The sequence below is a fragment of the Evansella vedderi genome, assembly GCF_030813435.1.
Taxonomy (GTDB): Bacteria; Bacillota; Bacilli; order Bacillales; family Salisediminibacteriaceae; genus Evansella; species Evansella vedderi.
Genome location: NZ_JAUSUG010000025.1, coordinates 1 through 82,107 on the forward strand (window position 1 = coordinate 1; position 82,107 = coordinate 82,107).

Annotated in this window: 75 protein-coding genes and 2 riboswitches; of the genes, 51 read left to right on the forward strand and 24 right to left on the reverse strand. The window is 37.8% G+C overall.

Translation table 11 applies throughout. From position 1 onward, the window contains the following. Positions 1-227 precede the first annotated feature (227 nt). From J2S74_RS22955 to eutH, 9 genes are all read left to right on the forward strand, one after another. Positions 228-791, forward strand: a complete 564-nt coding sequence (locus J2S74_RS22955) for a hypothetical protein (RefSeq protein WP_307330679.1) — start codon at positions 228-230, stop codon at positions 789-791. Positions 792-962: 171 nt separating this feature from the next. Next, positions 963-1,691: a DNA/RNA nuclease SfsA gene (sfsA, locus tag J2S74_RS22960; RefSeq protein ID WP_307330682.1), complete on the forward strand. Its 729-nt coding sequence runs from the start codon at positions 963-965 to the stop codon at positions 1,689-1,691. A 284-nt stretch (positions 1,692-1,975) separates the two neighbouring features. Then, a complete protein-coding gene (locus tag J2S74_RS22965; RefSeq protein WP_307330684.1) occupies positions 1,976-3,298 on the forward strand; it encodes a short-chain fatty acid transporter in 1,323 nt (440 codons plus the stop codon). Positions 3,299-3,512: 214 nt separating this feature from the next. Next, positions 3,513-4,361 carry a DMT family transporter gene (locus J2S74_RS22970; RefSeq protein WP_307330687.1) on the forward strand — a complete coding sequence of 283 codons (849 nt, stop codon included), beginning with the start codon at positions 3,513-3,515 and terminating at the stop codon, positions 4,359-4,361. An 18-nt stretch (positions 4,362-4,379) separates the two neighbouring features. Continuing rightward, the gene (locus tag J2S74_RS22975) at positions 4,380-5,192 is read left to right on the forward strand and encodes an AAC(3) family N-acetyltransferase (RefSeq protein ID WP_307330689.1); all 813 of its coding nucleotides are present in this window, start codon (positions 4,380-4,382) and stop codon (positions 5,190-5,192) included. A gap of 152 nt (positions 5,193-5,344) precedes the next feature. After that, entirely contained in the window at positions 5,345-6,241 is an 897-nt protein-coding gene (locus tag J2S74_RS22980; RefSeq protein ID WP_307330691.1) for a manganese catalase family protein, read from the forward strand. Positions 6,242-6,605: 364 nt separating this feature from the next. Continuing rightward, on the forward strand, positions 6,606-8,429 hold the full coding sequence (locus tag J2S74_RS22985) for a PAS domain-containing protein (protein WP_307330693.1): 1,824 nt from the start codon (positions 6,606-6,608) through the stop codon (positions 8,427-8,429). Positions 8,430-8,445: 16 nt separating this feature from the next. Then, positions 8,446-8,889 carry a hypothetical protein gene (locus J2S74_RS22990; RefSeq protein WP_307330696.1) on the forward strand — a complete coding sequence of 148 codons (444 nt, stop codon included), beginning with the start codon at positions 8,446-8,448 and terminating at the stop codon, positions 8,887-8,889. Between the two features lie 287 nt (positions 8,890-9,176). Continuing rightward, the gene (eutH, locus tag J2S74_RS22995; RefSeq protein ID WP_370876055.1) at positions 9,177-10,253 is read left to right on the forward strand and encodes an ethanolamine utilization protein EutH; all 1,077 of its coding nucleotides are present in this window, start codon (positions 9,177-9,179) and stop codon (positions 10,251-10,253) included. Between the two features lie 15 nt (positions 10,254-10,268). On the opposite strand, the gene J2S74_RS23000 is transcribed toward eutH, so the two are convergent. Both J2S74_RS23000 and J2S74_RS23005 read right to left on the reverse strand, forming a co-directional pair. Beyond that, on the reverse strand, positions 10,269-10,511 hold the full coding sequence (locus J2S74_RS23000; RefSeq protein WP_307330701.1) for a hypothetical protein: 243 nt from the start codon (positions 10,509-10,511) through the stop codon (positions 10,269-10,271). 609 nt (positions 10,512-11,120) lie between these two features. After that, positions 11,121-11,513, reverse strand: a complete 393-nt coding sequence (locus tag J2S74_RS23005) for a response regulator (RefSeq protein ID WP_307330703.1) — start codon at positions 11,511-11,513, stop codon at positions 11,121-11,123. 281 nt (positions 11,514-11,794) lie between these two features. On the opposite strand from J2S74_RS23005, the gene J2S74_RS23010 reads away from it, so the two are divergent. The 7 genes from J2S74_RS23010 (at position 11,795) to J2S74_RS23040 (ending at position 20,192) form a co-directional block, all read left to right on the forward strand. Next, the gene (locus tag J2S74_RS23010; protein ID WP_307330704.1) at positions 11,795-13,330 is read left to right on the forward strand and encodes a GNAT family N-acetyltransferase; all 1,536 of its coding nucleotides are present in this window, start codon (positions 11,795-11,797) and stop codon (positions 13,328-13,330) included. Between the two features lie 96 nt (positions 13,331-13,426). After that, complete coding sequence (locus J2S74_RS23015) at positions 13,427-13,864, forward strand: hypothetical protein (RefSeq protein WP_307330707.1); 438 nt, start codon at positions 13,427-13,429, stop codon at positions 13,862-13,864. A 388-nt stretch (positions 13,865-14,252) separates the two neighbouring features. After that, positions 14,253-15,749 (forward strand): glycerol kinase GlpK, encoded by a 1,497-nt coding sequence (gene glpK, locus J2S74_RS23020; RefSeq protein ID WP_307330710.1) that lies wholly within the window; start codon positions 14,253-14,255, stop codon positions 15,747-15,749. Positions 15,750-16,225: 476 nt separating this feature from the next. Further along, positions 16,226-17,929 (forward strand): glycerol-3-phosphate dehydrogenase/oxidase, encoded by a 1,704-nt coding sequence (locus J2S74_RS23025; protein ID WP_307330713.1) that lies wholly within the window; start codon positions 16,226-16,228, stop codon positions 17,927-17,929. Positions 17,930-18,227: 298 nt separating this feature from the next. Further along, positions 18,228-18,395: an aspartyl-phosphate phosphatase Spo0E family protein gene (locus tag J2S74_RS23030; protein WP_307330715.1), complete on the forward strand. Its 168-nt coding sequence runs from the start codon at positions 18,228-18,230 to the stop codon at positions 18,393-18,395. 145 nt (positions 18,396-18,540) lie between these two features. Beyond that, positions 18,541-19,023 carry a cation:proton antiporter regulatory subunit gene (locus J2S74_RS23035; RefSeq protein WP_307330718.1) on the forward strand — a complete coding sequence of 161 codons (483 nt, stop codon included), beginning with the start codon at positions 18,541-18,543 and terminating at the stop codon, positions 19,021-19,023. After that, positions 19,023-20,192: a cation:proton antiporter gene (locus tag J2S74_RS23040; protein WP_307330720.1), complete on the forward strand. Its 1,170-nt coding sequence runs from the start codon at positions 19,023-19,025 to the stop codon at positions 20,190-20,192. Before J2S74_RS23035 ends, J2S74_RS23040 begins: the two co-directional genes overlap by 1 nt. A 624-nt stretch (positions 20,193-20,816) precedes the next feature. Here the strand turns inward: J2S74_RS23040 and J2S74_RS23045 are convergent. Beyond that, the gene (locus J2S74_RS23045; RefSeq protein WP_307330722.1) at positions 20,817-22,361 is read right to left on the reverse strand and encodes a peptide chain release factor 3; all 1,545 of its coding nucleotides are present in this window, start codon (positions 22,359-22,361) and stop codon (positions 20,817-20,819) included. 151 nt (positions 22,362-22,512) lie between these two features. Between J2S74_RS23045 and J2S74_RS23050 the strand changes: the two genes are divergently transcribed. After that, positions 22,513-22,611, forward strand: coding sequence for a YjcZ family sporulation protein (locus J2S74_RS23050; RefSeq protein ID WP_307330725.1), 99 nt, complete (start codon positions 22,513-22,515; stop codon positions 22,609-22,611). Between the two features lie 64 nt (positions 22,612-22,675). Here J2S74_RS23050 and modB read toward each other — a convergent pair whose 3' ends face one another. The 3 genes from modB to J2S74_RS23065 form a co-directional block, all read right to left on the reverse strand. Further along, positions 22,676-23,335 carry a molybdate ABC transporter permease subunit gene (modB, locus tag J2S74_RS23055; protein ID WP_307330728.1) on the reverse strand — a complete coding sequence of 220 codons (660 nt, stop codon included), beginning with the start codon at positions 23,333-23,335 and terminating at the stop codon, positions 22,676-22,678. 14 nt (positions 23,336-23,349) lie between these two features. Next, complete coding sequence (gene modA, locus J2S74_RS23060; RefSeq protein ID WP_307330731.1) at positions 23,350-24,108, reverse strand: molybdate ABC transporter substrate-binding protein; 759 nt, start codon at positions 24,106-24,108, stop codon at positions 23,350-23,352. A gap of 125 nt (positions 24,109-24,233) precedes the next feature. Next, positions 24,234-24,410, reverse strand: coding sequence for a hypothetical protein (locus J2S74_RS23065; RefSeq protein WP_307330734.1), 177 nt, complete (start codon positions 24,408-24,410; stop codon positions 24,234-24,236). Positions 24,411-24,691: 281 nt separating this feature from the next. Here J2S74_RS23065 and J2S74_RS23070 point away from each other — a divergent pair, with 281 nt between their 5' ends. Continuing rightward, positions 24,692-25,273, forward strand: a complete 582-nt coding sequence (locus J2S74_RS23070) for a CBO0543 family protein (protein ID WP_307330737.1) — start codon at positions 24,692-24,694, stop codon at positions 25,271-25,273. A gap of 38 nt (positions 25,274-25,311) precedes the next feature. On the opposite strand, the gene leuD is transcribed toward J2S74_RS23070, so the two are convergent. The 9 genes from leuD to ilvE form a co-directional block, all read right to left on the reverse strand. Further along, positions 25,312-25,893, reverse strand: a complete 582-nt coding sequence (gene leuD, locus J2S74_RS23075; protein WP_307330741.1) for a 3-isopropylmalate dehydratase small subunit — start codon at positions 25,891-25,893, stop codon at positions 25,312-25,314. 17 nt (positions 25,894-25,910) lie between these two features. Beyond that, positions 25,911-27,329 carry a 3-isopropylmalate dehydratase large subunit gene (gene leuC / locus J2S74_RS23080; RefSeq protein WP_307330743.1) on the reverse strand — a complete coding sequence of 473 codons (1,419 nt, stop codon included), beginning with the start codon at positions 27,327-27,329 and terminating at the stop codon, positions 25,911-25,913. A 263-nt stretch (positions 27,330-27,592) separates the two neighbouring features. Beyond that, entirely contained in the window at positions 27,593-28,702 is a 1,110-nt protein-coding gene (gene leuB / locus J2S74_RS23085) for a 3-isopropylmalate dehydrogenase (RefSeq protein WP_307330746.1), read from the reverse strand. Positions 28,703-28,716: 14 nt separating this feature from the next. Then, positions 28,717-30,261, reverse strand: a complete 1,545-nt coding sequence (locus tag J2S74_RS23090) for a 2-isopropylmalate synthase (RefSeq protein ID WP_307330748.1) — start codon at positions 30,259-30,261, stop codon at positions 28,717-28,719. Continuing rightward, entirely contained in the window at positions 30,248-31,279 is a 1,032-nt protein-coding gene (gene ilvC / locus J2S74_RS23095; protein ID WP_307330749.1) for a ketol-acid reductoisomerase, read from the reverse strand. Before ilvC ends, J2S74_RS23090 begins: the two co-directional genes overlap by 14 nt. Before the next feature lie 236 nt (positions 31,280-31,515). Beyond that, positions 31,516-32,037, reverse strand: a complete 522-nt coding sequence (ilvN, locus tag J2S74_RS23100; protein ID WP_307330751.1) for an acetolactate synthase small subunit — start codon at positions 32,035-32,037, stop codon at positions 31,516-31,518. Next, positions 32,034-33,755, reverse strand: a complete 1,722-nt coding sequence (gene ilvB, locus J2S74_RS23105) for an acetolactate synthase large subunit (protein WP_307330754.1) — start codon at positions 33,753-33,755, stop codon at positions 32,034-32,036. Before ilvB ends, ilvN begins: the two co-directional genes overlap by 4 nt. Before the next feature lie 380 nt (positions 33,756-34,135). Further along, positions 34,136-35,803 carry a dihydroxy-acid dehydratase gene (ilvD, locus tag J2S74_RS23110; protein ID WP_307330757.1) on the reverse strand — a complete coding sequence of 556 codons (1,668 nt, stop codon included), beginning with the start codon at positions 35,801-35,803 and terminating at the stop codon, positions 34,136-34,138. A gap of 11 nt (positions 35,804-35,814) precedes the next feature. Continuing rightward, entirely contained in the window at positions 35,815-36,741 is a 927-nt protein-coding gene (ilvE, locus tag J2S74_RS23115; RefSeq protein ID WP_307330759.1) for a branched-chain-amino-acid transaminase, read from the reverse strand. 545 nt (positions 36,742-37,286) lie between these two features. Between ilvE and J2S74_RS23120 the strand changes: the two genes are divergently transcribed. The 7 genes from J2S74_RS23120 (at position 37,287) to J2S74_RS23150 (ending at position 44,271) form a co-directional block, all read left to right on the forward strand. Then, positions 37,287-38,711: a SpoVR family protein gene (locus J2S74_RS23120; RefSeq protein WP_307330761.1), complete on the forward strand. Its 1,425-nt coding sequence runs from the start codon at positions 37,287-37,289 to the stop codon at positions 38,709-38,711. A gap of 192 nt (positions 38,712-38,903) precedes the next feature. After that, positions 38,904-40,271: a magnesium transporter gene (gene mgtE / locus J2S74_RS23125; protein ID WP_307330765.1), complete on the forward strand. Its 1,368-nt coding sequence runs from the start codon at positions 38,904-38,906 to the stop codon at positions 40,269-40,271. Between the two features lie 175 nt (positions 40,272-40,446). Then, positions 40,447-40,752 (forward strand): HMA2 domain-containing protein, encoded by a 306-nt coding sequence (locus tag J2S74_RS23130; RefSeq protein ID WP_307330768.1) that lies wholly within the window; start codon positions 40,447-40,449, stop codon positions 40,750-40,752. 39 nt (positions 40,753-40,791) lie between these two features. Then, positions 40,792-41,337, forward strand: a complete 546-nt coding sequence (locus J2S74_RS23135) for an HMA2 domain-containing protein (RefSeq protein WP_307330770.1) — start codon at positions 40,792-40,794, stop codon at positions 41,335-41,337. Continuing rightward, a complete protein-coding gene (locus J2S74_RS23140; protein WP_307330773.1) occupies positions 41,321-43,414 on the forward strand; it encodes a heavy metal translocating P-type ATPase in 2,094 nt (697 codons plus the stop codon). The genes J2S74_RS23135 and J2S74_RS23140 overlap by 17 nt, the downstream gene beginning before the upstream one ends. Before the next feature lie 8 nt (positions 43,415-43,422). Further along, entirely contained in the window at positions 43,423-44,001 is a 579-nt protein-coding gene (locus tag J2S74_RS23145; RefSeq protein WP_307330776.1) for an HMA2 domain-containing protein, read from the forward strand. Between the two features lie 27 nt (positions 44,002-44,028). After that, positions 44,029-44,271 carry a hypothetical protein gene (locus J2S74_RS23150; RefSeq protein ID WP_307330778.1) on the forward strand — a complete coding sequence of 81 codons (243 nt, stop codon included), beginning with the start codon at positions 44,029-44,031 and terminating at the stop codon, positions 44,269-44,271. A 392-nt stretch (positions 44,272-44,663) separates the two neighbouring features. On the opposite strand, the gene J2S74_RS23155 is transcribed toward J2S74_RS23150, so the two are convergent. After that, the gene (locus J2S74_RS23155; protein ID WP_307330780.1) at positions 44,664-45,014 is read right to left on the reverse strand and encodes a hypothetical protein; all 351 of its coding nucleotides are present in this window, start codon (positions 45,012-45,014) and stop codon (positions 44,664-44,666) included. A gap of 539 nt (positions 45,015-45,553) precedes the next feature. Between J2S74_RS23155 and J2S74_RS23160 the strand changes: the two genes are divergently transcribed. The 12 genes from J2S74_RS23160 to J2S74_RS23215 all read left to right on the forward strand — a co-directional run bounded on the left by J2S74_RS23160 (position 45,554) and on the right by J2S74_RS23215 (position 61,695). Further along, a complete protein-coding gene (locus J2S74_RS23160) occupies positions 45,554-46,651 on the forward strand; it encodes a FecCD family ABC transporter permease (protein WP_307330782.1) in 1,098 nt (365 codons plus the stop codon). Beyond that, the gene (locus J2S74_RS23165) at positions 46,652-47,881 is read left to right on the forward strand and encodes an ABC transporter ATP-binding protein (RefSeq protein WP_307330784.1); all 1,230 of its coding nucleotides are present in this window, start codon (positions 46,652-46,654) and stop codon (positions 47,879-47,881) included. A gap of 44 nt (positions 47,882-47,925) precedes the next feature. Further along, positions 47,926-48,993, forward strand: a complete 1,068-nt coding sequence (locus tag J2S74_RS23170) for an ABC transporter substrate-binding protein (RefSeq protein ID WP_307330787.1) — start codon at positions 47,926-47,928, stop codon at positions 48,991-48,993. Positions 48,994-49,039: 46 nt separating this feature from the next. Next, complete coding sequence (gene hemH / locus J2S74_RS23175) at positions 49,040-50,005, forward strand: ferrochelatase (RefSeq protein ID WP_307330871.1); 966 nt, start codon at positions 49,040-49,042, stop codon at positions 50,003-50,005. A gap of 231 nt (positions 50,006-50,236) precedes the next feature. Beyond that, a complete protein-coding gene (gene mntR, locus J2S74_RS23180) occupies positions 50,237-50,668 on the forward strand; it encodes a transcriptional regulator MntR (protein WP_370876056.1) in 432 nt (143 codons plus the stop codon). Positions 50,669-51,876: 1,208 nt separating this feature from the next. Beyond that, the gene (locus J2S74_RS23185; RefSeq protein ID WP_307330793.1) at positions 51,877-53,625 is read left to right on the forward strand and encodes a metal ABC transporter substrate-binding protein; all 1,749 of its coding nucleotides are present in this window, start codon (positions 51,877-51,879) and stop codon (positions 53,623-53,625) included. Positions 53,626-53,792: 167 nt separating this feature from the next. After that, positions 53,793-54,554 (forward strand): metal ABC transporter ATP-binding protein, encoded by a 762-nt coding sequence (locus tag J2S74_RS23190; RefSeq protein ID WP_307330796.1) that lies wholly within the window; start codon positions 53,793-53,795, stop codon positions 54,552-54,554. Continuing rightward, positions 54,554-55,441: a metal ABC transporter permease gene (locus J2S74_RS23195; protein WP_307330798.1), complete on the forward strand. Its 888-nt coding sequence runs from the start codon at positions 54,554-54,556 to the stop codon at positions 55,439-55,441. Before J2S74_RS23190 ends, J2S74_RS23195 begins: the two co-directional genes overlap by 1 nt. 375 nt (positions 55,442-55,816) lie before the next feature. Next, positions 55,817-56,944 (forward strand): Fe(3+) ABC transporter substrate-binding protein, encoded by a 1,128-nt coding sequence (locus tag J2S74_RS23200; RefSeq protein WP_307330801.1) that lies wholly within the window; start codon positions 55,817-55,819, stop codon positions 56,942-56,944. Positions 56,945-57,124: 180 nt separating this feature from the next. Then, positions 57,125-58,765, forward strand: coding sequence for an ABC transporter permease (locus J2S74_RS23205; RefSeq protein WP_307330802.1), 1,641 nt, complete (start codon positions 57,125-57,127; stop codon positions 58,763-58,765). Positions 58,766-59,308: 543 nt separating this feature from the next. Beyond that, positions 59,309-59,464: riboswitch (cyclic di-AMP (ydaO/yuaA leader) on the forward strand. Positions 59,465-59,619: 155 nt separating this feature from the next. Beyond that, positions 59,620-60,282: a potassium channel family protein gene (locus J2S74_RS23210; RefSeq protein WP_307330805.1), complete on the forward strand. Its 663-nt coding sequence runs from the start codon at positions 59,620-59,622 to the stop codon at positions 60,280-60,282. Between the two features lie 57 nt (positions 60,283-60,339). Further along, on the forward strand, positions 60,340-61,695 hold the full coding sequence (locus J2S74_RS23215) for a TrkH family potassium uptake protein (protein ID WP_307330807.1): 1,356 nt from the start codon (positions 60,340-60,342) through the stop codon (positions 61,693-61,695). Between the two features lie 604 nt (positions 61,696-62,299). On the opposite strand, the gene pgeF is transcribed toward J2S74_RS23215, so the two are convergent. The 4 genes from pgeF to J2S74_RS23235 all read right to left on the reverse strand — a co-directional run bounded on the left by pgeF (position 62,300) and on the right by J2S74_RS23235 (position 65,658). Further along, entirely contained in the window at positions 62,300-63,124 is an 825-nt protein-coding gene (gene pgeF, locus J2S74_RS23220; protein WP_307330809.1) for a peptidoglycan editing factor PgeF, read from the reverse strand. Positions 63,125-63,498: 374 nt separating this feature from the next. Next, positions 63,499-64,227: a P-II family nitrogen regulator gene (locus J2S74_RS23225; RefSeq protein WP_307330811.1), complete on the reverse strand. Its 729-nt coding sequence runs from the start codon at positions 64,225-64,227 to the stop codon at positions 63,499-63,501. Further along, on the reverse strand, positions 64,217-64,969 hold the full coding sequence (locus J2S74_RS23230; protein WP_307330813.1) for a DUF1538 domain-containing protein: 753 nt from the start codon (positions 64,967-64,969) through the stop codon (positions 64,217-64,219). The genes J2S74_RS23225 and J2S74_RS23230 overlap by 11 nt, the downstream gene beginning before the upstream one ends. Further along, on the reverse strand, positions 64,966-65,658 hold the full coding sequence (locus J2S74_RS23235; protein ID WP_307330816.1) for a DUF1538 domain-containing protein: 693 nt from the start codon (positions 65,656-65,658) through the stop codon (positions 64,966-64,968). The genes J2S74_RS23230 and J2S74_RS23235 overlap by 4 nt, the downstream gene beginning before the upstream one ends. A 175-nt stretch (positions 65,659-65,833) precedes the next feature. Here J2S74_RS23235 and J2S74_RS23240 point away from each other — a divergent pair, with 175 nt between their 5' ends. Beyond that, the gene (locus J2S74_RS23240; RefSeq protein ID WP_307330819.1) at positions 65,834-67,009 is read left to right on the forward strand and encodes an FAD-dependent oxidoreductase; all 1,176 of its coding nucleotides are present in this window, start codon (positions 65,834-65,836) and stop codon (positions 67,007-67,009) included. Positions 67,010-67,041: 32 nt separating this feature from the next. Beyond that, positions 67,042-68,229, forward strand: a complete 1,188-nt coding sequence (locus tag J2S74_RS23245; protein ID WP_307330822.1) for a GTP-binding protein — start codon at positions 67,042-67,044, stop codon at positions 68,227-68,229. Between the two features lie 113 nt (positions 68,230-68,342). Here J2S74_RS23245 and J2S74_RS23250 read toward each other — a convergent pair whose 3' ends face one another. Further along, complete coding sequence (locus tag J2S74_RS23250) at positions 68,343-70,178, reverse strand: LTA synthase family protein (RefSeq protein WP_307330826.1); 1,836 nt, start codon at positions 70,176-70,178, stop codon at positions 68,343-68,345. Positions 70,179-70,413: 235 nt separating this feature from the next. Further along, a riboswitch (M-box (ykoK) riboswitch) is annotated at positions 70,414-70,580 on the forward strand. A 242-nt stretch (positions 70,581-70,822) separates the two neighbouring features. Here J2S74_RS23250 and mgtE (J2S74_RS23255) point away from each other — a divergent pair. After that, on the forward strand, positions 70,823-72,190 hold the full coding sequence (mgtE, locus tag J2S74_RS23255; RefSeq protein WP_307330829.1) for a magnesium transporter: 1,368 nt from the start codon (positions 70,823-70,825) through the stop codon (positions 72,188-72,190). A 198-nt stretch (positions 72,191-72,388) separates the two neighbouring features. Here mgtE (J2S74_RS23255) and J2S74_RS23260 read toward each other — a convergent pair whose 3' ends face one another. After that, entirely contained in the window at positions 72,389-73,000 is a 612-nt protein-coding gene (locus J2S74_RS23260) for a phosphatase PAP2 family protein (RefSeq protein WP_307330832.1), read from the reverse strand. Between the two features lie 157 nt (positions 73,001-73,157). After that, entirely contained in the window at positions 73,158-73,613 is a 456-nt protein-coding gene (locus J2S74_RS23265; protein WP_307330835.1) for a hypothetical protein, read from the reverse strand. Between the two features lie 254 nt (positions 73,614-73,867). Here J2S74_RS23265 and J2S74_RS23270 point away from each other — a divergent pair, with 254 nt between their 5' ends. Together J2S74_RS23270 and J2S74_RS23275 are read left to right on the forward strand one after the other, a co-directional pair. Further along, on the forward strand, positions 73,868-74,800 hold the full coding sequence (locus J2S74_RS23270; protein WP_307330838.1) for a manganese-dependent inorganic pyrophosphatase: 933 nt from the start codon (positions 73,868-73,870) through the stop codon (positions 74,798-74,800). 106 nt (positions 74,801-74,906) lie between these two features. Next, on the forward strand, positions 74,907-75,215 hold the full coding sequence (locus J2S74_RS23275; protein WP_307330840.1) for a DUF5634 family protein: 309 nt from the start codon (positions 74,907-74,909) through the stop codon (positions 75,213-75,215). Between the two features lie 145 nt (positions 75,216-75,360). Here the strand turns inward: J2S74_RS23275 and J2S74_RS23280 are convergent, their stop codons facing one another. Then, the gene (locus tag J2S74_RS23280) at positions 75,361-75,564 is read right to left on the reverse strand and encodes a hypothetical protein (protein ID WP_307330842.1); all 204 of its coding nucleotides are present in this window, start codon (positions 75,562-75,564) and stop codon (positions 75,361-75,363) included. Positions 75,565-75,982: 418 nt separating this feature from the next. Between J2S74_RS23280 and pfkA the strand changes: the two genes are divergently transcribed. From pfkA to J2S74_RS23325, 9 genes are all read left to right on the forward strand, one after another. Continuing rightward, positions 75,983-76,945 (forward strand): 6-phosphofructokinase, encoded by a 963-nt coding sequence (pfkA, locus tag J2S74_RS23285; RefSeq protein ID WP_307330845.1) that lies wholly within the window; start codon positions 75,983-75,985, stop codon positions 76,943-76,945. Positions 76,946-77,025: 80 nt separating this feature from the next. Continuing rightward, positions 77,026-77,388 (forward strand): aspartyl protease family protein, encoded by a 363-nt coding sequence (locus tag J2S74_RS23290; protein ID WP_307330847.1) that lies wholly within the window; start codon positions 77,026-77,028, stop codon positions 77,386-77,388. A gap of 160 nt (positions 77,389-77,548) precedes the next feature. Further along, positions 77,549-78,469, forward strand: coding sequence for a ketopantoate reductase family protein (locus J2S74_RS23295; RefSeq protein WP_307330850.1), 921 nt, complete (start codon positions 77,549-77,551; stop codon positions 78,467-78,469). 165 nt (positions 78,470-78,634) lie between these two features. After that, the gene (locus J2S74_RS23300) at positions 78,635-78,817 is read left to right on the forward strand and encodes a hypothetical protein (RefSeq protein ID WP_307330854.1); all 183 of its coding nucleotides are present in this window, start codon (positions 78,635-78,637) and stop codon (positions 78,815-78,817) included. 133 nt (positions 78,818-78,950) lie between these two features. Next, on the forward strand, positions 78,951-79,706 hold the full coding sequence (gene map, locus J2S74_RS23305; RefSeq protein WP_307330857.1) for a type I methionyl aminopeptidase: 756 nt from the start codon (positions 78,951-78,953) through the stop codon (positions 79,704-79,706). 85 nt (positions 79,707-79,791) lie between these two features. After that, complete coding sequence (locus tag J2S74_RS23310) at positions 79,792-80,316, forward strand: hypothetical protein (protein ID WP_307330860.1); 525 nt, start codon at positions 79,792-79,794, stop codon at positions 80,314-80,316. 231 nt (positions 80,317-80,547) lie between these two features. After that, positions 80,548-80,745, forward strand: coding sequence for a hypothetical protein (locus tag J2S74_RS23315; RefSeq protein ID WP_307330863.1), 198 nt, complete (start codon positions 80,548-80,550; stop codon positions 80,743-80,745). Between the two features lie 59 nt (positions 80,746-80,804). Then, positions 80,805-81,662 (forward strand): GNAT family N-acetyltransferase, encoded by an 858-nt coding sequence (locus J2S74_RS23320; protein ID WP_307330866.1) that lies wholly within the window; start codon positions 80,805-80,807, stop codon positions 81,660-81,662. A gap of 79 nt (positions 81,663-81,741) precedes the next feature. Further along, positions 81,742-81,870, forward strand: a complete 129-nt coding sequence (locus tag J2S74_RS23325; protein ID WP_307330868.1) for a hypothetical protein — start codon at positions 81,742-81,744, stop codon at positions 81,868-81,870. Positions 81,871-82,107: the final 237 nt, after the last annotated feature.

The window sequence follows — 82,107 nt, forward strand, 5'->3', positions numbered from 1 at the left end:
ACCCACTCATATCAGGCTTCGAAACATTGCAACGGCTCCGCTCATTGCTTCAAGCCCACTGAAAAAGATAAAAAGCGATCTTTTTCAGTGGGCTCGCGGAAACCCTAATCTTCTTAAGAATAAGTTATTGAATAGTAAACTCAGGACTAAAGGGAAAAGGGGAGGATAATACTACCGTTAATTGGATTTGATTTGTAAATATTACTTTTCTATAGGGGATGAAACCTTTGAGAAAATTATTTATATTGGTTACTCTTATTTCTTTATTCCTATTGTTTGGTTGTGGAACTGGCCAAGAGGTTTTAACAGACGAGAGTGAGGTTGTATTGGAACCTATTGTTTCAGAAACGGAGGCAGGAGATTACGTAATTAGACTTATTTCTGAAAAGAGTGAATATGCTGCAGATGAGCCGGTAAAGATCACTGCTAAATTGAAATATGTAGGGGAAAAGGAAGAGGTTAAGATTTATCACGCATACTCTCCTTTTTGGTTTGATATCCGTGAGACGACTAGAGGCATTGATATTCCTTATGTCATGCCATTACCCCTTTTAGAAACAACGTTAAAGCGGGATGAATGGTTCGTGCAAGAATATACAAAGGTTGGAAGCTATGCTGAAGGAGACGACTCACCAGAAGTAGAATTTATGAAGCGATTTTTAGAGGGGGAGGCCTTTCCTCCGGGAGAATATGAAATAGAGCTTCGCACTGATTTCTACACTGGTTCCATCGATGAGAAGGAAGAAGAACACAATTACACCACAAGCATCTTAATCCAGGTGTTAGACTAAAGATTAATATTACTTAAGGCTTTGTTAAAGGTCATTGTTGATTTTTAAACAGGGTTGATTGTAGCGTGCGTCCTGAAGTCAAAATCAACATCAAAGTTTAACAGAGCCTTACTTAAAATGGAGTACGTTTACTACTCCGTTTTTTAATTAGAAAGGAAAGAGTAGAAAGGAATGAATAAAATGTTTCATCCTTTCCCAAAGGATCTTTTAGAATCTAAATTTATTGAAAGGCCTAATCGCTTTATTATTCGATGTGTCCTAACAGAAACTGGGGAAATAGTGGAAGCACATCTTGCAGACTCTGGAAGATTAAAGGAGTTATTGATACCTGGTAAACAAATACTACTCCACAGAAATAATAATCCGAACCGAAAAACGAAGTACTCTGCTGTTATAGTAGAAAGGGAAGATGGGCTTGGATGGGTATCACTAAATGCACAGCTCCCAAACAAGTTAGCCAAATTCGCTGTAGAAGCCAAGTTATTCAAGGAGCTGCAGAGCTGGGAGTATGTTCGGTCTGAATACAAAAAAGGCCATTCCCGCTGGGATATGCTCCTTCAAAAGTCCGATGATGAGGCCATGCAAATGGTAATAGAGGTAAAGGGGGCTACCTTAGTGGAAAATGGAGTGGGGATGTTCCCAGATGCCGTCACCTCCCGTGGTACAAAGCATGTGAAAGAATTAGGAGAAATTGTAAAGGAATCTGGATGGGAGGCTGCTCTCCTTTTTGTTTCCCAAAGGGAGGATATTCATATGGTAAGACCTGCTTACCATATCGACCCCAAATTTGCAAAGGCAATGACAGAAGCAAAGACAGCCGGAGTTAAACTACTAGGCTGCCGATGTAAAGTGTCCCCAAGTGGAATCGAATTACTAGATGCTATCGATGTGGAAGTGTAATGTCACAATATTGCCATGGACCCGGTCCTTGAACGTTTGTTCAAGGACCGGGTCCTTTTATTTTTTGTAACTGGAATAATAATTAAAAAATCTTCTCATTTTCTAGTTCGAGTCATATATATTTACTACTTCGAATGAAAGACAACCAATTTTAATGGTAGAGGGAAGGGAGGAAAGGTCTGACAAAAGTAAGTAATACTGTTTTCATGTTGGTTTGATAGCATAGTTGCGTACCGATGGTTTTGGGTGTTTTTCCTATTTTTCTTTTTAAAGGAGTGGAAAAAATGAAAGCGTTAACATCCGCGTCAACAAAATTAATGCAACGTTACTTACCTGACCCTTTCTTGTTTGTTATTATTTTAACTTTTGTTGTATTTATCCTAGGTATTATTTTAACACCAAGTAACCCATTGGATATGGTCGTTTATTGGGGAGAAGGTTTTTGGGACCTGTTAGCTTTTGCTATGCAAATGGTGCTTATATTAGTTACTGGTTATGTTCTAGCCAGTAGTCCTCTTTTTAAGCGTCTCCTTCAAGAACTTGCCACTTTCGCTAAAAGTCCAGGGCAGGCAATCGTTATTGTTACTTTAGTAGCTTTAATTGCAAGTTGGATAAACTGGGGTTTTGGACTGGTTATTGGGGCATTATTTGCGAAGGAACTAGCTAAAAAGGTGACAACTGTAGATTATCGCTTGCTTATTGCCAGTGCCTATAGTGGGTTTATTGTATGGCATGCAGGTTTAGCTGGATCTATTCCACTTACAATTGCAACAGATGGACATTTTGCGCAAGATTTAATCGGAATCGTTCCTACAAGTGAAACCATTTTTGCACCATTCAATTTATTTATTGTAGCTGCACTTTTCATTTCCGTACCAATTTTAAATCGATTCATGATGAATCAAAAAGATGCAGTTACGGTAGACCCTAAATTATTAGAGGAGCCTCCAGCCCCTAAAAATGAGATTAACTCTAACAGAGAAAGAACCCCGGCAGTACGCATGGAAAATAGTGTTGTTCTTTCTATGATAACAGGAGGGTTAGGTTTAGCGTTTATTCTTTACTATTTACTGACCAGTGGATTTAATCTCAATCTGAACATCGTTAACTTTATTTTCTTATTTTTAGGTATTTTGTTCCATATGACTCCGAGAAACTTTCTAAATAGTGTTGCCAATGCTGTAAAAAATGCAGGGGGAATTATTGTCCAATTTCCTTTCTATGCAGGAATTATGGGAATGATGGTGGCATCTGGGCTAGCGGTGGAGTTCTCCAATTGGTTTGTAGCAATATCTACGGAATTTACTTTCCCTTTATTTGCATTTATAAGTGCAGGGATTGTTAACTTCTTTGTTCCTTCAGGAGGAGGGCAATGGGCAGTTCAAGCACCAATTATGCTTTCAGCTGGAGCGGAATTAGGAGTGAGCTCAGCGAGGACGGCCATGGCAGTTGCCTGGGGAGATGCATGGACGAACATGATCCAGCCATTCTGGGCATTACCGGCATTGGCTATCGCAGGATTAAATGCACGTGACATAATGGGCTTCTGTATTTGGGTATTATTCCTAAGCGGGGCCATCATTGGAGTAGGATTACTATTCTTCTAATAATTTTGTCAAGGACCGGGTCTGTGACAAAAGTGTGAACGGAGGTTGGTGAAATAGGTGCCACCCTCTGTTTTTTTATGCACTTTTTCATGTAACCTAAAATTTGAAAAGAAACAAAATAGGTAACGGCGAGGTAATAGTATAGTAGAATAAGGGGAAGGAAACTAGTAAACATAACCCATCATAAGAAGTAACCAAAAAAGGTTGGAATACAATGAGAAAAGAATTAATTTATGTACATATGGCCGTTCTTTTATTTGGTTTATCTGGCCTATTTGGAAAATGGCTAGCTTTGCCGGCACACTATATTGTATTAGGACGGGTATTTTTCGGGGCCCTTTTTCTTCTACTAATCCTTCTTATTCTTAAGAAAACCTTAAGGCTTCCACGATTAGTAGATTACCTTCCTTTCATCCTAATTGGTGGTGTTCTTGCCATTCACTGGGGGAGCTTTTTCCATTCCATTCAAATATCTACTGTTGCTATTGGCCTTGTAACATTTGCTACTTTTCCTGTTTTTGCAAGTGTACTCGAACCAATTTTTTTCAAGGAGACATTTCAAAAGAGAAGTTTCGTTCTAGCGATCATAACTTTGTTTGGTGTGGTATTGCTCATTCCAGAATTCGATTTTTCAAATAACTTAACACAAGGAGCAGTATGGGGACTGATTTCGGCAGTAACTTTTGCCGTATTATCCATGTTGAATCGTAAATATGTTCAACATCATTCTAGCTTAAAGATTGGGTTTTATCAGAACGTATTCGCATTTTTCTGGCTCCTTCCTATTGCTTATGCCACACCGAAAATACAATTTACTATGATGGATATATCCCTCTTAGTTTTGCTAGGTGTTGTTTTTACAGGCGGAGCCCATGTCTTTTTTATTCAAGGCTTACGAAAAATGAATGTAAGAACAGCCAGTATCATTGCTTCGTTAGAACCCGTATACGGAATTATTGCTGCAGCATTTTTACTACAAGAAATCCCCCAAATTCGAGAGTGGATAGGGATCGTTATCATTCTATGTGCCGCCATCTACGCTTCCATACCAAAAAAAATATAGAAAGGTGAGGTGTACGTTATGTCAAATGAAGGAAAAACAGTTGAAAAGCTAGCAACACCTAATACAAGAAATACAATAGCAAAACAACTCCGGGAGCTTGGCCTCAAAAAAGGAGACAGTATCATTGTTCATTCTTCCCTTAGTTCACTAGGTTGGGTTAGTGGGGGAGCCGTTGCCGTTATCCAAGGATTAATGGACGTAATTTCAGAAGAAGGTACCATTGTGATGCCAACCCATTCTGGGGACTTATCAGATCCATCTCTATGGGAAGCACCACCAGTGCCTAAGGAGTGGTGGCAAACCATTAGAGACACAATGCCCCCTTTCGATCCAGTTATTACGCCAACGAGGGGGATGGGGAAAATAGTGGAGGTCTTTCGTACATATCCTGCTGTTACCAGAAGTAATCATCCTCAAGTTTCTTTCGCCGCATGGGGGAAAAATGCAGAGAGGTGGATGAAAGAACATTCTTTAAATAACGGGCTCGGGGTAGGGTCTCCTTTACAGCATTTATATGATAACCACGCCCTTGTTTTACTCCTTGGAGTTGGGTTTGACAATAATACATCCTTTCACCTTGCTGAATACTTACTTCCTGAGCCAATAATGGAAACTACCTATGCTCCCGTTATGATAAACGGTGAACGTTCCTGGCATTCTATGGAGGATGTTGTCCATTATGAAGATTGGTTCGAAGAGTTAGGAAGTGATTTCGAAAAGAGTTACACCGTTCAAAGGGGCTCCATTGGTGCAGCAGAGGCAAGACTGTTTTCTGTGAAGGAAGCCGTTGATTATGCAACGGAATGGCTGTCAGAAAAAAAAGATCAATAGCTACTCAACATTAAATGACATAATAAAAAGTATTAAGACAATCTACTTCCCTCATATCAATAATAAGGAGTGCCTTCCCAAGGAAAGTATTACAAAGAACGATAAACTTTCCATCAACAAAAAGGTATTTTCATTGAATGGAGGGAGTTCTTTTGATTACTAGAATAGATAGGTTGCAAATACCTTTACCTAAACCAAAAAGTCCCGATCCCAATGGTGCTGCAGCTGTTCAAGAATTATTAGGTGGGAAATATGGTGAAATGTCCACACTAAATACTTATATGTTCCAATCCTTTAATTTTCGCAATAAAAGAAAATTGAGACCCTTTTATGATTTGCTAGGAAGCATTACAGCGGAGGAATTCGGTCATGTTGAATTAGTGTCTAATACAATTAATTTAATGATTCAAGGCACAACTTTCCCTGGGAATCCAGATACTACACCAATGCAGAATGCGAAGGATAAAAGGAATTCCCACCACTTTATCGCTTCCGCTCAAACAGCGTTACCTACAGATTCTATGGGGATCCCTTGGACTGGAAACAATGTATTTGCGAGTGGTAATCTCGTATTGGATTTATTGCATAATTTCTTCCTGGAATGTGGTGCAAGAACACATAAAATGCGTGTATATGAAATGACAGATAATCCAGTTGCCAGAGAAATGATTGGTTACCTCCTTGTAAGGGGCGGTGTTCATGTGGTTGCCTATGCTAAAGCATTGGAGGTAGCAACAGGTGCAGACGTAACCAAATTAGTGCCCATTCCAAACCTTGATAATAAAAAGTTTGAAACAGCAAGGAAATTCGAAGCGGAAGGGGTACACCGTAAGCTATATACTTTTAGTGCTAGGGATTATCAAGAGGTCACTAAAATATGGAAAGGACAGCATCCTATCGATGGTGGTAAACTAGAAGTGATTCAAGGTACACCACATGGCGGCCCAGTACCAGATTTAGAAGAAATTCCTGAAGAGTTTGCTCCAGGAGTAACCTATGATGACTTTCAAGAGATTGCAAAACGCCTGCAACGGCAAGCTGGACTATAAATCGAAAACAAGTGGGTATCTCAAAAGGTGAAAAACATACCTTTTTGAGGCACCTGCTTACTTCATTTTCTTTTTATAGAAAATATTAACTTTCTTAATGGAAATATAGGATAATTTAACTCACCCATTCTATTATTTGATAAAATAATTGATAGATAATAATTGTAGAGTCTGTTCAAAAAGCTCAAAAACTGACCTTTTTATCCGAAAACTATGTTTTAATACATTCTCATTTTCAAGGGAAGTTGATTGAATTAGCACAGCCAAAATAGTTTTCATTTGGCGTGGTGTCTATAAAGACCTGGGAGTTTTGAACAGACTCTAGTAGGATATTTTTTAGGAATAGTACGGAGATGAGAAGAAGATGGCAAATCAATTAAAAAGGATAGGTAGTAATTTAAAACAAGAGGAAATAAGGGAAATGATGTTTTCTTTAACGGACAAGCTTCATGAGGGAATAGTAATGGTCGACGAAAACTGGGATGTGCTATATGCTAACCCCTCCGCTTATAAACTCCTCTTTTCCACAAAAGGAGATATTCAAGGGCATTCTCTATGGAGTATATTACCTAAATCGTTGCAAACCAATAACGCTGTACATTTACTGCATAAGGCAATGGAAAAGAGTATAGCAACAGACTTTAATGAGTTTTACCAATCTACTAAAGCATGGTTTCATATTCAAGTATTCCCTATGAAATTAGGATTAACTATACACCTACAGGAAACGACGGAACAAAAGGTGGCCATGGAAGTAACGGGGCAGGCCTATCGAACATTATTTAACGAGCATCCTGACGCTGTTTGCTCCATCGACTTGAAGGGACGTTTTCTTTCGATCAACACGGCCTTCAAGGAATTATTCCGTGTTGATGAAAAACTCATGTTAGGTGAACCCTTTTTATTATTTATTCCAGATGATATGCGGGCAGCTGCTCAGGAACTATTTGAGATGGCAAAAAAGGGTGTCCCTATAACAAAAGAGTTTAATTTAACCAAACAGGTGGGTTATCCCTTTTTTATACTTGTTACGGCTATTCCTATATTTGCAAATTCCCAGATAATAGGATCTTATGGAATTATTAAGGATATTACTGAGGATCAAAGAAATATGGAGGAAGTTCAAAGACTTTATCAAATGAATACCCTAATTATGGAATCGGTGGAAGATGGAATATTAGGATTGGATTTACAGTCCAATGTGGTTATGTGGAATGATGCAGCTGAGCGAATTACTGGTTTCCAAAGAGAAGACTTAACGAAAGAAAAATTGAAGGAATTATTGAATAAGCTAGGGACCACTGATCACCCCCTCTTTAAACAAGGGTTTAACAATAAAGGAAACTTGACAAAAGAGACTGTTGTTCAACGGTCGGGGGCAACCTTTTATCGAAAAGATCAAAGTCCGTTTATATGTGAATATACGATTTCCCCGATGATTTCAGGAAGTGAGGTAGTTGGAAGTGTTCTCACTTTTCGAGATATTACAGAAAAAAAGAAATCGGAGGAAATGCTTCGACAATCGGAGAAACTCTCTGAAATGGGCCAATTAGCCGCGGGCATTGCACATGAAATTAGAAATCCTTTAACATCATTAAAGGGATTTTTACAGCTAATTGAAAAAAATGAAGGGGCAAAAGATGAATATTTTGAAATCATGAATTCAGAGTTTTCCCGAATCGAACAAATTCTTAATGAGCTTCTTATATTGTCCAAGCCTGAGAAACAAAAAAAGAAAAAGACATCTTTGAATAAACTATTAAATCATACAATTACCCTTTTAAGTACACAAGCCGTCATAAAGAATATTGAAGTAGTCTCTGAAATATCAAAAACGGATGTGGCTTACATTCTTTCCTTAGAGCATAAAATAAAACAGGTTTTTATCAATTTAATAAAAAATGCCATTGAGGCTATGGATGCTGGCGGAAAAATAATCGTAAGCTTAGAAAAAGTGAATGAAAGTGCAGTTATTAAAATTATAGATGAAGGATGCGGTATTCCTTCTACAATATTAAAACGTATCGGTGATCCTTTTTTTACAACAAAGGAAAAGGGAACGGGTCTTGGGTTAATGGTCACTTACCAGATTATTAAGGACCACGGTGGACAAGTGGAGGTTGAAAGTGTGGAAGGAGCAGGTACAACTTTCACGGTGCAGCTACCGTTATTAGATCCAAGCTGTTAAAGGGAGGAGAAAAGAAGTGAAAAAGTTTCTAGTAACTTTATTAATACTTTTTCTTTTAGGTTATGGGGGCTATCGTTTTTTCATCACCTATGCCACAGATGAAGTGTTTAACCAAGTCTCTAATGAACTTCTTACAGAAGAGGTGGTCTCTGAATTGCTAGCAGATCCAGAAGTGCAGACATTACTGGAGGATTTTCAAAGGGAATCTACTATAAACGATATTGTGACAGAACAAAGGGAGTTGCCGTTCCATACAAAGGAAGAAGCCACGAAAACGATACTAAACAGATTTTCTATCAGTGAAATTACGGATATTACTGCAAAAGCCACTAGAGGGTTAACGCTAGAGGAACAAGCAGAACTAGAAAAGTTAGTGAATGAAAGATTATCAGAAGAGGAACTGGAAGCATTGCTAATCATTGGTTTAGCTGAATTGGTGGAAGATTTGAATTTTGATTAAACGAGGCTGGGAAAAAACTGTTTTTATAATAAGAAATCCGAACGAAATAAAGATTATTGGTGCATATAAAAATCGCTTTGGAAATATACTTCGCTTTCCGCGGGCGGCTGGTGAGCCTCCTCGTGCTTACGCACTGTGGGGTCTCACCTTTGCCTTTGCTCCCGCAGGAGTCTACGTACATTTCCTCCGCTAAGGTAGTACAACGTTCGTATTTCAAGTTAAACACTTTAGTTATGTCCCAGCCACCTTTTTGTAGATAATAAGAAAAGTAGGTGTTCTAGTTGTGGGTGAATGAAGTAGTTATATGGATTTTGGTTATCTTTATGTGTATCGGAGCGATAGATAAAATTTATGGTAATAAATTTGGCTATGGTAGAGCCTTTGAGGAGGGATTTATGGCAATGGGTCCCATAGCTTTAGCGATGATTGGGATCATTTCCATCTCTCCTGTACTTGCGGATTTATTACGGCCAATAGTAACACCATTATTTACTTTCCTTGGAGCGGACCCCGCCATGTTTCCAGGGATTTTGTTGGCTATTGATATGGGAGGGTATTCCTTAGCAACGGAACTTGCTCAATCAGAAATGGCTGGTCAATTTTCCGGGATCATTATTGCAACTTTAATCGGTCCGACTTTTGTTTTTACAGTACCTGTTGCTCTAGGTTTAATTAACAAAGAGGATAAAGCTATTTTTGCAAAAGGAATTCTTATTGGTTTAATACCCATACCAGTTGGGGCGTTTGTTGGCGGTTGGTTTGCTGGATTTCCTGCTGTATTTATACTCCTTCAACTAATCCCCTTAGTACTATTTTCCACCTTTATTATCATTGGACTGATATTTTATACAGACAAGATGATAAAGGGATTTACCATCGTAGGGAAAGGAGTTGTGGCACTAATCACCGTTGGACTTGCCATAAGTATTGTGGAAACACTTACTGGTTTTTCTATCATTAAAGGTTTAACGCCACTTTCAGAAGGGGTTTATATTGTTGGAATAATTGCAATTACCTTGGCAGGTGCCTTTCCACTCGTACACTTTTTAAAGAACGTATTAACAGGAATACTTCCCCCCCTGGCCAAAAAATTCGATACCTCAGAGATGACTTTTATAGGGTTGATTACATCATTAGCCCATAGCATCCCTATGTTTAAACTTTTGCATCAAATGGATGAAAAGGGGAAGTTAATGAATATTGCCTTTGCAGTTAGTGGGGCATTTGTTCTTGGTGGTCATTTAGGGTTTACGGCATCCGTTGAACCTGATTTAATCTTTCCTATGATGCTCGGAAAGTTAGCGGCTGGGGTATTATCTGTTTGGTTAGCGTATACTCTTGGGAAAAAAGTATCAGGTTCATAACATAATGGATGGTTTTTATTCTTCTGCTGGCTTATGTTGGCCAGCTTTCCTTTTTTGTTGGATCCACTCCTTAATAGAAAAGCTTGCTTTATTTTTTTTCTCCTCTCCATCTGTTCCTTGTTGATACTTTAGTAAAGTGCTTTGATGCTTTTTCATTTTCTTCTCGTGTCTTGCGCTTCCATAATAATAGGCTTTGGCACAGTGCCATTTTTCCAGAAATGTGTGCCAAGCTATGAATAACCTCTCCTTTTTACTCAATTGTTATCCCCCCAAAGAGCAGATTAAAGGGTTAAAAATTAACTTTGTAGTTCAATTATTATACCCTTTTACTTAATCTTTGATAAAAAAAATTATTGGCATGACCTAACGTTGTGTTAGTAGAATTATATTTAGATATTATTCGTTTAGAACTTATCATTGATTACTTTGGAAATACTTGAATTTTGCTCATAGTGGAATCAGCCAACTAGGGGAATTATTAGAGAGACCTCCATGCAAGTGAAGTTTAGCCCACTGAAAAAGATAAAAAGCGGAGGCCACTGAAAAAGTCAATTTGAACAGTGGCAATGGCTTCGCTCGTTGCACGCCTTATATGAGAAACCCACTCATATAAGGCTTTGAAAACATTGCAACGGCTCCGCTCATTGCTTCAAGGCCACTGAAAAAGATAAAAAGCGATCTTTTTCAGTGGCCTCAGTGAAGTTTGCACCATGGAGTATGAAAATACAAGTTTTTATTGCAGTTGGTTTGAGCGGAAAGGGAGTGGGCTGCAGCGAATACCAACACAGTATTTGTATTTTCAAGGGAGAACATAAGCAAAAAAGCAGTTTCTTTCATCGAAACTGCCAATGGAAAAAGTTCATAAGCTTATACTTTAAATGGAGAGTTAAACCGTTCCTCAAAATACTTATAGATAATATCTCGAATAGTAATTTCACTTATAGGTTTTTGGATAAAGCTATAGGCTCCTAACAGTTTTGATTTCTTTAAGTGGGCCTGTCCGCTTGTAGACGATGCCATGATCACTTTGATATGAGGATACTGTTGATGTATTTCCTTTAGTGCTGCAATTCCATCTTTGTTAGGCATAATAATATCCATAAATACAAGGTCAGGCTTCTTTTCATGGCAGATGGAAATAGCCTCGTCTCCATCAGAGGCTTCGAATATTGATTTTATACCGATCGTATGTAATGTTTCTATCATTTGCATCCGTGCCGACTTTGAGTCATCACACACAAGAATGGATAGATCATCCACTTGGAACCCCCCTCTAAATAAGACAAAAAACAAAAGAAACTAGTATTCTATTTTATTTTATCATAGAAAAATAATAGAATTTACATGATTGAACAAATTGTTAAATGATTTTAATAAAGTCGAATTGAACGGGTTTGTGTCGAAAAAATGAACTACATAATGTAGATCATTTATAGGTGATAATATTAAGGAAAAAGGTTAAGACTTAATTATTGCATTTATGTATTCATCATATTAGATTAGAAAAAACAGTGTTTATGTTAGATGAAAGGATGAAACAGATGAGTCCCTTAGATATGTCTAAGTTTGAAAAGAAAGTAATCATAAGAAATATTCGTACAGAAGATATAGATAAAATTATTGAGCTCTCTAAGATGTGTTTTCCTAAAATGATCCCTTGGAAAAGGGAGCAACTAGAGAGTCATCTATCTATGTTTCCGGAAGGACAATTTTGTGTGGAGCTAGAAGGAGAAATTATTGGATCATGCTCAAGTTTAGTCATTAACTTTGATGAGTATGATGATCAACATACATGGGATGAAGTTACCGATGAAGGTTTTATAACCAATCATGATCCCGAAGGTTATAATTTATATGGTATTGAAGTGGCGGTACACCCTGAGTTTCGAAGAATGAAAATTGGCCGGAGATTATACGAAGCACGAAAAGATTTAGCACGAAGAATGAATCTAAAAAGCATCATTATCGGAGGGCGTATTCCTAATTATAATAAATACGTAAAAGAAATGACTCCTCGGGAATATGTGGAGGAGGTTATGCATCATAACATATATGACCCAGTTTTAACCTTTCAGGTGATGAATGGATTTACATTGAAAAGGGTAAACAAAGACTATTTAGAAGATGATAAGGCATCCATGAAATACGCAACGTTAATGGAATGGAATAATGTTGATTATCGTCCAACATCTAAGCGGCATTTTAAGACAGCCTTTCCCGTTAGAATTTGTGCCATTCAATATATGATGAAGAAAATCGATTCCTTCGAGGAATTTGCCCAGCAATGTGAATATTATGCGGACGTTGGTGCAAGCTACAACTCTGACTTTGTTGTTTTCCCTGAAATTTTTACGACTCAGCTCCTATCTTTTATTGAAGAAAAAAGTCCAAGCCAGGCAATTAGAAGGTTAACAGAGTATACGGAGGATTACATTAATGTATTTACGGAACTAGCTATAAAATATAATGTAAACATTATTGGTGGTTCTCACTTTGTGGAGGAAGATGGCAAGATATTTAATATTGCTTACCTATTCCGAAGAGACGGAACCATTGAAAAGCAATATAAAATTCATATTACCCCAAATGAACGTAAATTTTGGGGAATTCATGGAGGCGACAAGGTAGAGGTATTTGATACGGATTGTGGTAAAATTGCTATCCAAATTTGTTATGATATTGAATTCCCTGAGCTTGCCCGTATTGCTACAGAAAAAGGTGCTAATATTATTTTCACACCATTCTGTACAGATGAACGTCAAGGTTATCTCCGAGTGAGATATTGTGCCCAAGCGCGAGCGGTAGAAAATCAAATTTACACAATGATTGCAGGAACAGTAGGGAACTTAACCCATGTGGAAAATATGGATATCCAGTACGCTCAATCTGGTATCTTTACTCCTTCTGATTTCCCATTCCCTAGGGATGCTATTGTTGGGGAGTGTAATCCTAACATTGAAACAGTAGTAGTTGGAGATGTGGATTTAGAACTATTGCGACGTCATCGGAAATCGGGAAATGTTACCCAATGGCGGGATCGAAGAAAAGACCTGTACGAAATCAAGTACAACTGCTAAAATGTGCGGGACCCGGTCCCGCACATTTTTGTGAACAAAATAGTTTATTGTTGTGGGGAAATGTCTACCCTTATATACGGAAGGGTGGAATAATGCATGACGGAACAAAGAAAAAGTATAGAGAGGAAACAATTTTTCCCCTCTACAATTGGTATAGTTTCTATATTGTTTATGTTAATCATCATAGGGTATCAACTTATGGAAGACCCGAATCGACCGGAGCCCTCACAAAATAGTTCTTTAGAAGAGTGGCATGTGGAATGGACGGCTAAGGATTTACCAATAGAAGTAGATCTACCTTCTACTCTCCAGATAATAGTAATGGACGAGGCAAATAAGTGGGTGAAGAATGCAAAAGTAAAAACAGTGATTCAGAATAACTCTCAAGTAGAAGAGCTCCAATTTGTACCTGTGGAGGATGGTCTTTATGAGGCCAGGGTGCTTTTCTCCTCACCAGGACTATGGAGAGGAACCTTAACGGTACAGCAAGGAGAAGATACCATAAATCAACCAATCGAAATAACAGTTAAATAATTGTTAAAAGTCTCTCTAAAAGATTGCTGAAAAAATATCGTTTGGCTTGGATCTGCTACAGGCGTAATGTCACCTTCCTGGTTCCGCGGGCAACGCCTCAGCCTCCTCGGGCCATGTTTCTTCCTCTGCACCTGCGATTACTCGTCGCTGGAGTCGCCGCCTTCCGCTTCTCCAAGCTTGTTAAATGTTTACGTAACAGCCATACGAAATAAAAGCTTTGCTGTTAAAAGAATTAGTTAGTAAGGGGTTATTGACAGAAAATTAGAATATTGATTTAATTGTTTATAAGAAAAAGAAAATAATTTCTAAAAGGATAAGGCCGATAAAAATTCGTATCTAATGGTTAGATAGCAATTTTTGTTGGTCTTTTTTATAGGGGGGAATGGATATGGAAAGAAAGTATGTCCTGTCACTCGATCAAGGAACAACAAGCTCAAGGGCAATTTTGTTTAACAAAAAGGGAGAAATAGTGGAAACTGCTCAAAAGGAATTTACCCAATTCTTTCCTAAACCGGGTTGGGTGGAGCACAATGCGAACGAGATTTGGTCTTCCATTTTAGGGGTTATGGCAGAGGTTTTAAATAAAGGGGAGGTGTTCCCAAAGGAAATAGCCTCCATTGGGATCACAAACCAAAGGGAAACAGCAGTTGTCTGGGATAAAAAAACTGGTAATCCTATTTACAATGCTATTGTTTGGCAATCAAGACAAACGGACCCCATTTGTGAAGATCTAAGAAATCGTGGATACAATCAGCTTTTTCGAGATAAAACTGGACTTCTAATTGATGCTTACTTCTCAGGAACGAAAGTAAAGTGGCTCCTTGACCATGTGGAAGGGGCTAGGGAAAGGGCCAAAAAGGGGGAACTCCTTTTCGGAACCATTGATACATGGCTCATTTGGAAGTTGTCTGGTGGTAAGGCCCATGTAACGGATTATTCTAATGCATCCCGGACATTAATGTATAATATCTATGATTTAAAGTGGGATAAGGAATTATTGGAGATTTTAGATATTCCTGAGGTAATGCTTCCAGAGGTACGTCCGTCTTCAGAGGTATATACAAAAACATTGGATTATCATTTTTTTGGTGAAGAGGTGGAGATAGCAGGTGTTGCAGGAGACCAGCAGGCCGCCCTTTTCGGGCAAGCTTGCTACAAAAAAGGGATGGCTAAAAACACTTATGGAACCGGTTGCTTTATGCTGATGAATACAGGGGAAAAGGGAGTAAAATCAAACAATGGTCTCCTAACTACTATTGCTTGGGGTATTGATGGAAAAATACAATATGCCTTAGAAGGAAGTATATTTGTGGCCGGATCTGCTGTTCAATGGTTAAGAGACGGGATGAGAATGCTGAAAAGTGCGAAGGATAGCGAGGCATATGCCACTAAGGTAGCCTCAACCGATGGGGTTTATGTTGTCCCTGCTTTTGTTGGCTTAGGTACCCCATATTGGGATAGTGATGTCCGGGGAGCTGTTTTTGGCTTAACGAGGGGGACAGAAAAGGAGCATTTTGTTCGGGCAACATTAGAATCCCTAGCCTATCAAACAAAAGATGTACTAAAAGCAATGGAAGCAGATGCGGGGATTAACTTAGAAACACTTCGAGTAGACGGAGGGGCAGTTTCCAATAACTTTCTCATGCAATTTCAAAGTGATATATTAGGAACTCCAGTGGACCGCCCTGTCATTCAGGAAACGACCGCATTGGGGGCTGCTTATTTGGCTGGTTTAGCAGTTGGCTTTTGGAAGGACCAAGAAGAAATTGAACAACAATGGAAGGTGGATCGCAGCTTTTATCCGAAGATCAATGAAGAGGACAGAAAGGACCTTTATGATGGCTGGAAGGTCGCTGTGGAAGCGGCAATGAAATTTAAAAGATAATAGTAATCGTGTCAGGATATTTAGAGAGACCGCTACATACTAGTAAAGGAGCAGGAAGGTATTGTCTTCCATTCTAGCTATGTTGTGGTCTCTTTTCATTTCTTTTTTCTCTGCGATTACTCGTCGCAGGAAAGAAATACTCCTACAATTATTTATCGCATAGAAACGATGGTGTTATTGAAGAATATTGATTGTCTTGGATACGCTACAGGCGGACCAATTACACCTAAGGGCAGCCCACGTCCTGTGGGCAACGACGTAATGTCGCCATCCTGGCTCCCGCGGGCAATGCTTCAGCCTCCTCGGGAAAAACTGTGTCTCTTCCTCTACAAGCATAGCTTCGTAGCGCATGCGTCGAGACAACTCGTAGCAAACTCTAGAAGCTATGCTCGTCGCTGGAGTCGACGCCTTCCGCTTCTCCAAGCTAATAAAAAAATAAAATTTATGAAAATAGCCTAGAAAAAAGGGTGAGGATGTTGGAAAAAGCTTTTTCTGGACTCGAAAGAAAGAAATACTTAAAGGAATTGAGTTCAAAGGAATTAGATATCTTGATCATTGGCGGTGGAATTACTGGCGCCGGAATTGCCCTTGATGCCATATCAAGAGGGTATTCTGCTGGTTTAATAGAAATGCAGGATTTTGCTGCAGGAACATCTAGCCGATCAACTAAGCTTGTTCATGGTGGACTTCGGTATTTAAAGCAACTAGAAATAAAGCTAGTATCTGAGGTTGGTAAGGAGCGAGCCATCGTATATGAGAACGCTCCCCATGTTACAACTCCCGAATGGATGCTACTTCCTATTATAAAGGGTGGGACATTTGGTAAATTTACCACTTCATTTGGTTTAAAAATATATGATTATTTAGCGCAAGTAAAAAAGCATGAAAAACGAAGGATGCTTAACAGAGAACAAACCATAGCTAAAGAACCACTGATAAGAAAGGAAGGGTTGAAAGGGAGCGGGCTATATGCAGAATATAGGACGGATGATGCTCGACTAACGATAGAGGTTTTAAAAAAAGCTGTAGCGCTAGGAGCGACTGCAGTTAATTATGCAAAGGTAGAGAAATTTTTGTATGAAAATGGGAAGGTTGTAGGAGTGGTTGCCCAAGATCTATTAACAAAAGAAGAGTACCACATTCGTGCTAGGAAAGTCGTTAATGCAACAGGACCTTGGGTCGATACATTGAGGAAGGAGGATCGTTCGAAAAAAGAGAAATACCTCCATTTAACAAAGGGAACTCATATCGTCATTGACCAATCTAGATTTCCTTTAAAGCAGGCAGTATATTTCGATACGCCAAAGGATGGGAGAATGATCTTTGCTATCCCCCGGCAAGGGAAAACATATATTGGAACAACAGATACGACGTATGTGGGGGATCTTGCCAACCCTCATATGACTGAGGGGGATTTGAATTATATTCTCAACGCCGTAAACTATATGTTCCCAGATGTAAAACTTACAAGGGAGGACGTGGAGTCCAGTTGGGCTGGATTACGTCCATTAATTCATGAAGAAGGAAAAACTGCCTCTGAAATTTCTAGAAAGGATGAAATTTTTATTTCAGAGTCAGGTCTTCTCTCCATTGCAGGGGGAAAATTAACGGGATATCGCAAAATGGCAGAAAAAATTGTTGATCTCATTGAAAAGCAATGGGGCACAGTTACCCCATGTAAGACGGCAAAATTAACTCTTGCCGGCGGGGATGTTGGTGGATCAGAGGACTTCCCCTTATTTGTAAAAAAATATTCGCGGTTAGGTGAAGAGTTAGGTCTAGGGAAAGAAGAGGCCTTGAAGTTAACAAAGCTCTATGGATCCAATGTAAAAAAAGTTTATAAAATAGTGGAAGAAAAAAGGGAGCTTGCCAAAAAATATCGCTTACCTAAAGAAGTGTTTGCTACTCTTTTTTATGGAATAGAGGATGAAATGGTAGTCTCACCAGTTGATTTTTTTAATAGGAGAACAGGGGCTTTACTATTTAATATTCAATGGGTGAAAAAATGGAAAAAAGGAGTGCTTCAATACATGTCAGACTACTTTCAGTGGTCTAATGAGCAAATAGATAGTTATAGGTTAGAGCTAGAAAGGGCGATGGCATTTGCCGAAGAGACAGCTGAAAGGGTGGAATCAAAAGGGAAAAATAGAAACACCATTTCCGTTAACTTTCGACGATAATAAATAAGGTAGTAAATAAGTCGTGAAAGCGGTGTCACATTATACCTAGTAAAAGACAATCGAATATTTAGTTGGTCAGGTAGTAGTATTTAGACAAAACTAGCAAATTACTTGTTAAAAATAGAAAAATATGACTATTTTCTATTGTTTTTTTTACAAAATTACCTATAATAGTATTTATTAAGGTTTTGGTGAGGGATAACACATTCCCTAATAACAAGTACATTTGTCCTATAAATAAGTCTTTTACGAGAAGCGAGTGAGTGACATGGGGATTCATTACCATTTAATAAAGCAAATGGAAGCGAAAAGAAAACAGATGATTCGTTCAGCCAATGTCTATGGTTTCACATCAAAGCAAACAGTTCAATACAGCCAAGAGCTTGACCATTTAATGAATATATATAGAAGGTTGACAGTGGGAACGCCAAATAACAAAACGGAAAGAACAGAAGTTTTCCAATAAAAATATAGTATCATACACCCTCACATGGAAAGAAGGGTGTATTTTCTTTGGAGGATATATATTAACTTTGTACATGCTTGAATTTGATATATACTGTATTTTATAAGCTACTAGGAGAAAGGGCGGAATACATATGCAAGTAAAAATGGCTAACTTACCAGGAATTGGTAAAAAGTTTTCTTTTATTACAGCACAAAACAGCATGATTGTGTTAATTGTTCACCACACTGGAAAAAGGGAATTGTATTTCTTCCATGATCAGGATAATGATGAGGCTGATTTTGCCATCGACCTAACGGCTGATGAAACAAGAGAATTAGGAGCGCATCTCTTAGGGGCTATGTTTCAGCCAGTTGACGTGGACAAAATGAAGCTGTTGAAGAGCCAAATTGTGACAGAGTGGATTAAACTAGATAAACATTCGTCAATAGTTAATAAGACCATTAGTCAATCTGAGGTTCGTAAAAAGACTGGTGTTTCTATTGTTGGTATTTTCAGAGATAACGATGTTATTGCAAGTCCAGGGTTGGATGAAGTGTTATTAGAGGGTGATACGGTTATGGTTATTGGTAAACAGGAGGAAATATCTAAATTTGAAGCTCTATGTGAAGGTAAGGAGATTTCCTAGTGGAAATTTATATTCCAGTAATGCTGAGTGCCGGAATCATCTTCCTCCTGATGTTTATATTCGGACTCATTAGCTTTAAATTTAAAATTCCCGAAGTTATTATCTATATATTATTAGGGGTTGTTTTAGCTTCCTTTCTAGGAGACAATGAATTACTGTTTTTAATAGGTGAAGTGGGAATTGTTTTATTGTTTTTTATGTTAGGTATGGAATTCCCAATAAAACAGTTGTTAAAGGTGGCTAAAAAAGTTACACCAGCAGGTACCTTGGACGTTATACTTAATATTGGTGTAACGATGCTTATCGTTTACCTGTTTGGTTTAGGTCTTCTAGAATCCCTGATTATTGGTGGGGTAGTTTATGCCACGAGTTCATCGATTACAGCAAAGCTATTAGAGACGAATAAGCGGATGGCCAATCCTGAGTCAGAATTTATATTAGGATTATTAATATTTGAGGATTTGGTAGCCCCTGTATTAGTTGCTATTCTTGTAGGTTTAACTGCTGGTGTTGGAATGACTGGCGGCTCCTTTACTATTCTAATCCTGAAGGTAGTAGCCCTTACAGCTGGTGCCATTATTTTAGGACAATTATTATTTACTAGATTGCAGAATTTCTTTGAACGCTATTTAAGCTCCGATATTTTTATCATGTTTGTAATAGGTATTGCGTTAGCATATGGTGGTTTTGCACTATTCCTCGATTTATCAGAGGTTCTCGGTGCATTCCTAGCGGGGATCATGATTGCAGAAGTGAGAAAGACGGAACAGCTAGAGCACTTGATCCTGCCAATTAGAGATTTAACTTTACCGTTATTTTTCCTATGGTTTGGTACTACCATTGAATTTGGAGCAGGCGTTCCGATGATTCCCCTATTGATAACATTGGTTGTATGGGCAATTATTGCAAAAATAATTGTAGGTGTCGTTGGAGGGAGGATGTACGGACTCAGTAAAAAAGTTTCCGTTCGGGCCGGTTTTTCCTTAATTCAGCGGGGGGAATTCTCCATTATTATTGCAGCCCTTGCAACCGCTGAAGTAATGGTATTCAGCAGTATATTTATTTTAGTCATTGCTATGATCGGTATTGTATTCTTCCAATTTGCACCGAAAATTGCGAAGAAGCTCTATCCAGATAAGAAACCTGAAAAAGTAAAGTTGCCAGGGTAAAAATATTTTATAAGGGGTTGTCTCAAAAGGTTAAAAGAATACCATCCGAGGCAACCTCTTTGTAATACCTTTGTAATATTTGTTAACAGAATATTTTTTAAATTGGACGTCTGTGACATGCTATTTTTTCATCATTATGTAGTATAATGAAAAAAAAGGTAAAGAAGGCGGTGGTTTTATACGTGGCTATCTTGTACATTTGTAAAAGATGTAATGGTAATGGTTCCGTTGAAAGGAAGCTCTGGTTTATGAAGAGAAAGGTTTCTTGTCCGTATTGCAAAGGGGCAGGCAAAAGGAAATATAAAAAGGATAAAATAGGCTAATGGGTTTCCTGCATCTTTTATAGTGCAGGTTTTTTTTGTTGTGCTTTTTATTTTCTTCCGAATAGAGGTTGAAAAAGGAATTGTGTATTGATAAAGGGAAAAAAGTTACCGAAAAGGGAAGAGGAGAAGGATTTGGGTAACAATAAAGGGGGAAAAGTTACCGAAATAGAAAGCTACAATCGATTTGGGGAACGAATGCATTCCAACTAAGGACTAAAAGAAGATGCCCACTAAAATAAGCATAGGTAGCAGCTATAAACTATAGTCACTACCTATACTTCGTGAAGTCTTTCTCATTAAACTACTCTAATAACTCCCAACCGGTTGATAGACCTAAATCCGGATACTTATCTTGGAAATAACGAAGAGTAAATTCGTTTTCGAATAAAATGACAGAACGACCTTGCTGATCGTGTACATGCATTTTTCGGCTGTCCAGCATTTTATCTGTCACTTCCCCTTTCGTAACCCAGCGGGCCAGTTCATGGGTTAAGTGGGTAAATTCAATATCTACGTTGTATTCGTTCTTCATCCTATATTCGAATACCTGGAATTGCAGCTCCCCAACGGCACCTATAATGAAGTCTTCAAAATAGGGTGTTTTATAAAGCTGTATAGTTCCCTCTTGAACAAGTTGAGAAAGACCTTTGTGATATTGCTTGTGCTTTAGGGCGTTTTTTGCCATTATTTTTGCAAAGCGTTCTGGGGGAAACTGTGGCATTTCTTCATAAACGATTCGTTCATTTCCACTCACTAGTGTATCCCCAACCTCAAAGTTTCCAGAGTCATATAAACCGATAATATCTCCTGGCATTGCAGTATCCACTGTTTCACGATCCGAAGCAAAAAAGGAGTGGGACTGGCTTAGCTTCATTTTCTTCCCTGTGCGAGAAAGCATCACTTCCATACCCCGTTCAAATTTCCCTGAGCAGACGCGGAAGAAGGCAATTCGGTCACGATGGTTAGGGTTCATATTCGCTTGAATCTTAAAAATGAACCCTGTAAATGTGTCACTATCAGGGTCTACAAGCTCCCCAGACGCTTTACGTGGTTGTGGTTCTGCCGCTAGCTTTACAAAGTTATCCAAGAAGGATTGTACTCCAAAGCTAGATAGTGCACTACCAAAAAACACTGGAGTTAATTGTCCATTTTGAACCTTTTCCATTGTAAATTCATTACCAGCTTCTTCTAAAAGCATAATGTCTTCTTCTAATTTTTCTTTTTCAAAGGATTGAAGGACCTTCTGCTCACTATATGGAACAATCTCCCGTTCGTGGGAGTCATTGTACAGTTCAATTTTCTCATCAGGAATGCTGTAGATCCCGCGTAATGTTTTTCCCATACCAATAGGCCAGTTCATGGGATAGGTTTCCATCTCTAAGACCTCTTCAATCTCTGCTAAAAGATCAAGTGGTTCTTTTCCTTCACGGTCCAATTTATTGATGAAAGTTAAAATAGGGATACCACGCATACGGCAGACCTTAAATAACTTCAAAGTTTGAGCCTCGATACCTTTCACACTATCGATAACCATTACGGCTGTATCTACAGCTGTTAACGTTCGATAGGTATCTTCACTGAAGTCCTCATGCCCAGGTGTATCTAATATATTAATTTGTATATCATTATAAATAAGTTGCATTACACTGGAGGTTACGGAAATTCCCCTTTGTTTTTCAATCTCCATCCAGTCTGATGTAGCAAACTTACCAGATTTTTTTCCTTTAACAGTTCCGGCGCTTCTAATACCTCCACCGAGTAATAACAGTTTTTCTGTTAACGTAGTTTTCCCAGCATCGGGGTGGGAGATAATAGCAAACGTCCTTCTAGGTGTTTCGTTAGTCATATACATAACCCTTTCCAGCTAAGTTGAAATGCTCCAATTTCTCATTATATACAAAAGTGGAGAAAGAATCACTATTTTTTTCCGTTTTGCCCACTCAGAACTAGATATTGTGCATATGTTGTGGATGAAACGATGAAAGGGGGCTGCTAATATGTCTCACACTCCAGCAAGGGGCTATGTAGGGGGCTTTGCCTTCATTTTAGTGTTATTTATCTTGTTAGCTATTATTGGTGCTGCTTATGTGTACTAAATAGCAGAAAGGAGGAACGAAAGGATTTTTCCATACCTTTTGGTTCCTCCTCTTTTCTTTCCACCTATGTTTCTTTCTTCCATTGTACAAAAAATAATAGGAAAAAGGACAATGTGACGATGGATAGTACCCAATATATAGCAAGCTCCGTTCTTCCCGTTTCCACTGCAATATAGATGGCGGTAGGAACTGTTTGTGTTCTTCCAGGAATGTTTCCAGCAAACATAAGGGTTGCACCAAACTCCCCAAGGGCCCTTGCAGCACCAAGGATGAAAGCAACAATCATGACATTTTTAGATAAAGGAATGGTGACGTATCGAAAGATTTGCAGAGAATTTCCACCCAAGACTTGTCCCACATCTTCTAAATCCTTATCCACCTGTTCAAATCCGGCCTTAAGGGTTTGATACATAAGGGGAAAAGCGACGATAGTGGCAGCCATCACTGCAGCGATAAAGGAAAATACAATCGTCTCGCTAAAAATAAATTCGTAGACTCTCCCAATAGTACTGTTTCGGCCAAAAAAGTAGAGTAGGCCAAATCCAATAACCGTTGGCGGCAGTACTAACGGTAGCATTAGTAATGTTTCTAGTAGTTGTTTGCCTTTGAAATTACGCCGTTTCATTAACCCAGCAGCAATTAAGGCGAGGGAAAACCCTAGAATACTTGCTATCACTGTTACTCGTATGGAAATAAATATGGGTGTCCAAAAATCTAAATTCATGAAAAATCACTCTTTTATGGAATAGTTTTAAATCCGTTTCTTTGAAAAATGTGTTGTGCCTCTTCAGCTTGTAGCCAATGGTAGAAATCAGTAATCTCAGGATTAGCGTTCTTCATTATTCCCATTGGGTAATAAATGGGAGAATAGGTGTCAGCGTCTATTATATCAAACACATTAACATTTGACTGAACTGTGTCCGTAACATAGACAATCCCTGCATCCACATTCGCTGTTTCTACGTAAGTTAATGCTTGTCTTGTATCATTTGAAAATATTATTTTATGTTCCATATTAGTCCAAATCTCGGCCGTTTCTAGTGCCTCCTTCGCATAGTGACCTACCGGTACCATCTCAGGTTGTCCAATCGCTATACGGCCAATCTGATCGTTGTTCAATAAATCTTCTATGGAAACGATGGATAAATTACTATCAGCAGGTGTTATAACTACTAACTGGTTTTGTAATAGGTCTGCTCTCATTTCAAGGTCTCCTTGAGACTCTAACAAATCCATATCCCTTGAGGAGGCGGAAATAAATAAGTCTCCTGGTGCTCCCTGAGTAATTTGCTGCCGTAGTCTTCCAGAAGAGCTAAAATTAAATATAAGATTCACATGGGGATTTTGCAGTTCGTATTCACTTTTTAACTCATTCATTACATCGGTTAAACTTGCAGCTGCCATTACGTGAAGTTCCACTGTTTCATTTGTATTAGAGCAAGCAGTATAAGTAAAGAGGGAGAATATAAAAAGAGTGAGCAATACTATTCTTTTCAATGGAATGTACCTCCGATTTTTAATCATTACAAATTCCATTATATTTTATATGGGAACAGTATTCCATGAGAATATAAAAAAAGCCTGCCTAAGGTAGTAGCCAAACCTTAGACAGCCTCTTTTCGTTACGATGGATTTTCTTCAAAAGCTGGTAGGAACTTCGTAAAGTATGCTCCTAACAATGTCAGGATAGTGGCACCAGTCCAAAATACGACGCCGTATAGAGAAAGCCCCATTAGTCCCACTAGGACATAAAATACGGGAATTAGCATAAAGCAGATAGGTGTAAGCCAAGCTTTCAATGTATTTCCCCCTTTCTTACAAAGGTATACTTTAGATTAGTAATGATTATTTTTTCGGAGATTATTCTGTGTTAGTGGATAAATAAATGTAACGGATAAGATTACAATATTAATATGTTGATAATGTTGTTATGATGATTTAAATTCGCCAACACAAATTTAAAACCCTTCAAATATTCGAAATATTTAGTTGACGGCTTTTTTGACTCCTGTTATACCCGGAAAAAATGAGGGACAAACTAATTATATCTGTCTAAAAAATCAAGGAAGAGAGTCAATAGATGAAAAACTATCCCAGCTTTGAGGAAATAAAAGAGGTCCATGCAAAATTATCACAAATGAGACTAGAATATTGGTTGCATCATGATCTATTTTCCATGCAATGGTGGTTGTTAGTAGCGGTCTTAATCATTCCATGGATTATATGGTGGAGGTTTGTTGATAAAAAGAGATTAACTACCATCTTGCTGTTTGGAACGATCCTGATGATCGTAGTTATGATGCTGGATGATATTGGGGTCGAGGCGCAGCTGTGGTCCTATCCTTATCAATTAATAAGTATTCTTCCGAGACTAGTTTCCATTGATCAAGGAATTATTATTATTTTTCATATGGCACTATATCAGCTTTTCCCTAAATGGAAGTCCTTTTTAATTGCGAATACTATAATGGCGACTGCATTTACATTCATATTTGAACCAATTACGGTATGGCTTGGAATATACCAATTAGATAACTGGGAGTATGTGTATTCCTTTCCCATTTATATTGCTAAGGCGTCCTTAGTCAAATATCTAGTAGATGAAGTGATTACAAAAGCAGAGGGAAAAACTCCCATACAGAATAGGATAGAAAAACAGTGAGTAACGAAGAGTTATTCCTTCGTTACTCACTGTTTTCATTATTGTGCTTGTTCGTATTGTGAAATTTTATCTTCATGTGTCAAGGTTACAGCGATTTCGTCCCATCCATTGAGGAGCATTTCCCTGTGGTAGGCTGGAACTTCAAATGTAGCTTCAAACCCTTCACTGTCTTGAATCACTTGTTTTTCTAAATCGACGGTTAATTCATACGTGGAAGTCTCCGCTTTTTCAATTAGCTGTTCTACTCCCTTTTCCGAGAGTTTGATTGCGAGAATTCCGTTCTTTACACAGTTATTATAGAAAATATCAGCATAGCTTGGGGCAATAATAATCTTAAAACCATAATCCTGCAGTGCCCAAGGGGCATGTTCCCGTGATGATCCGCATCCAAAATTTTCCCCTGCAACAAGAATGGAAGCATTGTCATACTTAGGGTCATTCAAAGAGAAGTCTTCTCGGCGAATGCCATCATCATCAAAACGCCAGTTGTAGAATAAGAATTGTCCGAACCCTTGACGTTCGATTCGTTTCAAGAATTGCTTCGGTATTATTTGGTCTGTATCAATATTGGATCTGTTTAATGGATAAACGAGTCCTTTATGTTTTCGAATAGGTTCCATATTGTGATTTTTCCCTCCTATGATGAAAGTGTTGTAGCAAATTTACGAACATCTACGAAACGTCCTTCAATCGCTGCGGCTGCTGCCATCTCTGGACTAACAAGATGTGTACGAGCTCCGTTACCTTGACGCCCCTCAAAATTACGATTGGATGTGGAGGCACAGCGCTCACCATATGGTACGATATCATCATTCATGGCTAGACACATACTGCAGCCAGCTTCTCTCCATTGGAAGCCTGCCTCCTTGAAGATAACGTCCAAGCCTTCTTCTTCGGCAGCAAGCTTTATACTTTGCGATCCAGGAACAACAATGGCCTGTACTGTATCTTTTACCTTTTTTCCTTCAACGATAGAAGCTGCTTTACGTAGATCACTTAAACGGGAATTAGTACAGGATCCTATAAATACATGATCAATTTCTACAGAAGATATAGGTTGGTCTGCTGTGAGGCCCATGTACTCTAACGCTCGGGATATTTCGTCCTTTTCGTTTTTAGTTGATGCTTTATCAGGGTTAGGGACTGTGGCATTAATAGGAATACACATACCTGGATTCGTACCCCAAGTGACTTGTGGTTCCACTTCATTAGCATCTATTTCTACTGTTGTGTCATACTCTGCACCTTCGTCTGTGGCAAGTGCTTGCCACTTTTCAACTGCTTCATCAAAATCTTTTCCTTTTGGTACATGGCGTCTACCCTTTAAATAGTTAAAAGTAGTTTCATCAGGACTGATCAAACCAGCTCTAGCACCAGCTTCAATGGACATATTACAAACGGTCATTCGTTCTTCCATTGATAGGGAGCGGATGGCATCACCTGTATATTCAACCACATAGCCTGTACCAAAGCGTACTCCAAACTTAGCAATAATTGCGAGAATTAAATCCTTTGCAGTTACTCCGGTTCCTAACTGCCCATTCACCTTTACGTTAAGAGTTTTTGGTTTCGTTTGCCAAAGTGTTTGGGTAGCAAGAACATGCTCCACTTCACTCGTCCCAATTCCAAATGCTAAAGCACCAAAAGCCCCATGTGTGGAAGTATGGCTATCTCCACATACAATGGTTTTTCCAGGTTGAGTCAAACCTAGCTCAGGTCCAATAACGTGGACAATACCTTGGTCAGGATGGTCGATATCTGCTAATGGAATCCCGAATTCCTCACAATTTTCTTTTAGTGTTTCCATTTGTTTTTTGGAAACAGGGTCTTTAATAAAATATCTATCTAACGTTGGGACGTTGTGATCCATTGTAGCGAATGTACGGTCAGGACGTCTTACCTTACGACCTTGCATCCTTAATCCCTCGAAAGCTTGTGGGGATGTTACTTCATGGACAAGATGTAAATCGATATAAAGAAGATCTGGCTTATTGGGTTCCACATGAACAACATGTTGTTCCCAAATTTTTTCAATAATTGTTTTTGGTTGCGACATGATATCACTCCTTATATAAAAAGTTGTCAGTATCTTGCGCCACTTTAACTACTTAAATTTTTGGCTATATTAGCTCATTGTTGATTGTAGCGGAAGGCGTGAGACTCCTGCGGGAGAAGCTTGTCAAAGGGAGACCCCACAGGAGCGTCAGCGACGAGGAGGCTTCCTGACCGCCCGCGGAAAGCGAACGCCTGGAGCGGAAATCAACAGACAAGTATAATAGAGCTAAATTAGTTTAAAGGAGGCGCCTTAAGCTTTTCTTATTAGCAATAACAGCTTTGAATACTTTTTGTTGCACTTTCTGCTTTAATAAATTGAACAACAAGCTCTGTCATTTTTTCAGTGCCGACCTTTTGACCATTTCCTAATATGTTTAAATCAGCTGTATGATAGCCTTCGTCAAGAACAGCCTTGACCGCACTTTCCACTAAGTTTGCTTCATTCTCTAAGTGGAAGGAGTGTTTTAGCATTAGTGCTGCGGATAAAATCATTGCTAGAGGATTGGCAATTCCCTGACCAGCAATATCTGGAGCAGATCCGTGAACTGGTTCATACAGCCCGAAGCTATCTTCTCGTAAGCTAGCAGAAGGAAGCATTCCAAGGGAACCCGTTAATACAGAGGCTTCATCGCTTAAAATATCTCCAAACATGTTTTCCGTAACCATTACATCAAATTGAGCAGGGTTAGTGATGAGCTTCATAGCGGCTGCATCCACAAGGACATGTTCAACGGTCACGTCTGGGTATTGTGCTTTTTTCTCTTCTACCACTTCACGCCATAGCTTACTAGATTCAAGTACATTTGCCTTATCTACAGATGTAAGCTTCTTCCTGCGAAGCTGTGCGCATTGGAATCCTTTATCCACAATACGCTCAATTTCTTTACGAGTGTAAGCTAGTGTATCCACCACGGATTGACCATCATTTTGTCTTTCGCTTGGTGTACCAAAATATAGACCTCCAGTGAGCTCTCTAACAATAAGAAGGTCACTTCCATCCACAACATGTTCCTTTAAAGGAGAAGCGTGGAGCAGGGTAGGGAAGCCTTTAATTGGACGTAGGTTTGCGAACAAGCCAAGCTCCTTTCGAATTCCAAGGAGTCCTCGTTCTGGTCTTAAGTGGGAAGGATTGTTATCCCATTTAGGTCCACCAACGGCACCTAACAGTACAGCATCTGCTTCTTTACATGCTGCTGTCGTTTCATCTGGTAGGGGAGTACCATGCTTATCGATGGCAACTCCTCCAATATCATAGGTGGAAAAGGTGAATGTATGATTAAATTCGTCTGCAATGGCGTTTAAAACTTCCTTTGCCGAGTCCATAACTTCGGTACCAATACCATCTCCAGGAAGCAATACTATTTGTTTTTTCATGGATGTATCCTCCTTTAAATTTGAGCTGTTTCTTTTACTACTTTCCTATGGTTGAAAAAGAAACGGTTTACAGCATTTAAAAACGCTTTTGCGGACGCTTCTAATACGTCTTGTGCGGAACCTCTTCCGCTTACCTGTGTTCCGTTAACGGACATTTTAATATGAACTTCAGCTAGGGCATCTCTTCCTTGGCCAACAGAGCTTAAGGAAAAATCAGTTAAATGGATTTTTTCCTCTACTAATGTTTCAAGAGTGTTATATAAAGCTTCCACACTTCCTTGACCTGTACAGGCTGTTTCAACACGGTTTCCAACAGGTGTAGTTAGAGCCACAGTTGCTGTTGGGATATTGGCAGAACCATATTGAACTTGGAAGCTTTCCAGTTCATATTTCTTTACATTAGAAAGGTCCGTCTGAATATCTGTTAATATGGTAAATAAGTCGTCATCCGTAACTTCTTTTTTACGATCCGTTAATTGTTTGAAGGCTTGGAATGCTTCCAATAGCTGTTCATTGGATAAAGTGAAGCCAAGCTGTTCAATTTTATCTTTAAAGGCGTGTCTCCCAGAATGCTTTCCAAGAACTAGATTGTTAGACTGTATTCCTACTAATTCTGGTGTGATAATTTCGTAAGTGGAGGCATTTTTTAAGACACCATCCTGATGAATACCAGATTCATGGGCAAAGGCATTTCGACCAACTACTGCTTTATTGGCTGGTACAGCCATACCTGTTAATCTACTTACAAGGTCACTTGTTCGTTTAATTTCTTTTAATATGAGATTTGTAGTATAAGGGTATTTATCATTGCGAATATTTAATGCTACGGCTATTTCTTCGAGTGCTGCGTTTCCGGCCCGTTCACCAATTCCGTTAATTGTTCCTTCTATTTGGGTTGCCCCATTTTCAATAGCGGCAATTGTGTTAGCCACTGCCATTCCTAGGTCGTCATGACAATGTGCGGACAATGCTACTTTGTCAATATTCCGAACATTTTCCTTAATATATCGGAACAAGATGCCATACTCTTCAGGAGTAGTGTAGCCAACTGTATCAGGAAGATTAATGACAGTTGCTCCTGCATCTATTACTTTTTCAATAACTTTAACTAAGAAGTCCTTGTCAGAACGGGAAGCATCCTCTGCAGACCATTCTACTTGAGGAAATTTTTTTCTTGCATAAGCTACCATGTTGACTGCCGTTTCCATTACTTGTTCTGGAGTTTTCTTTAATTTATAGGTCATGTGAATGGGGGAGGTGGCTAAGAAAATATGCAGCCTAGGCTCTGCAGCATCCTTTAGTGCATCCCAGGCTATATCAATATCTGACTTTGTTGCCCTTGCAAGTCCTGTTACAGAGGAATTTTTAATGGTTCTTGCAATATTTCTAACCCCTTCAAAATCCCCATGGGAGGAAGCTGGAAATCCAGCTTCCATAATATCTACACCAAAACGCTCTAGTTGCTTAGCGATCTCTAATTTCTCTAGTTGATTTAAATTGACACCAGGAGATTGTTCACCATCCCTTAGTGTTGTATCGAAGACTTTAATTAGACGCATTAGCGACCACTTCCTTCTTGGAGTTTTGCTGTTTTTTTACAAATGGCATTAACTCACGAAGCTCACGGCCTACCTTTTCAATTTGATGTGTATTTTCCTTTGCATTGATTGCAGTAAATTGTGGACGGTTTACTTGGTTTTCAAGGATCCAACCTTTTGCAAAGTCGCCAGTTTGAATATCGTGAAGAACTTCCTTCATACGGGCTTTTGTTTCTTCATTGACAACACGCGGTCCAGATACAAAGTCACCCCATTGTGCTGTATCAGAGATGGAGTAGCGCATTCCTTCAAGTCCACCTTCATACATAAGGTCAACAATAAGTTTTAATTCGTGTAAACACTCAAAGTAGGCAACCTCAGGTTGATATCCTGCCTCTGTTAATGTCTCAAATCCAGCTTTTACGAGGCTCGTTAAGCCACCGCAAAGGACTGCCTGTTCTCCGAATAGATCTGTTTCCGTTTCTTCTTGGAAGGATGTTTCTAAAATACCAGCGCGTCCTGCACCGACTCCTTTTGCATAGGCTAAAGCAACGTCTTTCGCTTTACCTGTGGCATCTTGGTAAACGGCATATAGGGCAGGTACCCCAGCACCTTCTTCAAACGTACGGCGAACGAGATGACCAGGACCCTTTGGCGCAACTAGGAATACGTCAACCCCTTCTGGAGGAACAACTTGATTAAAGTGAATGTTAAAACCATGAGCAAAGGCTAAAGCATTTCCTGGTTGAAGATTTGGTTTAATACTTTCCTCATAGATTTTTGGCTGGCTTTCGTCAGGGAGGAGGACCATTACTACGTCCGCTTGTGCGGTAGCCTCTGCTACTGTTTGAACATCCACACCATCTTGAACTGCCTTATCCCAAGACTTTCCTGGTCTTAAACCAACGACAACGTTAAAGCCGCTTTCCTTTAAATTTAAAGCGTGGGCGTGACCTTGGGAGCCGTATCCGATAATAGCAATTTTTTTTGTTTTCAAAACCTCTTCTTGAATATTGTTGTTATAAAGTACTTTTGTCATAATAAACATCCTTTCGTTATTGGAAATATTTTTTTATTTTATATTGAGGCAGGGACAAAAGTATTTTTACTAATAAGAAATCCGAACAAACTAGATGTAGGTGCAATCTACCCGCTTCGTAAATATACTTCGCTAAGGTAGTGCATTGTTCGTATTTCCGATTAAACACTTTAGTTATGTCCCAGCCTCTTTTAAGAAAAGTACCTTCAAAGACCTATCTTTGAAAAAACATTTTCTTATTTTAATAGAGAATAGCTAGTTAACTCTGTTACTTGTGGTTGGTGCCCTCTCAAAAATGCTGTTAAACCAGTGCGGGCAAGTTCTTTAATACCATAAGGTCGAAGAAGTTCAATAAGTGCTTCTACTTTTTCTGGTTTTCCAGTAACTTGGATTGCCAGGCTGTCTTTACTAACATCAATAATAGAAGCTCGGAATGGTTCAATAATGCCTTGAATTTCGCTACGTAGCTGACTAGTGCTAACTACCTTAATAAGAGCTAACTCCCTAGCAACGATTGCTTTATCCGTAATATCAGAAACCTTTAGAACATCGATTTGTTTATTTAGTTGCTTTGTAAGCTGTTCTAACTTTTGGTTGTCTTCCACTTCTACAACTAATGTCATTCTTGAAATGCCTTCTGATTCTGTTCTTCCTACGGAAATACTTTCAATGTTGTATTGGCGCTTTTGTAATAAACCTGTTACTCGATTTAAAACACCGCTCCTATTTTGAACAACTGCTGTAATTATTCGTTTCATGGTTTCACTCCTATCATTTCTTGTATTCCTTTTCCAGGAGCGATCATTGGATACACATTTTCTTGCTGTAACACTCGGCAGTCGAGAAGGACTGGACCGTTGTAGTCAAAGACCTCTGGAAGAACGTTAATTAATTCTTCCTGTGTTTCTACTTTAATACCTCGTATATGATAGCTTTCTGCAAGCTTTACGAAATCTGGCTGTACATGTAATAGGGATTCAGAATAGCGTTTTTCATAAAAGGCTTCCTGCCATTGTCTTACCATTCCAAGAGCACCATTATTAACAATGATAATTTTGATTGGCAGTCCCCGTTCTTGCAGAACAGAAAGCTCCTGTAATGTCATCTGGAAGCCACCATCTCCTAATATGGCAACTACTGTTTCGTTTGGTTTTGCTAATTGAGCACCAATGGCAGCAGGGAATCCGAATCCCATGGTTCCTAATCCACCTGATGTTACCCAGCGGTTAGGTTTATCAAAAGTGTAGTATTGAGCTGCCCACATTTGGTGTTGACCAACATCCGTCGTAATAATGGCATCACCATTCGTTACTTTGTGCAATGCCTTCATGAGCCATTGTGGTACCATTTCCGTTCTCGGATTGTTATACCAAAGTGGATATTCTTCCTTTAGTTTGTTTATATGAGCCATCCATTTCTCATGTTTAGGTGATTCCGTTTTTTGAACTAGAAGCTGAGTCAATGCCTCTTTTGCATCAGCAACAATTGGAATCGTAGTAGATACGTTTTTCCCAATTTCAGCTGGATCAATATCAATGTGAGCGACTGTTGCATTTGGTGCAAAATGTTCTAGGTTTCCAGTTAAACGGTCATCAAATCTTGCTCCGATATTAATGAGTAAATCACAATCGTAAAGTGCCATATTCGCTGTATATGTTCCATGCATCCCTGCCATACCTAAAGCTAACTCGTGATTACCAGGGAAAGCTCCTAGTCCTAGCAATGTGGTGGCAACAGGCAGATCATGCTTTTCAGCAAAGGCAGTTAGTTCATGAGAGGCTTTCCCATGGAGAACACCTGCTCCAGCAAGTATGACTGGCTTTTCTGCTTTTGAAATGGAGTCTGCCAGCTTCTTTATTTGCAAAGGATTTGGTTTTGTTGTTGGCTGGTATCCAGGTAAATAGAAATCAGTATCATAGGAATCCTCACAAGGGTTAGCGGAAATATCCTTTGGGATATCAACCACTACTGGGCCTGGGCGACCAGTGGATGCAATATGAAAGGCTTCCTTTACAATTCTTGGTAAATCATCAATGGACTGAACTTGATAATTTTGTTTTGTAATGGGGGTTGTAATCCCAATTATATCTGCCTCTTGAAAGGCATCTGTTCCAATAACCCCTCTGGCAACTTGGCCGGTAAAGACAACGAGGGGTAAAGAATCCATCATTGCATCTGTAATTCCAGTAATAAGGTTTGTTGCTCCTGGACCACTAGTTGCAAGAACAACCCCAGGTTTTCCTGAAACTCTAGCATATCCTTCCGCCGCATGAATGGAACCTTGTTCGTGTCTTGTAAGAATATGCTGAAACGATCCTTTAGACCTGTATAAGGCGTCATAAATAGGTAATACAGCTCCTCCAGGGTATCCGAATATCATTTCAACTTCCTCTTCAATTAATGCTTCCACAAGAAGATCTGCACCAGTTTTTGGTTTCGTGCCGGGCTCTATTGCCGGCTTTGCTTCTGCCTTCACCTTATAATCCCTCCTAGGTAAAAATGTTTATTTTTGGTATTCATGAATGTTTAAGATTAGAATTTTAAAAATAAAAAGGCCTGATCTTCCCAAATAAACCACATGAGTATGCAGTTTATCGGGGAGAAAAGACCTTTCCTTTTCTCGGTACCACCCGAATTTACAACACTCTTACGAATGCTGCCTCATGAAGCAAACGAAGCTTGCTTCTTTTGATAACAGGTGCTGTATGCACCCGTTTAAGCCTACTTAGTTGAACTGTTCAGCTTAACACTCAGGGATGATGTCAGAGCAAGTTGTATTTCCGGGCTTCCAGCAACCCCGGCTCTCTGTGAATACAAATTCTTGATCCTTTATTCCCGTCATCGATTTTGTCATTATTAAATTTTCATTACTCCACCTGTATTAGCTGAGGTTACAAGCTTAGAGTACCTTGCTAGGTAACCTGTTTTTATTTTTGGTTCTGGTTTCACCCAATGGCTCTTACGTTCTTCTAGCACTTCATCATCCACAAGAAGCTCGATAGAACGAGTTTCTAAGTCGATAAGAATCGGGTCTCCATTTTGAACGAAGGCAATTGGTCCACCTTCTGCTGCTTCAGGAGAGATATGGCCGATGGATATTCCCCTGCTAGCACCGGAGAAGCGTCCATCTGTAATAAGAGCAACTTCCTTATCCAACCCTCTTCCTGCAATGGCAGAGGTGGGTGCAAGCATTTCTGGCATTCCTGGTCCACCTTTAGGTCCTTCATAGCGAATAACGACAACATGACCTGATTGCACTGTTCCATCGTTAATGCCTGCTTGAGCTTCATCTTGAGATTCAAAAACGATTGCTTCTCCTAGAAACTTTTTAATGGAAGGATCCACTGCCCCTACTTTAATTACGCCCCCGTTAGGAGCTAAGTTCCCGTGGAGGATGGAGAGTCCACCAACAGGGCTATAAGGATTATCTTTTGTTCGGATGACTTTCTCCTCTATAATTTTTGCATCTTTCACATTTTCAGAGATTGATTTTCCCGTAACAGTGATTTGATCCTTATGAATTAGTCCGTCGATTTTACATAGTTCATTGATAATGGCACTAACTCCACCTGCTAAATGTACGTCGTGCATGGAAAAGTCGGAAGCGGGACTAATTTTTGAAAGATAGGGAACTTTTTCTGCAATACGATTTATCTCGTGCAGGTCGTATTCAATTCCAGCCTCATGTGCAATAGCTAAAGTATGAAGAACGGTGTTTGTCGAACCGCCCATTGCCATATCAAGGGCAAATGCATTGTCAAAGGTTTCCTTCGTTAAAATATCCCTTGGCTTTACGTCATTTTTAACTAAATCCATCAAGTGAAAGGCTGCTTGTCGGATGAGATTATGTCTCTCATCTGATGTGGCTACTATAGTTCCGTTACCAGGGACTGTTAAGCCGAGCATTTCCATAAGTGAGTTCATGGAGTTTGCTGTAAACATTCCAGAGCAGGATCCACAGGTTGGACATGCGAGAGATTCTAGCTCGATTAATTCTTCCTCTGTCATAGATCCTTGATGATAAGATCCAACTCCTTCAAAAACAGATACAAGGGAGAGAGACTTACCACTTTTAGAGAGTCCTGCTTCCATCGGTCCACCTGATACAAAAACGGAAGGGACGTTTGTTCTTGCTGCAGCCATTAACATTCCTGGTGTAATTTTGTCGCAGTTTGGAATATAAAATACTCCATCGAACCAGTGGGCATTTATTACCGTTTCAGCACTATCTGCAATGATTTCACGGCTTGGGAGGGAATAACGCATCCCAATATGCCCCATGGCGATACCATCATCTACACCTATTGTATTAAATTCGAAGGGAATACCCCCAGCTTCTCGAATAGCTTCTTTCACTACTTCAGCGAAACGATTAAGGTGCATATGTCCTGGGATGATGTCTATATAAGAATTACAAACACCGATAAACGGTTTGTTCAAATCTTCCCCTTTAACTCCTGTTGCATGTAATAGACTTCGGTGTGGTGCACGGTCTATCCCTTTTTTGATCATATCGCTGCGCATGCAATACCCCCTTAACTTACTTCTGCACGTTTTTTAGATGTGGCAGAATCAGCGGATGATGTATAACAATGAACGCCATCTGTTGTAACAATTTTTCTGAATTCGGAAAGGAGGTGATTCGTAATCTCACCTGGCTTACCGTCGCTAATGGTTCGTTTGTCAACTTCAACTACTGCAATAACTTCAGCAGCTGTTCCAGTTAAAAATACTTCATCAGCAACATAAACATCATGACGGGTGAAAGGTGTTTCTCTCATTTCATACCCATTTTTTCTTGCTAAATCTATAATCGCATTTCTTGTAATCCCTTCAAGTGCCCCTAAATATACTGGAGGGGTATAGATCGTACCGTTTTTCACAATAAATATATTGTCTGCGGAGCCTTCCGTAACATAGCCTTGATCATTTAACATTAATGCTTCATGGGCTCCAGCTTGGTTTGCTTCCAATTTTACGAGAATATTATTTAAATAGTTGAGCGATTTTACTTGAGGGCTTAATACATCCGGGCGATTCCTCCTACTAGAAACGGAAGCAACTGTTAACCCTCGTTCATATAATTCCTTTGGAAAGAGGGCGAGTTCTTCTGCGATTACAATAACACGTGGTTGTAAGCAGTTTGTAGGATCCAAACCTAAATTACCAGGTCCACGTGAGACAACGACACGGATGTAAGCACTATCCAGTTGATTTTTCCTTACAGTGTCAATAATAATTTGCTGCATTTCCTCCTTCGTGTATGGAATATTCAACATAATGGATTGTGCTGATTCATATAAACGTCTGAGATGATCATCTAATTTAAAAATATTACCGCTGTAAACTCGAATCCCTTCAAACACCCCGTCTCCATATAAAAAACCATGATCATATACAGAGATGACGGCTTCTTCTTTTTTAACTAATTTGTCTCCCATAAAAATCCATTGACTGCTCATACGTTACCACTCCTTCCTTTAGAATTTGTTCGCTTTAAAGCGAGAAAGTTACCATGTAATAGAATAGCCTAAGGCCATTTTTCTCCAGTCATGAAGTCATGAACATAGGCTTCAATTGCTGTGGAAAATTTTTAAATTTCAAGTTAATTTGAAGGTTTAAAAAATTAGTATTGTGGTCATGATACATCCATTTTAGAAGGAGGTCAACACTATAACGTTAAATTTTCTGACAGTTATGATAATTTCGATTTTTAGAAAGCGTTTACAACCCTATAATGAAAGGGAAATCTATTAAAATGAAATTAAATTGTAAATTTTTTTGAAGCGTTTTCAGTTGCGGTTAAAAATAGAAATTTGACTACTATATAAATAGTAAAACTGTTTATGTTTTCCATATTTAACAACCTATTCATTTATAAGTAACAAAGTTTGCGCAAAAATAGCCAAATTTTAATTTAATTTTTACTTAGGGTGAGAGTTTCCTTCATCATCTCATTCGCTTGTTCATAGAATATGTTAATAATGTAAATGGGAGGTTTTTTGGGATGAATACAGAATCAGATGAGCTTGTGAAAGCCATTGGTGAGATTACGGAAATAGCTGAAGGCTTTGGATTAGATTTTTATCCAATGAGATATGAAATTTGTCCCGCAGATATTATTTACACGTTTGGTGCTTACGGAATGCCAACCCGTTTTTCCCATTGGAGTTTCGGAAAACAATTCCATAAAATGAAGCTTCAATACGACTTAGGTTTAAGTAAAATATACGAGTTAGTTATTAATTCCAATCCATGCTACGCTTTTTTATTAGATACAAACTCCTTGATTCAGAACAAGTTAATCATCGCACACGTACTTGCTCATTGTGACTTCTTCAAAAACAATGTCCGCTTTTCAAATACACGCAGGGATATGGTGGAAAGTATGACGGCAACAGCGGAACGGATAGCTCATTATGAATTAGTTCACGGCAGACAAGAGGTGGAAGAATTTCTTGATGCTGTATTGGCCATTCAAGAACACATTGACCCAAGTTTAGTTCGACCAAAGTTGTCTTGGTCTATAGAGGATATTTGGCAGGAAGAAGAGGAAGAGGAAGATACGAAAGAATCTCCGTATGATGATCTCTGGTCATTAGATGATAGATCCAATGCCAAAAAAACTAGATTTACTAGAAAGAAAAAGAAACTTCCTCCGAGCCCTGAAAAAGATATTTTATTATTTATTGAAGAATATAGTAGAGAGTTGGAAGACTGGCAGCGAGATATCCTTACGATGATGAGAGAAGAAATGCTATATTTTTGGCCGCAGCTAGAAACGAAAATTATGAATGAAGGATGGGCTAGTTATTGGCACCAACGAATTATCCGGGAAATGGACCTGACATCGGATGAAGCTATTGAATTTGCTAAACTAAATGCAGGAGTTGTTCAGCCCTCCAAAACACAAATTAACCCTTACTATTTAGGTTTGAAGATCTTTGAAGATATTGAAGAAAGATATAATAACCCAACAGAGGAGATGAAAGAAAGGCAGGGGATTAAACCAAATAGCGGCCGGGAAAAGATTTTTGAAGTACGTGAAATTGAGTCTGATATATCCTTTATTCGAAACTACTTAACAAAGGATTTAGTTTCACGGGAAGACATGTATTTGTTCCAGAAAAAAGGCCGTGAATATAAAATCGTAGATAAAGAGTGGGAAAAGGTCCGAGATCAGCTCATTAGCAGCAGAGTGAATGGAGGATTCCCTTACATTGTTGTTACAGATGGTGACCATTTAAAAAATGGCGAACTCTATTTAACTCATATGTATGAAGGTATTGAACTAGATACAAAATACCTTGAAAAAACATTACCATACATTTATAAGCTGTGGGGAAGATCGGTACACATGGAAACGGTCCTCGCAGATCGGAAAATGGTATTTACGTACGATGGAAGGAAAATTAATAAAAGGTATGTTTAGGTTGAAGAGGGTGTCTCAAAAGGTATATTTATACCTATCGAGTCACCCTCTTCCAATTTACATAATCAATTTATTTAGAATGTTGGTTTTCATAAACTACCTTTTGGGTAAATACCATAAAAGGGTGTATATTAAGGAGAAAATGATGGAAACTTTTATATAAAGAGCAGAATAGGACTGGAGGTTATGCTGTTGAATAGATTGAATGAAGAAGCCCGGGAAAAGTACTTTGACCAGATATTTCAATCACTTAAAAACAAAGAAAAAGATACGTTTTTGGAGCTTTTTCTAGAATTACATCCTACTGACCAAGTGGAGCTGTTTGAGGCTCTGTATAAGGACAAGCGTCCCATGTTTTATGAATATTTATCTGCTAGTGAATTTGCAGAAATATTCCAAGGCTTAGATGTGGATGAACAAAAGGAAGTAATTTTAGAATTAGATAAAAGCTATGCTGCTGAAATGTTTAACCATATGCAGTCTGATGATATTGCTGATTTCTTAGGGGAAATTAACGAACCACATGCAAAAGACATCTTAAATGCAATGGATAAAGAGGAAGCAGATGAAGTTATTGAGCTTCTATCCTATCCAGAGGAGTCGGCCGGGGCTTTAATGACGAAAGAATTTATTTCCATTAAAGCTACAGATAATGTTTCAAGCGTTATGGAACACTTGAGAAAGGCAGGTCCAGAAGCGGAGACGGTTTATTATCTTTATGTTGTTGATAATAAAGACAAGCTAGTTGGAGTTGTTTCCTTACGTGATATAATTGTTGCTCCGTTAACGGAAACTGTGGAAAATTTAATGAGCACACAAGTAGTATCTGTGGAAGCACATACAGATCAGGAAGAAGTGGCTGAGTTAATCAAAGATTATGATTTATTAGCCGCACCGGTTGTTACAACGACGAATGAGCTCATCGGTATTGTTACTGTTGATGATGTGATGGACGTATTGGAAGAGGAAACAACGGAGGATTTTGATGATTTTACTGCTGCAAAAGGGGCAACAGACGTTAATATTAGTTCCTTCTCCGCAGCTAAAAAACGCTCTCCGTGGATTATTATGCTCATGTTCTTCGGTTTAATTACAGCCGGAGTTATTGGTCAATTTGAAGAAACCTTGGAGGAAATTGTTATACTTGCGGTATTTATCCCACTAATTATGGACTCAGCTGGTAATACTGGTACTCAGTCCTTAGCAGTTATGGTCCGTTCTTTAGCAACAGGCTCTTTTGAAAGAAAAGGGCTCGTTCATACTATAAAAAGGGAATTTGGTACAGGGCTTATGCTCGGGCTAATTTGTGCCATTGTATTAATGATCGTTGTTCCATTCCTTTACCAAAGCTATATGCTAGCGTTTATCGTTGGTATTTCTTTATTCTTGACCCTTAGTATCGCTACGATTATTGGTGCTGTAGTACCAGTTATCATTACTAAATTAAAGCTGGACCCAGCGATAGCATCTGGACCATTTATTACAACCGTTAATGATATCTTAGGTTTGTTAATTTATTTCTCCATCGCTACAGCCTTAATTGATTATTTACCAACTTAAAAAATTTCATAAGCTAAAGGATTCTAGATAGGACAATTTCGTAAGGCACCTTCTGTTGAAGGTGTCTCTTTATTGATATTGTAGGACTGGTGATACATAAACTTGGTTTTTAAGTTAAAATAACTTATGATTTTTTTATAATTGGCAATAAATACTAATTGGAAGGGAGTTTATAATGATTTCAACCATAAAAAAAGTCCTCTATATGAACAAAATAAAAAACTTACTTAAACAGCATCAGATTACTGTCCTTCATTTTATCCCAGGGAGAGTCCGGTTAGCTTCACCTCATTGGAAAGACGAGACGTATATTTTAAGAAGAATTATCGAAGAATTAAGAAGTGAGGAACGGATTTTTTCTGTTGTATATACGAAGGAAACAGGGAGCTTATTGATTACATATAATAAGGATCCTGTACATAATGAGAAACAAATTGAATCGTGGTTTGAGAGATTATCTAATATATTGAGTGGAAATTAGGTCAATAGAAATAAATACAGGATGGAGGGAATCCTCTATATGATTTCATCACTATTTGGTTTAGGAGCATCTATTTTTGGTCCTAAAGTATTCTCGTTTTTTAATGATCAAAATATACACGTTATACATGCTATGCCAGGACGGATACGGTTGCAGTGCGATAGGTGGAAAGATAAAGTGGTTGCTCAAAGCTTAGAAAAAAACTTATCTGATGATGCTTTAGTGAAGCGAGTGAAGGCAACCCCAGTATCTGGAAGTTTACTCTTGGAGTTTAATGTTCCTCATCTTACTCAAGAACAATTTGATAAAGTACTGGTTCAAGCAGTTGAAGCAGCTGTTTCGGCATACCCCCAAATGGAGTCACAAATCATGGATAAAATGAGGAAAACGGTTCAAGTGGTGGATGGACAAATAAAAAAAAGAACCTCAGCGTTAGCTGATTTGGATTCCATCTTAGTTTTGTTAATGCTTGGAAAAGGAATCTCTGGCTTCTCTAAGAATCCATCATTTTCCAGTAGCTTATTATTTTGGGCTTATAACATCATTACGAATCGAAAGGAAATGGATGATGATCGGTATTACTGATATTCTACATAGCTTACCTGGCAGAACGAGAATCAAACTTAATACAGAATTAGCTCCTGCAGTTGTAGAATACACATTCCGTAAACTGCCGTACATTTATTCTGCGAACTATACGGCAGAAACAAATTCCTTGCTTCTTTATCACCCTCCGGCTATTTCTACTTTGAAACTCATAAGGAGTATTAAACAACAATTCCAGTCTAAGGCATTTTTAACTACAAATAAAATTTCACTAGATCCAAATAAATTAAGGATATTGCTCGGAGGGAGCGCCTTTTTATTAGATAATTTATTAAAACAAAATATAGCTGTAGGATACAATAAGTTGTTCAATTTAACCACAATAACAGCAATGACCCTTTCTACGGATATTTTTAAAAGTGGTATAAAGTCTCTTTTCAAGGAAAGACGTGCAAACGGAGACACCTTAACTGCATCAGCTATTATTGCTTCTATATTAAAAGGAAATCCAAAGTCAGCCCTAGTAATTTTGATTATGGGAAGTATTAGTGAATTAATCACAGAGTATACAGCCAATCGTACAAGAAACCATGTCAGTCACATGCTCAGTTTGGACATCCCTTTCTTATGGAAAGTAGATGAAGATGGAATCGAAACGAAAGTTCCAATGGAGGATGTAAAAAAAGGTGACATTATTGCCGTATTTCATGGGGAGAAAATCCCAGTTGATGGGGAAGTCTTGGATGGAAATGGAACTATTGATGAGTCCTCTATAACAGGTGAGTTTCTTCCCAAAGGAACAGAAAAAGGCAGTGAGGTATACGCGGGGAGTATATTGAAGGAAGGACAGTTAAAAATAAGAGTGGAACATGCAGGTGAAGATACAGCTGTTACGAAGATGATTCACCTTATTGAAGAAGCACAAAGTAAACAAGCTCCGATTCAATCTTTGGCCGTAAGAGTTTCTGAACAGCTTGTTCCCATCTCCTTCCTTATGGCTGGATTAGTCTATGCAACAACAAGGAGTTGGGACCGCGTACTAAGTATGTTAACGATTGATTTTGTTTGCGGCCTTAAGCTTTCTACTGCAACAGCCTTTTCAGCTGCAGTAGGAAAAGCAGCTAAAAAAGGTATAATCGTTAAAGGTGGACAATATATTGAAAGGCTTGCACAAATAGACACGCTCATCCTTGATAAAACAGGTACGATTACGGAAGGGAAACCATTTGTTACTAAGGTAAGACCATACAATGGTTTTTCAGAGGAGGATGTCATTTATTACGCCGCTTCAGCTGAAGAACATTCTTCCCATCCAATAGCAGAAGCAATTCTAAAAAGGGCGTATGAACTAGGAGGTAACATTCCTGAGCATGATCATGATAGAATAGAAAATATAGTTGGGCGTGGTGTACAAGCGTTTGTAAATAATAAGCCTGTCTTAGTAGGAAACTTAAAGTTTATGAAGGACTCACACGTTAACTTGTCCAATTTAGAATATAGCCTAGATAGAGTAGATAAAGAAGAGAATGTTATATATGTATCCTATGATCAACTGTTAATTGGGACTATTACCATTGACGATAAGGTAAGGTTAGGAATGGGAGATACCATTCAGTCTTTACGCCAACATGGCATAAATGAAGTTGTGATGCTTACGGGGGATAAGAAGCACACAGCCAGAAGGATCTCAAATCAATTGTCTCTTGATTCTTATCACGCAGAAGCTCTACCAAAAGAGAAAGCTGACTACGTGAAAAGCTATAGACAAAAAAACAACATTGTAATGATGGTAGGGGATGGTATAAATGATGCACCAGCGTTGGCTTATGCAGATGTTGGAGTAACAATGGGGACAAAACGGACAGATATTGCTGTAGAAGCCAGTGATGTAACGATCATGTCAGATGACCCAAAAAATCTTGCCAATGTCGTCTATCTTTCCAAGGAAACCCTTGGAATTATTCAGCAAAATTTTATGATTACAATGTTAGTAAATAGTGCGGCCATACTCCTTGGTGCTGTTGGTGTTATTTCACCAATAACAGGGGCTGGGATACATAATGGCGCTACAATCTTTACAGTCTTTAACAGTGCAAGGATAGTATTAAGGGGGTGATAGTTAATATGAATGGGAATTTTGCTATTATGCATGATATACCTGGACGTCTTCGTATAATAATTCCTCCTTTGGGGGATAACAAGGACTATGAGAAAATGGAAGAAATGTTTGCCTCTTTAAGTGGTGTCAAAAAGGTCCGAATAGAACCGATTATACGTTCTATGTTAATTGAATATGATTTGGAATTAATGGAAAGAAAAGTGCTTCTTGGGTATATCTCTTTATTTTTTGAAAAAACTTGGTGTGATCCTATTGATAATTTAATGGGGAAAGTGACCCCATCTATCCGAAAAGATTTATTTCGGTCTGTTATTTCTGGATTTTTATTACTCCTTGCCTTTACAAGAAAATCGGTAAGACCAAGGCCAGATATTATTGATTATGCTGTTGTCATTTCAACCGGCTACACTGTATTATCTCATGGTAATCAAGGGCAAAATAAATTAGGACACCCGGATATTATTACTGGAATTATAACAATGCTATCTTTAGGGACTCAAAACATTCTTCAAGTTTCTTTCGTTACATGGGCTGTTAACTTGTTTGAAATCTTTTATGATATGTACAGGACGAAAGCTGTTTAATTAAGTAATAAAAGGAGGAAATTAAAAATGGCATTTAATAATGACTTTTTAATGGGGTTTGTATCCGGTGCAGTAGTTGGTGCAGTGGGCTATCGAATTTATGATCAAAATGGAGGTCAACTAAATCGTTTAATTCAGACCCAGCCATTCAATTTAGGAAATCAAGGGAATGGTAATCAAATGAATGGACAATCCCCTACGTTAGAAGAGCTAATTGCCCAAAAGGAAAAATTAGAAGACCTAATCGCTGAAAAAAATCTAGATGTTTAAGTGTATATAAAGCATAACAAATCGAGAAGCACGAATAGCTATTCGTGCTTTTTATAAATGGCTTATGAAATTTAAAATCGGATAAACGGAATTGAAGGCTTTTTATTTCGAGTATCTTTTAACAATAAAATTCTTTACCTTCACAGTGGAGATGACTAATAAAATAATAATAATTACTGCAATAGCTTCACTCATACCTTGCCCCTCCCCAAAATGTTTATATAAAAGAAATAGTTTTGCTCTAACTAAACTTATTTATTTTATTATATACATCTAGTTAGGAGAATGGTACAACTTGAGTGAATAATTTTACTAAAAATGGATACTATGATTGAATCATAAAGGGTGGTATCAAAGGTAAAAACCTTGAAACCACCCTTTTCCAATCCGTGTTAGTGACTTTTAACTAGCTCCACTGGCCCGTGATCATCGCAATGATCTCCGTGAACATGGTGTAAGCGGCCATTTACTAAATAGTCCATATGATCCCCATGTGGTACCAATTCATGCCCACAATCTGCGGAGTGGTCACACCCGCAGCTAATTTCATTACAAGTATCAGGATTTTTTTCGCTTACAGGTATTTTACACTCATCCCAATGTCCATTATGTTCATGATGCAAGTGTCCATTATGGACATAATCAATATGGTCGCCATGACGTATTTTTGTATGACCACAAGCACTGCTGTGCTGGTGAGGATGGTTTTCATGAACGTTGTGTCCTTGTTCTCCATTTGCCATGCTTATCCCCCCTTGTAGTTAAGGGTTCCCTTATTTATTGGAATATAATCAGCAAATTGGAGTAATTCATGTATCCTTTTAGTATAATTATATTGATGAGGGTAACCTGCGAAAAATATATTTAGTATCTCTCGTTGACATACCTTCAAAAGGGTATCTGATTATGAACATCAGGTTTTTAATACAATATTTATTTTTTTAATAGAAAAAATCCCTCAGTTTAACCAAGGACTGAGGGATTTTCTGTGGGGAAAACCTTAATTCAGAGTACAAAAAATTCTCCCCCCTGTAAAAGACTTTTAAAATTTTCTGAAAACCATGTGTGTAAGTAAATTATTGATTAGTTCTATCAATAGTCTATTTATCAGTAAAAGGGGAATTAATTTTCTTGCGCCAACTTGACTAAGGACATTCTACATTTATTATCGTTGACAACAATAAATTCCGTATCTATAATAGAGCTTTTATTTACTTAGGTAAACTTTTTTTATACCGTATAAAAAATATAACTGTAGGAAAAAGAGGTGTAGTAATGAAAAATGATTTCTGATAGAGAAAAGAAAACATCTGTTCAAACTGAGCTGACAGATCCCATCAAACCATATAAAAAAGTTTATTCGAAAATTTTATTCATCCTTGGAATACTAATAATTACATTATTTTGTGTTATGGTTTTGGCTAGTTCCATTGGTCCAGTATCTATTCCGTTTAATCATACAATTGCTATTGCATTGGATTTTTTTAAATTTAATACGGGAGTAGAATATATTCAGCGGGACTACATTGTTATAACAGAAATTAGACTCCCAAGAGTTATTGTAGGGGCTTTGGTTGGCGCAGCACTTGGAATTTCAGGAGCAATTATGCAGGGATTGTTTCGAAATCCCCTTGTTGAGCCAGGATATATTGGTGTTTCCAGTGGTGCTGCAGTTGGTGCGGTCATAGCTCTTTTTTTTGGGTGGACACAAATTAGTAAATGGTTTTTACCTGGTGCTGCTTTTCTTGGTGCATTGCTGTCTATTTTAACGATTCTATTCATTTGGCAATTAAGCAGAAAGTCGTCTGTGTCAACATTATTATTAGTGGGGCTTGGTATTAATCTCTTTCTTTCTGCGATTATTAGTGTTTTTATTGCCAGTGCACCTAGTGAGCAGGAATTGAGAAGTATTGTATTTTGGCTTCAAGGAGGGTTTGAAGCTAGAACTTGGCATCATGTTCAATTAATCAGTCCCTTCATTTTAGGTGCGATCCTTATTGCTGCTTTTTTTGCTAGAGAACTAAACATGATGCTGCTTGGAGATGAGCAAGCGAAAAGCTCAGGTGTAAATGTCCGAAAAACAAGGTACATATTGCTAGGCTTAGCGGCTTTAATGACAGGAATAGGAGTATCTGTTAGTGGAACAATTGGTTTCGTAGGGTTAGTTGTACCGCATGTCATTCGACTGCTCTTTGGACCGGACCACCGTATATTATTGCCGGCCAGTGCCCTTGGAGGAGCTGCCTTTCTAGTATTGGCTGATCTTGTTTCGCGAATGGTACTTCACCCTGTAGTTTTACAGGTAGGTGTCGTCTGTGCGCTTGTGGGTGCTCCTATATTCTTATTCCTTATCCTTAAATCGAGAAGGGGGAGTATCTAAGTGAATCAAATTATTGCGAATAATGTCTCCGTAAGTTTATCCAATCAACAAATTTTAAAAGAAATATCTTTGGAAGCTAAAAGCGGTGAATTTATTGGGCTTATTGGATCAAATGGTTCTGGTAAATCTACCTTGCTTCGTGCCCTTTGCGGATTAATCCCTTTTCAGCATGGGAAAATAAATATTAACGGAAAAGAAATTTCCCATTTCATTCCAAAGGAAATGGCTCGAATTATTGGTTACGTTCCTCAAGATACTTCTCTTGGATTTGATTTTCTTGTTCGAGAAATAGTATTGATGGGAAGGCATGTGCATATTCCAAGGTTTGGTGTGGAGGGGCCAAAGGATTTTGAAACAGCCGAAGCCGCTATGGCCAGAACATCCATTACCCATCTTGCAGACCGTTATGTAACAAGCTTGTCTGGCGGTCAAAGACAAATGGTTTTTATTGCAAAAGCATTGGCCCAAGAACCTGGAATTTTGTTGTTTGACGAACCTATATCCGCACTAGATATCAATAGGCAGCTTCAAGTACTAGAACTCATTCGGACATTATCGTATGAAGGAGTACTGGCTATTGCAGCATTGCACGATCTTAATCTAGCTGCACGGTATTGTGACCGATTAATTTTAATTAAAGAAGGGCAAGTGATTGCATCGGGAAGCCCAGAGGAAGTTCTTACCGTAGATACACTTCAATCGAGCTACGGTGTTCACTCTGTTATACGTGAAGATGTAATCGTTAATGCTAGATCCATAACAGCCATAAGTTATGACTTAGATAAGAAAAAGAGAGAAACATCTCAGCGCTCAAGCATTCATGTCATTGCTGGAGCTGGTAAAGCATCTAAGCTTCTTACTGCCTTATACCGTCATAAATTCCATGTTACGGTTGGTCCTATAGAGGAGCATGATCCAGATGCCCTGCTTGCCAAAGAATTGGGTATGAAAGTAATTGCATACCCATCTTATACACCAATGTCCAATGAAATCGTAGAGCAAAGCCGAAGCGTACAAAATCAAGCGGATTATACAATAGTCGCTCCTGTACCTATTGGCCATGTTAATAGAGGGTTAACGAGATTGCTAGACACACAGAATTTACTTGTTCTAGCTCAAAAGGATTTTCAGGGCCCTGGGCTTACGGATGATCTTGGTCAGAATGGTCTTTCGATTCGCGAAATAGTAGAGAGAGTGACGGAAAAAGGAAAATGGAAAGTTGCTTTATAACAAGCGGATTTTCTGCAAGTACATTAGATAATGGAGGAAAAAACATGAATCAATTAAATACAACTTATATCAAAAAAGGATTTTTAGGATTTTTTAGCATCATTTTAATTCTTAGTTTATTAACAGCATGTGGTTCAAACGAAAGTGCTGCTACAACTGATGAAGAAAATAAAGTGGAAGATGACGCTGATGTAAACGAAACGGATCGTGCAACTGAAGAGGAAGAAGAAGTAGTGGGAGAAGCTCCTTTCCCTCGTACATTGATGTTAGGTGAAGAAGAGATTACAGTTCTTGAAAAGCCAGAAAGTATTACAGCTATCTCGTTAGATACTACGGAGGTTCTTTTGAGTCTAGTAGATCCTGGACAAGTAGCTGCACTTTCACAGAGTATCTCTAATGAATATTTATCTCATTTTAGTCATAAAACAGATGAATTTTCTAGAAAACTAGCAGGTTCAAGCATTGATCCAGAGGAAATTATCTCTTATGATACAGATCTTGTTCTTGTTACATTGACACACGGTGCTGAACAAGATGCGGCCGAGATGCTTCAACATGTTGGTATTCCTTTTGCTGCTTTCAGCCGCTGGCATACAGTGGAACTACTAAAAGAAAATATTTTAACCATTGGTGAATTGGTAGCGGAAGAAGAGAAAGCTCAAGGAATTATAGAAAATATAGAAGAACATGTCAATGTGGTTCAGTCTGCCCTTCAAGATGTAGCGGAGAAGCCTACTGTACTTGTATTATCTCAGGTGGGGTCTACTACCGGTCCATTTGTTCTTGGTCCTACAAGTATTTCCTATGATATTGTAAAATTAGCCGGAGGAACACCAGCTTCTGACTCTATTGGTTTAGAAAACACTGCTCCAGTGTCTATAGAACACATTATTGAAATGGATCCAGACTTTATCATTTTAGTGGAGTGGGGTACTACGAGTGATGAATTTAGTGAGCTTGTCGATTCAGCCGGATTCGAAGCATTAAGAGCAGTGGAAAATGGGAATGTCAAACATATGAAAGCAAGAGATATCATGATTTCTAATCAGCATGCCGTTCTTAATGGCTTAGGAGAAATTGCAGAATGGGTTCATCCGGAGAGATTTAATTAATGAAGGTGGAGTTAGTCCAAGTACATGATGAAAGTGAGTGAAGGTAATGATTGGTGTGATAATTTTTGCCTATGGAGCACCTGGTTCATTGGACAATCTAAAGGAATACTATACACATATACGCCATGGGAATGCACCTAGTGAAGAGGAAATGGCTGCTGTGAAAGAACAATATCGTAATATTGGAACGACAGACCTTCTAGGCTCGATTACAGAGCGACAAGCGGAGGCTTTAACACATTCACTGCAACCCTATTTTGAAGAGGAAGTGAAAGTTTATACCGCTTTTAAACATACTGCACCTTTTGTGGAAGATACGGTTTTACAAATGGTTAATGAAGGCGTTTCTCAGGTCATTACATTTCCTATTAAACCATTGTATTCTAAAACAGGGACAGGTCTGTATCAAATAAAAGTACGTAAAGCTTTGGCAAAGCTGGGATCAACTATCCCTGTATTAGACGTTGATCACTGGCATTTACATGACGAATTCGTTTCAGTAATGGCTAAACGTGTGAAAACGGCGGTAAAGTGGCTGCCAAGCCATATACGTAATGAAACAACTGTTATCTTTACTGCCCATAGTCAACCGGGTAAGCCTGAAACGTATAAGGAATACAGCGAAGAATTTACTGAATTAGGTAAAAGTATTGCCAACCAGCTTCAATTAAAAAATTGGCGAATTGCTTACCGTAGTGCTGGTTCCCATGAAGACCTTTGGTCAGGTCCAGATGTAAAAGATGTGATACAAGAGGAAGGAAAAAAAGGGATAAAAGGCGTTGTAGCTTGTGATCTATTATCCGTTACTTCAAATATAGAAGTTTTATATGACATTGGTTATGATTGCCAGCTATTATGTAAACGGATGGGCATAGAGTTTATACGTACAGAGATCCCTAACGACTCCTATGATTTTATTATGGCATTGACGACTATTGTAAAAGAGAGGGTTATATTAAATAAATTAACAGAGGAATACCAATTCAATAAATTAAAACCGAGTTCTAAGTAAGAAAATCTTTAAACATGAAAAAGACAAAAAAGCCACATATTTACATAGCTTGAATGTGGCTTTTTTGCGCATGATTAAAAGATTTAGCTATATGTACACAAAGACTGCTCTCAACAATTTTTGGTATAATAAAATAAAAATCTGGCCTAAACTTGTATTTAGAGGGAAAAATGTGTATTATTTGGTAAGCATTTAAATAGGAAGGAAGGGGATGTTGTGGCAACTCCTAGTATGGAAGATTATTTAGAACGTATATATGAATTAATTGAAACGAAAGGTTATGCCCGAGTATCGGATATTGCTAATCAGCTAGATGTTCATCCATCATCCGTAACAAAAATGATTCAAAAATTAGACGAGAGCGAATATTTAGTTTATGAAAAATATCGAGGCCTTATTTTAACAGCAAAAGGGAAAAAGATTGGTAAAAAATTAGTGGACCGCCATGCGTTACTGGAAGAATTTCTATCAATAATTGGGGTCAACAAGGATAATATTTATGATGATGTTGAGGGTATTGAGCATCATTTAAGCTGGGAGTCCATTACTTGTATTGAAAATTTGGTTCAATATTTTCAAGAAGATCCTAAACGGTTGGAAGACCTTAACATTTTGAAACAATCAGAAGATCAAAATAAAGAAATAAAAACGCCTAATCGATAAGTGACTATCGGTTAGGTCTTTTTTATTTTCTTTTTTTTAGTTTAATGCAATAATTTTAAAGTGAAAAAAAAAACTTTCGCGTAGTGAATAAAACTGAATAAATGCGAAATATTAAAAATGTAACCTTAATAAAGATAGGTTAGGGGGCCTTCAATGAATGATAAAGATATGAAAGTAGATTACAGTTTATGGGGCAATAAAATAAAGGGGGAGTCAGCTTTATGAAAAACGTTAGCAATTATTCCTCTGCTGTTTGGGTATATATTGTCATTATTATTATCTTAATAAGTGTAACTGGATCTTTAAGATACTTATTTTAATGTTAGATAGTTTTCATCTAAAAATTAAAAGTACAAAATTTAATGGTAAAAAACACTTACACCAAATCGTTTATCGGTTAGGTGATTTTTTTATTTTTTCTTGACAAAAATACAAAATGGTTGTATTTTTGAGTTGAGTAAAATAATTTTACCTAAAGCAACAAAAGTGAGGTAAAGTATTTTATTTGGAAGTGTAAAGCAATATCTCCTTGAATCCCCCGGATGCCAACGGGGGCTTTCTATTTTCTCTCCATATGCCCCAAGTATTAAATTACTGACATCAACTTCTACGATCAACTGGAAAAATTCTCATAATGCAGTTTTCTTGACAAATTTAAATAATGTAATATAAGATTATTTTAAGTTTTACCTAAGGAAACTTTTTTTACCCTTGCCAAATATGTGGTTTGTAATCATAATATTATTATAGAGCGTTGGGAAGGGAGGATAGGGAGGTTGAATAAAATGAAAAAAATTAAAAGATTAAAAACCCAAAAGATCCTGCAACAAATCAACGTAAAGAAGTTGATTGAAGCTAAAAGAAATAAAAAAACATTATGATTAAAAAAAAGTTCTAGACAAATTACTAAAGCATATTTTATAATTGGAATCGAGTTTTTCCTAAGGGAAAAAAATATTATCCCGTCCAAATAAATAGGTTTGGACAAAAGTTTTGAAATTAAGGAAACTGTGATGGCATGATGTAACAAATGTAAAATACCATACATAAAAGGCTTAATGTGCCTAAAAAGTTGGTATTGACCAATGAATTTACTTTTAGACAATTATTTTCAATGAAGTAACTATGGTCTTGCCGCGTTAGTAATTTACGAGTATTGTCCAGCACAGTTTTAAGAATTTTTAATTAAAAGGGGAGAGGGAAGAAGCATGTTTAAAAAGAAATCATTTTGGTTGAACTTAAGCTTTGCGTTAGTACTTAGTTTATTATTAGCCGCCTGTGGCAGTGATGAAACTGCTCAAGAACAGGATGGTGAAGCCGGCGGTGATGGTTTAACAATCACTACAAGCTTTTCTGTATTAGGAGATATTGTTGCTCAAGTTATAGGTGACCGTGGAAGTGTAGAGTACATTGTACCAGTTGGTGAAGAGCCGCACGAATATGAGCCAGTTCCAAGTGACTTTCAAAAGGTTAGCGATGCCGATGTATTTTATGTGAATGGTCTCGATTTGGAAGAATGGTTAGAGAAGATTGTGGAGAATGTTACGGATACAGAAATTATTACTCTTTCCAATGGGGTAACAGCAATTCCATTAGAAGATGATGACGAAGATGATCCACACGCTTGGTTAAGTCCTAAGAATGTAATTATCTATGTTGAAAACCTTCTTGAAGATTTAATTGAAAGAGATCCTGAAGGGGAAGATATTTATACTGCTAATGCAGAAGCGTTTATTTCTGAATTGAATGAACTTGATGCTTGGATTGAAGAGCAAGTACAGCAAATTCCAGAAGAGCATCGTGTCATTGTTGTAAGTGAGAATGCCTTTAAATATTTTGGAGCAGATTACGGCTTTCTTACAGAAGGGATTTGGGAAATCAACTCCCATGAGGAAGGAACACCTCAACAATTTGCCCGCTTAGCGGAACTCGTAAGAGAGCGTAATGTACCAGGACTTTTTGTTGAAACAACAGTGGATAACCGCTACATGGAAACCGTTTCTAATGAATCCGGTGTTCCAATTGTCGGTGAAGTATACACAGATGCCATTGGTGAAGCTGGCAGCGGTGCTGATACGTATATTGGTATGATGAGACATAATGTTCAAGTATTCGTTGACGGATTAAGTGGAAGTGTTGCAACTTCAGGTGAAGGATTAAATATCACAACAAGCTTTTCTGTACTAGGAGATATTATTGCTCAAATTATTGGTGATCGCGGAACGGTAGATTACATTGTACCAGTTGGAGAAGAACCACATGAATATGAGCCGGTTCCAAGTGATTTCCAAAAGGTTAGCGACGCGGATGTCTTTTATGTAAATGGTCTTGATCTAGAAGAGTGGCTAGAAAAGATCGTATCGAATGTAACAGATACGGACATCGTTACTGTTTCCGGTGGTGTAACACCTATTCCTTTAGAAGATGACGATGAAGATGATCCCCATGCTTGGTTAAGTCCAAAAAACGTGATTATCTATGTTGAAAACATTCTTAATGACTTAATTGAAAGAGATCCACAAGGGGAAAGTGTTTATACTGCAAATGCAGAAGCATATATTGCTGAGTTAGAGGAGCTTGATGCTTGGATTCAAGAACAAGTACAACAAATTCCAGAAGAACACCGTGTTATTGTTGTAAGTGAGAATGCCTTTAAATACTTTGGGGCAGATTACGGTTTCCATACAGAAGGAATTTGGGAAATCAATTCTCACGAGGAAGGAACACCTCAACAGTTTGCACGTTTAGCTGAATTAGTCCAAGAGCGAAATGTGCCTGGCTTATTTGTTGAAACAACTGTAGATAACCGTTACATGGAGACAGTGTCTAACGAGTCTGGGGTTCCAATTGTAGGAGAAGTTTATACAGATGCCATTGGTGAAGCTGGAAGTGGAGCCGATACGTATATCGATATGATGAGGCATAATGTTCAAGTATTTGTTGACGGTTTAAGCTAAGAGAATAATAATATAAAGCAAAAGGCACCTATAAAATTGTCCTTATAGTGGTGCCTTTTGCTTATATATTTAATTTTGTTTCATTAGAAAAGTTTAACATTGTCAGTAGGCAGGAGTATAATAAAATATAGGTTATTTTTTTAAGAGTTTACTAGGAGGGTTGTTTTATGGGAAATGGACTCTGTTTAGAGATAAATCAATTATCCGTATCTTATCATGGTGAAAAAGCATTGGAGGATATTTCTCTATCGATTCCAGCGCAGCAATTAGTTGGAATTATCGGACCAAATGGAGCTGGAAAATCTACTTTAATCAAAGCGATTTTAGGACTAATCCCTGGATATAAAGGAAAAATTAAAGTGTTAGGTAAGAATGTAAATGCTATCCGTAAACAGATTGCGTATGTTCCTCAACGAAATGATGTGGATATGGACTTTCCCGTATTAGTGGAGGATGTTGTATTAATGGGACGTTATCCACATTTATCATGGTACGGGCGCCCTAAAAAAGAAGACCGTGAAATAGCGTTGAATAGTTTAAAACAAGTGGGGATGCTTGATTATCATAAAAGGCAAATTGGGGAACTGTCAGGGGGACAGCAGCAGCGGGTGTTTTTAGCTCGAGCATTAGCTCAGGAAGCCAATTTATTTTTTTTGGATGAACCATTCTCAGGTATTGATGTGACTTCGGAAAAAATAATCATTGATATTTTACGAGGATTAAGGGATCAAGGAAAAACTTTATTTGTTGTTCACCACGACTTAAGCAAAGTGGAAAGTTATTTTGACAGCCTTATTTTGCTCAATAAACGCTTAATTTCCTGTGGGAATTCAGAAGAGGTTTTAGGAGTTGACCAAATAGAGCAGGCCTATGAAGGTAGTGCAGTTATTTTATCTGGGGAAAATGGAAAGCTGGTGGTGAGTAGCTAATGGATAATTTGAGTTTTTTCTTCGATGCATTATTTCAATATAAATTTTTACAAAATGCAATGATGGCAGGAGTTCTTGTTGGAATTATATGTGGTGTCGTTGGTTGCTTTATCATTTTGAGGGGGATGGCACTCATGGGGGATGCTATTTCTCATGCAGTTCTTCCTGGCGTTGTTATTGCCTATATGATTGGAGCAAGCTTTTTTATAGGAGCTGTTATAACAGGTGTTTTAACAGCGTTAGCTATTGGCTATGTGTCTCAAAACAGTAAGATTAAACATGACTCTTCCATTGGAATTATGTTTACTGCAGCATTTGCATTAGGTGTTGTATTAATTACCTTGAATAGAGGTACCGGTGTGGATCTTTGGCATATATTATTTGGAAATGTATTAGCAGTGTCTACGACGGATCTTTGGATGACGATTGGAATTGGGATCGTTGTTTTAACATTAATATTTTTATTTTATAAACAATTGGTATTAAGTACGTTCGATCCGATCATGGCACAAGCAATAGGTTTACCTACAAAATTGATCCATTATATTTTAATGTTGGTCCTCTCCTTAGTAACTGTTGCATCATTAAATTCCGTAGGGATTATTTTGGTTGTTGCTATGCTTATTACACCAGGAGCGACTGCCTATTTACTAACGGATCGTTTACCAGTAATGATGGGGCTTTCTGCAGTATTTGGATCCGTTTCAGCAATAATTGGTGTTTACTATTCCTTTATTTATGATGTTGCTACAGGTGCCTCCATTGTTTTAGTGGCTTCTATTTTCTTTATTATTGCTTTTCTACTTTCTCCAAAGCACGGGATTATTGTTCGATGGGGTAGGGCAAAAATGGCAGACAGAAATACAAATGAGAATACATCCATATAAAAAAATTTGAAAACAAAAGGCGACTTCCCCTTACAACTATAGGGAAGTCGCTTTTTTAGGAGATTTTATTATTAGTAATGTTATTAGCACATTGTAAAAGGGATAAGAGACCTTCATGCTCCACATATTACATAGATATAAGTTAAAAATATTAAAGGTAACTGTTTATACTGTATTAAAAATGGTGGGTAGGTTGGAATAAAACTATTTGTGTTCAAACTTTGTTCAAAATTAACTTTTTTTCTAAAAAACTTTTTTAAAGTTCATTGACAATGATTCTCATTCGCACTATACTAAGAATTGTGGATGGGGATGATAATCATTCTCAATAAATACTTACAAATGATAACATATAATGTTTAGGGGGATTACAAAATGAGCAAATCTTTAAAATCAGTTTTATTTTTTGCAGTAATGTCGTTACTACTTTTAGTTGCAGTAGCTTGCGGAAACGGTGATAGTGATGCTGCAGAATCGAATGAACAAGATCAAGAGGATGCACAAGTAGAAGATGATGCTACGGAAGAAGACGAAGCAACAGCTGAAGATGCAGGTGTTGTAAACCTTTATACTAGCCGTCACTATGATACAGATCGTGAGCTTTACGATTTATTTACAGAAGAAACTGGAATCGTAGTTAACGTAATCGAAGGTAGTGGTCCGGAACTAATCGAGCGTATGAACATCGAAGGGGAAGCTACAGAAGCGGACGTATTTATTACAGCTGACGCAGGTAACCTCCATGTTGCGAAAATGGATGACTTATTCCAACCAATCGAAAGTGAAGTTTTATTTAACAACATTCCTGAAAACTTACGTGATGCAGACAATCAATGGTTCGGATTAACACAAAGAGCCCGTGTATTTGTTTACGCAAAAGACCGCGTTGATCCATCTGAACTTTCTACTTACGAAGCAATCACAGGACCTGAATGGGAAGGTAGATTATTAGCACGTACATCTGAGAACATGTACAACATCTCTATTATGGCTTCTTTCATTGAATTGTGGGGTGAAGAGGCTGCAGAAGAGTGGGCTAATGGGTTCGCAAACAATATGGCAAGAGATCCTCAAGGTGGAGACACGGACCAAGCAAGAGCAGTAGTTGCTGGTGAAGGTGACGTAGCACTAATGAACACGTACTACATTGGACGTTTACTAAACTCAGAAGATCCAGGTGATGTAGAAGTTGGAGAAGCAGTAGGAGTATTCTTCCCTAACCAAGAGACAACTGGAACCCATGTAAACATTAGTGGTGCTGGAGTTACAAAGCATTCCAAAAACGTAGAAAATGCGATTAAATTCTTAGAGTTCTTATCTGGTGAACATGCACAACAAGTATTTGCTGAAGGTAACAATGAGTATCCAGCTAATCCAAACGTTCCTTGGTCTGATACAGTTGCTGCTTGGGGAGAGTTTAAAGCACAAGATATTAATTTAACAGTTTTAGGTGAAAATCAACAAGAAGCAATCAGAATCTTTGACCGATCTGGCTGGAGATAATAAGGGTTAATCTTTGTACCGGAATCTTCTATAGTTTCCGGTACGTTGTTTTTTCAAAATATGTCCATTTCTTTTTAAAGTAAATTTCTGTATAATTAAATGGGGATGGAATCTATTTTATTGAAATAGTAATATTATATCTATTTACAAAGTTGGTTAGAAAGTTAGGGTGTGGCAACAATGAGACTTGTACAGAATGCTAAAGAACATCTAAATATTTGGGCACTACTAAGTTTAGCATTTATATTTATTATATTAATTCCTAATCTATTAATAGGGTTTAATCTTTTTACAGAACCAACGGAGAACTGGGCCCATATAAAAGAATATCTGCTAATAGATTATATAAAAAATACAGTAGTTATCATTACCTTTACAGCATTGTTCACAATGATCATTGGGACGAGTTTAGTGTGGATTATAGTAAATTACCAATTCCCGCTCAGAAATTTCTTTAGATGGGCTTTGATTTTACCTTTAGCTATACCTGCATATATTGGTGCCTACACTTATCAGGGAATGTTAAATTATTCAGGGACTATTCAAACTACCCTCCGTAATACCTTTGATATTCATGTTACAAGCCAAAAGTTCTTTAATATAATGAATATTCCTGGCGCGATCTTTATATTTACCATATTTTTATACCCTTATGTTTATGTAATAATGAAAGGTTTTTTAGAAAACCAATCGGCCTCTTTATTTGAAAATGCTAGATTACTAGGTGGAGGACCTTTTAAAATCTTCTTTCGTGCCGGACTCCCCCTTTCAAGAGCAGCAATTACAGGTGGAGTCGTTTTAGTTATTTTAGAGGTTTTAAATGATTATGGAGTTGTAAATTATTTTGGTATTCAAACATTTAGCACCGCTATTTTTAGAACATGGTATGGTTTAAGGGATCTTGATGCAGCTTTAAAGTTAGCAGGGATCCTCATGTTCATTGTTATCATCGTTTTGGTGCTAGAGCGATTGATTAGGGGGAAGAAAAGTTACAGTTACTCTTCAGCAAACTTTCGACCAATTGTGGCTCAACCAATCGAAGGCTATAAAAAGTGGATTGCCTTTTCTTACTGTTTGCTTATTTTCGGAATAGCTTTTATTATTCCGGTTTTGCAACTAATCTATTGGAGCATCATGACCTATGAAAGAATCTGGAGTTCTGAGTTTCTTACATTAGTATATAATTCTGTTTTCGTTGCATCCATCGCTGCATCCATAATCGTAGTCATTGCGCTCATTGTTGGTAACTATACTCGTCTTCATAAAGGATTATTTCCTAAAGTGGCAGCAAGGGTTATTACGCTAGGATACTCCATTCCTGGGGCGGCCATAGCTATCGCTGTCATTACATTATTTGTAGCTATTGATGGATATACGGCGGCGATTGCAGAATTCTTTAATTCCAATTCTGCTATTGTATTAAGAACTACACTTGTTATGCTTACTTCAGCGTATATCATTCGCTTTTTAGCTGTAGGTTATAATGCCATAGAAGCGGGATTTGAGAAAATTGGATATAGCTATACAGAGGCATCACGGGGCCTTGGCTCTTCTACTATAAAAACATTTTTTAGGGTAGATATCCCAATGTTAAAAGGAGCTATATTTGGTGGTTTTATCCTTGTTTTTGTTGATATTTTAAAGGAACTTCCATTAACACTATTTTTACAGCCCTTTAACTTCTCTACTCTTGCAACCCAAGCATATCGGTATGCCCATGATGAGATGGTACAAGAAGCTGCTTTAGCATCTATGTTAATTATTTTGGTAAGTGGGTTATGTATTTTCTATTTCCATAAAGTATTAGATAAAAATAAATAATATAAAAGAGGCTGGGACTTTACTAAAGTGTTTAGATGAAAATACGAACAATGTATTATTTCCGAAGCGATTTATATGTTTCGTTCGTAATTCTCATTGACAAAACGCTTTTGTCCCAGCCTCTTTCTGTGAGTAAGGATTAATTATTTTCTCAGTAGTATATATAATTGTTGTATTCAAGTATTAATATCTCAAAAAAGTTATTGACAAAGTATATTTAGAGGAGTACATTACTTTTATAAATGGCTCTGTTAAACTTTAATGTTGATTTTCGCTTCAGATACTCGCTTTCCGCGGGCAACGCTTCAGCCTCCTCGTCCCTGCGGGGTCTTCAGCCGTTGCAAGTTTTTAAAGCCTGCTATGAGTGGTTTTTCATAGCAGGCGCGCAACGCGCGGAGCGATTGCTATTTTCTCAGCGAAAAATATATGACTTTTTCAGTGGCCTCTTGCTTTTCCCGCAGGAGTCTCGTATCTTACACTTAAATCAACATTGTTAAAAAATCAACACTATCCTTTAACAGAGCTTTATAAATAAATAAAAAACCTTTTTGATCGCTGAATCTTTATTGTAGAGCGGAGGAACCATTTTTTTGATAAATAGGAATATCTGTTTATCTTGGGGTGAATCTTATTGTTAGAGGGGATACTCTTAGGTCCCTAACCCGACAGCTAACTTCGTAAGCGTGCAAGGGAGAAAGGTCTAATTAAAGACCCTTCTTAGAAGTGGTCTTTTTATGTTATGTCAAGCTTTAGCGCCTACTCGCTCGAGTCAAATGTGCCTGCGATTACTCGTCGCACAAAGGAGTGTTGTATGCAAGGCGCTTATGCTTTTCGAAAAAGGAGATGGATTTTATATGCCGGAGAGAAAACAGTTTGTGGTCATTGGGCTTGGCCGTTTTGGAGGAAGTGTTTGTAAAGAACTCGTCAATCAAGGACATGAGGTTCTAGCAATGGACACAGATGAGGAAAAGGTCAATATTTATGCAAATATTGCTACACATGCAGTGGTGGCTAATTCGACGGATGAATCTGCCCTGAAATCATTAGGGATACGGAACTTTGATAATGTGGTAGTTGCTATAGGAGATAATATTCAAGCCAGTATCTTAACTACCTTAGTATTAAAGGAGATGGGGGTTAAGAATGTTCTTGTAAAGGCTAAAAATGATTATCACCACAAGGTATTAGAGAAAATCGGTGCGGACCAAATTGTGCACCCGGAAATGGACATGGGCAGGCGTGTGGCCCAACAAATGTCGGATGAAAAGGTAATTGATTTTATTGAGTTATCTGATGAATACAGCATTGTAGAGTTAATCGCAACAGCCAAAATTGAAGGAAAAACCCTTATTGACCTTGATATACGTGCTAAATATGGTGTTACTATTTTAGCGATTAAAAAAGGAGATGATATTAATATTTCACCTCAACCAGACTATGAAATATGTTTCGGTGATTTATTAATTGTAATCGGCCATAACAAAGATATTAGACGATTTGAAGATATAGCTATGTAGTAAGGTGTAGGATTAGTAATGGAAGAGTTTTATGTCTTGAAATAGAAGGGAAAACGAATGTTAAAATTTGACAAGTTAAACTCTGTAAAGTTAACTTCGGTTCAAATTATTGTCATGTTTTATATTGGTGCTGTCATCTTATCTACTGTACTTTTAAGCTTACCAATAGCCTTGAAGCCCGGAGTAGAGTGGACGTTTATTGATGCCTTATTTACTGCTGTTAGTGCTGTAAGTGTAACAGGGTTGACTGTGGTTTCAACCGCAGATACCTTTAGTGTTCCCGGGGTATTTATACTTGCCTTTATATTGCAATTTGGCGGTATTGGGATTATGACCTTGGGAACATTTATATGGCTCGTTCTAGGTAGAAGAATTGGTTTGAGTGGCCGGCAGCTAATTATGACGGATCAAAATAGACATACCTTTTCTGGTTTAATAGATCTCATGAAACAAATACTGAAGTTGTTTCTAATCATTGAAGCAATCGGTACCGTGATTTTAGGCGTTTATTTTTTGAATTATTTTCCCACATGGCAAGAGGCTTTTTTACAAGGTTTCTTTGCATCCGTTAGTGCGGCAACAAATGCGGGTTTTGATATTACAGGGGATTCATTATCCCCTTTTGCTAATGACTATTTCGTCCAAACGATAAATATATTATTACTTATTTTCGGGGCGATTGGTTTCCCTGTTTTGATAGAATTAAAGGAAATGATCCTCCATAAAAAAGCAGGGGAGAAATTTCACTTTTCCTTATTTACGAAAATTACTACTTTCACTTTTTTTGCATTAGTTATTATCGGTACTTTACTAATTTACTATTTTGATAGAGGAAATTTTTTCGCTGATAAATCATGGCATGAAACTTTTTTCTATGCTCTTTTTCAATCCGTAACTACTAGAAATGGTGGGTTAGCCACAATGGATGTAAGTGAGTTTACAGTACCTACACAGATGGTACAAAGTGTCCTAATGTTTATAGGAGCTTCTCCAAGTAGTGTAGGAGGAGGCATTAGGACGACAACCTTTGCTATTGCCATTCTTGCCATATTTGCCTTTGCAAGGGGAAAGCATTCAGTGAAAGTGTTTAAGAGGGAAATAGATCCAGAAGATATTTTGAAGTCCTTCATTGTTATAGCAGTTGCAGTAATGATATGGGGGTCTGCCATTATAGTGTTAGCAAGCATGGAACCATTTCCATTAATCGCTATCATTTACGAGGTAAGCTCTGCCTTTGGAACTACAGGCCTATCCATGGGCATTACCCCTGAATTAAGTACAGCGGGTAAACAAATCATTATTGCTTTAATGTTTATTGGTCGAATTGGAATTTTCTCTTTCTTATTCATTGTTCGTGGAAAAGTAACAATGGATCCTTACCACTATCCGAAGGAACGAGTAATAATTGGGTAGACCTCCATGCAAGTAAAAATTTGCACTATGGAGAATGAAAATTTTAGTCAGCATTGGAATGAGCGAAGGCCCGTGAGACTCCTGTGGGAGAATGGCCTAGCCGAGACCCCACAGCGACGTAGTCGCGAGGAGGCTTGGCAGGTCACCCACGGAAAGCGAGCGGACCGTAGCGAATGACAACCTGATTTGTATTTTCAGGGTAGACCTCCATGCAATAGTAATTTTGCACCATGGAGTATGAAAATGGGGTTAATATTGCCTCTCGAATCCGTTACAGGCGGACCAATTACGCCTAAAGGCAGCCCACGTCCTGCGTCTGCGATTACTCGACGCAAACTACTCGAGGAAGCGTCTCAGGTCCTGCTTGTGGGCAACGCCGTAATGTCACCGTCCTGGTTCCGCGGGCAATGCCTTAGCCTAACTTCTATGTTTGAGATAGTAATGTCCTCAGGAGCCGTTCTTGAGGACATAATTACCTTAGGGGAAAGATATGTCGTGTATAGGGAGTGGACCGTAGCGAATGACAACCAGATTCGTATATTCACGTTAGCAACCTTGAAATAAATTAGAGCATGTGGAATCTCCCACATGCTCCATTTTTATCCTAATCTTCTTTTCTTCCTATAAAGCTCATCATCCGACCTGTTTTCCCTTTGTCCCGTCGATGGGAAAAAAATAATTCCTTGTCACAGCTAGTGCAATAAGAAGAAACTTGTATGTTAGCAGCAGGGATTCCTGCTTTCATCATTAATAAACGATTTAGTTCCTTTAAGTTAAGGGAGTATTGTCCTTCACTAATTATACTATAGGGTGGTGTATCCTTTTCATTTAATACCTTATTTACGAAGTTAATGACATAATCATCTACTACATAACAGCAATCTCCAATGGAAGGCCCAATGGCAGCATGAATTTCCGCCGGTTCCACACCTTCTTGTTCCTTCCATTTCCTTACCATTTCACCGGCTATATCCTTTACAGTCCCTTTCCAACCAGCATGGGCCATACCAATGAGCTTATATTTAGGTGCGCAGAAATAGAGTGGAACACAGTCTGCATAGCATAATGTTAATAAAATATTAGGCTCTTTTGTATATACACCATCTGTCTTTTTAATGCTAGTTTCATACTCGAAAACACCATTTCCAACATGTTCCTTCGTTACTTTTACAATTTTATTGTCGTGTACTTGATCGGAGCATGCCCAATTTGATGTTGGGAAATCAAGTATTTCCGATAAGATTCGTCGATTACCAACTACGGCGCTATCTTTATCATTTACATGTAATCCGAGATTAAAGGAAGTGAAATCAGATTCACTAACGCCGCCATTTTTAGTAGTAAAACCAGCAACTAATTGTGGAATATGAGACTCCCAATTAAGCATTAACAGTTGTTCCTTTTTACGTTCAAATATTTCTTTTCCCATCTATAACACCCTTTATTATACGTGATCTTTTTTATAGGCTGTTTTCAAAATATTGTTGTTTTTGAAAAAATATCATTTGGCTTGGATACGCTACAGGCGGACGCTTTCCGCGGGCAACGCCTCAGCCTCCTCGGGAAAAACACCCTGCGGTGTCTTCAGCTGTTGCTTTTCCCGCTGGAGTCGCCGCCTTCCGCTTCTCCAAGCTTATTAAAAAGCAACAAAGTTTACGAAAAACGCCTTTATATATCAGTAATAATTTCATAGGCGTTTAAATCGCCAATAACTCTCTCCTTGGTTAACTACAGTCATATTGTACCATTTTGTTTCATGCCGATTCCAACGGAAAAACTTCTTGAATTATAGACTTCGTGACTTTAGGCATTGGAATCATCCTTCTTCTTATTAACTAGATTGTTTAATATATGGTTAATTCCCATCGTTCGTTCCACTTCCAACACAAAGGCAATCCCCTTTCCAGGCTCATTCAACTCTGCATCTTTATGGATTTGTTCTAATACGTCTTCTGTTTTCATTCTATCAATAAGCGTAAGGATTATTTCCTTTTCCGGCTCAATCATAATGTTAAGGAGCTTTGCTTGCTCATGTATTCCTGTTCCTCGTCCACTAAGGATGGTTCCCCCTTCAGCTCCGGCCTTTTTAGAAGCATCCACAACCTTATCTGAATCCCCTTTATTTACGATCGTTACGATAAGGTCATATAGTACTGTCTGGTTTGCCATAATAGCTTGTTCTCCTTCCTCATTTTCTCCATCTTTAACGGGAGGATGCACTCCCATCAAATGAGCAATTCCAGTAATGGCTTTCGTGTTTATAATCATTCCCAATCCTGCTCCTGAACAATTTAATTTTGCCTTTCTATCAATAGATTGGATGACATCTTCTAAAATTTCATTTTTTACAAGGGAGAGGATGATTTCTTTTTCTGGTACGATAGGTATCCCTAAAAAGGATTTATTCTCGTGAACACCAACTCCTCTGCCAAGAAGAACCGTTCCCCCTTCTGCACCGGCATCTTTTGAGGCAGTTACTACTTTTTTTGCATGTCCTTTTTTTACAATAGTAATAATTAACTTATGCTTCATGTTTACTTTGTTTTTTAACACGTTCTCGCTCCTTTCCCTCAAATAATAACCCTAGTGTGAGGACAGAGATAATTGGTGACAGAGCTACTAAAGCAATCATTCCAAATCCATCTAAAAGGGGATCACGACCTTCCACCACAGAGGCCACACCAACAGCAATAGCTAAGATAAATGTAACTGTCATTGGGCCAGTAGCGACTCCCCCTGAGTCAAAGGCAATGGATGTAAATGTTCGCGAGGAGAAAAATACCATTAAGGCAGCTAGAAGATAGCCAGGGATAATAAAGTACCATAATGGAATACCCAATAAGATTCTGATCATGGAAAGGGCAATGGAGATAGCTACCCCAATAGATAAGGTGTAGAGCATTACCTTCTGGGATATATATCCACCGGAGACCTTTTCCACTTCATGATTTAAAATACGTACGGCAGGTTCTGCAAAGGTGACAACAAATCCAAAGATAAATCCAATTGGAATAAGTATCCATCTGTAAGGTAACCCCGCTAATTTTTCACCAATTAATCCCCCTACAGGGAAAAACCCCACCTCAACCCCTTGGAGAAAGAAGGCAAGCCCAAAGAAGGATAATATCATCCCTTTTACAATATTTATAAGCTTTTGCTTTTCTAATTTTAAAAAAAAGAATTGAAAGATAAGGAAAAAAATCATGAGAGGTACTAAAGCAAAGGTAACTTCCATTAAAACGTGATCAAATCCTTTGAAAACGTGAACATTCAACCGTAAATCACCCCCAAGATCAATACGGCAATAATGGGTCCAATGGAGGCAAGAGCTACTAAACCAAAGCTGTCACTAGAGGAGCTTTTTCCCCTTATAACGGAAGCCACACCAACACCAAGAGCTAGTATAAATGGTACCGTCATAGGTCCAGTAGTTACTCCCCCTGCATCAAAGGAAATGGGAATAAAGGAAGGCGGTGTAAAAGAAGCAAGTAAAAATACTACCCCATAACCACCCATTAATAAATAAGTAATGGGGAAATTAAATACAATCCTTAGCATAGCAAGCATAACAAAGATACCAACTCCTAGTGCAACAGAGTATACAAGGATCGTACGGGAGATGATTCCATCAGAGACAAGATCTATTTGTAAAGCAAGTACACGAACATCCGGTTCTGCAATTGTTACAACAAAACCTAATAAAAAACCAAAGAAAAGAATGATCCATAGTTTTCCTGTTTTAGGTAAGCTGGAACCAATCATTTCCCCCACAGGGAGAAGTCCGATATGCACTCCAAGCAGAAATAAAATTAGGCCGACAGTAACGAACACTACACCCACTAAAAATTGAAGAAACATCTCCAAGGGGAGCCAAATGATGGTGAACTGAAGCAGGACAACAACAAGAGTGATGGGCATAACAGCATAGATAACTTCCTTTATCGTGTCTCGGATTTCTTGCATAATTTCCCCCTTTAAGTAACTTTTCTATAATTGATTGATATACGATTATTTGCCTGATATTACTCATTTAAGGATGGAATATTATCCTTACTAAAAATTTATTTATTGCATTTCAATTTATTATCGTATAAAATACAAATCGTAATATTTACGATTTATATTTTGGAAGGAGGACATGGTCTTGTTTGACTGGGTGATAATTGGTGGTGGAGTACACGGTTGTACAGTTGCATCTTATTTAATTAAAAGTGGCAAAACGACAGCAGATAAATTAAGAGTTATTGATCCTCATCACGAACCAATGTTTAGGTGGAAAAGAAACACAAGTTTAATAGGAATGGAATTTCTTCGTTCCCCTTCTGTTCACCATTTAGACATGGATCCATTAAGCTTACATAAATACGCTAAGAAAATGCAGGAAGATAGAGCTTTTTATGGAGAGTATGACCGTCCTTCTTTAGACTTGTTTAATAATCATTGTAATGACTTATTACAACAGTTAAATATCTTTGATTCATGGCACACGGGCAAAGTAACGAAAGTTGAAAAAAACAAAGGCGTATGGAATGTGTATACAGATGCCAGTGAAATAATACTTGGGAAAAATTTGGTGATTACTATTAGTATCAATGATCAATTGAATATCCCAGAATGGGCTGTTGCTGCCAAAGGGCAAACTTCTATTCCTATGTATCACATATTTGAAGAAGGATTACCTAACTTAAAGGAGCTTAAAACACCGGTTATCGTTGTTGGTGGCGGAATTACTGCAGCACATTTAACCATAAATTTGTCCAGTATCTATCCTGGAGATGTAATTTTGTTAAAACGACATCCTTTCCGAGTTTATCCCTTTGATAGTGACCCAGGTTGGCTCGGACCCAAAAACTTATCTTCCTTTCACAAAATTAATGATTATGAAAAACGGCGAAATCTAATTCAACAGGCAAGGCATAAAGGCTCTATTCCAAGGGAATTAAACAATAGTTTAAAGAGATTACAAAGAAGGCAACAAATTCATATTGTTGATGGTGAAGTTGTTTCCGTGGGAGAAGATACGGATACCTTTACTGTACAATTAGAAAATAAGAGTAAACTTAAAGGAGGGGCCCTTTTATTGGCAACAGGATTTAATCCATCACGGCCAGGCAAAGGGTGGCTAAAGGAATTAATTCATAAACATCAATTAAAATGTGCCAAGTGTGGATATCCCATTGTAAATGAATCATTAGAATGGTGTGAGCATTTGTATGTATCTGGGGCATTAGCAGAGTTGGAAATAGGACCAGTTTCACGAAATATTTCTGGAGCAAGAAAAGCTGCAGAAAGAATAATATCAAGCATTGGTTAATTGACAGTAAACAAATAATAGGAGTGAATGTAATGGATAAAAAAGTACCAGTAACGGTGTTAAGTGGGTTTCTAGGATCAGGGAAGACCACATTATTAAATCATATTTTAGCAAACCGTGAGAACAAAAGGATCGCCGTAATTGTAAATGATATGAGTGAGATTAATATTGATGCATCCATGATTAAACAGGGAGGTTTTTCCCGGGCTGAAGAAAAGCTAGTGGAGCTTCAAAATGGTTGTATTTGCTGTACCCTTCGTGAAGACCTTATTATTGAAGTAGAAAAACTAGTGAAATCAGGAAATATTGATTATATAGTAATAGAATCAACAGGTATTTCAGAACCTATTCCAGTAGCCCAATCCTTTACATATGTAGATGAAGCGTTAGGAATCAACTTGCCGGACATATGCCAACTAGACACAATGGTGACAGTTGTGGATGCTAATGGATTTTGGCAGGATTATGCATCAGGAGAGTCATTACTGGATAGGAAACAAGGAAATGATGAGAATGATACTAGGGAAATTGCAGATTTATTAATTGATCAAATAGAGTTTGCTAACGTTATTGTTGTTAACAAAACGGATTTAGTCGAGGAGGAAGATGTTATAGAGCTGAAAGGAATCATTAGAAAATTAAACCCGGAAGCAAAGGTACTAGAAAGCGAGCATTCTAAAGTAGCTCTAGATGCTATACTAGATACAAATCTATTTGATTTTGAAAAATCAAGTCAGGCCGCCGGATGGATAAAGGAATTGAATGAAGAACATGTACCTGAAACGGATGAGTATGGAATTAGCTCCTTCGTATATAGAAGAAAACGCCCTTTTCATCCAGAAAGGTGGATGAATTGGTTGGAAGACTGGCCAATTGACATTGTCCGGGCAAAAGGATTCTTTTGGCTCGCAACAAGAAATGATATAACCGGTTTATTATCACAAGCGGGACATTCCCTCACTATCCAAGGTGCAGGAGAATGGGTTGCAGCCTACTCTGATGAGGAGAGGGAACAGACGTTAAAAGAAGAGCCAGAACTTCTTGAAAAGTGGGATTCGGAATATGGAGATCGTATTTCAGAAATCGTGTTCATCGGTCTTGAAATGAATAGGGAAAAAATCGAAACATCCTTAGACAAATGCTTATTAACAGATGAAGAGATGGAGATGGATTGGAAGACTTTTAACGATCCTCTACCTGCTTATACGGTAGCAGAATAATTGATAAAGTTGACTTGGATACGCTACAGGCGGATCAATTACACCTAAAGCTCTAAAAAAGGAAGCTATGGACGTCCATAGTTTCCCTTTTTCATATATTTGGTTAAAACTATTTATTGCTCATCAAACCTTAGGAGGTCGCCATATATTAACTGATCGGAATAATAAAGCTCTAATAATCCTTTCTCCCGAATATCTTCACAATCATCTAGCGGTCTCTCTTCGCCAGTTTCGTAGTCTAAGCATATTTCATTTGTAAAAATAAGCTCATCTGTAATAACAGTTCCATCGCGTAATACGGCAAAGTTTTCCCGTTCTTTTGTAAATAAATCATTTCCAAACATAATATGTTCCCCTTCAGGGATTCCGAGAAGATTTAATAGTGTAGGCATGACATCCACTTGACCAGAAATTGTATTTAAGATTTTTCCTTCAACTCCTGGAATATGAATAATAAGGGGGACACGTTCTAGCTTTATTTCTTCATGTAAGGTAATTTCCTTCCCCAAGAACTTACTTAATTCCTCGTAATGGCTCTTTGCAATGCCGTAATGGTCTCCATACATGACAAGCATCGTATTTTCATAAAGACCCTCTTCTTTTAAGCGGTCAACCATAATCCTCATAGCCTCGTCTGTATATCTTACAGTGGGGAAATATTGATTTACAATATCACTCTCGGAGTCAAAGGGTTCAATAAAATGATCTTCTTCATCTAACTCGTATGGAAAATGATTGGTTAAAGTGAGCAATGTACTGTAGAAAGGCTCAGGTATTTCTGCCATGTAATCCATCGTCTGTTCCACAAAATCAATATCCTTCATTCCCCATCCCACAGAATTGAGTAAGGAGATATCGTAATCGCCAAAGGAATAAGTGTGATCATAACCTAAATTTGGATACATAATATGACGGTTATAGAAGCTTATGTCATTTGCGTGAAAGTTTGCTGTATAATACCCTCGATTAGCTAAGGTTTGTGGCAGTCCCCTATATTCATTTTCAGCATGTGTTAAAAAAACAGCCCCTCTTCCTAAGGGATATAATGAGGTATTAACAAGAAACTCTGCATCAGAAGTTTTTCCTTGCCCTGTTTGATAATAAAAGTTCTCGAAATAAAAGCTGTCTTCAATAAGCTCATTTAAGAAAGGTGTGATTTCTTCTCCATGTAAGGTTTCTCCTATAACAAAGCTTTCCACCGATTCTAATGAGACAACGATCACATTCATATCTTCAGCTATACCAAATAAATCTTCATTTGGAGCTACACGTTTTTCGTCTAAAAAGTCTAAGATGGAGGTTAAATCCTCTTTTTCAGCAAAAACGGTTTGGGTACTTGTTTGCGTTTGGACGAGGGCATCGTAAATATAGAAGTTATACAAACCTAAAGATTGAATTAATTGTTGTCGATTAAAGGCATGTGCTTTATCCAACGCATTTACCTGTGAAATGATAATGGTAATAACAATAAGAACTGTTGTAATAACAGCTTTTGATTCTTTAAAGGGTACTTTTATTGCTTTTATCCAAACTGGCCTTTTAAAGAAGAAATAAGCAATAACAATAATATCTAAAAAATAGAAAATATCAAACCAGTTTATTAAAGCGACAATGCTAGTGCTTAAATCCCCCATATTGCTGCTCATTAAGAGCATCGGGAGGGTAATAATATCACTGAATTCACGGTAGTATACAACATTGGCATAAAGTACAGAAGTTAATAATAGTGTTATTGTGAAAAAGTATTTAAACTGTAATTTAGGCTTGAAGAATAATCCTAACCCGAAAATGATAGATAAAAAGATTAATGGATTTACTGCAAAAATAATTGCTTCGAAGTATTGATTAATATTTATCGTAAAAGTAATGCTTGAAACAAGAAATGTTTTCAACCAAAGAGAAAGTATGCAAATAAGCATAAAGCTATGGTTGGTAACAAGAACTTTCATAATTGTCGTCCCTTCTCAGTAAAAAATTCCACAAAAATGGAATGATATAATAATTATGTTAATATAACCTAAGATTATAGGCAACGGCTAACGGACCTATTACACATATTTATAATCTTTTTAATAATTTTTTAATAAAGTAGAAGGTTAATTAATACATAAATGGATATAAATTTGTGAGCTTAATTTTTTGTTGACAAATTATTATTCTTACTGTAAATTTATCTGTGGTAATTGAATACCTCGTTAGGTGAGGCTCCTGTGCTGGAGATACGCTGCTGCCCAAAAATGTCCAAAGACGCCAATGGGTCAACAGGAACCATCGACATAAGGTGGTTCTTAATGTAGCTGGAATTTTTCCTATGCCGCACAGTGCTAAAGCTCTACGAATGGAGGAACATAATAAGTCTATTGGGCATATGGTTCAATATGACTGTAATTATTTGTGCTGGTAACGTAAACCACCTTCATTCGAGAAGGTGGTTTTTTCTATATTACAAGCAGGAGGTGTTGTGGAATGGATAGTAGTCCCGAACCAGACTCGACGAAGTTAATCATCAAAACTAAAAAAGCATCTAAGGAATCCATACACAGCCTCAATAAGGAGAAGTCGTTAATGGGATTCCTTTAAAGGAGGAATCATCGTGGTTAAATTAAATGAACATAACCGTGAACAATATGAAAAACATATTTTAGAAGTATTGGAAAAAGGGGAGAGAATCCTTTTTAGGGAATCATTTTTAGAATTGCATCCAACAGATCGTGTGGATATTTTTATGAAGTTAGAAGGTGACATGCGTCAACGTGTCTATGAATATTTGTCACCAGAAGAGTTTGCTGAAATTTTCCAAGGGTTAGAGATTGATGATCAGAAAGAAGTTAATTCGGAAATCAATGAAGTTTATGCTTCAAAAATGTTCAACAGCATGCCTGCAGACGATGTTGCCTACTTTTTAACAGAAGTTGTTGATGCAAAAGCAGAAAATATCCTTACATCGATGGATGAAGAAGAAGCGAAACAAGTAAAGGAATTATTGTCCTACACTCCAGAAACAGCTGGAGCAATCATGACGAAGGAATTCATTAGCATTTCTTCATCACAAAGGGCATCAGAAGTGATTGAGCACCTTCGCAGTGAAGGGCCTGATGCGGAAACAGTGTATTATTTATATGTGGTAGATAGCAAGAATAAGCTTGTTGGAGTTGTTTCTCTCCGGGATCTTATTATCGCTCCACCTAATGAAATTGTGGAGAACATCATGAGCAGCAGGATTGTTTCTGTTACGGTTAATACTGACCAAGAAGAAGTAGCAAAGTTAATTAAGGATTATGACTTCTTAGCAGCACCAGTAGTAACGGATGACGGAGTATTGGTTGGTATCGTAACCGTAGACGATGTAATGGATATTGTGGAAGAAGAAGCAACAGAGGACTTTGGTGAGTTCACCGCTGCCAAAGGAGCTACAGATGTTAATATTAGTTCCTTTACTGCAGCAAAAAGACGTTCCCCGTGGATTATCATGCTCATGTTCTTTGGATTAATAACGGCAGGTGTAATTGGCCAGTTTGAAGAAACGTTAGAGGAAATTGTACTTTTGGCTGTATTTATCCCACTCATTATGGACTCAGCCGGTAATACTGGAACACAATCATTAGCCGTAATGGTTCGTTCATTAGCGACAGGCTCTTTTGAAAAGAAAGGGTTGCTCCATACCATTAAGCGGGAATTTGGAACAGGAATCATGCTTGGTTTAATTTGTGCCGTTGTATTGCTAATTGTTGTACCAATTTTATATCAGAGCTTTGTTTTGGCCTTTATTGTAGGAGTTTCCCTATTTTTAACATTAAGCATCGCGACGGTTATTGGTGCAGTAGTACCGGTAGCAATAAATAAATTAAAGCTAGACCCAGCAATAGCATCAGGTCCGTTTATTACTACTGTTAACGATATTTTAGGTTTATTAATCTACTTCTCCATCGCAACAGCATTATTAGATTTCTTACCAAAATAATATAGAGGCTGAGACATAACTAAAGTGTTTAATCGGAAATACGAACAATGCACTACCTTAGCGGAGGAAATATACGTAGACTACTGCGGGAGCAGAGGCTCACCAGCCGCCCGCGGAAAGCGAAGTATATTTCCGAAGCGATTTATATGCTCCGTTCGGACTTCTCATTGATAAAACGCTTTTGTCCCAGCCTCTATTTTATCGAAAACGATCTGTAAGCCTAAATTTTGTCATCCATTTAGGAAGGTAATAAAGGCTGAAGAAAAACCAGCTGATTGAAACACAAATTGCTGCAATGATATCTGTAGGAAAATGGGCGTCTAGAATCACCCTACTTAGAAACACACCAATGATAAGTAGTAAACAAAAAGTGTAGGACGCTAGTCTTAAAGAAGTATTTTTCAAATAGGTATAACTTAAGTAGATGAAAAAGGAAAATAGAAGAACACTTCTCATTGTATGTCCACTTGGAAAACTATAGGATGCAATTTCCATTGATATACCAAATACCTCGATATAACTCATTTCTCCAGGTCTTTCCCTTTGGAAAAGGATCTTTAAACCGAAATTAAGGACAATTCCCCCAACAGTAAGCCAAAGGATAAAAATACTATTAAACCAGTCCCGTTTAAATATAATCAGTGCGATTATGGTAATTAACATCAATAAAATGATAAACTCACTGGACCCTAAATACGTAATGATGGCCATTCCCTGAAGAAATAAAGGGTGTGACAATGCGTTTGCCCAAGCCAAGATTGTCTCATCTAATGGATTCATCCCTTGAGATACGGAGAGGAGGGAAGTCATAATGAATAGAAAAAGGGAAGCGAAAACAATGATAAAGGTAGTTCTATTATTTAAAATGATTACGTACCCCTTTCTTAAGTGATTTATAAAAATTTAACAAGTATCTATTTTAACATAACTTTTACTTATTATTTTTATAAAACCTAAAAAAACTGGTTCAGAAACCAGCTTTTTTTTGTAGTAACTTTTTTACTACGACTCCTACTATTAATCCTGGAATGACAAATAGGATTGGAAGCCACATTGGACCTAATAAAAAACCAAATATTTCCATCCTATAGGAAAAAATTAATCCTACAGTTACAAAATAAGCGCAAAAGACAAAGGGGACGGAAGCGTACTTATCTTTTCCACCACCTGCATCCTTAAAGGCATCCCACATGGCAAAAAAATAGACACAGGGGTAAAACATAAGCCATTGATAATTGGTGTGTAAAATTGCTTTGTCAATTTCCCCAAGAAAACTAAAGACAATAATTTGGTTAAAATTAGCTTGTACATTAACCACAACTTCTAAGAAAATAAATAAAAAACCTTTCACATACTTTCCATTTAAAATTTGCCCAAATCCAGGTAGGGCAATACTCCATAACAATGCTTCTTTTGGGTTCACATACCTTACCTTCTCTTTATAAAATTTCTTTGTACCTTCCTCTTTGTTTCCTAAATTTTTACTTTATATAAATAGAATGGACTAAATAGTAATTTTACATACGGTAAATCTTGTTTTCACTGTGCGTGTTTTGTTTTATTGATAAAAAATCATTGAAGAGTACGGACGGTAAGTATAAAATTTTATGTGGTACACTGTTGTTAGTTGAAATACAAACAGTGAAATGATAAAACCTATTTAAAGGAGTTGAAAAAATGGAAAAGATGCTTATATTTGGACATAAAAATCCAGACACAGATACGATTTGTTCTGCAATTGCTTATTCCTATTTAAAAGGTCAAATAGGACAAGACACGGAGCCAGTAAGGCTAGGAGAAATTAATGGAGAAACGGAATATGCATTAAATTATTTCAATGTGGACGTACCACGTTTACTGGAAACCGTTTCTAACGAAGTAAACACCGTTATTCTGGTGGATCACAATGAAAGACAGCAGAGTGCTACAGATATCCAAGATGTTCGTGTGGCGGAGGTTATTGATCACCATAGAATAGCTAATTTTGAAACAAATGATCCATTGTACTACAGAGCAGAACCGGTTGGTTGTACAGCAACCATATTAAATAAAATGTTTAAGGAGAATGGTGTTTCGATACCAAAGGATATTGCTGGTTTGATGCTGTCCGCCATTATTTCTGATTCCCTTCTATTTAAATCACCGACGTGTACGGAGGAAGATGTAGCTGCAGCAAAAGAGCTTGCTGAAATAGCAGGGGTAAGCAGCGAAGAATATGGATTAAATATGTTAAAAGCCGGAGCAGACTTAAGTGATAAAACAGTAGAGCAGTTAATTTCCCTTGATGCTAAAGAATTTCAAATGGGCAGCAGCAAAGTAGAAATAGCTCAAGTAAATACTGTTGATACTAATGAATTACTTTCAAAACAAAATGAGCTTGAAGCTGCTATTAATCATGTTATTGAACAAAAAGGTCTAGATCTCTTTGTATTTGTAATAACGGATATTTTAAATAATGACTCTGTTGCTCTGTCATTAGGAAAAGACAGTAGAGCTGTGGAGGAAGCTTACTCTGTTTCCTTAGAAAATAATACTGCTGTACTAAAGGGCGTTGTATCACGTAAGAAGCAAATCGTCCCTGTATTGCAGGACTATTTTGTCAAAAAATAATAGTTGCAAGCGGTATGAAGTGTTTTTCAAATACTTTCATAATTATCCTAGGAATGGTCCATATTAATATCGTAACCCATTTTTAAAATGGAAAGGAAGCATGCAAATGGAGTATATTTCCCGTGATACGATATTAGATACAATGACGGACACATTTTCAACAAAAATGGAGCAATATGATTTAGATGAGATAGGGATTTTTGAAGAACATGGTGAAGGAGACTTGTATTACATAGGCTATAGAGTAAGAAAAAATGATGAGACCTTTATGGTTCATCAAGCCTACAAACAAAACGATGAGGGACATTTAACGCCAGCAAGCAGTGAATGGGTAATTGAATCGGAATCAGGTGATTTCGGTGAGTTTACCAGCCTAGATGAGGTCTTTCGTCAAATCAATGATATTAACCACTAAAAAACCTTCTGCAAGCTTATCAAGGCTTGAAGAAGGTTTCTTTCTTTTTGGCGATTAAAGGACAGTGTTGATTTATAGCAGAGTTGATTGAAGGGAGCGCCTGTAGCGAAAATCAACATCAGAATTTAACAAAGCTTTTATCTTTTTAATTATTTTTGTTTTCACCTTGCGTTGGTACTTCCATTTCATATGCTTTAATTTCTTCTTTATTCTCTGTCTTTTTATTTGCTTTTTTTAAACGATTTACCGTAAAAGAAGCAAATAAAAAAACTAAAATTAAGACAATATAGGCATATAAGAAATTTTCTTCGGAACGGTCAGGCATTGTAAAGAAATCCATTCCTTTCACCCTTTCATAAATAGGACTTCCTTCATTATTTGTACATATACTTTAACATACTTTCTCTATTTCTTCTAATCAAAGTGTTTAGCAAGTCTTCCTCATATTAACAAATTACAACTGATGTTTAAGAGTCTGTTCAAAAAGGTCGGTTTTTTAGCTTTAAACTATGTTTTAATACATTGTTTATATTCAAAAGAAGTTGATTGAAGTGAAAGGCACGAGACTCCTGCGGAAAGCGAGTGCCTGAAGCGTAAATCAACGCCCAAAATTAGCATAGTCAAAAATAGTTTTCATTTATCATGGTGTCTATAAAGACATAGGAGTTTTGAACAAGCTTTTTAAAAGATATACAGAGATAGAAAGTATAAGACATTGGCAAGAATTGAAAACTAAGATTAGTTTTACATGGAAAAGGAGAGTACAAATGAAGAGAATAGCTGTTTTAACTAGTGGGGGAGATTCTCCTGGAATGAATCCTGCAATTAGAGCTGTTGTAAAGAAGGCAATTTATCATGGGTTAGAAGTTTATGGTGTGTACCGTGGGTATGAAGGCTTAATGGATGGTGATTTCAGAAGGTTTGAACTTAAGGATGTTGGAAATATCATTCACCGAGGGGGAACCATATTACGTTCTTCTAGAAGCGAACGATTTAAAACAGAGGAGGGACAAAAGGTCGCCATCGATCATCTCCAAAAGTATAATATTGATGGACTCGTTGTTATTGGTGGAGATGGCTCTTACCGTGGGGCTAATGCCCTTCATCGTAAAGGAGTCAAGACCATTGGCCTACCGGGTACAATTGATAATGATATAAACGGGACAGACTTTACTCTTGGGTTTAGTACCGCTGTTAATACAGTTATGGAAGCAGTTGATAAAATTCGTGATACGGCTACTTCACATGAACGTGCATTTATCATTGAAGTGATGGGAAGAGATGCAGGGGATATTGCCGCTTGGGCTGGGTTGGCAACGGGAGCAGAAAGTATTTTTGTACCTGAAAATATAACCGCTAAGGATAAAATGATTGACCGTTTAAACAAAGGATATGAACGAGGGAAGAAGCATAGTATTATCCTTGTGGCGGAGGGAATAGGTACTGCTGAAGAATTTGCTTCCTACATAAAGGAAAAAACAAATTATGATACGAGAGTATCGGTATTAGGGCATGTGCAAAGGGGAGGTTCACCGGTAGCATTTGACCGAATTCTTGGGGCTACCCTTGGCGGAAAAGCTGTTGAATTATTGATGGAAGGTGTTTCAGGAAAAGCACTAGGTTTAGAAAAAAATGAAATTTCCATTTATGACTATGAATACGTATTTAAAGAAAAACCAAAGCACCCAATACAAGTGCTATGTAATCTTGCCATTGAGTTGTCTATTTAATTAAGAATTTAGATAATTCTATGTGGGCACATTAACAGAGTGGTAGAATATAGATAATACAGTTATAAGGGGAGAGGGGAATGAAGGGCTTAATTATTGAAGATGGTTTACTTCTCACGGAGATGAAAATCACATATAACGGAAAGGCGCTGGAATTAGATCGTGTATTGGTTGATACTTCTGCTAGGGAAAGTGTATTGTCACGTGCAAATGCTTTGGACTTAAACATGCCTCTAGGGGGAGAGGATTCTCCAAAGGGAAGTTCAAACAAACAAATAACGGCAATCAGTGTTGGCCCCTTAAAGATTGTTGATTTTCCTATTTATGTAAAAGATATACCCGATGGAAAACTAGATGGTATTTTAGGGTTAGATTTCTTAAAGCGTGTTGGGGCAAAAATTAACTTAGATTCCATGACATTATCTGGCTCAAGGGTAATCTAAAATTGATCTATTGTTTTCTATAACATAATTAGAAGAAAAAAACCCATTTTTTCATTGGGTTTTTTTCTATTTATGTAATAGCTCTAATTTTTTTGTAAAAAGGAATTATACTTTTTCTGTCGAAATGTAAGGGAAGAGATTGATGGAAGGAGATCCTGAAATGAAAATTCTAATTCTTGGTGCTGGAGCAGTTGGTGGATATTTTGGTGGAAGGTTGATAGAGAAAGGGGAAGACGTTACCTTTCTTGTTAGGGAGAAGCGGCAGCAGCAATTAAGGGAGCATGGACTCAATATAAAAAGTCCCCACGGTGATTTTTCTATAAGACCAAAAACAATAGTTGCAACAGATGACGATGAACCTTTTGATGTAGTTATTCTTGCAACGAAGGCTTACCACTTAAATGGCGGATTAAGGTCCATTGAACCCTTTGTAAGGGAATATACGATGATTTTACCCCTATTAAACGGAATGGAGCATATGGAGGAGCTTCGAGGTTTCTTTTCTCCTGAACAAGTATTAGGAGGGCTATGCTTTGTTGAATCTACATTGGATGAAAAGGGAACTATCCTGCAATCTAGTGATAAACATGACCTAGTTTTCGGGGAATGGAATGGTAAAAAAACAGAACGGGTTGAGAAATTAGAAGCTGTTTTTTCTGGAACGAAGGCAGGCTTTCGATTAAGCGAGAATATTCAGCAGGATATGTGGCATAAGTACTTGTTCATTTCAACATTAGCGGGAATTACTTCCTTGATGAGATCTCCCATTGGACCAATCCGCGACACCATGGAAGGGCGCACGTATATACAGCAATTATTTGAAGAAATTCGTTTAACTATGGAAGAATACGGGGCCCCATTAACAGATGGTATTGTGGAGAAACAAATGGAGGTTATTGAAGGTTTAGCTCCAACAACGAAATCTTCCATGCTAAGGGATATTGAAAAGCAAGGGCTTATTGAATCAGAACATTTACATGGCTATCTATTATTACTTGCGGAACGTTTTGGAGTAGAAACACCGTTATTAAGGCTGGTCTATCAGCATTTAAAAGTATATGAAAAGAATTTAGGACAATAAGTCTAAGAAAAGAAGCTGGGACAAAAGCGTTTTGTCAATGAGAATTTCGAACGAAGCATATAAATCGCTTCGGAAATATACTTCGCTACGATAATACATTGTTCGTATTTTCATCTAAACACTTTAGTTATGTCCCAGCCTCTTTTCCTTTATAGGGGGTCTTAGATGAAAAGGGAAACAAAAATAGGATTTAGTATCTTTTTCTTTATTCTAATAATGGTTGGCCCATTGACCCGTGCCATTGGCTATCTCTCTTTCTATTTTTATTTAATCAGCTTAGTAGGACTTGTGGGGTTAATTACTGTGGATCGACTCTCCAAAAAAAAAGCCCGGATGAAAATTGTCTAAAGGAAATACATAGGATAAAATAAAAGCCATATGATGAAATAAATACATTATTTTTATTGAACCAAAATTTAAGAATAAGAATACAATACATATGTTTTATTTATAATTGTCTGAGTGGAGAAGGGAGAAGTGTATGATTGAACGGAAATCAGAAAGGGAAATAGAGTTAATGCACGAGGCAGGTAAGCTTGTAGCTAAGATCCACAAAGAGCTAGCTAAAATGATAAAGCCTGGAATTACAACAATGGAAATTGATAAATTTGTTGAGGAATATATGAAAAAAAATGGGGCGAAGCCTGCCCAGAAGGGGTATCAAGGCTATCCATTTGCCACATGTGCTTCTATTAATGATGAAATATGCCACGGATTTCCACGGACGGATCCACTTAAAAATGGCGATGTAGTAACGATTGATTTTGTAGCTGATTTAAATGGAGGTCTAGCTGATTCCGCATGGACATATCCCGTTGGGGAAGTTTCAGATGAAGTGAAGCACCTTTGTGAAGTTACAAAAGAAGCTCTTTATATAGGGATTAAAGAAGCCATCGTGGGAAATCGAGTTGGAGATATTGGCGGGGCCATAGAGGAATATGTGGAACCCTTTGGGTATGGAATCGTAAGAGAATTTGCTGGCCATGGAATCGGCCCTACTATTCACGAACCACCAAATATTCCACACTTTGGAAATCGAGGTAAAGGTCAGCGTTTCAAAGAAGGTATGGTTATTACCATTGAACCAATGATTAACGCTGGATTTTGGCCTTCACAAATGGACAGCAACGGATGGACTGCAAGAACAATAGATGGCAGTTTATCTGTTCAGTATGAACATACTGTTGCAATAACAAAGGATGGGCCACTTATATTAACGGATCAAGAAAATGTTTAAAGGAAAAGAGTGGGAGTCAAAGGATATCATATAGCCTGTTTGACTCCCCTTTTTATTGGAGTTGGTTGGATCAGGAAATAGGCTTTTGGATTCCGATGTAGGCAAGCACCTTGTTTTTTCTGGGGCATATGGTATATGGAATTTATCGAGGGGAGAGAAGACTTTGTACACTCAAGGACCTTTTCATGGATTAATGAATTATCTATTTCCACAACCAACTATTGGACAACCGCCCATTTTTGGTGGTTGGGGACCTGGATTTCCTGGTATTGGTGGACTTTTTCCAGGAGGAACTGGGCAAATGCCACCGGGCCCACCACCAATTGCAGGACCTGGAGGACAGGCAGGGCCACCACCGGGCCCACCGCCAGTAACAACTCCACAGCAGCAACTAGGGGGAATTGGAACATTGGCTGTGGATCCTGGTTCATTGTATGGTTGTATGAACAGGTATACGTATATGATATTAGAGGATGGTAGAGCATTTTGGTTTTGGCCTACCTTTATTGGGAGGACATCAGTGGCAGGTTACCGTTGGCATAGAAGACAGCAGCGTTGGATTTACACTGGATTTGACACAAGATTAATTAATTGGTTTCAATGTTACTAGTTAAAGTTGAGTTCTGTTAAAACGAGTGAGGATATTTAAAAGGGGTATAAAATCTCCTTTTAGATATCCTTTTATTTTCCTCTCACCCTCCCCTAATAATTGTTTTGTTTAAAAGGGATGAATACAGCCAAAAAGAAAGGTATAATAAAGTCATAAAGTCATAGACCGGGTCTGTGACAATATTGTGGACAGTAATTACAAAGGTACTGGGATTTATACGAAAATAAAAGTTTGAATTTTCGTGACATTGAGCTGGTCAAAGATTATATACTAAGGAATAAAATATTTATGAAAGAGCGTCCTGTTGTTCTTCAGCATGATGATTTCCACTGTAATGGGCTTTATAATGGGATGATAGATTTTAATCGTTTTGATTGGGGAGATACTTGGCATGACTTTTACAAGTTTCCTTGTTTACAAGAGAAATAAGTATACCTATCTGATTTAGTTATAAATGATAAAAATTATGATGGCGGGGAGTGGAACCAATGGACATTCGGCAATACACATCGGCAACTGAAGTGTTGGAGAAGGTGGGGAAGTGTCTTATGGAAAGGGAAGCGGAGAATAATTTGCCACTTGGCCTGTTGCATCGATTAAAGAAAAATGAAGAAAAAAGGGTGAAGTATGAACCTGGAAAAGAACCATTCATAGCGGTTGTAGAAGAGAACGATGGTAAGCTAGGTATGATTATGGTTCAGACACCACCGGATAACCTTGTTATTTGCGGAAAGGAAGAGTTTATTAAGCCGATCGTAAAATGGCTCTGTAAAAAAGGAATAGATTTACCGGGAGTTGTTGGATGTAAGCCAATTATAGATAAATTTGTGGAAGCGTGGGTAAAGGAGACGAATAAAACACCTGAAGTTTTTATGCGTCAGCTTATTTATCGGTTAGATGAATTACAGCAAATACCTCGACAAAAAGGGCGCCTTTGCTATGCCACGGAGGATGACCTTACATTGGTAACCTATTGGACTCAACAGTTCCATGAAGAAGCGTTAGAACCAATAGACAAAAAAAGAGCCGAAGAGTTTGTAAAAAATGAAATAAAAAACAACACCATTTTTTTGTGGCGAACGGAAAATTGTACACCTGTATCCATGGCAAAACGGGCGAGGGAAACAAAAAATGGTGTTGTTATAAATCTAGTATATACACCAGATGAATATAAGCGCCAAGGTTATGCCACCACATGTGTGGCTGCATTAAGTGAATGGCTCCTAAAGGAAGGATTTAAATTCTGCAGTTTGTATACGGACCTTGATAACCCAACATCAAATAGTATTTATACAAAAATTGGATACAAACCAATTGCGGAATCGGTAGAGTATCGGTTTATTTAAAACCTACTACCAGCTTCTAAATAAGGAAATACGAACAAGATTAGGTGGATTACATTCTGCCAAATGCATCTTATACAATGTGGATTTTGCACCAATAGAAGTTTTACAAAGGGAAGCTAAATGGGAGCAGGCAGGGGAAGATTTAGCTTTCATTGGAAAAAAGCTAGAAGCTGCAGGAGTAGAAGGGAGATATTTTACTAGAAAATAATCTTAACGTTCATATTCCTCAAAAGGGAGAGCGAATGGAAGGGAACCGGATTATTTTTGAAGAGTTATGTAAGGGAGAGCTAAAAGTCTCTGAATGAAGTTTAGTATGCTGGCGGTGGAGCAAACCTGCCAGTTTTTTGTTTGTTTAGCGTACAATGTCAAATACTTTTTTCAAGATTTAGAGTAACTCAAACACACCTACTTTAATTTCCTTTTTTTACAAGTAGCAATCAACCAA

What these genes read in the sequence shown, in the direction of transcription:
- J2S74_RS23195 (WP_307330798.1), top strand. Translation starts at nt 54,554, where the DNA reads ATGGATAATTTGAGTTTTTTCTTCGATGCATTATTTCAATATAAATTT.
- mntR (WP_370876056.1), top strand. Translation starts at nt 50,237, where the DNA reads ATGGAAGATTATTTAGAACGTATATATGAATTAATTGAAACGAAAGGT.
- J2S74_RS23090 (WP_307330748.1), bottom strand. Translation starts at nt 30,261, where the DNA reads ATGCGTCTAATTAAAGTCTTCGATACAACACTAAGGGATGGTGAACAA.
- J2S74_RS22965 (WP_307330684.1), top strand. Translation starts at nt 1,976, where the DNA reads ATGAAAGCGTTAACATCCGCGTCAACAAAATTAATGCAACGTTACTTA.
- J2S74_RS23160 (WP_307330782.1), top strand. Translation starts at nt 45,554, where the DNA reads ATGATTTCTGATAGAGAAAAGAAAACATCTGTTCAAACTGAGCTGACA.
- J2S74_RS23250 (WP_307330826.1), bottom strand. Translation starts at nt 70,178, where the DNA reads ATGAAAGTTCTTGTTACCAACCATAGCTTTATGCTTATTTGCATACTT.
- J2S74_RS23235 (WP_307330816.1), bottom strand. Translation starts at nt 65,658, where the DNA reads ATGCAAGAAATCCGAGACACGATAAAGGAAGTTATCTATGCTGTTATG.
- J2S74_RS23205 (WP_307330802.1), top strand. Translation starts at nt 57,125, where the DNA reads ATGAGACTTGTACAGAATGCTAAAGAACATCTAAATATTTGGGCACTA.
- J2S74_RS23010 (WP_307330704.1), top strand. Translation starts at nt 11,795, where the DNA reads ATGAGTCCCTTAGATATGTCTAAGTTTGAAAAGAAAGTAATCATAAGA.
- ilvD (WP_307330757.1), bottom strand. Translation starts at nt 35,803, where the DNA reads ATGCGCAGCGATATGATCAAAAAAGGGATAGACCGTGCACCACACCGA.
- J2S74_RS23130 (WP_307330768.1), top strand. Translation starts at nt 40,447, where the DNA reads ATGATTTCAACCATAAAAAAAGTCCTCTATATGAACAAAATAAAAAAC.
- ilvC (WP_307330749.1), bottom strand. Translation starts at nt 31,279, where the DNA reads ATGACAAAAGTACTTTATAACAACAATATTCAAGAAGAGGTTTTGAAA.
- J2S74_RS22975 (WP_307330689.1), top strand. Translation starts at nt 4,380, where the DNA reads ATGTCAAATGAAGGAAAAACAGTTGAAAAGCTAGCAACACCTAATACA.
- J2S74_RS23320 (WP_307330866.1), top strand. Translation starts at nt 80,805, where the DNA reads ATGGACATTCGGCAATACACATCGGCAACTGAAGTGTTGGAGAAGGTG.
- J2S74_RS23170 (WP_307330787.1), top strand. Translation starts at nt 47,926, where the DNA reads ATGAATCAATTAAATACAACTTATATCAAAAAAGGATTTTTAGGATTT.
- J2S74_RS23155 (WP_307330780.1), bottom strand. Translation starts at nt 45,014, where the DNA reads ATGGCAAATGGAGAACAAGGACACAACGTTCATGAAAACCATCCTCAC.
- J2S74_RS23300 (WP_307330854.1), top strand. Translation starts at nt 78,635, where the DNA reads ATGAAAAGGGAAACAAAAATAGGATTTAGTATCTTTTTCTTTATTCTA.
- J2S74_RS23140 (WP_307330773.1), top strand. Translation starts at nt 41,321, where the DNA reads ATGATCGGTATTACTGATATTCTACATAGCTTACCTGGCAGAACGAGA.
- J2S74_RS23270 (WP_307330838.1), top strand. Translation starts at nt 73,868, where the DNA reads ATGGAAAAGATGCTTATATTTGGACATAAAAATCCAGACACAGATACG.
- pfkA (WP_307330845.1), top strand. Translation starts at nt 75,983, where the DNA reads ATGAAGAGAATAGCTGTTTTAACTAGTGGGGGAGATTCTCCTGGAATG.
- J2S74_RS22970 (WP_307330687.1), top strand. Translation starts at nt 3,513, where the DNA reads ATGAGAAAAGAATTAATTTATGTACATATGGCCGTTCTTTTATTTGGT.
- pgeF (WP_307330809.1), bottom strand. Translation starts at nt 63,124, where the DNA reads ATGGGAAAAGAAATATTTGAACGTAAAAAGGAACAACTGTTAATGCTT.
- J2S74_RS23295 (WP_307330850.1), top strand. Translation starts at nt 77,549, where the DNA reads ATGAAAATTCTAATTCTTGGTGCTGGAGCAGTTGGTGGATATTTTGGT.
- leuB (WP_307330746.1), bottom strand. Translation starts at nt 28,702, where the DNA reads ATGAAAAAACAAATAGTATTGCTTCCTGGAGATGGTATTGGTACCGAA.
- J2S74_RS23070 (WP_307330737.1), top strand. Translation starts at nt 24,692, where the DNA reads ATGAAAAACTATCCCAGCTTTGAGGAAATAAAAGAGGTCCATGCAAAA.
- J2S74_RS23225 (WP_307330811.1), bottom strand. Translation starts at nt 64,227, where the DNA reads ATGAAGCATAAGTTAATTATTACTATTGTAAAAAAAGGACATGCAAAA.
- modB (WP_307330728.1), bottom strand. Translation starts at nt 23,335, where the DNA reads ATGAATTTAGATTTTTGGACACCCATATTTATTTCCATACGAGTAACA.
- J2S74_RS23275 (WP_307330840.1), top strand. Translation starts at nt 74,907, where the DNA reads ATGGAGTATATTTCCCGTGATACGATATTAGATACAATGACGGACACA.
- J2S74_RS23245 (WP_307330822.1), top strand. Translation starts at nt 67,042, where the DNA reads ATGGATAAAAAAGTACCAGTAACGGTGTTAAGTGGGTTTCTAGGATCA.
- J2S74_RS23030 (WP_307330715.1), top strand. Translation starts at nt 18,228, where the DNA reads ATGGAAGCGAAAAGAAAACAGATGATTCGTTCAGCCAATGTCTATGGT.
- J2S74_RS23120 (WP_307330761.1), top strand. Translation starts at nt 37,287, where the DNA reads ATGAATACAGAATCAGATGAGCTTGTGAAAGCCATTGGTGAGATTACG.
- J2S74_RS23185 (WP_307330793.1), top strand. Translation starts at nt 51,877, where the DNA reads ATGTTTAAAAAGAAATCATTTTGGTTGAACTTAAGCTTTGCGTTAGTA.
- J2S74_RS23045 (WP_307330722.1), bottom strand. Translation starts at nt 22,361, where the DNA reads ATGACTAACGAAACACCTAGAAGGACGTTTGCTATTATCTCCCACCCC.
- leuC (WP_307330743.1), bottom strand. Translation starts at nt 27,329, where the DNA reads ATGTCGCAACCAAAAACAATTATTGAAAAAATTTGGGAACAACATGTT.
- hemH (WP_307330871.1), top strand. Translation starts at nt 49,040, where the DNA reads ATGATTGGTGTGATAATTTTTGCCTATGGAGCACCTGGTTCATTGGAC.
- leuD (WP_307330741.1), bottom strand. Translation starts at nt 25,893, where the DNA reads ATGGAACCTATTCGAAAACATAAAGGACTCGTTTATCCATTAAACAGA.
- J2S74_RS23215 (WP_307330807.1), top strand. Translation starts at nt 60,340, where the DNA reads ATGTTAAAATTTGACAAGTTAAACTCTGTAAAGTTAACTTCGGTTCAA.
- J2S74_RS23050 (WP_307330725.1), top strand. Translation starts at nt 22,513, where the DNA reads ATGTCTCACACTCCAGCAAGGGGCTATGTAGGGGGCTTTGCCTTCATT.
- J2S74_RS23015 (WP_307330707.1), top strand. Translation starts at nt 13,427, where the DNA reads ATGACGGAACAAAGAAAAAGTATAGAGAGGAAACAATTTTTCCCCTCT.
- J2S74_RS23260 (WP_307330832.1), bottom strand. Translation starts at nt 73,000, where the DNA reads ATGACTTCCCTCCTCTCCGTATCTCAAGGGATGAATCCATTAGATGAG.
- J2S74_RS22985 (WP_307330693.1), top strand. Translation starts at nt 6,606, where the DNA reads ATGGCAAATCAATTAAAAAGGATAGGTAGTAATTTAAAACAAGAGGAA.
- glpK (WP_307330710.1), top strand. Translation starts at nt 14,253, where the DNA reads ATGGAAAGAAAGTATGTCCTGTCACTCGATCAAGGAACAACAAGCTCA.
- ilvE (WP_307330759.1), bottom strand. Translation starts at nt 36,741, where the DNA reads ATGAGCAGTCAATGGATTTTTATGGGAGACAAATTAGTTAAAAAAGAA.
- J2S74_RS23035 (WP_307330718.1), top strand. Translation starts at nt 18,541, where the DNA reads ATGGCTAACTTACCAGGAATTGGTAAAAAGTTTTCTTTTATTACAGCA.
- J2S74_RS23145 (WP_307330776.1), top strand. Translation starts at nt 43,423, where the DNA reads ATGAATGGGAATTTTGCTATTATGCATGATATACCTGGACGTCTTCGT.
- J2S74_RS23240 (WP_307330819.1), top strand. Translation starts at nt 65,834, where the DNA reads ATGGTCTTGTTTGACTGGGTGATAATTGGTGGTGGAGTACACGGTTGT.
- J2S74_RS23290 (WP_307330847.1), top strand. Translation starts at nt 77,026, where the DNA reads ATGAAGGGCTTAATTATTGAAGATGGTTTACTTCTCACGGAGATGAAA.
- J2S74_RS23150 (WP_307330778.1), top strand. Translation starts at nt 44,029, where the DNA reads ATGGCATTTAATAATGACTTTTTAATGGGGTTTGTATCCGGTGCAGTA.
- sfsA (WP_307330682.1), top strand. Translation starts at nt 963, where the DNA reads ATGAATAAAATGTTTCATCCTTTCCCAAAGGATCTTTTAGAATCTAAA.
- J2S74_RS23210 (WP_307330805.1), top strand. Translation starts at nt 59,620, where the DNA reads ATGCCGGAGAGAAAACAGTTTGTGGTCATTGGGCTTGGCCGTTTTGGA.
- ilvN (WP_307330751.1), bottom strand. Translation starts at nt 32,037, where the DNA reads ATGAAACGAATAATTACAGCAGTTGTTCAAAATAGGAGCGGTGTTTTA.
- J2S74_RS23190 (WP_307330796.1), top strand. Translation starts at nt 53,793, where the DNA reads ATGGGAAATGGACTCTGTTTAGAGATAAATCAATTATCCGTATCTTAT.
- map (WP_307330857.1), top strand. Translation starts at nt 78,951, where the DNA reads ATGATTGAACGGAAATCAGAAAGGGAAATAGAGTTAATGCACGAGGCA.
- J2S74_RS23135 (WP_307330770.1), top strand. Translation starts at nt 40,792, where the DNA reads ATGATTTCATCACTATTTGGTTTAGGAGCATCTATTTTTGGTCCTAAA.
- J2S74_RS23200 (WP_307330801.1), top strand. Translation starts at nt 55,817, where the DNA reads ATGAGCAAATCTTTAAAATCAGTTTTATTTTTTGCAGTAATGTCGTTA.